The organism is Thioclava atlantica (assembly GCF_000737065.1).
Lineage (GTDB): Bacteria > Pseudomonadota > Alphaproteobacteria > Rhodobacterales > Rhodobacteraceae > Thioclava > Thioclava atlantica.
This window is the reverse complement of sequence record NZ_AQRC01000001.1, coordinates 224,583-335,618: the sequence shown is the minus strand read 5'-3', so window position 1 is coordinate 335,618 and position 111,036 is coordinate 224,583. Positions and strand designations below refer to the sequence as shown.

Below are 111,036 nucleotides of genomic sequence, written 5' to 3'. Positions count from 1 at the left end.
GCTTGCCGGCTCGCGCGCGATGGACAATCCACAAGACATCTTCGGGATGAATGCCAGCCCCGAGGCGTTCCGGAAGGTCTCCGAAGAGGCCTTCATTCCTCATGACAAGTCGCTGAATTTCTTCACCCCCACGCTGATCGAGACGGGCTCGGAGAAGATCCTCTTTGATACCGGACTGTCGCCCGACGGGATCACCGGCGCGCTCGCCGCCGCCGGGCATGCGCCCGAGGAGATCACCACCGTCGTCATCACCCACATGCATGGCGACCATATCGGCGGGCTGATGGGCGAAGGCGGCGCGACTTTCGCGAACGCGAAATACGTCACCGGCCAGACCGAGTTCGATCACTGGGCGCAGGCCGGCAACGACACGTTCGAGGCGAAGGTGCGCCCGCTGGCCGAGAAGTTCGGCTTCCTCAAGGGCGGCGATTCGGTGATCTCGGGGATTTCGGCGGTCGAGGCCTTCGGCCATACGCCGGGCCATATGGCCTTCCTGGTCGAGTCCGGCGGCAAGGGGCTGATGCTCGCTGCCGATACCACCAACCACTATGTCTGGTCGCTCCAGCGCCCCGACTGGGAGGTGAAATACGACACCGACAAGGAAGCCGCCGCAGCGACCCGCAAGACGCTTCTCGGGCAGGTCGCGGCTGACCGGCTCGCCTTCATCGGCTATCACATGCCCTTCCCCGGCGTCGGATATCTCGAGGCGACCGGCGAGGGGTTCCATTTCCACCCGATGAGCTACCAGCTCGATCTCTAATCGGCTCATCGTCGGGGCGGCGTCCGCTCGCGTCGCCCCGCGCATCCGCGGCAGATCCGCATCTGCCCCTTGAACGCGCGCCCGCGCCTGTCATCATCGGCAGCGAACGCCTGCTGCGGAGCGCGCAATGACCTCGATCCTCACGATCACGCTCAATCCCACCGTCGACCTCGCCATCTCGACCCCGCGGATCGAGCCCGAGCGCAAGCTGCGCTGTACCCGGCCGCATAGCGATCCGGGCGGCGGCGGCCTCAATGTGAGCCGCGCGATCTCGGCGCTCGGCGGCAATTCGACCGCCTTCGTGGCGCTCGGGGGCACGACCGGGGACAAGGTGATGCGGCTTCTGGCCGAGGCGGGGATCGGGGTCTTCCCCTTCCCCGCGCCCGGCGAGACCCGGATGAGCTTCTCCGCCACCGACCAGGAAACCGGCGAGCAATACCGCTTCGTGATGCCGGGGCCGGATTGGGGCTCGAAGGACGTCACGCGGGCGCTGGCCCGGATCGCACGCGCCGCGCCCGAGGGCGGCATCGTCGTGCTTTCGGGCAGCCAGCCGCCCGGCGTGCCCGAGGATTTCCACGCCCGGCTGGCGACCAAGATCGCCCGCACCCGGGCGCAGCTCTTCCTCGACACGTCGGGCAAGCCCCTTCACAACCTCCTCGATGCGCGTTTCAAGCCCGCCGACGTGCTGCGCATGGACGAGCTCGAAGCCGAGGGGCTCGCGGGGCGGCCCTTGCCGGACCGCACCGACAGCGCCGATTTCGCGCAGGATCTGGTGACGCGCGGGATCGCAAATGCGGTGATCGTGGCGCGGGGCGCGGATGGCAATGTGCTCGCGACGCGGGAGGGGCGATGGTTCGCGAAGGCCGCGAAGGTTAAGGTGGTCTCGAAGGTGGGCGCGGGCGACAGTTTCGTGGCCGGGTTCACGCTGGCGCTCTCGCGCGGCCATTCCCTTCCAGACGCCTTGCGCCATGGCGCGGCGACCGCCTCGGCGGCGGTGACGACCCCGGCCACCGTGATGTGTTCGGCCGCGATGGTGCGAAAGCTCCTGCCGCAATGCCCGGTGAGCCCGCTCTGACCCCTTTGCCTTCTGCGGGCCCCGCGTTATGAAGGCGCCAAAGGAGCCCGCCCCATGCTGAAGACCCGCATCATCCCCTGCCTCGACGTCGCCGACGGGCGCGTCGTGAAAGGCGTCAATTTCGTCAACCTCGTGGACGCGGGCGACCCGGTCGAGGCGGCGAAGGCCTATGACGCGGCGGGCGCGGACGAGCTGTGCTTCCTCGACATCCACGCGACCCATGAGAACCGCGGCACGATGTTCGATCTCGTGACCCGCACCGCCGAGCAATGCTTCATGCCCTTCACCGTGGGCGGCGGCGTGCGCAGCCACGAGGACGTGCGCGCGCTCCTGCTCGCAGGCGCCGACAAGGTGTCGTTCAACTCCGCCGCCGTGGCCGATCCGAACGTGATCTCCGAGGCCGCCGACCGCTTCGGCAGCCAGTGCATCGTCTGCGCGATCGACGCCAAGACCGTCGCGCCCGGCCGCTGGGAGATCTTCACCCATGGCGGGCGCAGGCCCACCGGCATCGACGCGGTGGAATTCGCGCGCACCGTCACCGCGAAGGGCGCGGGCGAGATCCTGCTGACCTCGATGGACCGCGACGGCACGCGGGCGGGGTTCAATCTCGAACTGACCAGGGCGATCTCGGATGCGGTGAACGTGCCGGTGATCGCCTCGGGCGGCGTCGGCACGCTCGATCATCTGGTGGAGGGCGTGACCAAGGGCGGGGCCTCGGCGGTGCTCGCCGCCTCGATCTTCCATTTCGGCGAATTCACCATCCGCGAGGCCAAGGAGCACATGGCCGCCGCGGGCATCCCGATGAGGCTGTGATGAGCATTCTCGAGCAACTGTCCGCCACGATCGAAGCCCGCAAGGGGGCCGATCCCGACACCTCCTGGACCGCGAAACTGCTTTCCAAGGGGCCGGAGAAATGCGCCGAGAAATTCGGCGAAGAGGCGATCGAGGCGATCATCGCCGCGGCGAAGGACGACCGCGAGAACCTGATCTACGAATCCGCCGATGTGCTCTATCATCTGCTCGTCATGCTGAGCGCGCGCGGCGTGTCGCTCGCGGAGGTTCTGGCCGAGCTAGAACGGCGCGAGGGGACCTCCGGGATCGCCGAGAAGGCCGCGCGCTGAACCGCACCGGGGAGGAGAGAGGGATGAGCGGGAAAGCCTACTGGGTCGCCCATGTCTCCGTCACCGACCCCGCCGCCTATCAGGCCTATCGCGCGGCCGCCGCCCCCGCGATCGCCGCCCATGGGGGACAGATCCTCGTGCTCGGCGGCGAGCAGGACCTGGTCGCCGGCGCGATGCGTCCCGCCACGGTGATCGTCGCGTTCCCCTCCCTCGAGGCCGCGCGCAGCTGCTATCACGGGCCCGACTATCAGGCGACGCTCGCGATGCGTGACGCCGGGGCCGAGGTCGATCTCGCGATCGTCGCGGGCACGCCAACCAGCTCGTGACTTGCCCTTTCCGCGCGCACGCTTATCTCTAGGGCCATGTTCGGACGCCTTCTCAATATCCTAAACGATCCCGCCCCCGACCCGCTGGCCGGGGATGACCGTGAACTCGCGCTCGCCGCGCTTCTCGTCCGCCTCGCCCGGTCGGACCAGGATTACGACGAGGAGGAGAAGATCCGCATCGATCGGGTGCTGGCGCAGCGCAACGGCCTTTCGCCCTTCGAGGCGACCGAGATGCGCCGCCGCGCCGAGGAGATCGAGTCGGGCGCGCCCGACACGGTGCGCTTCACCCGCGCGCTCAAGGACAAGGTCGCCTATGAAGACCGCACCGGCGTGATCGAGGCGCTGTGGGACGTCGCTCTGGCCGACGGGGTCCGCGATGCGCATGAGGATGCGCTGATCCGGCTCGCGGCGAAGCTTCTGGGCGTGAATGACGTCGATTCGGCCCGCGCGCGCCAGCGCGTGGAGGCGCGCCGCGACTGAATGGCGTAGGCTCCGCGCTCATTTTTTCGCCATCTGCCCGTGATTTCCTCCGTTTCCCTCTGGTCAAGCAGGGCCGCCCCGTTGCATTCAGGTCCAAAATCGCGCCAGATTGACCGGATGGACAAAGAGAAGCTGCCCGCGTGACCCTGACAGAAACTGCGCCCCAAGAAGCGCCCGTCATCGAAATTCGCGATCTTCACAAGAGCTACGGCTCGCTCGAGGTGCTCAAGGGCGTCTCGATCACCGCGCCGCGCGGTCACGTGATCTCGCTGATCGGCTCCTCGGGGTCCGGCAAATCCACCCTGCTGCGCTGCTGCAACCTGCTGGAGGACAGCCAGTCCGGCGAGGTCGTCTTCGGTGGCGAGGCGGTCAAGTGGAAGGGCGAGGGCCTGTCGCGCCGTCCCGCCGATCGCGCGCAGGTCACCCGGTTTCGCACCAATCTCTCGATGGTGTTCCAGCAGTTCAATCTCTGGGCCCATATGACGATCCTGCAAAACGTGATGGAAGCGCCGGTCACGGTGCTGGGGCGCGACCCGAAAGAGGTCGAACCGCTCGCCCGCCAGCTTCTCGACAAGGTCGGGATCGGCGACAAATGCGATGCCTGGCCCGCGCAGCTCTCCGGCGGTCAGCAGCAGCGCGCGGCGATCGCGCGGGCGCTGTGCATGGAGCCCAAGGCGCTTCTGTTCGACGAGCCCACCTCGGCCCTCGACCCGGAATTGCAGCAGGAGGTGGTGAAGGTCATCAAGGACCTCGCCGGCGAGCATCGCACCATGATCCTCGTGACCCATGACATGCGCCTGGCGCGCGACGTCTCCGATCACGTCGTCTTCCTGCATCAGGGCAAGATCGAGGAGGAAGGCCCGCCAGAGGCCGTATTCGGCGCTCCGAAATCCGAGCGTCTGCAACAATTCCTGTCGGCCACCGCGCCGGCGTGAATCAACCAAAGTCCAACGACAGGGGTAACCAATGAAGAAACTGATTCTGACTGCCGCCATTCTCGGCCTGAGCGCCGGTGTCGCCGCCGCCGAAACCGTGCGGATGGGCACCGAGGGCGCCTACCCTCCCTACAACTACATCGACGACAACGGCCAGGTCGCGGGCTTCGAGCGCGAACTCGGCGACAAGCTGTGCGAGATGGAGAAGCTCGACTGCACCTGGGTCACCAATGACTGGGATTCGATCATCCCGAACCTGCTCTCGGGCAACTACGACACCATCATGGCCGGCATGTCGATCACCGAGGAGCGCGAGAAGTCGATCGACTTCACCCAGGCCTATTACCCGCCGGCCGCCTCGTCCTACATGGCGATGGATCCGGGCGTTGACCTGAAGGGCGGCGTGGTCGCGGCGCAGACCGGCACCATCCAGGCGGCCCATGTCGCCGAGACCGGCGCGACGCTGGCCGAATACGCGACCCTCGACGACACGATCGCGGCGGTGAAGAACGGCGAGGCAGACGCGGTCTTTGCCGACAAGGACGCGCTCAAGCCTTTCGCGGGCACCGACGGAATGCAGTTCGTGGGCGAGGACGTCCAGCTCGGCAAGGGTATCGGCATCGGCCTGCGCAAGTCCGACACCGCGCTGAAGGACAAGTTCAACGACGGCATCTCGAAATTGAAGGCCGACGGCTCGCTGAACGAAATGCTCAAGAAGTATTTCGGCGATGACGCGCTGACCTTCAACTGATCCGGCGCGGGGCGGGTTTCGACCCGCCCCCCCCTTTTCGAACGACCCGTAATGTTCTCGACCTGCACCGACCCCTCTTCGCTCCATGGGCTGTCATGGATGCTGTGCTACCTGACCACGGGCAAGCACATGATGTTCTATGGCTCCTTCGGGGTCGTGCTGATCCTGCTGGCGGTCACCGCGCCGGCGGCGCTGATCTTCGGCTTCGGGGGGGCGTTGGCCGCGCGGTCGCATATCGCGCCGCTCAAGCTGTTCGGGCGCGGCTACATCTCGATGGTGCGCGGCGTGCCCGACATCGTCTTCTTCCTCTTCGTCCCGATCGCGATGGATCAGGGCCTCGAATATCTCCGCAACCGGGTCAAGTGCCCCGACTGGAACCAGCCGGTCTGGGCCGGCAACGAATTCCACGTCTGCGCCGCGGCGAAGCTGCCGCTCAACACCGCGCCGCAGATCTACCACGAGATCTACGGCTTCGCGCTTGCCGTGGTGGCCTTCTCGATCGTCTATGGCGCCTTCGCCGCGAATGTCCTCTACGGCGCGATGCAGGCCGTGCCGCGCGCGCAGCTCGAGACCGCCGAGGCCTATGGCATGACCCGCGCGCAGGTGAACCGCCGGGTGCTGATCCCGCAGATGTGGGCCTATGCCATCCCGGGCCTGTCGAACCTCTGGATGATCCTGATCAAGGCGACGCCGCTCTTGTTCCTGCTGGGGATCGAGGACATCGTCTACTGGGCGCGCGAGCTGGGCGCGACCAAGTCGCAGATCTACGCCTATCCGCATGGCGACTGGCGGCTCTACTACTTCCTCGCCCTGCTGATCTTCTACCTGGTGATGACGAAACTGTCCGAACTCGTGCTCGACCGGATCAACCGCCGCCTCGCCTTCGGGCAGGCCACGGCCGCGGGCGAAGCGCTCAGGAAGGCGGGCGCATGAGCTGCATCCAGACCATCGCGGATTACGGACTGCGCTCGATCGGGATCGGCGAACGGCTGCTGCCGCGCTCCGATTTCACCATGTGCCAGCAATTCACCCTGATCGGATCGGGGATGATCTGGAACATCTATTTCGGCGTCCTCGCACTGCTCGCGGGCTTCTTTCTCGCCACCGGACTTGCGCTGGCGAAGAATGTCGAGAGCCGGCTGATCCGCAAGCCGGCGGAATGGTTCATCTTCGTCTTCCGCGGCTCGCCGCTCTTCATCCAGTTCTTCCTCGCCTACGAGGCGCTGGCGCTGCTGCCGCGCGCGGGCTTTCCCGTTCTCGGCATCACGATCGAGACCAACTGGATGACCCGGGCCTGGGCCGGCGCGCTCTTCGTGCTGTTTCTCAACACCTCCGCCTATGCGGCCGAGATCTTCTACGGCGCGCTGCGCTCGGTCCCCAAGGGCGATCTCGAAGCCGCCGACGCCTATGGCCTCTCGGGCTGGAAGAAGTTCCGCCGCGTGACCTGGCCGACGATGCTCCGCCTCGCCTGGCCATCCTATACCAACGAGGCGATCTTCCTGTTCCACGCCACGACGCTCGTCTTCTTCTCGGGCTTCCCGGCCTTCCGCCAGGAGGGCGACGCGCTCTACTACGCGAAATATTTCGCGGACAAGACCTTCAATCCCTTCATCCCCTACCCGATCGCGGCCTTCTTTTTCGTGCTGCTGACGCTGAGCGTGATCGCGCTCTTCGGGGTGATCAACCGCCGCCTCAACCGCCACCTTCCGCAAGAGCAGCGAAGGCGGATCCGGTTCAGGCCGCAAATCCTCAGGTGACAGATGAACTGGCTGCATGACCATCCCGACGTTCGAACGATCCGCGTGGCGGCGGCCGATCTCAACGGGGTGGCGCGCGGCAAGCGCCTGCCCGCCCGGTTCGCCGACAAGGTGTTTTCGGAAGGAACCCGGTTTCCGTTCTCGGTGATGAATCTCGACATCTGGGGCGAGGATATCGAGGACAGCCCGCTGGTCTTTGAATCGGGCGATTGCGACGGGCTCCTGATGCCGACCGAGCGTGGCTTTCTGCCGATGCCCTGGCTCTCGGCGCCGACCGCGCTGCTGCCGATCTGGATGTTCCACATGGACGGCAAGCCCTATGCCGGCGATCCGCGCCAGGCGCTGGCCCGCGTCGTGGAGCGCTACAAGGCGAAGGGTCTGACCCCGGTCGTGGCGACCGAGCTCGAATTCTTCCTGATCGACGATTCCGGCAAGACCCTGCGCGTGCCGCCCAGCCCGCGTTCGGGCAAGCGGCGCACCGGGGGCGAGGTTCTGAGCCTGCGCGCCCTCGACGCCTTCGACATCTTCTTCACCGAGCTCTACGACGCCTGCGAGGCGATGGACATTCCCGCCGACACCGCGATTTCCGAGGCCGGGCCGGGCCAGTTCGAGATCAATCTCAGCCACCAGGCCGACCCGCTCAAGGCGGCAGATGACAGCTGGCTCTTCAAGATGCTGGTCAAGGGTCTCGCGCGGCGCCACGGTTTCGCGGCCTCGTTCATGGCCAAGCCCTATGACGAATGGTCCGGAAACGGGATGCACATGCATTTCTCGGTGCTCGATGCCGAGGGCAACAACATCTTCAACGACGGGAGCGCGCAGGGCTCGGACGCGCTGCGCCATGCGGTCGCGGGCTGCCTCGCCGCGATGGAGGGCTCGACCCTCATCTTCGCACCGCACGAGAACAGCTATGACCGCCTCGTGCCCGATGCCCACGCTCCCACCGGCATCGCCTGGGGCTATGAGAACCGGACCTCGGCGCTGCGCATCCCCGCCTCGGGCCCGGCCGCGCGGAGGATCGAGCATCGCGTGGCAGGCGGCGACGTGAACCCCTACCTGATGATCGCGGCGATCCTCGGGGCCGCGCTGGTCGGGATCGAGGATGCGATGGACCCCCCCGCGCCGATCAAGGGCAATGCCTATGCGCAGGACCTGCCGCAGATGCCCACCGAATGGGGGGCCGCGATCGACGCCTTCAAGGCCTGCAAGATGATGCCGCGCATCTTCGACCGCGAGCTGATCGAGAATTTCGCGATGACCAAGCGGCAGGAATTGCACTACATGGCGGAGCTTTCGGAACAGGAGCAGACCGAGCTCTATCTCGACACGGTCTGAGGCCCCGGCGCGGGGCGACCCGCTCCCGCCCGGTTTTGTCGCAGACGCGCTGCCGCGCGCCCAAAATTTCATCACGAAGCCGTTATCCCCGTGCCGGAGCCCCCTCCGGATGCGGTTTCGATTTCTCCCCGTGCTTGCCCCCGCCACCATCGGTTCAACGGCATCGGCAGGCGCTTCAGGGGGACAGAATGCAGCACATCAGAACCGGTTTTCTCGCGGCACTCACGCTCGGCCTCTCGGCCGTGATCGCGCAAGCGGAGACGAAGATCCCCTTCGCGCTCGACTGGAAATTCGAGGGCCCCTCGGCGCCCTATTTCCTCGCCATCGACGAGGGCTATTACGGCGCGGCGGGGCTCGAGGTCGAGATATCCGAGGGCAAGGGCTCGCTCGACGCGATCCCGAAAGTCGCGACCGGTGCCTATCCGGTGGGGTTCGCCGATATCAACTCGCTGATGAAATTCCTCGACCAGAACCCCGGCGCGCCGGTGACCGCGGTGATGATGGTCTATGACAAGCCGCCCTTCGCCGTGGTCGGGCGCAAGTCGCTGGGTCTCACCGAGCCCAAGGATCTCGAAGGCAAGGTGCTGGGCGCCCCGCCCCCCGATGGCGCCTGGGCGCAATTCCCGATCTTCGCCAAGGAGGCCGGACTCGACATCTCGAAGATCAAGGTCGAGCCGGTGGGCTTCCCGACCCGCGAACCGATGCTCGCCGAGGGCAAGGTCGATGCGGTGACCGGCTTCTCGTTCTCCTCGACGCTCAACCTCAAGCGCCTCGGCGTGCCGATGGACGATCAGTCGGTGCTGCTGATGGCCGATCATGGCGTGGCGCTCTATGGCAACGCGATCATCGCGAACACCGATTACGCGAAGGCCCATCCCGACGAGATCACCGGCTTCATCAAGGCCACCGCCGAGGGCTGGAAGGCCGCGATCGCCGATCCGGGCAAGGCGGTCGACGCGCTGCTCAAGCGCAATCCGGCCGCCGACAAGACGCTCGAGACCGAGCGCCTGCAGATGGCGATCGACGCGAATGTGCTCACCGATTACGTCAAGGCGCATGGAATGGGCGGGATCGACACCGACCGGATGGCCACCGCGATCGAACAGACCAAGACCGTCTACGAGTTCAAGACGACGCCCGATGCCGCGCTCTATTTCGACCCCGAATACCTGCCGGGCGATGGCGGCCTGAAGATCGACTGATCCTCCCCAGAGGGGCGGGCATCGCGTCTGCGACCCGCCCCTTTCTTTTCCGGCCGGACCCGCATGGACACTCTCATCGACATCCGGGGCGTTTCTCACGCCTATCAGACCAGGCACGGCCCGCTGCCCGTGCTCGACGGCCTCGACATCACGGTGCCGCAGGGCGAATTCTGCGCCGTGGTCGGCCCCTCGGGCTGCGGCAAGTCCACGCTGACCCGTCTTGTCGCGGGGCTAATGAAACCCGATCAGGGCGAGGTCTGGCTGCATGGCGAGAAGGTCACCTCGCCGCGCAAGACGGTGGGCATGGCCTTCCAGAACCCGGTGATGCTGGAATGGCGCTCGATCCTCGAAAACGTCATCCTGCCGCTCGAAATCGTCGCCCCCGCGATGTCCAAGGCCGAGAAATACGCCCGCGCCGAGCACCTGCTGGAGATGGTCGGCCTCAAGGGCTTCGAGACCAAGCGCCCCTCCGAACTGTCGGGCGGCATGCGCCAGCGCGCCTCGCTCTGCCGCGCCATCGTGCACAAACCGGACGTTCTGATCATGGACGAACCCTTCGGCGCGCTCGACAATTTCACCCGCGAGGACCTGTGGCAGACGATGCGCGACCTGCGAAGCAACGAACCCTTCACCGCCGTGCTGATCACCCATGACCTGCGCGAGAGCGTCTTTCTGGGCGATCAGGTCGTGGTGCTCTCGGGCCGGCCGGCGCGCACCCAGTACCTGCTCGAGGTGGATCTGCCCGCCGATCGCGGGATCGACATCCTCTACGAGCCGAAGGCCGTGGACATGCTGCATGTGCTGCGCGACCAGATCCGGATCGCGCAGGGCCGCGACGGGGAGGCCCACGCATGAGCGGAAAGAAGATCGCCACCCCGATCCTGTCGATCCTCGCCTTTCTCGCGATCTGGGAGTTCATCGTCTGGATCAATGGCTGGCCGAATTACGTGATGGCCTCGCCCTCGGACCTGCCCGAAGCCTATATCCGCTACTGGCAGCTGTTCCTGATCGACAGCTGGCAGACGCTCTGGCGCACCGTGGCGGGGCTCGCGCTCTCGATCCTCTTCGGGACCTTTCTCGGCATGATCATGGGCTTCTCGCGCAGCGCGCGCGACGCGCTCTACCCGCTCCTTGTGGGCTTCAACGCGATCCCCAAGGCGACGGTGGTGCCGGTTCTGGCGCTTCTCTTCATCGGCCAGCACGATTTCAACACCGTGCTGATGGCCTTCCTGATCTCCTTCTTCCCGATCGCGGTCTCGGTGGGGATCGGCCTCTCGACGCTGGAGCCGGAATATCGCGACATCCTCGGCGCGCTCGGCGCGTCGAAATTCACCATCTTCCGCAAGATCGCGCTGCCCAAGACGCTGCCGGAATTCTTCGGCGCGCTGAAGGTCTCGGTCACCCTCGCCTTCATCGGCACTAACCTCGTCGAGATCATCTCCCCCCATGGCAAGGGGCTCGGCGCACTCTTCCTGTCGGGCCAGACCAATGGCGACTATCCGCTGATGTTCGCGGTGCTGATCGCCCTCGCCGCCCTCGGGATCGTGCTCTATTACGCGGTCGTCCTGCTCGAGAAGATCTTCGCCGGCTGGGCCGAGCGGCAGCCGGGCTGAGGGGGCGCTGCCCCCTCGGGCTTCGCCCTCACCCCCGGGATATTTGCGTCAAGAGGAAGACAGGATCGGAGCCTCTTCCTCTTGATCGAAATATCCCGGGGGAGGCGCGCATCCGCGCGACGGGGGCAGAGCCCCCCTCTTTCCCGCTCAACGCTTGCGAATCTGGTTCGGCTTTCCTATATCGGCCCTCGAGAGGTTGGCGCGGGCGAGCGCCTCGCCAACCCGGTCAGGTCCGGAAGGAAGCAGCCGCAACGAGCCCCGCTTGGGTCGCTGTCCAGCCTCTCACCCCACTCCCCCGCATCGGCCCCGACATCGGTTTGACTTGGACGCCCCCGCGTCTAGACTGGCGCGCGCAAGATCAGGAGACCCCCGCATGTCCGAGACGCCCGAGGCCGGCTATCAGGTTCTCGCCCGCAAGTACCGCCCCGCCACCTTCGTCGACCTGATCGGTCAGGACGCGATGGTGCGCACGCTCAAGAACGCCTTCGCCGCCGATCGCATCGCGCAGGCCTTCATCATGACGGGCATCCGCGGGACCGGGAAGACGACCACGGCGCGGATCATCGCCAAGGGGCTCAATTGCGTGGGCCCCGACGGTCAGGGCAATCCCACCACCGAACCCTGCCTCGAATGCGAGCATTGCCGCGCGATCGCCGAGGGCCGCCATGTCGACGTGATGGAGATGGACGCCGCCTCGCGCACCGGGGTCGGCGATATCCGCGAGATCATCGAGAGCGTGCATTACCGGGCCGCCTCGGCGCGCTACAAGGTCTATATCATCGACGAGGTTCACATGCTGTCGACGAGCGCGTTCAACGCGCTCCTGAAGACGCTCGAGGAACCGCCCGCCCATGTGAAATTCATCTTCGCCACGACCGAGATCCGCAAGGTTCCGGTCACGGTGCTGTCGCGCTGCCAGCGCTTCGACCTGCGCCGGATCGAGCCTGAGGTGATGATCGACCATCTCAAACGGATCGCGGAAAAGGAAAACGCGCAGATCGCGCATGACGCGCTCGCGCTGATCACCCGCGCGGCCGAAGGATCGGTGCGCGATGCGATGTCGCTGCTCGACCAGGCGATCGCGCATGGCGCGGGCGAGACCACGGCCGAGCAGGTCCGCGCGATGCTGGGTCTGGCCGATCGCGGGCGGGTGCTCGATCTCTTCGACATGATCCTGCACGGGCAGGCCGCCGAGGCGCTGACCGAGCTTGCCGCGCAATATGCCGATGGCGCCGATCCGATGGCGATCCTGCGCGATCTGGCCGAGATCACCCATTGGGTCTCGGTCATCAAGGTCACCCCCGAGGCGGCCGAGGACCCGACCGTCTCGCCCGACGAGCGGCGGCGCGGTCAGGAAATGGCCGGCGCGATCCCGATGCGGGTGCTCTCGCGGATGTGGCAGATGCTTCTGAAGGCGCTCGAGGAGGTCGCGGGCGCGCCCAATGCGATGATGGCGACCGAGATGGCGATCATCCGCATGACCCATGTGGCGGACCTGCCCGATCCCGAGGCGCTGATCAAGAAGATCCAGCAGGGCGGCGCGAGCACGCAGGCCGCAGGCCGCGGCCCCGCCCCGGCGACCGGCCCGGTCCATGGCGCGACGTTGCGTGCGCGCCGCGCCGGAGGCGGCGCGGTGGCCGCGGCTGCCCCCGCACCGCAGCAGGATGCGGTGGCCGAGGCGCTGGCCCGGTTCGGCAGCTTCGACGACGTTGTCGACCTGATCGCCCGGATGCGCGACATGACGCTCCTGCTCGAGGTCGAGAACAACCTGCGGCTCGTCAGCTACCGCCCCGGCCGGATCGAGTTCGAGCCCGGGCCCCGCGCCTCGCGCGATCTCGCGGCGACCCTCTCGGCCCGGCTGCAGGGCTGGACGGGGGCCCGCTGGGGCGTCTCCGTCGTCTCCGAGGGCGGCCAGCCCACGATCGCCGAGATCCGCGCGGCGGAGATGGAGAAGGCGAAAGGCGAGGCGATGACCAACCCGCTCGTCGCGGCGATCTTCGAGACCTTCCCGCAAGCGCGGTTCGAGGAAATCGCGACGGCCGAGGAGCTTGCCGCCGAGATCGCCACCGAGGCGCTGCCCGAGGTCGAGGACGAATGGGACCCGTTCGAGGATAGCTGAGGGCCAACTCCTCCGGGATCGGGTCTTGTGACCTCAGGCCCCCATGCGTATCTGAGACGAAAGCTTTCTGAGACGGAGATCCGAGATGTTCAAGGGACTGGGCGCCATGGGCGACATGGCGAAGATGATGAAGGCCGCCAAGGAAATGCAGGAGAAGATGGCGACGCTTCAGGAAGAGCTGAAGTCGATCGTCGTGATCGGCGAGGCGGGGGCCGGGCTCGTCGAGGCGCGCGCCACCGCGAAGGGCGAGCTGACCGGGCTCTCGATCGACCCGTCGATCCTGCAGGCCTCGGAGAAGGAAGTGGTCGAGGACCTGATCCTCGCCGCGATCAAGGACACTCAGGCCAAGGCCAAGATCCGCGAGCAGGAAGAACAGAAACGCCTTCTGCGCGAGCTCGGCCTGCCCGAGAACATGGACCTGCCGGGCTGAGACCGTGACGGGCGGGCGTGACGAGATCGAGGCTCTGATCGCGCTGATGGCGCGGCTGCCGGGGCTCGGGCCCCGTTCGGCCCGCCGCGCGGTGCTGCACCTGATCTCGAAACGCACCCAGCTGATGGGCCCGCTGGCCGAGGCGATGGCCGAGGTCGCCCGCACCGCGCGCGAATGCGCCCGCTGCGGCAACATCTCGACCGCCGCCATCTGCGATATCTGCGAGGATCCGAAACGCGCCACCGGCGAGATCTGCGTGATCGAGGACGTGGCCGATCTCTGGGCGATGGAGCGCGGCCATGCCTTCAAGGGCCGCTATCACGTCCTGGGCGGCACGCTGTCGGCACTGGACGCGATCGGACCCGAGGACTTGCGCATCCCGGACCTGCTCGAGCGGATCCGCGAGGAGGGCATCTCCGAGGTGATCCTCGCGCTCAATGCCACCGTCGAGGGTCAGACCACCGCCCATTACATCGCCGAGGCGCTCGAGGGGTCGCAAGTGCAGGTCACGAGCCTCGCCCAGGGGGTGCCGATCGGGGGCGAGCTCGACTATCTCGATGACGGCACGATCCAGGCTGCTTTGCGCGCGCGCAAGGCGTTCTGAGACTTCAGGCGGACCAGCAGGCCCGGACCCGCGCCGGAGGCCTCCGCAGCACCACCCGCGTCTCCCGAAAACGTCAGGCAACGTGCTGCTCACCTGCGGAGCCGCGCCATTGAACCCGCCCACGGCCCCGGCTATCAGGGGAGAAACTCCCACCCGAGATGCGAGAGACCCGACCCGATGATCCGCCTCTACCATGTCGCCCTCTCCCCGTTCTGCCGCAAGGTCCGCCTCACGCTGGCCGAGAAGAAGCTCGAAGTGGAGCTGGTCGAAGAGCGCTACTGGGAACAGCAGCCCGAATTCCTGCGCCGCAACCCCGCAGGCAAGGTGCCGGTGCTCAAGATGGACGGGCGGATGATGGCCGAGAGCCAGGCGATCTGCGAATTCATCGACGAGACCCATCCCGACGCGCCCCTGATGCCGCGCGACGCGGCCGGGCGCTACGAGGTGCGCCGTCTTTGCGCCTGGTTCGACGACAAGTTCAACGACGAGGTCACCAGCAAGGTGATGGGCGAGCGGGTCTGGAAGAAGGTCCGCAAGGAAGGCTATCCGGATTCGCGCGCGGTCAAGGCCGGGCTCTCGGCGATCAAATACCACCTCGACTACATGGGCTGGCTGCTCGAGCAGCGGCGCTGGCTGGCGGGCGATGTGATGACCCTTGCCGATTTCGCCGCCGCCGCGCATCTGAGCTGCCTCGATTACATCTCGGATGTCGACTGGAACCGCTCCGAGCCGGTGAAGGACTGGTATGCGAAGATCAAGTCGCGCCCGGCCTTCCGCTCGCTGCTAGCCGACCAGCTGCCGGGCATGCCGCCCGCGCCGCAATATGCGGAGCTGGATTTCTGAGACGGGACGGCTGGGGGTTTTGCACCCCCAGACCCCCGCAGGATATTTGGAGCATTTGGAACCATGGCCGTGGAGGACCTGAAGACACGGCTGGTCGCGAAAGCCCTCGAGGAGGGGTTCTCGAAGGCGCGGATCACCACGCCCGACGCGATCCCTGAGGCGGCGGGGCGGCTCGAGGCCTTTGTCGGCGCGGGGATGCACGGGCAGATGGGCTGGATGGAGGAGCGCCGCAATTGGCGCGGCGACCCGGCCGCACTCTGGCCCGAGGCGCGCTCGGTGGTGATGCTGGCCGAGAGCTACACGCCCGACTACGACCCGCTCGCGCTCCTGGCGCAGCGGGATCGCGGCGTGATCTCGGCCTATGCGCAGGGCCGCGACTACCATGACCTGGTGAAGAAGCGGCTCAAGCGCGTCGGGCGCTGGCTGCTCGATCAGGTGGAGAACGAAGAGATCAAGGTCTTCGTCGATACCGCGCCGGTGATGGAGAAGCCGCTCGGTCAGGCCTCAGGGCTGGGCTGGCAGGGCAAGCATACGAACCTGCTGGCGCGCGATCTCGGGAGCTGGTTCTTCCTCGGCGCGATCTTCACCACCGTGGAGCTGGCGCCGGACGCGCCCGAGATCAGCCATTGCGGCTCGTGCCGGGCCTGTCTCGACATCTGCCCGACCGAGGCCTTTCCCGCGCCCTACCGGCTCGATGCGCGGCGTTGCATCTCCTACCTGACGATCGAGCACAAGGGACCGATCGCGCCGGAGTTGCGGGAGAAGCTCGGCAACCGGATCTATGGCTGCGACGATTGCCTCGCGATCTGCCCCTGGAACAAGTTCGCCGCCGAAGCGCGCGAGGCGAGCTATCACGGCGGGGTCGGCGCGCCGCCGCTCGCGGAGCTGGCCGCGCTTGACGATGCCGCGTTCCGGGCGCGCTTCGCGGGCTCGCCGATCAAGCGGATCGGACGCGACCGGTTCCTGCGCAACGTGCTCTACGCGATCGGCAATTCCGGCGATCCGGCGCTGGCGGCGGCGGCGCGGCCGCATCTGGGGGCGGAAGACCCGGTGGTGGCGGAGGCGGCCCGATGGGCGCTCGCCCGGCTGGGGGCGGTTTCCTGATCGCGGGCCATGGACGCGCGCCGCCGCTGTGCTAAGTCTTCAGGGAGATCATGACCGCCCAGCCCCCACCCTCTCCCCGCCCCTTCCTCGGCATCGCGCTCAAGCTGGGCACGGTGATCGGCTTCGTGATCATGCAGGCGCTGATCAAATCGGTCTCGGATCGCATCCCCCCGGGCGAGATGGTGTTCTTCCGCTCCTTCTTCGGCATCGTCCCGATCATCGTCTGGCTGGTCTGGCGGCACGAGCTGTCGGGCGGCCTGCGGGTCGCGCAGCCCACCGCGCATATCCTGCGCGGCGTGATCGGCACGACGGCGATGGCGCTGAGCTTCGCCGCGCTCGCCTTCCTGCCGCTGCCCGAGGCCACCGCGCTCGGCTATGCCGCGCCGCTGCTCACCGTCGTCTTCGCCGCCCTGCTGCTGGGCGAGACGGTGCGCGCCTTCCGCTTCTCGGCGGTCGGGATGGGGCTTCTGGGCGTGCTCGTCGTGCTCTGGCCGAAACTTGGCGCCCAAGGGGCGGCGGGGGGCGCAGAGGCCCTCGGGGCGGCGCTTGCGCTGGCGGGGGCGACCTGTGCCGCGCTCGCGCAGATCCAGATCCGCCGGATGGTCGGCAGCGAGCGCACCTCCGCCATCGTGTTCTGGTTCTCCTGCACCGCGACCGTGCTCTCGCTCTTCTCGATCCCCTTCGGCTGGGTCGTGCCCACCCCGCGCGAGGCGGCTCTGCTGATCCTCGCGGGGCTGATCGGGGGCACCGGACAGATCATGATCACCTCCGCCTACCGTTTCGCCGATGCCTCTCTCGTGGCGCCTTTCGACTATGCCTCGATGCTGTTTGCGCTTGCGATCGGCTATACCGTGTTCAACGAGGTGCCGACCGGCAGCACGCTGACCGGGGCCGCGATCGTGATCGTCGCGGGCATCACGATCATCTGGCGCGAGCATCAGCTGGGTCTCGAGCGCCGGCGGGCGCGCCGCGCCGCGACACCGCCGGGCTGAGCACCTTTTCGCGCGCTGCGGGAAAAAGCCGCCCCCCTCGCGCCCGCGACTCGGCGGCGATGTGCTATAGTGATTTTCTCGCACAGGAGGAGAGCCATGGCCCGACACATCATCGACCAGCCCCGTCCGAAAGCCGAAGGGGCGCGCGTGAAGCGTTTTCTTGATTTGCAGCGCCGCGAGGGCGTGCATCCGGCGATCAAGGAACTGAGCAAGCGCGACCGCGGCGCAAGCCGCACCAAGGTCACGCAGTTCCTGCGCATCGAGCGCTCCGAAGGAAGCTGACACGGCGCGACGGACGACACCCTGACAGAAGAAAGGCGCGCCAGACCGGCGCGCCTTTTCCATTCCGGAGAGGTCCAAAGCCTCAGGCGCGCACGAGCGCCTCGTAGGTCTCGACCATCTCGCGCGCGAGCGCGCCCACTTCGAAGGTGAAGCCGCCGATCTCGGAGACCGGAGTGACCTCGGCCGCCGTGCCGGTCAGCCAGCACTGCTCGAAATCGGCCAGTTCGGTCGGCTCGATCCGGCGCTCGTGGACGGTGATGCCCTTTTCCTTGAGCAGCCCGATCACGGTCTGGCGGGTGATGCCGTTGAGGAAGCAATCCGCGAGCGGCGTATGCACCTCGCCATCCTTGACGAAGAAGATGTTCGCCCCCGTCGCTTCGGCCACATAGCCGCGCCAGTCGAGGAAGAGCGCGTCCGAATAGCCTTTGTCCTCGGCGGCGTGCTTGGACATGGTGCAGATCATGTAGAGACCGGCGGCCTTCGCCTCGACCGGGATCGTGCGCGGATCGGGCCGGCGCCATTTCGCGATGTCGAGCTTGGCGCCCTTCATCTTCGCGTCGCCGTAATAGTTGCCCCATTCCCAGCCCGCGATCGCGAGCCGGACCGGGTTGCGCCGCGCCGAGACGCCCATGTCCTCCCCCGCGCCGCGCCAGGCCAGCGCGCGCACATAGGCATTGGTCCAGCCATTGGCGGCGAGCATCTCGTATTTGGCCTTCTCGATCTCCTCGACCGAATAGGGGATCTCCATATCGAGCAGTTCCGCCGAGCGGCGCAGACGGGCGGAGTGTTCCTCCCCCTTGAAAATCTTGCCATTATAGCAACGCTCACCCTCGAAAACCGAGGAGGCGTAATGCAGAGCATGAGTCAGCAGATGGACATTGGCGTCACGCCATTCCACCAGCTTCCCGTCCAACCAGATCTTGCCATCACGATCTTCATACGACCCGGCCATGTCATCCTCCTTGCGGCTCCGCCGTTTTACGAATATTGCGCCCCTTACGTCCGATGCGGACATAATATTGCGTCAAAACTGTCGTTCGGTATCAGTTGAGCCTTGGAAAGTCAACAAGGCTGACTTAAAGTCACACAAAAGAGAGGGATAGACATGGCCGAAAGCGGAAGCCCGCAGGGTGAAACTCTTCTGTTTCTGACCGACGAGCAACTGCGCAAGGGAATCGAGGCGATGTTCTTCGCCTATCGCGCCTTCACCTCGGATCCCGACCGGCTGCTCGAGGAGCACGGCTATGGCCGTGCCCATCACCGGGCGCTGCATTTCATCAACCGTCAGCCGGGCCTCACGGTCACCACATTGCTCGCGGTGCTCGGGGTGACCAAACAGTCGCTCAACCGGGTGCTGCGCACGCTGATCGAGGACGGGCTGGTGGAAAGCCGCGTGGGGCGGCGGGACAAGCGCGAGCGGCGGCTGCACCTGACCGAGAAGGGCGCGGCGCTCGAGCGCGCGCTCTCGGAGGCGCAACGGGGACGGATGCGCGCGGCCTATCGCGCGGCAGGGCCGCAGGCCGTCGCGGGGTTCCGGCAGGTGCTCGAGGCGATGATGGGGCCGGATCTGCACAAGCTCTACCAGACGATGAAGGAAGAGTGATGCCCTATCAGGCCGATCCGCACCTGCTCATCATCGACGATGACGAACGCATCCGCATGCTGCTGAAAAGCTTCCTGCAACGGCATGGCTTTCTCGTGACGGCGGCGCGCGACGCGGCCCATGCCCGCGCGCTGCTGGCCGGGCTCGAATTCAGCCTGATCGTGATGGATGTGATGATGCCCGGCGAGGACGGGCTGAGCCTGACCCGCGACCTGCGCAAGTCGATCGCGACGCCGATCCTGCTGCTCACCGCGCGCGGCGAGACGCGCGAGCGCATCGAGGGGTTCGAGGCGGGGGCGGATGACTATCTCGCCAAGCCGTTCGAGCCCAAGGAACTGCTGCTGCGCATCAACGCGATCCTGCGCCGGGTTCCGCAAGAGACCGAGACGGGGCCGAAATTCCTCTCGCTGGGGCCGCTGAAATACGATCAGGATCGCGGCGAGCTGTGGCACGGCGAAGCCCCGGTGAAGCTGACCGCGACCGAGGTGCAGTTGATGAAGATCTTCGCCGCCCATGCCGGCGAAGTCGTCAGCCGCGCCGCGCTGATCGAGGAGCTGGGGCGGGAACGCTCGACCGTGGCCGAGGCCGGGGGCGGCGACCGGGCGGTGGATGTCCAGATCACCCGTCTGCGCCGCAAGCTCGAGGCCGACCCGCGCGAGCCGCGCTATCTCCAGACGGTGCGCGGACTGGGTTACATGCTCGCGCCGGACTGAGTTACCACAGCGCCGGCAAGGTCACGAAAACTCACGAAAATGATTCGCCAAATCGCATCTCGAGGCCCTGCCCCGGGGCGCAATGCGACATCTTCGGCACAGCCGGGGACCCGCGCATCGCGCCCCGATACCGCGATTGACCCAGCGTGACTTGTTGCATGGGCGTCATTCGCTGGCATGCTGCGTCAATGTGTTCTGGACTGACAAAACCGTGATTGCTATGAGAGCGGCCATGTTAGGCGGCACCGGTGAAGTGCCCCGGCACGTCACTATCGGCCCATCCCACGGGCCCGGGAAGGAGAGACAACGTGTCCCACGCAGACAATAACGAAGGCACCCGGAGGGATTTCCTCTACTACGCCACCGCCGGCACCGGCGCTGTCGTGACCGGCGCGGCCGTGTGGCCGCTGATCAACCAGATGAATGCCTCGGCTGACGTCAAGGCCCTCTCGTCGATCTTTGTGGACGTCTCGGGCGTCGAGACCGGCACCCAGCTGACCGTGAAATGGCGTGGCAAGCCCGTCTTCATCCGCCGCCGGACCGAGGAAGAGATCCAGATGGCGCGTGAGGTTCCGCTCAGCGACCTGGTGGACGTGAACGCCGAGAACGAGAACAAGCCCGGCGCCGAGGCGACCGACGAGAACCGCGCCCTCGACGAGGCCGGCGAGTGGCTCGTGATGATCGGCGTGTGCACCCATCTGGGCTGCGTGCCGATCGGCAACGGCTCGGGCGACTACCACGGCTGGTTCTGCCCCTGCCACGGTTCGCATTACGACACGGCCGGACGGATCCGCAAAGGTCCCGCCCCGCGCAATCTCGAGATTCCGGTGGCCGAGTTCACCGATGACACCACGATCAAGCTGGGCTGAGGAGACCACTGATGTCGGGCATTCCCCACGACCATTACGAGCCCAAGTCGGGCTTCGAGAAATGGGTGCATTCGCGCCTTCCCATCGTCGGGCTGATCTATGACACGATCATGATCCCCACCCCCAAGAACCTGAACTGGTGGTGGATCTGGGGCATCGTGCTGGCCTTCTGCCTGGTGCTGCAGATCGTCACCGGGATCGTTCTGGTGATGCATTACACCCCGCATGTCGACCTCGCCTTCGCCTCGGTCGAGCATATCATGCGTGACGTCAACGGCGGCTATGCGCTGCGTTACATCCACGCCAACGGCGCGTCGCTGTTCTTCCTGGCCGTCTACATCCATATCTTCCGCGGCCTGTTCTACGGCTCGTACAAGGCCCCGCGCGAGATCACCTGGATCGTCGGCATGATCATCTACCTGTGCATGATGGGCACGGCGTTCATGGGCTACGTGCTGCCCTGGGGCCAGATGTCCTTCTGGGGCGCCACGGTGATCACCGGCCTGTTCGGCGCGATCCCGGGCATCGGTCCGTCGATCCAGGCCTGGCTGCTCGGCGGCCCGGCGGTGGACAACGCGACGCTCAACCGCTTCTTCTCGCTGCACTACCTGCTGCCCTTCGTGATCGCGGCGCTCGTCGTGGTCCATATCTGGGCCTTCCACACCACCGGCAACAACAACCCGACCGGCGTGGACGTGCGCAAGGGCTCGAAGGCGGAAGCCGAGAAGGACACCCTGCCCTTCTGGCCCTACTTCGTGATCAAGGACCTCTTCGCGCTCGCGGTCGTCCTGCTGGTCTTCGCCGCCGTCGTGGGCTTCATGCCGAACTTCCTCGGCCACCCCGACAACTACATCGAGGCGAACCCGCTCGCGACGCCCGCGCATATCGTGCCCGAATGGTACTTCCTGCCCTTCTACGCGATCCTGCGCGCCTTCACCTCCGATGTCTGGGCGGTGATGTTCGTCAACTGGATCACCTTCGGCATCGTCGACGCGAAGTTCTTCGGCGTGCTCGCGATGTTCGGCGCGATCCTGGTGATGGCGCTCGCGCCGTGGCTCGACACCTCGCGCGTGCGCTCGGGCAGCTACCGCCCGATGTTCAAGTGGTGGTTCTGGCTGCTGGTGATCGACTTCGTGGTGCTGATGTGGGTGGGCGCGATGCCGACCGACGGGATCTATCCCTACATCTCGCTGATCGGCGCGACCTACTGGTTCGTCTATTTCCTCGTGATCCTTCCGGTGCTCGGGCTGATCGAGAAGCCCAAACCGCTGCCGGCGACGATCGAGGAAGACTTCAACAATCACTACGACGTCAAACCGGCCGAGTGAGACAGGAAGAGGAACGGACAATGAAAAATCTTCTGATCTCTGCCATTTCGGCGCTCGCCATCGGAACCGGCCTTCTGGCCGGGCCCGCCCTCGCCGCAGGCGGCGGCGAAGGGCATGTCGAGGATATCAGCTTCTCCTTCGAGGGCCCCTTCGGGACCTTCGACACGCAGCAGCTGCGCCGCGGCTTCCAGGTCTACCGGGAGGTCTGCTCGGCCTGCCACGGCCTGAAATACGTCGCCTTCCGCACGCTGGCCGATCAGGGCGGTCCGATGATGGATCCGGCCTGGGTGCGCGCCTATGCCGCCGAGTTCACCGTGATGGACAAGGAAACCGGCGAGGACCGTCCCGGCAAGGAAACCGACCACTTCCCGGCGGTGAGCGGCGAGGGCATGGGGCCCGACCTGTCGCTGATGGCGAAGGCGCGTGCGGGCTTCCACGGCCCCTACGGTCTCGGCATCAACCAGCTTCTGCGCGGCACCGGCGGCCCGGAATACATCCACGCCATCCTCACCGGCTTCACCGGCGAGGAGAAGGAGGAAGCCGGTTCGATCTTCTACGAGAACCACGCCTTCCCGGGTGGCTGGATCGGCATGCCCCCTCCGCTCTCGGACGATCTGATCGAATATGAGGACGGCACGCCCGCGACCATCGAGCAGATGTCCACGGACGTCTCGGCCTTCCTGATGTGGACGGCCGAGCCCAAGCTCGAGGCGCGCAAGCGTTGGGGCTTCGTCGCGGTGATCATGCTGATCGTGCTCAGCTCGCTTCTCTACCTGACGAACAAGAAGCTCTGGGCGCCGCACAAGGGCAAGAAGTTCGACCTCTGATCGAGACCGAAAAGATCATCGAACGCCCCCTCCCCGCGGAGGGGGCGTTCTTATTTGCCCCCTGCCGCACCCCCGCGCCGTCGCGCGGTTGCAATGGAGGCCACCGAGCCTATCTGCCAAGCAGACACGAGGAGAAAAAATGCCCGACCTGCCGGAAATTTCCCACGCCGCCTCGCGCGCGCCGCGCCTGTGCGTCCTGATCGACGCCGACAATGTGCCCGCCTCCTATGCCGAGGCGATCTTCGAAGAGATCGCGAGCCTCGGCGAAGCCTCGGTGCGCCGCATCTATGGCGACTGGTCGGCGCAGCGGCTTGCGGGCTGGGCGAAGCGGGTGGCCGAGCTGGGCCTCGTGGCCGATCAGCAATTCGCCAATACCAAGGGCAAGAACGCCTCCGATATCGGCCTTGTCATCGCGGCGATGGACTTCCTGCATTCCGGGCTCTTCGACGGCTTCGTGCTGGTCTCCTCGGATAGCGACTTCACCCGCCTTGCCGCGCGCATCCGCGAGCAGGGGCTCGATGTCTACGGCATCGGCGAGCAGAAGACCCCCGAGGCCTTCCGCAAGGCTTGCAAACGCTTCATCTATGTCGAGAACCTCGGCAATGGCGAAACTCCCGAGGCGCCGGCGAAGCCCGCCAGCGGCAAGGGCAGCCCCGCGAAACCCGCCAGCGGCAAGCAGCTTCCGACGGCGGCGATCCCGATCATCGTGAACGCGATGAAGGCGATCGGTCTCGAGGAGGAATGGTATTCGCTCGGGCAGCTCGGGCAGTTCATCACCCAGGCCAATCCCGATTTCGATACCCGCACCTATGGCAGCGCGAAGCTGTCGGACCTGCTGATCAAGACCGGGCGGTTCCAGCTCCAGCGCGGCGAAGGCAATCAGTGGATGGTGCGCGACCTGGCCTGATCAGGAGCGCTTCGCGCCGTAGCGGGCAAGGAACATCTCGACCGCGCCGCGGATCACCCGCGACTTTTCCTGCGGCGAGCAGCATTCCATCCCGAACAGAAGCTTGGCATGCAGGTCGGCCTTGCAGAGCTCGGCGAAGAGATGGGCGGCGAGATCGACATCGTCGATGACCAGTTCGCCCCTCTCCACCGCCTCCTGCAGATAAGCCATCAGCTTCTCATGCACGAGCGCGGGTCCCGAGGCATAGAAGGCCCGCCCGAGCTCGGGAAAGCGCTCCGCCTCGGCCACGCAGAGCCGGTAGATCCCCTGCCCCAGTTCGGAGGCCATGAAGTCGATGATCTGCGCGGCGGCAAGCGACAGCACCACCTCGGGGGGCTGGCTGAAATCGATCGCCTCGCTCGCCTGATCGGCCTGCCGACGGCATTCGGTCTTCGCGACTTCGAGGAACATCAGCCGCTTGTCGGGGAAGTAGCTGTAGAGCGTGGCCTTCGAGACCCCGGCCTCCTTCGCGATATCGTCGACCGAGGCGCCCTCGAAGCCCTCGCGCAGGAATACCTCACGCGCCCCTTCGAGCACCTGATCGAATTTCCGCCCGCGATGGATCTGGTCTGCGTCCGCCATTGGTTCTCCCGCACCGGACGGAAGCGTCCGGGGCCACAGCATAGACTGCCCGCTTCACGGCCTGCAAGCCGCCCAACGTGACGTCAGTCCCTCCGGGAAACCGGCCGCCCGTAGCGCCTCAGCCGATGGCGCCGCGGACGCCGCCCGTCTGGCCGCGGTCGAGCAGATAGTGATCGAGGATCACGCAAGCCATCATCGCCTCGGCCACCGGCACGGCGCGAATGCCCACGCAGGGATCGTGGCGGCCCTTGGTGATCACCTCGACCTCTTCGCCCGCGACATTGACCGAGCGGCGCGGGGTCAGGATCGACGAGGTCGGCTTGACGGCGAACCGCACGGTGATCGGCTGGCCGGTGGTGATCCCGCCCAGGATGCCGCCCGCATGGTTCGAGAGATATTCCACGCCGTCCTCGCCCATCACCATCTCGTCGGCATTCTCGACGCCCGTCAGCGCCGCCGCCGCCATGCCCTCGCCGATCTCGACCCCCTTCACGGCGTTGATCGACATCATCGCGGCGGCCAGATCGGTATCCATCTTGGCATAGATCGGCGCGCCGAGACCGGCCGGGCAGCCCTCGGCCACGACCTCGATCGCGGCGCCCACGGAATTGTGGTTCTTGCGGATCGCGGCGAGGTAATCGGCCCATTCGTCGACGGCTTCCGCATCGGGGATGAAGAACGGATTGCGCAGGATCTCCTCGCGGTCGAACCTCTCGCGGTGAATATGCTTGGCTCCCATCTGGACCATGTAGCCATAGATCCGGAGATCGGGGACCAACTGGCGCAGCACTGCCTGCGCCACGCCGCCCGCTGCCACCCGCGCTGCGGTCTCGCGCGCGCTCGACCGGCCGCCGCCGCGATAGTCGCGGATGCCGTATTTCTGGTGATAGGTGATATCGGCATGGCCGGGACGGAACTGGCGCGCGATCTCGCCGTAATCCTTCGAGCGCTGGTCGGTATTCTCGATCATCAGCTGGATCGGCGTGCCGGTGGTGCGGCCCTCGAACACGCCCGAGAGGATGCGCACCGCATCGGGCTCGCGCCGCTGCGTCGTCTCCTTCGACTGGCCGGGACGGCGACGGTCTAGGAATTGCTGGATGAAGGCCTCGTCAAGCGCGATGCCGGGCGGGCAGCCATCGACGGTCGCGCCGAGCGCGGGCCCGTGGCTTTCGCCCCAGGTGGTGACGCGGAAGAGATGACCGAATGTGTTGAAGCTCATGACCGCTCTCCTTTGCCCATGCATTAAGCCAAGGCGGCGCGCGGATAAACAGCAAATCCACAGAAGCTCTTACGCCTTGACTTGCGCGCACGGAGGTTGTTTCGGTGAACTCACACACATCACCAAACTCGGGAGACGGAAGTGTCCAGCCTCAAACCCGCCCTGACCGCCGCGGCCCTTGCGCTCGCGACCGCCCTGCCCGCCAGCGCCGATCCGTCCTTCGGCATCGGCCTGAGCCTCGTTTTCGGCGGCACCTCGCAGCCGCAATTCGGCGTCGGCCTGCGCGCCTTCTCGACCGACGAGGAAGACAAGGGCGCCGTCAGCCTCGGCGTCGACTATCTCTTCGCCAGCCAGAACTGGCGCCCGACCATCGGCGCGGCCTATCTGTCCAAGAACGGTTACCTCGGGATCGACGTGGGCTACGGGCTCTACGGCGCAGGCGTCGATTTCGGCGTGAGCGGCGGCTTCGTCGACACCAAGGATCCCGCGCCGATCCCCGGCCCGGTCTGAGCCAAGTCGCGTTCGATCATGAGAGGCGGCCCCGTTCGCGCGGGGCCGCCTTTGCTTTTCCGCCTTTGCTTTTCCCTTGCACGGCTTGGCCGCCCTCACTACGTTTCGGACGACCTCGGGGTGCCGGAACCGACCCGGCTGAGATGCGATCTTCGCGAACCCGCTGAACCTGACCCGGTTAAGACCGGCGGAGGGAAGGTGACCGGAACTCCCGGCCTGACCCCGCCCGGCAAGCCCTTGGAGTGCGACATGAAACCCACCCTGATGCTTGCGGGAGCCCTGAGCCTGATCGCCACGATGGCGGCGGCCCAGGACAAGCCCGTGCTCACCGTCTATGCGCCCGATTACTTCACCTCCGAATGGGGCCCCGGCCCCGCGATCGAGAAAGGGTTCGAGGCGCGCTGCGGCTGCGATCTGAAATTCGTGGCCGGCGACGTGCTGCCCCGGGTGATGCTCGAGGGCGACAAGACGCAGGCCGACGTGGTGATCGGCCTCAACACCGACGTCACCGCCAAGGCACGCGCCACCGGCCTCTTCGCGCCCCATAACGAGGATCTCTCGGGCCTCACCATGCCGGTGCAATGGACCGACCCGGTCTTCCTGCCCTTCGACTGGTCGGACCTCGCCTTCGTCTATGACAAGACCAAGCTGAAGAATCCGCCGAAGAGCTTCGAGGACCTGCTCGACGCGCCCAAGGATGCCTACAAGATCGTCATCGAGGATCCGCGCAGCTCGATCGCGGGGCTGTCGCTGCTGCTCTGGGTGAAGGACATCTACGGCGACAAGGCCGAGGCCGCGTGGGAGAAGCTCGCCCCCAAGGTGCTGACCGTGACGCCGGGCTGGTCCGAGGCCTATGGCATGTTCACCGATGGCGAGGCCGATATGGTGCTGAGCTACGTCACCTCGCCCGCCTATCACATCATCGCCGAGCAGGATGACAGCAAGGCCGCGGCGATCTTCCCCGAGGGCCATTACTTCACCCCCGAACTCGCCGCCCAGCTCAAGACGTCTAAACATCCCGAACTCGCCCAGCAGTTCATGGATTACATCCTGAGCCCGGAATTCCAGAAGATGATCGTGACCGCGAACTGGTCCTTCCCGGTCAAGCTGCCCCATGACCAGCTCCCCGAGGTCTTCCAGAACCTGCCGATGCCCTCCAAGACCCTCTACCTCAGCGAGACCGAGGCCGAGAAGCTGCGCGGTCCCGCGCTCGAGGAATGGCAGCGCGCCTTCGCGAAATAAGCCGCTTCCCGGCAGCGGCAGCGATCGCGGGCGCGGTGCTGGCCGCGCTCGTGCTGGGCACGCTGGCGGCGGTCGCGATCCGTGCGGGCGGGCTTTCGGGGCTGCGCGCCACGGATCTTGCCGCGATCCGCTTCACGCTCTGGCAGGCGGCGCTCTCGGCGCTGATCTCCTGCGCCCTCGCGATCCCGGTCGCGCGCGCACTCCATCGCCGCCGCTTTCCGGGGCGGGGCCTGCTGATCTCGCTGCTCGGCGCGCCTTTCATCCTGCCGGTGATCGTCGCCGTCTTCGGGCTGATCGCGGTCTTCGGGCGGCGCGGTCTCGTCAATGCCGCGCTCGCGCCGCTCGGGATCGACCCGATCTCGATCTACGGGGCACAAGGGGTGATCACCGCGCATGTCTTCTTCAACCTGCCGCTCGCGACGCGGATGATCCTGCATGGCTGGCAGGCGATCCCCTCCGAGCGGTTGCGCCTTGCCGCCAGCCTTGGCTTCGGCCCCGCCGATGTCACCCGCCATCTCGAACGACCGATGCTGCGCGCGGTGCTGCCCGGCGCCTTCCTCGCGATCTTCCTCGTCTGCCTGACCTCCTTCGCCGTGGCGCTGACGCTGGGCGGCGGCCCGCGCGCGACCACGGTCGAACTGGCGATCTATCAGGCCTTCCGCTTCGATTTCGACATGGGACGCGCGGCGAGCCTTGCCCTGGTCCAGGTGGCGATCTCGGTCGCGGCGCTCCTGATCGCGGCCCGCGTGACGCTGCCCAGCGAATTCGGCGCCGGACAGGACCGGGCCACCCCGCCGATCGGTCAGCTTGCGGGCGGCAGGAGCCGTGCCGCGATCGACGCGCTCGCGATCACTCTGGCCGCGGCCTTCCTCCTCGCCCCGATCGGCGCGGTCTTCGCCCGCGGCCTGCCCGCGATCACCTCCCTGCCCGAGATGGTCTGGCCCGCGACGCTGACCTCGCTGGCGATCGCGCTCGCCTCGGCTCTGATCACGCTGGCGACCGCACTGCCGCTCGCGCTGGCCGCGACCCGCTACCGGGTGGCCGAGATCGCGGCGATGCTGCCGATGACCGCCTCGGCGCTGGTGATGGGGACCGGGGCCTTTCTGATCGCGCGCCCCTTCGTGAACCCGACCAGCCTGGCCCTGCCGATGGTGCTGCTGACCAACGCGGCGCTCTCGGTGCCCTTCGCCGCCCGGATCCTGATGCCCGAGATCCGCACGCTCCAGGCCGATTACGACCGTCTCGCCGCCTCGCTCGGGCTCGCAGGTCTCGCCCGGTTGCGGCTGCTGACCCTGCCGCGCCTCGCCCGGCCCCTGGGCTTCTCGGCGGGGCTAGCGGCGGCCTTCTCGATGGGTGATCTGGGCGTCATCACGCTGTTCTCCGACGGGCAGACCCGGACCTTGCCGCTGGCGCTGTTCCAGCTCATGGGCTCCTATCGGATGGATCAGGCGGCCGGAGCGGCGACGCTGCTCCTGAGTCTCACCTTCGCCCTGTTCTGGGCGCTCGACCGTGCAGGGCATCATGCTGACCCTCGATGAAATCCGGATCGACCTCGACGGGTTCCGCCTGAGCGCCGATCTCTCGATCCCCGCGGGCGCGCGGGTGGCGCTCATGGGCCCCTCGGGGGCGGGAAAATCGACGCTGCTCTCGGTGATCGCCGGGTTTCTTGCCCCCAGCAGGGGGCGCGTTCTCTGGCAGGAAACCGAGATCACCCGCACCCCGCCCGGCGCCCGGCCGCTCTCGATCCTGTTCCAGGACCAGAACCTCTTTCCGCATCTGAGCGTCGCGCGCAATCTCGCGCTCGGGCTGAACCCGAAGGGCAAGATCTCGGGTGCGGATCAGTCACGCATCGAGACCGCGCTGGACCGCGTGGGGCTCGCGGGGCTCGGCGCGCGCAAACCGGGCCAGCTCTCGGGCGGACAGCAAAGCCGCGCGGCGCTGGCCCGCGCGCTCCTGCGCGCCCGCCCGATCCTGCTGCTCGACGAGCCCTTCGCCGCGCTCGGCCCCGCCCTCAAGGCGGAGATGCTGGCCCTCGTGGACGAGATCGCGCGCGAACAGGGCACGACCGTGCTCATGGTCAGCCACGACCCCGAGGACGCCCGCGCGCTGTGCCCGCAGACCGTGCTCGTCGCAGAAGGGCGGGCACATCCGCCGCAGGACACGGCGCGGCTCCTCGCAGAGCCGCCGCCCGCGCTGCGAGCCTATCTGGGCGGATAGGGTTCAGCCCCTCCGCCCAGCGGCGCTTTCCCCCGGGATACCCGGCCCAAGACAAATCCGGAGCCGGTCTTCCTCTTGAGGCAAATATCCCGGGGGTCCGGGGGCAGAGCCCCCGGCCTCGGCCTCAGTAGATCACCACCGAGCGGATCGATTCGCCCGCATGCATCAGGTCGAAGGCCTTGTTGATGTCTTCGAGCGGCATGGTGTGGGTGATCATCGAGTCGATCTCGATCTTGTCGTTCATGTACCATTCAACGAATTTCGGCACATCGGTCCGCCCCTTCGCACCGCCGAAAGCCGTGCCTTTCCAGGTACGCCCGGTGACCAGCTGGAAGGGACGGGTCGAGATCTCGGCCCCCGCCGGCGCGACGCCGATGATCACCGACACGCCCCAGCCGCGATGCGAGCATTCGAGCGCGTCGCGCATCACCTTGACGTTGCCGGTCGCGTCGAAGGAATAGTCCACCCCGCCGATCTGGTCGCGCTCGGTCTTGGTCAGGTTGACGATCTCCTGCGTGACCGAGTGATCGAGCTTCGAGGGGTTCACGAAATGGGTCATGCCGAACTTGCGCGCCATTTCTTCCTTCGAGTCGTTCAGGTCGACACCGATGATCATGTCCGCGCCCGCCATGCGCAGGCCCTGGATCACGTTCAGCCCGATCCCGCCGAGGCCGAACACGGCGGCGGTCGAGCCGATCTCGACCCCGGCGGTGTTGATCACCGCGCCGATGCCGGTGGTCACGCCGCAGCCGATATAGCAGATCTTGTCGAAGGGCGCATCGTCACGCACCTTGGCGAGCGCGATCTCGGGCATCACCGTGTGATTGGCGAAGGTCGAGCAGCCCATGTAGTGATAGATCGGCGTGCCATCGAGCATCTTGAAGCGCGTCGTGCCGTCGGGCATCAGGCCCTGGCCCTGGGTGTTGCGGATCGCGGTGCACAGGTTGGTCTTGCCCGACAGGCAGGACGGGCATTCGCGGCATTCGGGCGTGTAGAGCGGGATCACGTGATCGCCGGGCTTGAGCGTGGTCACGCCCTCGCCCACTTCGAGCACCACGCCCGCGCCTTCATGGCCGAGGATCGTCGGGAAGATCCCCTCGGGGTCGGCGCCCGAGCGGGTGAATTCATCGGTATGGCAGATCCCGGTCGCCTTGATTTCGACCAGAACTTCGCCGGCTTTCGGGCCGTCGAGCTCCACTTCCATGATCTCAAGCGGTTTACCGGCTTCGAGCGCGACTGCGGCACGGGTTCTCATGGACACTTCCTCTTTGTATAAATTCGCACAGAGCCTGCGCCATCGGCGCGTCCTTTGCAACGAAGGGTATGACATGTTGATGCGTTTCCCCGCCTTGGCGAGCATTCTGGCGCTCGCGGCGTGCACTCCCACCGGTCCGATGGACGGCATGCCTGCTCCGGCGGAGACCGGCGCGGCTTCACATATGACGCCGGCGGTCACGGTCAATGCCGGCGGGCTCGAAGAGCGCGAACCCGATACCTGCGGTGCGGTCAATTACATCTCGGTGCTGGGGCAGCCTGCGGCGCAGATCGCGGCGCTCTCGATCGACCGACCCTACCGAATCGTCGAGTGGCGCGGGGTCGAGGATCAGATCTACAACCCGCAACGCGTGGTGTTCCGGCTCGATGCGCGCGGAAACGTCTTCAATATCGATTGCGGCTGAGAGAACCCCGGCGGCGCACGCTGCGAACAGCGCCACCGCCGGGACCGAACCCGGCACGATGGCTTCAACGTCAGGAACGCTGAAGAATATCGTGCCTTTTGCAGAAAGTGCTCCGACGGTGCGAGCTGGGTGGGGGCTGTTGACCGCACCGCCGGAGCTGTCAGCGTTTTCCGCTTGAGGCCTTTATCGCGCGAAATCGGGGCAGGAAGACGCGCGAATTGCGGCATTTCCGAGGCAAAGGGTTAACGCGCGGGCTCCTCGGGAGGCCTGCGCATGCCCTTGATTTGCCCCGCCCGCGATGTACCATTCACAAATGACGGTTCAGACGCCGACCCCTTTTCCCGCCCCTTCCGGCCAGCCCCAGCAGGTTGCATTCGACCGCGCGGAGCTCTCGGCAATTCTGTCGCTCTACGGCCGCATGGTCGCGGCGGGCGAATGGCGCGATTACGGGATGAGCTTCCTGCGCGACGTGGCGATCTTCTCGATCTTCCGCCGCACGGCCGAGGTCCCCGTCTACCGAATCGAGAAGCGACCCGCCCTGCGCAACAAGCAGGGGCAATATGCGGTGATCGGCCAGCAGGGCCAGATCCTGCGGCGCGGCCATGATCTGCGAACCGTCCTGCGGGTACTCGAACGCAAGCTGATCCGCTCGATCGAGTGACGCGACAGGAGCGCTTGCATCACGCACACGCCCGCAGCACCCTCGGCCCGAGCCAATCCCATGGAGAAGAGAGATGCGCATTTCCCTCACCGCCGCGCTGCTGATGGCGACCGCGATCCCGGCGCTGGCCGACACGATCGAATCGCCGGGCAAGATCACCGCCGTCACCCTCTACCCGCATGGGGCGCAGGTGGTGCGGCAGGTCCGCATCGACGCCCCCGAAGGCACGCATGAGCTTCTCGTGCCGGGGCTGCCCGAAAACACCCGGATCTCGACATTGCGGCTCTCGGGCGAAGGGGTGAGCGTCGGGGCAGCCAGTCTGATCTCGGGGCGCGCGCCCGCGCTCTCGGATCAGCCCTCGCCGCAGGTCGAAGCGGCCAGGGCTGCACTGGATGCGGCACAGGAGGCTCTGGCCACGCAACAGGACGCGGTCGCGGCGATCCGGGCCAAGGCCGAGGCCGCGCGCGACGAAATCGAGTTCCTCAAGAGCACCCGGCCGCAGATCACCGATCCGGCCCAGATCAAGGCGCTCGCGCAAGGCGTGCGCGAGCAGATCCTCGCTGCGAACCAGCGCGCCATCGAAGCCGAGGCCGAGGCGCGCCGGGCCGAGGCCGGGCTCGCCCCCTACAAGGAGGCGGTGAAGAAGGCGCAGGCGGCGCTCGATGCGCTTCTCAACCCCGCAAAGGATCACGACGTCCTGCGCGCAAGCATTCAGGGCAAGGGCACGCTCACGATCACTTCCTTCGTGGAGGATGCCGGCTGGCAGCCCTCCTATGACCTGCGGCTCGACAAGGCGGCGGGAGAGGTCGACATGGCGCGCTTCGTCTCGATCCATCAGGCGACGGGGGAAGACTGGCAGGGGGTGGACCTGACGCTGTCGACTGCGCGTCCCGGCGGGCAGGCGGCCCCCACGCCGGTCTATCCGCGCCTCGTGCGCATCGGGCCGCCGCTGATGGCCGTGCCTGCTCCCAAGACCTTCGCCCGCACCGAGGCGGCCCCGCAGGCCGCCGAGACCGCTTTGAGCGATCAGGCGGGCCTTCAGATGCAGGGCGAGACGGTGACCTATCACTATCCCCAGCCGGTCACGATCCGCGACGGGGTGGACGACCTGCGGCTCAGCCTCGACAGCAAGACCCTCCCGGTCGAGGTCGTCGCCGAGGCTGCGCCGCTATCGGACCCTCAGGCCTATCGCGTCGCCGAGGGGAGGAATACGACGGGCGAGATCCTGCTGCCGGGGCCGGCCAATCTTTTCGCCGACGGGGCGCTGGTCGGGCAGACCCACCTGCCGCTGGTCGCCGCCGGGGATGATCTCGAACTGGGCTTCGGCCCGATTGAGGGGATCCGCGTCGCGCGCCGGATGCCGGACACGATGGAGGGCGACCGCGGCCTCATCACTAAGTCGAACGAACGCCGGGAAATCGTCGAGATCGAGTTGCGCAATCTCACCGGGCAGGACTGGCCGATGCGGGTGATCGACCGCGTGCCCTATTCCGAACAGGAAGACCTGAAGATCTCCAGCAAGGCCACGCCGCCCGCAACCCAGACCGATTACGATCACAAGCGCGGCGTGCTCGCATGGAAATTCGATCTCCCCGCGGGCCAGACGAAGACGCTGCGCACCGAGACGACGATCGGCTGGCCGGCCGATCAGATCCTGCGCTGAGCGGGGACGTCAGGCGGCATCCTCTCGTCCGGTAACACCGGTATTGCCGCGCAGTGTCTGGAAGCTGAGGGGGGCCGTCGCGCCCCCTGGATGCCCCGGAAAGGGCGCGCGAAAGCGCAGCACGAGGTCTGCAAGACGCACCCCCACCACCTCGCCCGCGAGCAGGTAGCGGTTTGCGGGCCAGTCATGCACTGCGAGCGCCCCGCCCCTGCCCTGCCGCAGCACGAAGCCAACACTCCGCAACCGGCGCTGCAGATCGAGCCAGTCCCGCGCGGAAGCGAGCGCGGCGCGCATGGCATCGCGCGCCTCGCTCTCCCTCGACGATCCGGCAAGGTGATCGAGCCCCGCCCGCAGCGCATGACGGGCAGCTTCCGCAGGCGGGAGATCCGCGGCCCGCGCCGCCCGGGAGATGGCGTCGATCAGGTCGGCGGGCAGGCGCAAGGAGACGAGACGGTCACGGGTCATGCCCGCGATCATCGCCGATCGCGCTTAACAGCGCGTGAAGCGGCGCCTGCCCGCCGTCCTGTCAGATCAGTTCGAACTGGTCGCTGTCCGAGTCGTATTGCTCGAGCGTGCCCTCGCCGATGTCATGGCGCAGCCCGTGCAGCGTCATCCGGTCGGCGTCGAGCGCCTCGCGCACGAACGGGAAGGTCATCAGGTTCTCGAGGCTCACCTTGACCGCTTCGCGCTCGAGCGCGACGATCTGTTGCTCGGCCGGCAGTTCCAGCACGCGCTCGTAGCCGGGCCGCAGCAGGTTGAGCCAGGTCCCGACGAAGGAGCTCTTCTCTTCCAGCTCCGGCGCCTCGCCCGCACACATGGCATGGCAGCCCGCGACGCCGCCGCAGCTCGAATGGCCCAGGACGATCAGATGCGCGACCTTGAGATTCTTCACCGCATATTCGATCGCGGCCGAGGTGCCGTGGTGGTCGCCGTCGGGGGTGAATTCGGGCACCAGGTTCGCGATGTTGCGGTGGATGAAGAACTCGCCCTGATCCGCGCCGAACATCGAGGTGACATGCACGCGCGAGTCGCAGCAGGCGATAATCATCGAGCGCGGACGTTGCCCCTCTTCGGCCAGGCGGCGATACCAGGCCCGGTTCTCCGCATAGGACGTGGCGTGCCAGCCCTGATACCGGCTCACCAGATAGCTGGGCAACGGTTTGACATGCTCTCTCATCTGAACCTCGCGTTTTTCATCAGCTGTTCCCGCAGCGTCAAATAGCGCGCGTGCTCGGAGGTTTCGAGAGATTTTTCGGCATCGCTCAACGGAATCTTGAAGATTTCGCCGCAGTCTGGCGAGCGGGTGAATTCAGAAGACCGGGATGAGGTGGCGGGGTGACAGGAATTTCACGCTTGCGGTGCCGCGAGGTGGTGGGGGTCGATCCCGCGCGGCTTCTCGTGCTCTATGAGGAACTCGGAGAGAGCGAGGCCGAGGAGGTCATCGCCACGGCGATGGAGGATCTGGCCTTCCATCTGAGCATGATCGACGAGGCGAGCCGGATCGGGCACCGATCGCATCTGCGCCTCGCGCTGCCCGAGGTCGCGACGCTTGCCGAAAGCGTGGGCCTGACCGCCCTCGCCCGCGTGGCGGAGGATCTTTGCGATTGCGTGGCGCAGGGCGACCCGGTGGCCGAGGCCGCGATCATGGCGCGGCTCAACCGGATCGCAGAGCGCGCATTGACCGAGGTCTGGGATCTGGACGCTCCGCCCGCGTGATCGGGACTTGCGGGCACGGATGCCGGCGCTAGGCTCTGGCCCGACCGATGACCCGAGGAGCCGCGATGCCTGCCGAATTCCCCTTTCTCGCCGACCGCCCCGCCATGCGCTTTGCCGCGACCGGGGCCACGTCTCGTCCGTTGCGTCTCGTCGCTCCCGACGGGATCGAGGCGGCGCTCGACGATCTGCCGCCCGCGCAGGCGGCCTTTGTGCGCGCCCAGGGCTTCAAGGCGGGCGCCGGAGAGCTTGCGCTTCTGCCCGGCGATGACGGGGTGAGCGGCGCGCTTCTCGGTCTCGGCACGCCCGAACGCCGTGCGCGCTTGCGGTTTGCACTCGCCCGCGCCGCGGGCGATCTGCCCGAAGGGGCCTGGCATCTCGCCGGGGAAATCGACCCGCAACTGGCCGAGGAAACTGCGCTCGGCTGGCTTCTCGCAGGCTACCGCTTCGCCCGCTACGCCGAGGCCGCGCCCCCGAAGGCCCGCCTCGTCTGCCCCGAGGGTCTCGACCGGGTCCGGCTCGAAGCGATTGCCGAAGGCGAGGCCTTCACCCGCGACCTGATCAACACGCCTGCCTCCGACATGGGGCCGGACGAGCTTGAAGGCGCGGCGCGCCTGCTGGCCGAACGGCACGGGGCGCAGGTCTCGGTGATCGCGGGCGAGGAGCTTCTCGCGCATAACTTCCCGATGATCCATGCGGTGGGCCGCGCCTCGCCGCGCGCGCCCCGGCTGATCGAGTTGAACTGGGGCGGCGACGGCCCGGCGCTGACGCTGGTCGGCAAGGGGGTCTGCTTCGACACCGGCGGGCTCAACCTCAAGCCCGGCGCCTCGATGGGGCTGATGAAGAAGGATATGGGCGGCGCTGCGACCGTGCTGGGGCTCGCGCATATGGTCATGGCGACGGGCGCGCGGCTGCGGCTGCGGGTGCTGATCCCGGCGGTGGAGAACTCGGTTTCGGGGGCGAGCTTCCGACCCGGCGATATCCTCACCAGCCGCAAGGGACTGAGCGTCGAGGTCAACAACACCGATGCCGAAGGGCGGCTGGTGCTGGCCGATGCGCTGGCTCTCGCCGATGAGGCCAGGCCCGACCTGATGATCTGCATGGCGACGCTGACCGGGGCGGCGCGGGTGGCGCTCGGGCCCGATCTTCCGCCCTTCTACACCGATGACACAGGCGTGGCGGCAGCGCTGGCCGAGGCTTCCGAAGCGGTCGCCGACCCGCTCTGGCGGATGCCGTTCTGGGCCCCTTACGAATCCAAGATCGAACCCGGCATCGCCGATCTCGACAATGCGCCTTCGGGCGGGATGGCGGGCTCGATCACCGCCGCGCTCTTCCTGCGCCGTTTCGTGACCGAGACCCCGCGCTTCGCCCATTTCGACATCTATGGCTGGCAGCCGGCCGCTGCGCCCGCCCGCCCCAAGGGCGGGGTCGGACAGGGCGCCCGGGCGATCCTCGCCGCGCTGCCGAAGGTGCTGGGATGAGCGATCGCCGCCGCCTGCCCTATTCCGGCGAGATCGCGCTCGAGACCCTGCGCGGCCGGATCGAGGCCGCCCGTTTCACCAACGGCGCCCCCGCGAGGGTGATCGCGCCGGTCACCGATCTCTGCCCCGATCCGGGCAGCTTGCGCGACAGGCAACTCATCTTCGGCGCAGAAGTGACGATGATCGACCGGCGCGGGGATCATACCTTCGTGCAGTCGGCCTGGGACGGCTATTGCGGCTGGGTCGCGGATGCGGTCCTCGGCGCGCCGGTTGGGGCGACCCATGTGGTCAGCGCGCCCGCCACCCATCTCTACCGCGAGCCTTCCATCAAGCGCGGCGAGGTGATGGCGCTGTCGATGGGCGCGCGGCTGGAGGTGACGGGCGAAGAGGGCATGTTCGCGGTGACGCCGCTGGGCTTTGTCCCGCGCCAGCACCTACGCCCCCTCGACGCGCCCGAAGCCGATCCGGTCACGGTGGCCGAGCGGCTGCTGGGCACGCCCTATCTGTGGGGCGGGAACGGGCGCGACGGGATCGACTGCTCGGGGCTCGTTCAGCTGGGCTTTGCGCTTTGCGGCCGCGCGGCGCCGGGCGACAGCGACATGCAATGGGCGGAACTGGGCGAGGTTCTGCCCCCCGGCGCGCCGCTTCAGCGCGGCGATCTTCTGTTCTGGAAGGGCCATGTGGCACTTGCCTGCGACGCGGAGCGGATGATCCATGCCAACGGCAACACGATGAGCGTGGCTCTCGAGGGGATCGAGGCCGCCAAGACCCGGATCGAGGCCGCGGGCGAAGGGCCGTATCTCGGCGTGAAGCGGCCCTGAGGGCGCGAAATTTGCCCCCGGGCGCGGCCCCTTCGCGCCAAAGAAAAGCGCCCGGCCTTTCGGACCGGGCGCTTTCGATTTCTCACAGGGGCGGGGTTCAGCCCTTCTTCAGGCAGCGCTTGCCCAGCGTCTCGGCGATCTGAACGGCGTTCAGCGCCGCGCCCTTGCGCAGGTTGTCGGACACGCACCAGAGGTTCAGGCCGTTCTCGATGGTCGAATCCTGACGGATCCGCGAGATGAAGGTGGCGAAATCGCCGACGCATTCGACCGGGGTGACGTAGCCGCCGTCTTCACGCTTGTCGACGACCAGGATGCCCGGCGCCTCGCGCAGGATGTCGCGCGCTTCGTCCTCGTCGAGGAATTCCTCGAACTCGATGTTGATCGCTTCCGAATGGCCCACGAAGACCGGCACGCGCACGCAGGTCGCGGTCAGCTTGATCGAGGGATCGACGATCTTCTTCGTCTCGGCGACCATCTTCCACTCTTCCTTGGTGGAGCCGTCGTCGAGGAACACGTCGATATGCGGGATCACGTTGAAGGCGATCTGCTTCGGGTAGACCTTCGGATCGACCTCCTGACCCGGCACATACATGCCCTTGGTCTGGTTCCACAGCTCGTCGATCGCGTCCTTGCCCGAGCCGGACACCGACTGGTAGGTCGAGACCACGACGCGCTTGATCTTGGCGCGGTCATGCAGCGGCTTGAGCGCCACGACCATCTGCGCGGTCGAGCAGTTCGGGTTCGCGATGATGTTTTTCTTGGTGTAGCCGTCCACCGCCTCGGGGTTCACTTCCGGAACCACGAGCGGCACGTCGGGATCGTAGCGGTAGAGCGACGAGTTATCGATCACCACGCAGCCCTGTGCGGCCGCGATGGGGGCGTATTTCTTCGTGGCTTCCGACCCGATCGCGAAGAGCGCGATGTCGTAGCCCGAGAAATCGAAGCCCTCGATATCCTTGGTCTTGAGGGTCTTGTCGCCAAAGCTGACCTCGGTGCCGAGCGACCGGCGCGAGGCGAGCGCGGCGATCTCATCGACCGGGAACTGGCGCTCAGCCAGGATGTTCAGCATTTCGCGGCCCACATTGCCCGTGGCACCCGCAACGACGACTTTATAGCCCATCAGGACCTCCTTGCTCAAAAAAGAACGCGGCTTACTACCGCTTTGCTCACGGAAATGAAAGGGGTTCGTGGCGGATCAGTTCCGAATGATGCGCGGATCGCGGGCCAGAAGCGCGCCCACCAGCGCGGCTTCGGCGGCGAAATCATGCGGCACCTTCTCGGCCGTGCGCCGCCCCGAAAGCGAGAGCGAGGCGAAGAAATCGAAGCCATAGAGGTCGAGCCGCGCCAGATCCGAGCGCGCGAGCATCTCGATGAGCATCGCTCCTGTCGTGGGCTGGGCCCCGAGTTTCGCCTTGAGCGCCTCGTATTCGGCCAGCGGATGCAGATAGAAGCCGGGGCTGGTGGCGGTGGCCCAGTCGAGCCGCTTGCGCTTGTGGCTCATCCAGAGATAGCGCCCCGCCCCGATCCGCGCCCGATCCGCCTGCGGCAGCGCGGTCGCGAGCGCCAGCCAGTCGGTGCGCGTGCCATGGCTTTCGGGCGCGGGCATCGGCGCACGGTTGATGCGGATCACCACGTCATGGGCGTCGATCTCCGGCCCCGCCGCCCCGACCGCCAACGCGCGCGCATTGCCAACAAGCGCCACAGTCTTCCCCGCAAGATCGCCCAGCAGCGCCGATTGCGAGACCGAGAGCGCCACGAGCGGGTCCTCGCGGCGCAGGGTCCGGTTGAGATAGAAGCCGAGCCTCGTCATGGCGCCCTTCTAGCCCAAGCCGTCGCCGGTGTCGCGGGCGAAGATGTAAAAGGCCAGCCCGATCACCACCGGCACGAGGAAGAAGGCGAAGAGGAGCCCATAAGAGGCCCCCGTCGCATGGCCCGCCGAGGCCGCATCGAAGACCGGCCGGGAGGCGAATTGCATCGCCGCCACCCCGGTGATCGAGAACATGTTGTGCAGCGTCACCCCCCGCCCCGTCAGATGCGGCGGGTAGAAGCTGCGCCCATGCGCCATGATCACCGGGAACGAGGCTCCGAAGAAGCCGATCGCGGCGAGCAGCGCGGTGGCGAGCCAGAGCGACTGCCCCGGCACCAGCCACAGCCCCGCGAGCGCCAGCGCCAGCACCGAATTGCCCCAGAACGCCACACGCTTGTGGCTGCCGAGGATCTTGTCGGCCGGCCCGTAGGCGAAATTTCCCGCGATCATCGCGAGGCCCATGACCAGCGTGACCCGCCCGATCAGATGGGCATCCGCGCCGAAGACATCCGCCAGATAGGGTCCGGCCCAGACGCCGCGAATGCCGGCGGCGGCGGTGTAATTCGCCATCGTCAGCGGCAGCAGCATCCAGAAGCCCGGCAGGCGCAGCACGTCGAGCGCGGTGCCGCGCCGTCCGGCGGGCTGCTCGACCCGCGCGGGATCGCGCGCGAAGATCAGGATCAGGGCGGAGACGGCCAGCGTGAGCGCCGCCAGCGCCCAAAGCGTCGGGCGCCACCCGAACGCGTCGATCGCGGCGGCGAGCGGCGCGGCGCCGGCGAGGTTCCCGAGGCTTCCCACCCCGATCATCGAGGCCGCGAGCGTTCCGAACAGTGCGGGCGCGAAGCTGCGTGCGAAGATGAAATAGCTCCCCACGAGAACCGGCGCGCAGCCCGCCCCGATCAAGATCATCGCCAGATGCACTCCGAGCGGCCCCTGCGCCATCGCGAAGACCGCAGCGCCCCCACCGCCGCCCAGCCCGAGCACCACCCCCACCGTGCGGCGCGGCCCGAGCCGGTCGAGCGCCTCGCCGATCGGGATCTGCAAGAGCGCGAAGGCCGCGTACCAGAGACCCAGCGACACCGCGAGATCGCCCGCACTCACTCCGATCTCGGCATTGAGGACCGGTGTCAGAACCGCGAGGCAGGTGCGGTAGAACTGGCTGAGAAGATAGGCCGCCACGAGGCAGGCGATCGAGACATACATGGCGGCTCCGGCTGGCGCTGCGCGTCAAGCTGACCGAAGCGGGATGCGAGTTCAAGCCCCCGTGAAGCCACGCCTCTTGCCAAGGAAATGCCGAGCGCTCAGGATGATGGGGGAACGCGCGAAATGGGCGAAGGAGCACCGCGAGATGGAACTCAGCCGGCTGATGCTGCGCCTCTATTACGGCGAGGCGATGCTGGGACCGGGCAAGGTTCGCCTGCTCGAGGAAATCGCGCGCGAGGGCTCGATCTCCGCCGCGGGCCGGGCGATGAAGATGAGCTATAAACGCGCCTGGTCCCTCGTCGAGGAAATGAATGCGGGGTTTCGCGTGCCGCTGGTGGAAAGCTCGCGCGGCGGTGCCAGGGGCGGTGGCGCATCGCTGACCCCCGAGGGCGAGGCGGTGCTCGCCGCCTATCGCCGGCTCGAAGAGAAGATCCGCGAGACGGGCGCCGAGGAAATCGCCCGGATCGGCGAGATGATCGGGAAATAGCGCTGCAACAGTTCTACGCGCGCATAAAAAAGCGCGGGGGAATCCCCCCGCGCCCGGTTCTTCCAGTCAGGCCGCGCCTCAGGCGTCGACCGTTTCGGCCTCGCGGGTCTCGACTTTCTTCGCGTCGACCGTCGAGGGGCCGGCGATCTCGATCCGGCGAGGCTTGAGCGCCTCGGGGACTTCGCGCACCAGATCGATATGGAGCATGCCGTCCTCGTGGCTGGCGCCGGTGACCTTCACATGATCGGCAAGCGCGAAGCGGCGCTCGAAGGCGCGGGTCGCGATGCCGCGATGCAGGTAGGTGCGCTCCTGAGTATCCTCGGCCTTGCGGCCGGTCACGATCAGACCGCCTTCCTTGAGTTCGACCGAGAGCTCGTCCGAGCCGAAGCCCGCAACCGCGATCGAGATGCGGTAGGCATTCTCGTCGATCTTCTCGATATTGTAGGGCGGATAGGTCGGCTGGGCGACGTCGGCGGCCAGCACGCGGTCCATCATGTCGGCCACGCGGTCGAAGCCGACGGTGGCACGGTACAGGGGCGAAAGATCAAAGCTTCGCATGTCGTCATCCTCTCTTGAGCGATGTCTGTGAACCCGCCCCTTCGCGGGGCCGGGTAATGGCTGCCGGAACCCTGATCAGGCATCCCGACAATCTAGATCTGGGTAAGCCGCGACAGCGTTTCAAGAGGATCCGCGCGCCCTCAGGGGCGGACGAATTTCGCCCCGCCCGCGCGGATTTCCCTGGTCCCGCTGCGGGTGTCGCGCTGCTCGATCTCCTGGCGCAGATCGGCGACCCCGGAGATCAGCGCCCCGATCGAGATCGGACGTGTGCCGAGCTCCGCCTTGGCCGAGACGATCGAGACGATCCGGGGCTCGCCCGCCGCGAAACTGAATACCGGCGCGCCCGACGCCCCGAAATCCACCGTGCAGTTCATCACCACGGTCGCATCCTCGCGCGAGAGCACGGTGCAGGCGCGTTGCAGCGCCGGGGTCTCCGCATGCCCTTTCGCATAGGAGATCACGCCCACCTCCTCGCCGCTATATGGCACGGCGTCGGAGAGGGCGAAGGGGCGCAGCTGCGGCAGCCGGATCGGCTGCGCCAGCTTGACCAGCGCGAGGTCGAAGGACGAACGCTTCACCCCGATCGGCGCGTCGTAGCGGTAGGAGGGATGGGCGATCGCCCGCGCCACCTTGCGATAGGCATCCGCCCGCCCGTTGCGCCAGCCCGCGAGGAATTCCATCTCCGCGGCGTCGATCATCGCGCCCGTGTGCTTGTCATAGAGGCAATGGGCCGCCGTGAGCACGAGATCCGCTGAGATCAGCGTGCCGGTGCAGAAGCTGCCATGCCCCAGATCGAGCCGTCCGACCGCCTCCCAGCCACGCGTCTGATCGCCGGTCTCGAGCGGCATTGGCGGCGTCACCAGGGGAGCTGCGAACGCAACGCTCCCGGCGGCGCAGGCAGTCAGGACAGCAAGGGCAAGGGCGAAGGCGCGCATCGAAGCTCCGGAAGCTGGGGCGTCGCGACCACGGCTAGCACCCCGATTGGGCCAGATTGCGGCAAAGCCTATGTGCGTGCAAGCGCCGCGGGTTTCGGCCCGCCCGTCGCCCAGTCGAGAAGCTCGACCGTATGCACGACCGGCACTTCGGTACCGCCCCCGATCTGCACCATGCAGCCGATATTGCCCGCCGCGATCACCTCCGGCTGCTTGGCCTCGAGCGTCGCCACCTTGCGTTTCTTCAGCTCCTCCGAGATCTCGGGCTGCAGCAGGTTATAGGTGCCCGCCGAGCCGCAGCACAGATGGCTGTCGGCGGGTTCCACCACCTCGAAGCCCGCCTGCTTCAGCAGATCCTTGGGCGCGGTCTTCACCTGCTGGCCATGCTGGAGCGAACAGGCCGCGTGATAGGCGACCCGCATGCCCCCCCTGCCCTCGGGAAGCCCGATCTTCACCAGAAATTCCGAGATATCGCAGGCCAGCCCCGCGACCTTCGCGGCGTCCACGGCCAGCGGATCGTTGCGGAAGATATGCCCGTAATCCTTCACCGTCGTCCCGCAGCCCGAGGTGTTGATGATCACCGCATCCAGATCGCCCTCGCCCAGATAGGCGCGGATATTGCGCGCGGCCTGCGCCTGGCTCTCGCTCTCGCGCCCCATGTGATGCGAGAGCGCCCCGCAACAGCCCAGGTTTCTCGGGATCACCACCTCGCAGCCCAGCCGCCGCAACAGCCGGATCGTCGCGTCGTTGATATCGGTGTTGAGCGCGCGCTGCGCGCAGCCGATCTGCAGCGCGACCCGGTATTTCTTCTCGCCGATGGGGGAGAAGACCTGCGGATCGTCATTGCGGCTGACCGGCGGGATCGATTTCGGCGCCATGTTCACCATCGCCCGCAGCCGCTTGTCCGGCAAAACCCCCGAGAACGGCTTGGCGATCTTGGCGCCCAGCATCGCCAGACGGAAACGCCCCGGATAGGGCACGATCTTGGCCAGCGTCCAGCGCAGAATCCGGTCCATCAGGGGCCGCTTGTAGGTCTTTTCGACATGGACGCGCGCATGGTCGATCAGGTGCATGTAGTGCACGCCCGAGGGGCAGGTCGTCATGCAGGCGAGGCAGCTCAGGCACCGATCGAGATGCTTGACCGTCTTTTCGTCCGCCGGCCGCCCGCTCTCGAGCATGTCCTTGATCAGGTAGATCCGGCCGCGCGGGCTGTCCAATTCGTCGCCCAGCACCTGATAGGAGGGACAGGTCGCGGTGCAGAAGCCGCAATGGACGCAGGCGCGCAGGATCTCGTTGGCGCGGGCGATCCCGGGCTCCTTGAGCTGCTCTTGAGTGAAATTCGTCTGCATCAGCCCATCCTTCCGGGGTTCAGAATGCCGCGCGGATCGAATTGCGCGCGCAGGCTTGCACTCAGCGCCGCGATCGGCGCGGGTTCGGGCTCGAAGACGACGCCGGCGCTCCCGCGCATGCAGGTCGCGTGGCCCGAATAGGGCGCGGCCAGCGCCCGCGCATCCGACCCCTCGGGCAGCAGCGCCCAGATCAGACCGCCGCCCCAATCGAGCATCACCTCCCCGCCGAGCCGCGCCACGATCCCCGGCGCCTCGGAGGGCTTCACCGAGAGCCGCCACAGATCGCCGGGCTTGCCGATGAAGGGCTCGAGATCGCGCAAGCTTGCCCAGATCGCGGCCGAGGCCGCATCGCGTTCGATCCGCACCGGTCCGAAAGGCGCCAGCAACGCCTCGAGCCGCCCGACGCGATATTCGACGGATTCGCTCAAGCCCTCGATGCGCACCACCGCGCCCTGCCCCGGCAGCCAGCCCGCCCCCGAGACATCGAAGGGCGAGCCAAGCGCCGCCGCCAGCGCCGGTTGCGCCGCGCCCGCGGGCAGATCGAGCACCAGCGTCGTCTGCGCGGGGGCTGCGGGAAGCAGCTTGAAGGCGACCTCGCTCATCACCCCGAGCGTGCCCCAGCTCCCCGCCATCAGCTTGACCAGATCGTAGCCGGTGACGTTCTTCATCACCCGGCCGCCATTCTTGATCACGGTGCCGCGCCCATCGACGAAACGCACCCCGATCAGGCTGTCGCGGCAGGCCCCGGCCTGCACCCGGCGCGGCCCCGATACATTGGCCGCCACCACGCCGCCGACCGTGCTCTCGCCCGAGACCCCGAGCACGCCCCCCCAGTTCGCAGGTTCGAAGGGCAGGCGCTGCCCCTCGGCGGCGAGCGCCGCCTCGACCTCGGCCAGCGGCGTGCCCGCCCCCACGACCAGCGTCAGCGCGCCGGGTTCGTAAAGCGTGATCCCCGAGATCCCCACCTCCAGCGGCGCGCCCAGCGACCGGCCCACCGGACGCGTCCCGCCGCCGCGCACCGCCAGCGCTCCGCCCGCATCGCGGATCGCCTCGGCCAGTTGCGCCTCGCTCTCAACTCTCATGCCTGCCTGCCTTCCAAATGCTCTCAATATCCCGGGGGCTCCCGCAGGGAGCGGGGCAGCGCCCCTCGACGGTGTCAGCTCGCGCGCCGGCTCGCGCTGGCACCCAGCGGAAAGACCTTCGCGGGGTTCAACAGCCATTTCGGGTCGAACACGTCCTTCACCCGCATCTGCGCCTCGAGATCGGCGGGGGCGAATTGCACATCCATCAGGTCGCGCTTCTCGACGCCCACGCCATGCTCGCCGGTCAGGCAGCCGCCCGCCTCGACGCAGAGCTTGAGGATCTCCGCCCCGAGCTTCTCGCAACGTTCCATGTCGCCCGGCGTGTTGGCGTTGTAGAGGATCAGCGGATGCATGTTGCCGTCCCCCGCATGGAAGACATTGGCCACATCCAGCCCGAATTCCTTCGACAGCTCGCCGATCCGGCGCAGCACGAAAGGCAGCTCCGAAACCGGGATCGTGCCGTCGAGGCACATGTAATCGTTGATCTGCCCCATCGCCCCGAAGGCGGATTTCCGGCCCAGCCAGATCCGCGCCGCCTCGTCGGCCGATTGCGCCTCGCGGAACTCGACCGGCTCATGGGCCGCCGCGATCTGGCGGATCAGGCCGATCTGCTCGTCGATCTCGGCCGCCGATCCCTCGCATTCGACGATCAGCAGCGATTCACAATCGGGATAGCCCGCATGGCAGAAGGCCTCGGTCGCGACGATGCAGGGACGGTCCATGAACTCGATCGCCACCGGGAGGATGCCCGCGCGGATGATGTCGGCCACGCAGGCGCCCGCCACCTCGTTCGAATTGAAGCCGATCAGGACGGGGCGCGCACCTTCGGGCTTGGGCAGGATCTTCAGCGTCGCCTCGGTCACGATACCGAGCTGTCCCTCCGATCCGCAGATCAGCCCGAGCAGGTCGAGCCCGCCCGCATCGAGATAGGCGCCGCCGACCTCGATCACCTCTCCCTCCATCGTGACCAGCGTCACGCCGAGCAGATTGTTCGTCGTCACCCCGTATTTGAGGCAATGCGCGCCGCCCGAGTTCATCCCGATATTGCCGGAGATCGCACAGGCGAGCTGCGAGGACGGATCGGGAGCGTAGAACCAGCCATCGGCCTCGACCGCCCCGGTGACCGACAGGTTCGTGCGCCCCGCCTCGACCCGGATGAAGCGGTTCTCGTAATCCACCTCGAGCACCGCATTCATCCGCGCGAGCCCCATCACGACCGAATCGGCCTGCGGCATCGAACCGCCGGCCAGCGACGTGCCCGCCCCGCGCGGCACGACCGGCACGCCCATCTCGTGCAGCAGCTTCAATGCGGCCGCCACCTCGGCGGTCGTGCGCGGCAAGACCACCGCCAGCGGCTGACAGCGATAGGCCGACAGCGCATCGCATTCATAGGCGCGCGTCTCGTTGGGATCGTCGATCACCGCGTCGCGCGGTAGAACCTCACGCAGACGCGCCACGATCTGCGGCTTGCGCGCCAGCAGATCGGTATCGGGCTTCGGCATTTCCATGTCTGATCCTCCCAGTTGGTCAGAAAATATAACCAATTGACCCCGGTGACAAGGCAAAGCGCGTCGCGCTAACTGAGGGCATGATGGAAAGCTTCCAAATCGGTCCGCTGGACCCACTCGATCTCGCGGCGCTGATGCTGCTGATCCTGTGCTGGTTCGCGATCGGATGGCGGACCGAACATCCCGATCCCCGGCGCCTCTCGATGGGCAAGCTGATGGAAGGCTATCGGCGCGAATGGATGCGCCAGCTGGTGACGCGCCAGCCGCGGATCTTCGATTCCGCGATGGTGGACGGGTTGCGGCAATCGACGACCTTCTTCGCCTCCTCCGCGCTGATCGCCATCGGGGCAGGGCTCGCCCTGATCGCCAATCCGCAACCGCTCGCCAATCTCGCCTCGGATTTCGCGCTGGACCATCGCCCCGATCTGCTTTGGGAGGCGCGCATCCTCACGGCCGTTCTGTTCGGCGCCAATGCATTCCTGAAATTCGTCTGGTCGCACCGGCTCTTTTCCTATGCGGCGATAGCGATGGCGGCCGTGCCGAACGATCCCGAAGATCCGCTCGCCTATCCGCGCGCGGCACAGGCGGCGCAGGTCAACATCAATGCTGCCAAGAGCTTCAACCGCGGTCTGCGCGCGGTCTATTACGCGCTCGCGACCCTCGCCTGGCTGCTCGGCCCCTTGGCGCTGATCGCGGCCACGATCTTCACCACCGCGATGCTGTGGCGGCGCGAATTCGCCTCCGAGGCCCGCCGCGCCCTGATCGAGAACCGCCCCGACTAGACGATCTGGCAGGCCGCCCCGGTTTTGGCTATGACGCAAGGCATGAGCAGTTTTCTTTCCGTCGATCAGTCCCTCAACGGGCGGCGCTGGATCGGGCCGACGCCCGAAGCCGACCGGCTCGCCGAAGCGATGGCCCAACAGACCCGCCTGCCCCTTCCGCTCGCCCGGATCCTCGTGGCGCGCGGGGTCTCCCCCGAGGAGGCCGAGGGCTTTCTTGAACCGACCCTGCGCGAGTTGCTGCCCGATCCGCGATCACTGCGCGACATGGAAGCGGCCGCCGCGCGGTTCCTCAAATCCGTCAAATCGCGCGAGAAGATCGCGATCTTTGCCGATTACGACGTGGATGGCGGCTCCTCCGCCGCGCTCCTGCTCACCTGGCTGCGCGCGATGGGGCGCGAGGCGACGCTCTACATTCCCGACCGGATCGACGAGGGCTATGGCCCGAACGTGCCCGCGATGCAGGCGCTCGGGGCCGAACACCCGCTGATCGTCTGCGTCGATTGCGGCACGCTGAGCCACGAGCCGGTGGCTGCCGCCAAACCCGCCGATGTGGTGATCCTCGATCACCATCTGGGCGGTGAGACGCTGCCGCCCGCCTGCGCCGTGGTGAACCCCAACCGGCAGGACGAGACCGGAGAACTCGGTCATCTCTGCGCCGCCTCCGTCGTCTTCCTGATGCTGGTCGAGGCGAACCGGCAATTGCGCGAGGAGGGCGTCCAGGGCCCGCCGCTGATGCCGCTCCTCGATCTCGTGGCACTTGCCACCGTCGCCGATGTCGCGCCGCTCACCGGCTGCAACCGGGCGCTGGTGCGCCAGGGGCTCAAGATCATGGGGCGGCGCGAGAGGCCGGGCCTGGTGGCGCTGTCGGATATCGCCCGGCTCGATCGCCCGCCGGCGGCCTATCACCTCGGTTTCGTGCTCGGGCCGCGGATCAATGCGGGCGGGCGGATCGGCGCGGCGGATCTCGGAGCGCGGCTTCTGGCGACCGACGATCCGGACGAGGCCCGCGCGCTGGCCGAGCGGCTCGACGGGCTCAATACCGAGCGCCGCGAGGTCGAGAATGCGGTGCGCGACGCCGCGCTCGCGCAGGCCGAGCAGCGCGGGGTCGAGGCCCCGCTCGTCTGGGCGGCGGGCGCGGGCTGGCATCCCGGGGTGGTCGGGATCGTCGCGGCACGGCTCAAGGAGGCGACGAACCGCCCCTCGGTGGTGATCGGCCTCGAGGACGGGATCGGCAAGGGGTCGGCCCGTTCGGTCGCGGGCGTCGATATCGGAGCCGCGATCCAGCGCGTCGCGGCGGAAGGGCTGCTGCTCAAGGGTGGCGGGCACAAGATGGCGGCGGGGCTGACGGTCGAGGAAGACAAGCTCGAAGCGGCGATGGCGCGGCTCTCCGAACTGCTCGCCAGGCAGGGAGCGGGCGAAATCGGGCCGCGCGATCTGCGGCTCGACGGGCTCCTGATGCCGGGTGCGGCCACGCCGCAGCTGATCGAGGATCTGGAGCGCGCCGGCCCCTTCGGCCAGGGTGCCCCCGCCCCCCGTTTCGCCTTCGCGGGCATGGAGATCGTCGGGCCCCGGCGGATCGGCGAGAGCCATCTGCGCTTCGCCTTCGGGGACGGGATGGGCGCGCGGATCGACGCGATCTGCTTCGGCGCCTTCGACGGCCCGCTCGGCCCGATCCTGAGCCAGCCCGGAGCCGACCGCTTCCACCTCGCCGGGCGGCTCGAGATCAATACATGGGGCGGGCGCAACAAGGTCCAGCTGCGCCTCGAGGATGCCGCGCGCGCCTGAGTTGGGGCCCGGAGAGCGCGCCCGAAGAGGCTGTTTTTCAACGGCTTCCCGCCCGACGCTGACTGCCCGGAAAAACTTTCTGCAAAAGCGCAAAAACCCTCTTGCGAGTCACGGTTCTCTGGCCTAAACACCGCTCCACCTCACGCAGGTATGGCCGGAAGGCTGCGCGGGGCCCGTTCGTCTATCGGTTAGGACGCCAGGTTTTCAACCTGGAAAGAGGGGTTCGATTCCCCTACGGGCTGCCACTTCCCCCTGCCGCGCGAGCCATGAGTGGCCCGTTCGTCTATCGGTTAGGACGCCAGGTTTTCAACCTGGAAAGAGGGGTTCGATTCCCCTACGGGCTGCCACTTTTCCCCGGACATGGCCGCACAGGTCAGATCGCGAAAGGGCTTTCCGCCCTTTCCCTTTCGTCGTTTCTGAACGGCCTCGATCTCGCCCTGCCGCGACTCAGTGCAGCGAGCGCAAGGAATTCAGGATCGGTGCATTGGGGCAAGCGTCTGGCAGGCCCTCCCCGCCGCCGCTGCGCTCGGACAGAACCGCGAGGCAGGAATTGGTGCGCCCGCATTTGCGACAGGCGGCGATCATCTGGACGAAATCCGTCCGCGACAGGAACCCCTGGTGGATCGCTTCGGAAAGATTGAGCCCGACCCGCCGCGCCATGCCGCGGGTGATCCAGAAATGCATGTCGATATCGGATTGAATACCCATCACTTTCTCCCTTCTCCCTCGGCCTGCAGTGCGTCACGCAGACGGCACGTCGTCAGGCGGTTCTCGCAATATTGAGGCGGCTCGATCCCTGCCCCCGCCTGCCCGTCATGCTCCGCAAGCCAGATCATGCACGCCTTCTGCTCCTTGCAGCCGGTGCAGCGGATCAGCGCCTCTTTCCACGCCTCGCCGCTGAGCCGCCCAGATACCATCGCCCGGGTCAGATCGGCCCCGACGAGCTCTGCCATCCGGTTCAACATGGCCGCGTGACGATTAAGATTTCGTGCAGCGTGCATGGGCTCCCTCCCTGCGGTGCGGCCAAAGTGGCGCACACGCGGAAGGCGAGCCATGATCCAGATCAAAAACTGCCCTAACGTCATGCATCGAAACGGGAGGCGATCTCCCCGGCGCAGGCACGGATGCGGACGCGCTCGACTTCGAGCCCGAGCGCCGCGTCCGAGAGCACCGCGCTCTCACGCGCCTTCCCGGCTGCGGGCGCGCCGAAATGGTCGGGATGCATCGCGGCCAGCGCCTTCAGCACCTCTTGAAGCCTCAGGGCGACCTCGAACATCCCCGCGCCGTCGCGCGCGATCGCAGAGAAGGCATCCTCGATCAGCTGTGCGGGAGGAATGTCACGCACGAAGACCCGCTCGAAATGGAGTTCCGGCGAGCGCGGCGGATGCCATTCGGCGAGGACGCGCACGAGCCGACCGAGAATATCGATCCCCGTCCCCGGATCATTGATCCCCGGCGAGAGCGCGCGCGAGGCGATCTCTGCCAGCGCGATCAGCCCGAATTGTGGGTCCTGATCGAAATCGCGCGCATGGTCGATCGAGAAGGCGTCGCGGATTTCCTCCTCCATCTCCTGCCGGGTCTCGGCATCCCCGGGCAGCGCATCGCAGAGAACGAGATTGGTCGCGCGATGGGTGAATTCACCAGGCGTGGCGAGCAGCCAGAGCCGGCAGTCATGCTCGCGCCCGACGCGATCAAGGGTGGAGAGATCGACATGCTGGACATGCCCCGTGCGCTCCGAAGAGACCCCGAAAACCCCGGTCGGGGGCTCGGTCCAGGGCTGTCCGCCCAGCCACGGCGCGTCGCAACGCGCCACCAACGCATTGCGCCCCGCCACCTCGACCCGCGAGATCACGTCGCCAAGGCGCCCGAATTCGCTCAGGTGCTGGACCCACCGCAACAGCGAGATCACCACGATCGCGACCACCCCCACCGTCACCACGAGCAGGATGAACCGGCCCGACTGGCCGTAGATCCCGGTCTCGAGGGCGATGATCCCGACGAGCGAGAACACGAATGCCCCGATGAAGCTCGCCAGCACATTCTGCGTGATCCGGTCCGATTGCATCAGCTTGATCGCGCGCGGAGTGGCACCGGTCTGCGCGGCACTGAAGGCCGTCACCATGATCTGCAGCGAGAAGGTCGTGACCGTCAGCATTGCCGTGGCCATGATTTGCAGGATCAGTTCGACCGACCCGGCCCCGGTCTTCAGGCCGAATTCCGCCGGGATGAACCGTCCGAACCCCGCCGCACCAAGTGCCGTCACGATACCGAGCACGCCGAAGGCGGTGACCCGCACCCAGATCTCGCGCATCACGACCTTCAGCCGCCAGCGAAGTTGCGAAAAGATGGCCATGTCTCCCCCGTTCCGTTCCGGATGCCCCGCGTGTCTTCCCCAAGGGCTAAGCCCTCGCGGTCGAGCCGGGTTCCCTCAGCGCCCCTTGCGCCGAAGCTCCGCCACCGTCTCGCGCACCACGTCGAAACGCAACTGGTTGGGCGGGTGCGTGCCGAGAAGGACGGCTTTCGGGTCGGGAAGGCGCAGGAAGAATGCCGCGCCCTTGAGCGGGTCGTAGCCCGCATTCCAGGTGATGATCGTGCCGAGCCTGTCCGCCTCGAGCTCGTAATCCTTCGAATAGAGCCGCGATCCGAGTTCCGCCCCGAGTTGTTGCGCCTGCCGGACCGCACGGGCGTCCGCCCCCTGCGCCTGTGCCGCGCGGCCGAGGAACACCGCCCCGATCGCGGCGTCGCGCTGGCGCGAGACGATGTGTCCCGCGATATGATGCGCGGCCTCGTGGCCGAAGACGAAGGCCAGTTCGTCGGAATTGCGCACCTCGGCGAGCATCGCGAGCGTCACGCCGATCACCGGACGGCCCGCGCGGTCTTCGGTCTGAAACGCATTGGGTGGCTCGTCGAGCCGGTCGTCGATCACCAGCCGGTAATCGCAATTGCGCCCCGTGGTCCGCGCCCGGCACTCCGATTCGATCTGCGGCTCCATCCGGCTCGCCACCTCGACGAGACGCGCCACGGCCTGCGCGGCGCGGGTATTCGTGGCCGGCGAGGGGCGCCCCCCCACCGCGCCCGGCGGCGGGGTCATCACGCAGCCTGACAGGATCGCGGCCGCGATCAGCAACACAATCGGAAAGAGGCGCAAGGTTCTCATTTGGGACCGGATGGCTGGCGCGGTATCTCACACCACTCTAGCCGTTCGTTCCGTCTGCGCCTAGCACCGCGCGATTTCGCTTTCTGAGCCGACCGCGCCGCGCTAGCATGCCGTCATGTTTACCATCGAACACGAATTCGACGCGACCGTGATCACCCTCGTGGACGAGGGCGCGGACCCGCGCGACTATCTCCAGGAAGATATCACGATCTCCTCGTTCGAGGATTGCGTGGTCGTCGAACAGCTCGACGAGCAGAGCGATCAGGTCCAGACCATCACCTTCTCGCATGCGCAGCTGCGCGAACTGGCGGCCGCGCTCAACCTTCCCGAAGGGGTCTACCGGCTCAAGGCCTCGGAGAAGTAACCGGCTTCAATCGAGCCGGAAGACCTTGTCGCGCGCCGTCTCGCCCCGGATCAGCGTCAGCCGCGTCTTGGCCACGCCGAGCGCCTTTGCGAGCAGTTTCTGCACTTCGCGGTTCGCCTTGCCGCCTTCGGGCACGACGGTGACATAGGCCCGCAACCCGTCCTCCCCCGCGCGAATCTCGTTGCGAGAGGCCTTCGGCGTGACCCGAAGGGCAATTTCGGCCCCCGGCAAGGCAAGATGGCTCAGATCGCTCATGACCTGCAGCATAGGCGCTTTGCCTTCCCGCTCAAGTCGTCCGGAGCCGGGGTGGTTGCATTCGTGTCACCTGCGTCCGATATCAGGCGCAGAAACGGAGACGCCGATGACTGAGAAGACCCAAGTGAACCCCGCCCGCCGCAACGATGCCGCGATGGAGTTTCTGCTCACCCGCAGGTCGCGCCCGGCCAAGACGCTCTTGGCGCCCGCGCCCGACGCGCAAGCCCTGCGCGAGATCCTCACCGCCGCAGCGCGCAGCCCCGATCACGGCAAGCTCGAGCCCTGGCGTTTCCTCGTGATCTCGCGCACCGCCGCGCAGCGTCTGGGCGCCGAGGCCGAGGCGCGCGCGAAGGCGCAAGGCGAAGCCGAGGACAAGGTGGCGAAGGCCGGAAAGCAGTTTTTCGACAGCCAGCTCTGCGTCGCGGTGATCTCCTCGCCGAAAGAGAGCGATAAGGTGCCGCAGGTCGAGCAGCTTCTCTCCGCCGGCGCGGTCTGCCTGTCGCTTCTCAACGCCGCCCTCGCGGCCGGCTGGGGCGCGAACTGGCTCACCGGCTGGGCGGCGCATGACGCCGAGTTCGGGAGGGACCTGCTCGGGCTCGCGGCGGGCGAGACGGTCGTTGGGTTCGTGCATCTGGGCGCCGAGGGCGTGACCCCGCCCGAGCGGCCCCGCCCGGATATCGACGCGATCACCGGCTGGATGACCGAATGATCCTCGCAAGCTATCTCAAGGCCTGGAGCGACCTTCTGCGCCCCGGCGCGCTCAAGATCGTCGCGATCGGCGTGGCGCTGTCGCTGGGGCTCCTGATCGCGATCTATGTCGCGATGGTCTGGTTGATCGGCTGGGTGATCCCCGACACGCTCACCCTGCCCCTGATCGGGCCGGTCGGCCATATCGACGCGGCGCTCTCGATATTCTCGGCCGGGATCATGCTGATCGCCTCGGTCTTCCTGATGGTGCCCGTGGCCTCGGCCTTCACCGGCTTCTTTCTCGAAGACGTGGCCGAGATGGTCGAGGACGTGCACTATCCTACCCTGCCCCCGGTGCGTAAACTCACCCTCGCCGAGAGCCTGGGCGACACGCTGCGCTTCTTCGGCGTGATCGTCGCCGCCAACCTGATCGCCCTCGCGATCTATCCCTTCGTGATCCCGCTCGCCCCGTTCCTGTTCTTCGGGCTCAACGGCTATCTCCTGGGCCGGGAATATTTCCAGATGGCGGCGCTGCGCCGGATGGAGCGCGACGCGGCGCTCGAGCTTTACCAGCGCAACAAGATCACGGTCTGGGCCGCGGGCGCGTTGATGGCGGTGCCGCTCTCGATCCCGCTTCTGAACCTGTTCGTCCCGGTGCTCGGGGCGGCAGGCTTCACCCATCTGTTCCACGCGATCACGGGGCGGCGCGGGTAAGCGCCGCCCTCCCGGTCACATCTCTTCCTTGATGCCCTTGCGGATGAGCAGCCAGTTGACCGGATAGGCGGTCACGAAGCCGGCCATCATCGCGATCTGCATCGCGAACCAGAACTCCGGGTCGCGCGCGTCGATCTTCGCATCCCAAAGGCCCTTGAAGACGAGGAAGTGGAAGATCGCCATCATCCCGTACATCCCGATCTGCCAGGAGGAGAGCGAGGCCACATCGGCCTTCGTGGCTTCCTTGATCCCTTCGCCAAACCCCAGATTCCGCATCGGGGCGATGGCGAAATACTGGAAAACGATACCGATCACGAGGGCGAAGACGTAATCGAGCCCCCAGACCGCGAAGATCTTGTCTTCCCAGAGGCCGGGCCAGCCAAACGGGATCAGCACCGCAGGCACGATCAGCGCGAGATTTTCCGCCGCGAGGTCGCCGAGCGTGCACCCCGCACCGCAATGCAAGGTGCCTTTCGCGACCGATATCGGAAATGGCGAGTCGCCGTGGCCCGACCAGCGCCAATGGAACCAGATCATCAGCGGCCCCCCGAACAGCCCGCAGATCGGCCAGACCCAGGCCATGATCGCCATATGCGGCGGGTTCTTCCGGACCTGAACCAGAATATAGAGAAATGAGGCTATGCCGAGGGTGAGCCATAGCCAGCTGAGAACCGTAAACCAAAGCGGGACCATGAGACCTCCTTTCCGAGCCTCAACCCGAAGGATGCCCCGCGGTTCCGTTCACTTTCAGCGGCGAAGACGGTCGAAAAAGTCGATATCCTCAAGGGTGACCGCGCCTGACAGGAGCACGGCCGCGATGATCCCCCAAAGCACGACGGTCACCGCGGTCGTGATCTTCACCTTCGGCCCCAGATGCGCCTCATGCGGCGCGCCGGCATGGGTGCCCGGCACGATCTCGTCGACATCCCCTTGCGTCTTCAGCCGGACGGGAAGGACCATGAAGAACACCATGAACCAGATCACCGCGAAGAGGATGATGCCACCGGTGAGGCTCATCAGACCTGCTCCAGTTCGATCAGGCAGCCGTTGAAATCCTTCGGATGCAGGAACAGGACCGGCTTGCCATGCGCGCCGATCTTGGGCTGGCCGGAGCCAAGCACCCGCGCGCCCTCGGACTTGAGCTTGTCGCGCGCGGCAAGGATGTCGTCGACCTCGAAGCACATGTGATGGATGCCGCCCGCCGGGTTCTTCTCGAGAAAACCCGCGATCGGGGATTCCGCGCCCAGCGGATAGAGCAGTTCGACCTTGGTGTTCGGAAGCTCGATGAAGACCACGGTCACGCCATGGTCGGGCTCGTCCTGCGGCGCCCCCACCTTGGCCCCGAGCGTGTCGCGATATTGCGCCGCCGCGGCCTCGAGATCCGGCACGGCAATGGCGACGTGGTTCAAGCGTCCGATCATCTGGCTCTTCCTCCCTGTGAACATGACAAGGGGTAGCGGCGCGCGCGCGCCCACGCAAGGCTCACGCGGTGCTGTTGCCGTTAACAGCCTGTTAGGCAGATTGCGCCCTACTGGATCACGAGAGGCGAATCTGACCGGGGAGCCCGAGATGACCGACGAAATCCTGCCCGTACCGCAACCCAAAGCCACGCCGGAACGGCCGCTGATCGGCCTGACGATCCTTCTCGTGGAGGATAGTCGCTTCGCCTCGGAGGCGGTGCGCCTGTTATGCCTGCGCTCGGGGGCGCGGATCCGGCGGGCCGACTGCCTGCGCTCCGCCTATCGCCACCTGCAAACCTACCGTCCCGACGTGGTCATCGTCGATATGGGGCTGCCCGACGGCTCGGGAAGCGACCTGATCGCGCAGATCCTCGGACGTGGCGGGGCGCGCCCGGCGCTCCTTGGAACATCCGGCGACAGCGGCCTGCGCGCCGCCGCCGTTGAGGCCGGCGCGGATGGTTTCCTCGAAAAGCCGGTCGAGAGCCTCTCGCAATTCCAGCAGGCCATTCTCGCCGTGCTACCCGCCGAGAAACGGCCCCAGGGCCTGCGCCTCCTGCGCGACACCAAGATCGCGCCCGACCCGCTCGCCCTGTGTGAGGATCTCGAGCGGATCGCCGAAGTTCTGCGCAACGCGCCCGCCGGCCGCACCCTGCCCTATGCCGCGCATTTTCTGGCCGGGATCGCGCTTTCGGCCCATGATGGCGACCTGCGCAAGGCCGCGCTCCGCCTCGGCCGCGCGGGCGGCCCGTCGCAGCAGGAGATGAGCGAGGTGACGGGCCTCATCGCGGCGCGACTCACTGCTGGCGGCGCGATCTGAGAGGGCCGGAACCCACGCCCTGCGACAGGCGTTCTCCGGGCAATCACCCTGAACGGAGTTCCGCCATGACCTCGATTTACGACGCCATCAAAGCCGATCACAAACGCCATCGCGAGCTGCTCGAGACGATCGCCGAGACGACCGGCGCGAGCGAGGCCCGCAAGGAGGCGTGGCAAACCTTCTATTACGACGTGAAAGCCCACGGCGCGGCCGAGGAAGAGACCTTCTATTCCAAGCTGATGAGCAAGACCTGGGGCCAGAACCCGGCGCGCCATTCGGTCGAGGAACATGCCGAGATCGACGGCCTTCTCGACGAACTCAACGAGATGGACATGTCCTCGCCGGGCTGGCTCAACAAGTTCCACAAGCTCGCCGAGGAGTACAACCACCATATCGACGAGGAAGAGGACGAGATCTTCTCGCGTGCCCGCGAGGTGATCGACGAGTCCGAGATCGAGGGCTACGGAGAGCGTTTCCGCGATCACAAGAAAAAGGAACTCAAGCTTGTGGACGCGAAGAACGAGGACGAGGTGGAGGACTGAGCCTCCACCCCCCGGCGGACACGCATCCTCGACGCCCCCTGAGCGGGGCGTCGGCCAACAGAAACTCGCGCTTGCCAGATGGCCTCGTCCGGCCGCAATAATCGGGGATGACCGAGCCGAACGCTTCTCCGTCGTCGCCACTTGCCGACCCGCAACTCGCGGGCGACGGGGCGCGGCTCTATGACTGCCCCGACTGGCTCTATCTGCTGCGCGAATTCGACACGCTCTATCGACACGGCTCCTCCGGAGGCAGCCGGCTGATCCGCTCCCATCGCAAACGGGTCCGCGACGCGCTCGCCCAGATCATCGACGCCAATCCGGAAATCGCGGCCCGGCCGCCCGAGGCCAAACCCGTCACCGCCCATCTTTTCTTTCGCGCGCGCTCGATCTGGGTGAGCGCGGTCGCATGGTGGGCATGGCGCGCGCGCTTTCGCGGGTGTCCGCGCAGCTTAGCTGGGAATACGGGTACGAAAAGGTGCCCAAGACGCTGGCCCGCAAATACGCCTATTGCGAGGTGCTCGGCCCGCGCGGTCCGGTGCGCGCCGAGCGGCTGGTTCTGGGTTTCGTGCTGTTCGCACCGCGCACCACCTATCCGCAGCACAGCCACAAGGAAATCGAGGAGAGCTACATCTCGGTGGCGGGCGACTGGTCGGAGAACGACACCGCCGTCCACGCGCCGGGCTCGCTGATCCTCAACCGGCCCGAACACGAGCACCGGATCACCACGGCCGACCTCGATCCCTGCCTGCTCGCCTATGCCTGGATCGGGCCGGAGGATCGGCTGAGCGCTCCGGGCATGAAGCTGAGTTCGACCCGCAAGGCGCGGATGCAGCAGGGGATCTGAACCCGGCGCGGAAAACAGAAAAATGCCCCCGGCCGGCTGGCTCGGGGGCGTCCTCTTATCTGCAATCGCGAAGGGCTCAGTCTTCCTTCGGCAGAACCCGCAGGCGCAGCTCGCGCAGTTGCTCGTTCGTGGGCTCGGAGGGCGCGCCCATCATCAGGTCCTCGGCGCGCTGGTTCATCGGGAACATGATGACTTCGCGGATATTCGCGGTATCGGCGAGGATCATCACGATCCGGTCGATGCCCGCCGCGCAGCCACCGTGGGGCGGCGCACCGTATTTGAACGCCTTGACCATGCCGCCGAAGCGCTTCTCGACCTCGTCATGCGGATAGCCCGCGATCTCGAAGGCCTTGTACATGATCTCGAGCTTGTGGTTGCGGATCGCGCCCGAAAGGATCTCGTAGCCGTTGCAGGCGAGGTCGTACTGGTAGCCCTTCACCGCGAGCGGATCGCCGTCGAGCGCCTCGAGACCGCCCTGCGGCATCGAGAACGGGTTGTGCGAGAAGTCGATCACGCCCTCGTCGTCCTTCTCGTACATCGGGAAGTCGACGACCCAGGCGAATTTGAAGACCGAGGTGTCGGTCAGGCCCAGCTCCTCGCCGATCACGTTGCGCGCACGTCCCGCGACGCCCTCGAAGCTCGACGGCTCGCCGCCCAGGAAGAAGGCCGCGTCGCCCTCGCCCAGGCCCAGCTGCTGCCGGATCGCCTCGGTCCGTTCGGGGCCGATATTCTTCGCCAGCGGCCCTGCGCCTTCGAGGCCCGAGCCATCCTCGGCCTTGCGCCAGAAGATGTAGCCCATCCCCGGCAGGCCCTGTTCCTGCGCGAATTTGTTCATCCGGTCGCAGAACTTGCGCGAGCCGCCCGTGGGCGCCGGGATCGCGCGGATCTCGGTGCCGTCCTGCTCGAGCAGTTTCGCGAAGATCGCAAAACCCGAGCCGCGGAAGTGATCGGAAACCACCTGCATCTCGATCGGGTTGCGCAGGTCGGGTTTGTCCGAGCCGTATTTCAGCATCGATTCTGCATAGGGGATGCGCGGCCAGTTCGGGTCGACCTTGCGCTCGTCGGCGAATTCCTCGAACACGCCCTGGAGGACGGGCTGCATCGTGTTGAAGATGTCTTCCTGCTCGACGAAGCTCATCTCGACATCGAGCTGGTAGAAATCGGTCGGCGAGCGGTCGGCGCGCGGGTCCTCGTCGCGGAAGCAGGGCGCGATCTGGAAATACTTGTCGAAGCCGCCGACCATGATCAGCTGCTTGAACTGCTGCGGCGCCTGCGGCAGCGCGTAGAACTTGCCCGGATGCAGACGCGAGGGCACGAGGAAGTCGCGCGCGCCCTCGGGCGAGGAGGCGGTGATGATCGGGGTCTGGAACTCGTTGAAGCCCGCCTCCCACATCCGCTTGCGCATCGAGCGCACCACGTTCGAGCGCAGGATGATGTTGTCATGCAGGCTCTGGCGGCGCAGATCGAGGAAGCGGTAGGCCAGACGGGTTTCTTCCGGGTATTCGTGATCGCCGAAGACCGGAAGCGGCAGCTCCTCGGCCTCGCCCAACACCTCGATGTCGCGGACATAGACCTCGATCTCGCCGGTCGGGATCTTCGAATTGACCAGCGAGGCGTCGCGCAGCTTCACCGTGCCGTCGATCCGGATCACCCATTCCGAGCGCACCTTTTCCATCACCTCGAAGGCCGCGGAATCGCCATCGCAGAGCACCTGCGTCATCCCGTAATTGTCGCGCAGGTCGATGAACAGCACGCCCCCGTGGTCGCGCACGCGGTGGACCCAGCCTGCAAGGCGGACCGTCTCACCGGCGTTCGACGCGTTCAGATCGGCGCAGGTATGGCTGCGAAAGGCGTGCATGGGAGGCTCCCGGCTCGTGAATTTACTGTCGCGCCGATACACCTGCTGACGCGGCAAAAGTCAAGCTGTGCGCTCGCTCACAGAGCTCGATCCGAAGTTACACATCTCTTCGGGTCGAAAAATCGTAAATTTTCGGTTAACTTACACGGCATGCGGAACTTGCGCCCCGCTCGGAGGTTCCGCCCTTGTCCGCAATATGGAGAAATTTCCGCTCCATATCTCAGGGAGACCGCCAATGAGAGCCTGGGATGCCCTTCTCGATCGTATGTTGCGTTACCTCGTGCGTCAGGGAAGCCTCGAACTCGTCTTCGAAGACGGATCCACGCGCAGATACGGGGATGGAAGGGGCAAGACGATCCGGGTGATCATCAAATCGCCCGAGATCGTGAAGAAGATCGTCCTCAAGCCAGATCTCGGCGTCGGCGAAGGATACATGGACGGCGATTACGAGATCGAAGACGACGATCTGCGCGGCTTCCTTGCGCTAGTGATCGCGAACCAGACCGGATCGGGGATGCCCTGGTTCGAAAAGCCCCGCGAGGTGTCGCGCTTCTTCGGGCGGCGGTTCTCGCAATTCAATCCGGTCAACAAGGCGCGCACGAATGTCGCGCACCATTACGATCTCTCGGGCGAGCTCTACGATCTCTTTCTCGACAAGGACCGCCAATATAGCTGCGCCTATTTCGAACGTCCCGACATGACGCTCGAAGAGGCGCAGGAGGCCAAGAAGCGCCATATCGCGAAGAAGCTGCTGATCGAGCCCGGAATGAGCGTGCTCGATATCGGCTGCGGCTGGGGCGGCATGGCGCTGACGCTGGCGCGCGATTTCGGCGCGAAGGTCGTGGGCGTAACCCTCTCGACCGAGCAACACGCGCTTGCCCGCAAGCGCGTCGCGGAGGCCGGCCTCGAAGACAAGGTCGACATCCGCCTGACCGATTATCGCGACGTGAACGAGAATTTCGACCGGATCGTCTCGGTCGGGATGTTCGAACATGTGGGCGTGCCGCATTACCGGGAATATTTCAGCAAGGTCCGCGATTTGCTGAAACCGGGCGGAGTTTCCCTGATCCATTTCATCGGCCGCTCCGGTCCGGGAGGGGCGACGGCGGATTTCATCACCAAATACATCTTCCCCGGCGGTTATTGCCCGGCCATGTCGGAGGCATCGAACGCGGTCGAGCATGAGGGGCTCGTGGTCACCGATCTCGAGGTCTGGCGCCTGCATTACGCCGAGACGCTGCGCCACTGGTACGATCGCTTCACCGCGAATATCGACAGGGCCGAGGCGCTCTATGATGCGCGGTTCTGCCGGATGTGGCGCTTCTACCTGATCGCCTCCGAGATGGCCTTCCGCCATGGCGGGCAGGTCGTGTTCCAGTACCAGCTCGCACATGAGGTCGGCGACGTGCCCCTGACCCGCGACTACCTCTATCGCGCCGATGCGGAACAGGAGCACCATCTGGCGGCGGAATAGGCGGCCCGTGAGAGGGGAATACTCCGATCGAAAACAATGGTCATGTTTTAGACAGATTGCGTCCCTAAGAGGGATTATTCCGCCTTTCGAACGAACCTCCAACGCGACCAATGCCACTGTCTTCAGCACCGATTGCCCGAGCAGGCTTTTTTTTCGGCCCAACCGCCGATCGCCTTGGCTTCTTCGTATTGTTTCTTTGGGCCTTTTTCGCATGGAACTTTTATGCGGGCAGTTGGGGAGATGACCTTGCTGCACTCTGGTTCGCGGGGCATTTACATGCGACGGGTCAAGACGGTCTGATCTATGCCGCGCCCGAAACCTTCTTTGGAGGCACCCCCTCAGAGTGGCAGCCTCTTCTGGACAGTGTTCGCACGACCGGCCGAGAAAAGGCATATCCCTATATCTACCCTCCGCTCTGGGCCGGGCTCGTCGCGCCTTTGGCCAAGACCCTTTCACCCTGGGCTTTTCAGAAGATATTCCTGACACTCCATGTCGGCTTGCTGGTCATTTCCTCGCTTCTTGCTGAAAGTATCGCCCGTCCTGATTGGATGCCTCGCCTTGTCTTTCGCCTTTGGGTCGTAGCGATCCTCATGTTCAGCGCGCCGGCCACCGCGCTGCTCTGGCTCAACCAACCGACAACCATCGTCAATTTTCTTGTCCTGCTGTCAGTGGCCGTATCGCTCCGCCGTCCGATTATAGCCGGCGCGGCGCTCGCGGTCGCGACAGCGATCAAGATCACGCCTTTCGTCTTTGCCCTGCAATTCTTTCAGCGTCCACGCCGCACAGGGGGGGGAACTCGGCGAATACTGTTCTCCTTCGCGCTGTGCGGCCTGGCTCTCGGCGTCCTGTCTGTAGCAACGATGGGTTGGCCAATGCATTACGCCTTTCTAGAGCAGCTCAAACTTGCTGCGAGCAAAGCGGTCTGGGCCCTGATGAACCCGTCACCAAGATTGTTAGTGCTGGATTTGGCAAATCAGCTCCCGCAGGGGCCAGAACTGGCAGCGATCGGACACCGCAGGCAGATTGTAACCGAGATCCCCCGCTGGGCAGTAGCCCTCGGAGAAGCGATGTTTCTTGGCATCTGCGCGCTCACATTGCGCGTTTCGCTTTGCCGACATGGCCCGCAGGCGCGCACCTTGACCGTTCTTAGCCTCTCGATCGCGTTGTTCCTGTTCGGCCCTGTGAGCTGGCTGCACTACCTCGTTTTGCCCCTCATGCTGGCACCTGCTTTAGGAGCGGGGATGTCCCGCACCGGCCTGACGGCGATACTCGCGCTTCTTTTCATCGGCTCCTCAATGACACTCGCGAAATCCTTCGTCCGGCTCGGAGCAGAGCTGATGCCCTACACCCTGATGATCTCCGCATTGTGGGCAATCGCCCTCGCGGCCACTCTGATCGCGCTGGCACGACAGCCCAGACATTAGCACCAGATTGCGCTTTCAACACGACTGTCTCTATCAGCCCCTTGCACATGAACCGCGTCTGACTATAACGCCACCAATTTGCGCCGCGACCAGAGGGGAATCCCATGCCGAAGAGAACAGACATCTCGTCCATCCTCATCATCGGCGCAGGCCCCATCATCATCGGGCAGGCCTGCGAATTCGACTATTCGGGCGCTCAGGCGTGCAAGGCGCTGCGCGAAGAGGGCTACCGGGTCATCCTGGTGAACTCGAACCCCGCCACGATCATGACCGATCCGGGGCTGGCCGACGCGACCTATATCGAGCCGATCACTCCCGAGGTCGTCGCCAAGATCATCGAGAAGGAACGCCCCGACGCGGTGCTGCCGACGATGGGCGGCCAGACCGGCCTGAACACCGCGCTTGCGTTGGCCGACATGGGCGTGCTGGAGAAATTCGGCGTCGAGCTGATCGGCGCGAACCGCGACGCCATCGAGATGGCGGAAGACCGCAAACTCTTCCGCGAGGCGATGGACCGGCTGGGCATCGAGAACCCGAAAGCCACCATCATCACCGCGCCGAAACGCGAAGACGGCCGTTTCGACATCAATGAAGGCGTGCGCCAGGCGCTGGTCGAGCTGGAGCATATCGGCCTGCCCGCGATCATCCGCCCCGCCTTCACTCTGGGCGGCACCGGCGGCGGCGTGGCCTATAACCGCGAGGATTACGAGCGGATCTGCCGTTCGGGCCTCGATGCCTCGCCGATGGCGCAGATCCTCGTCGATGAAAGCTTGCTGGGCTGGAAGGAATACGAGATGGAAGTCGTCCGCGACAAAGCGGATAACGCCATCATCGTCTGCTCGATCGAGAACGTCGATCCGATGGGCGTGCACACGGGCGACTCGATCACCGTGGCGCCCGCGCTGACGCTGACCGACAAGGAATACCAGATCATGCGCAACGGCTCGATCGCCGTCCTGCGCGAGATCGGGGTGGAGACCGGCGGCTCGAACGTGCAATGGGCGATCAACCCCGCCGACGGCCGCATGGTGGTGATCGAGATGAACCCGCGCGTGTCGCGTTCGTCCGCGCTGGCGTCCAAGGCCACCGGCTTCCCGATCGCCAAGATCGCGGCCAAGCTCGCCGTGGGCTACACGCTGGACGAGCTCGACAACGACATCACCAAGGTCACCCCCGCTTCCTTCGAGCCGACCATCGACTATGTCGTGACCAAGATCCCGCGCTTCGCCTTCGAGAAATTCCCCGGCTCCAAGCCGGAACTCACCACCGCGATGAAATCGGTGGGCGAGGCGATGGCGATCGGCCGCACCTTCCATGAATCGGTGCAAAAGGCGCTCGCCTCGATGGAGACCGGCCTCACCGGCTTCGACGAGATCGAGATCCCCGGCGCTCCCGACAAGGCCGCGGTCGTCAAGGCGATCTCGGCCCAGACCCCCGACCGGATGCGGCTGATCGCTCAGGCGATGCGTCACGGGCTCACCGATGACGAGATCCAGCATGCGACGTCGTTCGACCCCTGGTTCATCGACCGGATCCGCGAGATCGTCGACACCGAGGCCGAACTGCGCAAGACCGGCCTGCCGCTCGACGAGAAGGGCCTGCGCAACCTCAAGATGATGGGCTTCACCGATGCGCGTCTGGCCAAGCTCACCGGCCGCGACGAGGCGCAGGTGCGCCGCGCGCGCCGCAATCTCGGCGTCACCGCCGTCTTCAAGCGGATCGACACCTGCGCGGCCGAATTCGAGGCGCAGACGCCCTACATGTATTCGACCTACGAAGCCCCCGCGATGGGCGACGTCGAATGCGAGGCGCGTCCCTCCGACCGCAAGAAGGTGGTGATCCTCGGCGGCGGCCCGAACCGGATCGGTCAGGGGATCGAGTTCGACTATTGCTGCTGTCACGCCTGTTTCGCGCTCACCGATGCGGGCTACGAGACGATCATGGTCAACTGCAACCCCGAGACCGTCTCGACCGATTACGACACCTCGGACCGCCTCTATTTCGAACCGCTCACGCTCGAGCATGTTCTGGAGATCCTGCGGGTGGAGCGCGACAATGGCACGTTGCACGGCGTGATCGTGCAGTTCGGTGGCCAGACGCCCCTGAAACTCGCCAACGCGCTCGAAGCCGAGGGCATCCCGATCCTCGGCACCACGCCCGACGCAATCGACCTCGCCGAAGACCGCGAGCGCTTCCAGGACCTGCTCAACCGGCTCGAGCTCAAGCAACCGGTCAACGGGATCGCGCATTCCGACGCCGAGGCCTTCGAGATCGCGGGCCGCGTCGGCTACCCGCTGGTGATCCGCCCCTCCTATGTGCTGGGCGGGCGCGCGATGGAGATCGTGCGCGACCTCGACCACCTCAAGCGCTATATCCGTGACGCGGTCGTCGTCTCGGGCGACAGCCCGGTCCTGCTCGACAGCTACCTGTCCGGAGCGATCGAGGTCGATGTCGATGCGCTGTGCGACGGCAAGCGCGTCCATGTCGCGGGCATCATGCAGCATATCGAGGAAGCGGGCGTCCATTCGGGCGACTCCGCCTGCTCGCTGCCGCCCTACTCGCTCAGCCCCGAAACCGTGGCCGAGCTGAAGCTGCAGACCGAGAAACTCGCGCTCGGCCTCAACGTGGTCGGCCTGATGAACGTGCAATTCGCGATCAAGGATGGCGAGATCTACGTGCTCGAGGTCAACCCGCGCGCCTCGCGCACCGTCCCCTTCGTCGCGAAAGCGACCGACTCGGCGATCGCCTCGATCGCGGCGCGCCTGATGGCGGGCGAAACCCTCGACACCTTCCCGGCGCGCGCGCCCTATCCCGAGGGGGTCGGCCCCGACACGCCGCTGCCCTTCGCCGACCCGCTGACGCTGGCCGATCCGCAGACGCCGTGGTTCTCGGTCAAGGAAGCGGTCCTGCCGTTCGCGCGCTTCCCCGGCGTCGACACGCTGCTGGGCCCGGAGATGCGCTCCACCGGCGAGGTGATGGGTTGGGATCGCGACTTCCCGCGCGCCTTCTGGAAGGCGCAGCTTGGCGCGGGCACGGTGCTGCCCGAAAGCGGCCGCGTGTTCTTCTCGATCAAGGATTCCGACAAGTCGGACGAGCTGGCGCAGGCCGCACGCGACCTGATCGAGATGGGCTTCTCGATCATCGCGACGAACGGCACCGCGAAATGGCTGGCCGGTCACGGGGTCGAGGCGGAACCAGTCCTCAAGGTCTATGAGGGCCGTCCGAACATCGTGGACCGTCTGAAGAACGACGATGTCGATCTCGTCTTCAACACCACCGATGGCAGCCAGGCGATCTCCGACAGCCGCGACATCCGCGCCGTCGCGCTCTATGACAAGATCCCCTACTTCACCACGGCCGCGGCCTCGATCGCGGCGGTGGCGGCGATCAAGAGCGCCAAGGACGGCGAGGTGAACGTCCGCTCGCTGCAATAAGAAGCCTCGAGCGTCCCGAAACGAACGGCCCGCCGGGATCACTCCGGGCGGGCCGTTTTCGTTTGATGCCCAATGCAGGGCCTCATGCCCGTTGCACGCGCGCGGCGAGCCAGCCCTCCCAGGCGGCAGGCGATCCGGCGAAGGCGTTCATGTCCACCGTGCCGGGCACGCCGGGCACGACGCCCGTGCCGCTATACTGCCAGAAGCTCCAATCCGCACCGGGATAGTTGTCGAGCGGGTGCCCTGCGACCGAACGCAGCCAGAATTCATGCCCCGCGAACCGCCGCAGGCCCGCGTCGCGCCAGAAATCGACCGTCGTGTAGATGATCGGCCGGGTTCCGTAATGCGCGGTGAGGATGGCGAGGAAACGGCGCATCTCGGCCTGCACCTGATGGGCGGACGGGCGCCGGCGACAGCTCGGTGATGTGTGGTTCCACTCGATATCGAGCACCGGCGGCAGGTCCCCCGCGCGCGCCGGCACGTTGCGGATGAACCAGCGCGCCTGATCTTCGGCGGGGCGGCAGAAATAGTAGAAGTGATAGGCACCCACCGGGATCCCGGCCGCCCGCGCCCGATGGGCGTTGACCGAAAAGCCCGGATCGACGTGATCGCCGCCCTCGGTCGCCTTGAGCCAGGCAAAGGAGACCCCCGCCGCCCGGGCGCGGCGCCAGTCGATCTCGCCCTGATAGCGTGCGGCGTCGATCCCGTGCACCGGCAGTTGCGCGGGCGCGAGCCCCTCCCAGTCATGCGGATCGGTATCGCCGAAACGCGCGGGGATGCCGGCTGCGCGGTAATTCGAGGCGGCGAGCGTCGAAGGGCGCATCAGACGGGCCTGCTTGCCCTTGGGCGCGCCGCAGCCCGCCAGCGTCAGCGCCAGCCCCGAGAAGACCGCCCGTCGCGATATCGCCATGCTCACCTCCGCGTGATAGGCCACCAGCCTCTCATGCGAAGGCCCGGCTGTCATCCGTGACAACCGGGCCTCGCACGGCATCGGCGGAGCCTTGCCGGGGGTCAGTCGGATCAGGCCTTCGCGGCCTCCAGCTCGTCCCAGCAGGCGAGCGCATGCCCGGCATACATCACGCCGGGACCGCCCCCCATCTGGATCGCCATCGCGAGCACGTCGCCCAGTTCCTCGCGCGACCCGCCCGCCTTCATGAGCGCCTCGACATGGAACATGATGCAGGGCTCGCAGCGCAGCACGACCGCCATGCCGAGCGCGATGAATTCCTTCTGCTTGACGTCGAGCGGACCGTTCTCCTTCACCGCCTTCGACAGCACGCCGAACCCCGCCGTCGCCTCGGGGATGGTCTTGTTCATCACCCGCAATTCGTTGCGCATCTCGGTGATCTTGGCCTTGTAGCTCATGTCGGTCTCCTTATCCGTCCTTGCCCACGACGTGCCATGACGCGCGCGGGGCAGCCTTGACCTGCATCAAGCAGACGGCGCCCTGCAGGGTCTTCCCGAGGTTCGATACCGGGGCGCCCCCTCCCCCGTTCAGCCGTCCACGCGGATGCGCGCATTGCTCGGGTCGTGCGGGCTGTCCTCGGTCACCACCGCATCCCATTCCTTCAGCTGGATCTTCACCTTCAGCTTGGTGCCGGGCTCGGCCAGATCGGGGCGGACATAGCCCATGCCGATCTGACGCCTGAAGGCCACCGACCAACCGCCCGAGGTCAGGCGCCCGACCTTCTCGCCGTTGAGCATGATCGCCTCCTTGCCCCAGGGATCGGTATCCTCCGGCCCGTCGATCAGCAGCGTGACGCATTTGCTGCGAATGCCGGTCTCCAGCATCGCCTGCTTGCCGGTGAAGTCCTTGTCGAGGTCGATGAAGCGGTCGACGCCCGCCTCCATCGGGGTCGCGTCGCGGCCCAGTTCATTGCCGAAGGCGCGGTAGCTTTTCTCCTGACGCAGCCAGTTCTGGGCGCGCGCGCCCACCAGCTTCATCCCGTGTTTCGCGCCTGCCGCGATCAGCAGGTCCCAAAGGTAGCGCGACATCTCGATCGGATGATGCAGTTCCCAACCCAGCTCGCCGGTATAGGCCACGCGCACCGCACGCACCGGGCACATGCCCAACTCGATATTGCGCATCGACAGCCACGGGAAGCGCTTGTTCGACAGCACCGTCTCGGGTTCTGCATCCTTCACGATCTCCTGCAGGATCGCCCGCGCATTCGGCCCCGCCAGCGCGAAGACGCCCCATTGCGTCGTGATGTCGTGGCAATCGACATAATCGCCGCCCGCGGCGCGGAAATCCTCGATCGAGCGACGCAGGAAGTCCCCGTCGTAATCGGCCCAGGCCCCGGCCGAAATCAGGTAATACTCGTCCTCGGCCAGCCGCACGATCGTGTATTCGGTGCGCGTGGTGCCCGCTTCGGTCAGCGCGTAGGTAAGGTTGATCCGGCCGACTTTCGGCAGCTTGTTGCAGGTGAACCGGTCGAGGAACTCGGTCGCGCCGGGGCCGCGCAGGAGATGCTTGGCGAAGGCGGTCGCGTCGATCAGGCCCGCCGTGGTACGGACGGCTTCGGCCTCGGCCCTGGCATATTGCCACCAGCCGCCCCGGCGGAAGCTGCGCGCATCATGGTCGAAACCGGCGGGCGCGTCCTTCGGGCCGAAATAGTTCGGGCGTTCCCAGCCATTCACCTGCCCCATCTGAGCCCCCGCCGCGATCTGACGGTCGTAGTTCGGCGCGGTGCGCAGCGGGCGGCAGGCTTCGCGCTCCTCGTCGGGGTGGTGCAGGATGAAGACGTGCTCGTAGCACTCCTCGTTCTTGCGCGCGGCATATTCGGTCGTCATCCAGTTGCCGTAGCGTTTGGGATCGAGGCTCGCCATGTCGATCTCGGCCTCGCCCTGCGTCATCATCTGGGCGAGGTAATAGCCGGTGCCGCCCGCCGCCGTGATGCCGAAGCTGAACCCTTCGGCCAGCCACATGTTGCGCAGCCCCGGCGCGGGACCGACCAGAGGATTGCCGTCGGGCGTGTAGCAGATCGGGCCGTTGAAATCGTCCTTCAGCCCCACCGTTTCCGAGGTCGGGATGCGGTGGATCATCGACATGTATTCTTCCTCGATCCGCTCGAGGTCGAGCTGGAACAGGTCGGCGCGGAAGCTCTCGGGCACGTCATAGAGGAAGCGCGCGGGGGCGTTGCGTTCATAGGGGCCAAGGATCCAGCCGCCGCGCTCCTCGCGGACATACCATTTGGCGTCGGCATCGCGCAGGACGGGGTGCTCGGGGTTGCCTTCGGCGCGCCATTTCACCAGCGCCGGATCGGGTTCGGTCACGATATACTGGTGCTCGACCGGGATCGCGGGGATCTTGATGCCCAGAAGCCGCGCGGTGCGCTGCGCGTGGTTTCCGGTGGCGGTGACGACATGTTCGGCCGTCACCTCGATCAGCTCGCCCGAGGGCACGAGCCGGTTGCCCTTCTCGACCATCTTCTCGAGCGTGACGACCCATTCCGAGCCGGTCCACCGATAGGCGTTGACCTGCAGCTTGCGCACGATCTCCGCGCCGTGCTGGCGCGCGCCCTTGGCCATCGCCTGGGTCACGTCGGCGGGGTTGATATAACCGTCCCGCGGGTGAAACAGCGCGCCCTTGAGATCCTCGGTGCGCAGCAGCGGCCAGCGTTCCTTGATCTGCGCCGGGGTGAGAAACTCGTGATAGACGCCCGCCGTCTCGGCCACCGACGAATAGAGCATGTATTCGTCCATGCGTTCATCGGTCTGCGCCATGCGCAGGTTGCCGACAACGGCGAACCCCGCATTCAACCCGGTTTCGGCCTCGAGCGATTTGTAGAAATCGACCGAGTATTTGTGGATATGGGTCGTGGCATAGCTCATGTTGAACAAAGGCAGCAGGCCCGCCGCGTGCCAGGTCGAGCCCGACGTCAACTCGTCGCGTTCGACCAGAAGTGTGTCCCATCCCGCCTTCGCCAGATGATAGGCGATGCCGCACCCGACGGCGCCGCCGCCGACGACCAAAGCTCTGACATGGGTTTTCATCGGCGCTGCCTCCCTGGATATCCGCGCCCAGATTGCCCCGCGAGGGGGCGCGGGCAATCCGTTCGGCGCGACATTCGCGCGACAAAAACGACATTGGGTGCGGAGCGCAGCTCACCGAGGCGCGCCCTTAGCCGTCCTACGCGTCGAAAACCCGCCGGAGAACCGGCTGGCGCCGCGCGCTCGGAGGACGCAACTCGGCCATTCGGCGCGCATTTTCGGCGAGGTTTCGCCGATGGAAGCGCCAGAATTTAATCTATGACATAAACGCTCCCGCTCAATCGCGAAGGCCGGTTTGGTTCCCTCCGAAAAGAGAAATTTTTGTGCGACCTGCTCAGGAACTGGACGGGCGTCAGCCGTGTTTTCCGGTCATCAAATGGCGGCGCCGCCTGCGGGCCTTTTCGCCGCCAGACCGCAACCAAGGGAGACAAGAATGAAGACGCTCGTCACCACCACCGCAATCGGCCTGATGCTGGCTCTGCCCGTCAGCGCCGAGACCAAGACGAACACCGACATGAAGGCGACGACCTCCACGGATTCGGCGCAGGTCTCCATGCAATCCTCGGCTTCGTCCGACGTGTTCTTCAAGACCATTCCGCATTCGCTCAACGCCTCGAACCTGATCGGCAAGCGCGTCTATGTCTCGGAGAAGGCCATGGACCCGAGCCAGCCCGTCAAGGCCTCGGAGCAGGACTGGAACGACATCGGTGAAGTCAGCGACGTCGTGATCGGCATGGACGGCAGCGTCGACGCCGTGCTCGTCGACGTGGGCGGCTTCCTCGGCATCGGCGAGAAAACCGTCGCGATCTCGATGGACACGCTGTCGCTGATTCCCGACGGCAATTCCGACCACGAATATTTCGTCGTCGTGAAGGGCAGCAAGGACATGCTCGACCAGGCACCGGCCTATGAAGGCAACAAGGATGGCATCTGGACCGACGCGAATGCGAACGCGTCCATGAACGCCGACGGCTCGGCCGCTGTCGATACCGCCGCGCAGAAGATGGACAACGCGGGCGACAACGCCAAGCAGGCCGCCTCGGATGCGACCGACGAGGCCAAGCAGATGGCCACCGACGCCGCGCAGCAGACCCAGAACGCCGCCGATGCGACCGGCCAGAAGGTGAAGGACGCCGCGAATGACACCGGCGCCGCGATGAAGAACGCTGCGGACAACACCGGCGAAGCGATGAAGGATGCCGCGAACACCACCGGCGAAGCCGCGAAGAACGCCGCGAACGAGACCGGCAGCGCGATCGACAACGCCGTCGACAGCACCGCTGCCGCCGTCGGTCAAGTCGGTCAGGCCGACGCCGCGAACGGCCAGAAGGTCGACATCGCTTCGGTCGATCCCGACGCCCTGCGTGGTGAAGGCATCTATGGCCCGAACGACGACAAGGTCGGCGACGTGTCGGAACTCGTTCAGGGTACTGACGGCAAGATCGAAGGCGTGGTGATCGATGTGGGTGGCTTCCTCGGCATCGGCGCGAAGCCAGTCGAGATCAAGGCCGACCAACTCACCGTGCTGAAGAACGACACCTCGATCACCGTTCATACCAACCTCACCGAAGAGCAGCTCAAGAAGTTGCCGAAATATGAAGGCTGATCGAATCCTGTGACGGAGAGCGGGGCACATCGCCCCCAGGAGGACGGCCCCGGGCTTACGCTCGGGGCCGTTTTCGCGTCAGGTCATCGAGGGCACCACGAGATCCGGCGGACGGTGCCCATCGGCGAAGGTCTTGATGTTCACCAGCACCTTCTCGCCCATCTCGATACGGCCCTCGACCGTGGCCGAGCCCATATGCGGCAGCAGAACGACATTGGGAAGCTCGCGCAAACGCGGATTGATCTCGTGGCCATGCTCGAAGACGTCGAGCCCCGCCCCCGCAATCTCACGCGCCCGCAGCGCCCGCGTCAGCGCATTCTCGTCGATCACCTCACCGCGCGAGGTATTCACGATCACAGCCTCGGGCTTGAGCATCTTCAGCCGGCGCGCATTGAGCAGGTGGAACGTGGAGGGCGTGTGCGGACAGTTCACCGAGATCACGTCCATCCGGCTCACCATCTGGTCGAGACTGTCCCAATAGGTTGCCTCCAACTCGGCCTCGATATCCGGGTGGACCTTCTTGCGGTTGTGGTAATGGATCTGCATCCCGAAGGCGCGGGCCCGCCGGGCCACCGCCTGCCCGATCCGCCCCATCCCGAGAATCCCCAGCCGCTTGCCGCCGATCCGGTGCCCGAGGAAGGAGGTCGGCGCCCAGCCCTCCCAGTCGCCCGCCTGCATATGTGCGAGCCCCTCGGGAATGCGCCGGGTCACCGCAAGCATCAGCGCGATCGTCATGTCGGCCGTGTCCTCGGTCACCACGCCGGGCGTGTTCGAGACTAGGACCCCGCGCTGGCGTGACGATGACACGTCGATGTGATCGACCCCTGCCCCGTAATTCGCGATCAGTTTCAGCTTCTCGCCCGCTTGCGCCACCATGGTCGCGTCGATCCGGTCGGTCACGCAAGGCACCAGCACATCGGCCCGCTTCATCGCATCCACGAGTTCGTCACGGCTCATCTTGTGATCGTCGTGATTGAGCTCGACATCGAACAATTCCTTCATCCGGGTCTCGACAGCCTCGGGCAGGCGTCGCGTCACGACAACACTCAGGCGCAGTGCGGGCATCGGGGGCCTCTCCTCTCTTCCATCGCTCGGGTCTTGGGTGCAAAGTGCCCATCAAAGCGGGCAGGCACAAGGCCCCGACAGAGCAGGAATGCCCCGAAAAGGCACCGGTGCGCAACATTATTGCGCGGCAATCTCGCCGCGTCGCTGCGCAAGGCCCGACGGGCAAGCGATGAGGCGAGACATGACAGGCGGCAAGATCATCCTCGCAGCGGTTTCCGGCATCGCGATTCTCGCGGCCGCCGTCTGGAGCGTCTCCGGCGCGAATGCGACGGCGGGGGCCAAGGCGCCACCCACGACCGCCCCTCCCCCCGCGGCGGCAGCCGGGAAAACCGCGAGCACGGCGGTCTCCGACACGTCCCAGATCCAGCTCGTGACGCCGACCAAGCGCGGCCCCGTGACCCATCTGCCGCTGCCCCGCTATGTCTCGCTCAAGGGATCGCGCGGCAATGCGCGGCGCGGCCCCTCGCTCTCGCATCGCATCGACTGGGTCTTCACCCATCCCGGCATGCCGCTGAAGGTGACCGCCGAATACGGCCATTGGCGCCGCGTCGAGGACAGCGAGGGACAGGGCGGCTGGATCCATTACTCGCTGCTCTCGGGCGTGCGCCGCGTGATCGTGACGCAGGACATGGTCGCGCTTCATTCCCGGCCGGACGAGAAATCGGAAGTCACCGCCAAGGCCCAGCTCGGCGCGATCGCCCGGCTGGGCGCTTGCAATCACGCCTGGTGCGAGATCGAGGCCTCGGGCGCGGATGGCTGGCTGCCCAAGACCGATCTCTGGGGCGTCGATCCGGACGAAGTGCGTGACTGAGCCAACCCGTCTGCGCTAGAGGGAGGGCGCGACGGAACGGACGACGGGACCATGGCATACAACGACGCAGAAAACCGGATGAACATCTCGGCCGGCCTCGCCTCGGTGGCGACGGCGGGCGTGCTGGTGGGGCTCAAGGCCTGGGCGCTGTGGCAGACCGGAGCGCTCTCGGTGGGCGCATCGCTGGCCGACAGCGCGGTCGACCTGCTGATCTCGGCCGCAGGCCTGATCGCGATCCTCTACGCCCAGAAACCGGCCGATGACGATCACGCCTTCGGCCACAGTTCGGCCGAGGATCTCGCGGCCCTCGGTCAGGCGCTGATCGTCCTCGGCTCGGCAGCCGCCATCGGCCTCGCCGCGATCCGCCGTCTGGTCTCCGCCAGCCCGCCGGACCTTGCTTCCGAAGGCATGGGCATCAGCGTCATGATCGCCTCCGCGCTGATCACGGCGGCGCTGATCTGGTGGCAGAGCCGGGTCGCGATCCGCACCGGCAACAAGGTCGTCGCCGCCGACCGGATGCATTACGTGGGCGATCTGCTGCCCACGCTGGGCGCGATCCTCGCGCTCTGGCTGTCGCATGATTTCGGCTGGCATGCCGCCGACAGCATCGTCGCCCTGATCGCAGCGGCGCTGATGCTTGCGGGGGCGGGCCGGATCGGATCGGAGGCCTGGAACGCGCTGATGGACCGCGCCGCCCCCGACGAGGTGGTCGAGGGCATCGCTGCGATCGCCCGCGACTGGCCCGGCGTGCGCGGCTACCACGACCTCAAGACCCGCACCGCCGGGGCGCAGGTCTTCGTCAACCTCCATATCGAGCTCGATGGCGACCAGACGCTCGAGGAGGCGCATGAGATCGGCGCCGCGCTCAAACGCGCGATCATCGAGGCCTACCCGCAGGCCGATGTCATCATCCACAAGGATGTCTGGCGCGGCTGAGGCCCAGGGGGCGCGGCCCCCTCCGTCGCCGGATGGCGACATCTGACGGTCGAATTGGGGGCGCGGCCCCCGCTGCCTGCGGCAGCCCCCCCGGGATATTTCGGGCATTTGGAAGCAAGCACACCCCCTTCCAAATGCTTCAAATATCCCCGCCGGAGGCTCCCCAGGGCCACCACGGGCTCAGGCCGGGGGATCGAGCAGCCCCCGCCCTTTCAGAAGCGGTTCGACGCCCGGCATCTTGCCGCGAAACGCCGTGTAGAGCGCCTCGGGCGGACGCGAATTGCCTGCCGAGAGGATATGCCGCTCCAGCTTCGCCGCAGCGTCGGGATCGAAGGGATCGCCCGCTGCCTCGAAGGCCTCGAAGGCATCGGCATCCATCACCTCGGACCACATGTAGCTGTAATAGCCCGCCGAATAGCCGTCGCCCGAGAAGACATGGGCGAAATGCGGCGTCGCATGGCGCATCCGGATCGCGCGCGGCAGGCCGATATCGGACAGGACCTCGGCCTGTCTGGCCATCGGGTCCTCGGGCGCGGCCCCTTCGTGGAACGCGAGATCGACCAGCGCGGAGGCGAGGTATTCGACCGTCGCGAAGCCCTGATCGAAATTGGCCGCCCCCTTGAGCTTGGCGCGCAGCCCCTCGGGCATCGGCGCGCCGGTCTCGTGGTGGCGCGCATGCCGTTCGAGCACCTCGGGAACGTCGAGCCAATGCTCGTAGAGCTGGCTCGGCAATTCCACGAAATCGCGCGCGACGGACGTGCCCGACAGGAACTGATAGGTCACGTCCGACAGCATCTGGTGCAGCGCGTGGCCGAATTCATGAAACAGGGTGCGCGCGTCGTCATGGCTGAGCAGCGCCGGCTCGCCTTTCGCGAAGTTGCAGACATTGACCACGATCGGCACCGGCGCGCCGCCATGCTTGCGCTGCGAACGGATCGCCGAACACCAGGCGCCCGAGCGCTTCGAGCCGCGCGCGAAGTAATCCCCGAGGAAGACCGCGATCACCTTGCCGGCGCGCGACACTTCCCATCCGCGCACGTCGGGATGATAGAAGGGCCCGTCGAGCTCGGTGAATTCCAGCCCGAAGAGCCGGTTCGCCGTATCGAAGGCCGCGCCGATCATCGCGTCGAGCGAGAGATAGGGCTTGATCTGCCCTTCGTCGAAATCATGCTCGGCCACCCGGCGCTTCTCGGCATAGTAGCGCCAGTCCCAGGGCTCCAGATCGCCGTTGATCCCCTCCGCGCGCATCATCTCGGTGAGCTTGGCGGCATCGGCCTCGGCGGCAGCTTTCGCGGGCGCCCAGACCCGCATCAGCAGATCGCGCACCGCGTCGGGCGTCTTCGCCATTTCCGGCTCGAGCTTGTAGGCGGCGAAGCTGTCATATCCCAGGAGCGTCGCCCGTTCCGCCCGCAGGCTCAGGATCTCGGCCGCGATCGCGCGGTTGTCGGTTTCGCCGCCATTCGCACCGCGCGCCGCCCAGGCCTCGTAGGCGATCCGGCGCAGCTCGCGGTCGGGCGAGAATTGCAGGAAGGGCACGATGAGCGAGCGCGACAGCGTCAGCACCGGACGGTCCTGCCCGCGCTCGCGCCCGGCCGCGCGCGCGGTATCGACGACGAAATCGGGCAGCCCTTCGAGATCCGCCTCCGAAAGCGGGTGGTACCAGTCGCGCTCATCGGCGAGCAGGTTCTGGCTGAACTGCGTGGTGATCGTCGCGAAGCGCTGCTTGATCTCGCGCATCCGTGCCGCCTGCTCCCCGTCGAGCGCCGCGCCCGCGCGCGTGAACATCCGATGGTAGAGCTCGAGCAGGCGCGCCTGCTCCTCGGTCAGCGCCAGTTCCGCGCGCTCCTGCCAGAGCGCATCGATCCGCGCAAACAGCGCCTTGTTCATCGTCACTTCCGAGGAGAACGCCGCCAGCTGCGGCGCGAGTTCGCGCATCAGGGCCTCGCGCGCAGGCGTCGCATCCGCGCCCGCGAGATTGTAGAAGACGCCGGCCACGCGATCGAGCGCTTCCTCGGCCAGTTCCAGCGCCTCGATCGTGTTCGCGAATGTCGGCGGGGCGGGATCGTCCGCGATCGCCGCGACATTGGCCCGCGCCTCGGCCAGCGCGGCAGCGAAGGCGGGCGCGAAATCCGCGTCCGAAATTTCGGTGAAGGGCGGCAGTTCGTGGCGGCCGGTCCAGTCGGCCAGAAGCGGGTTGGTCATGCGCAGGTCTCCTTTGGAAAAGAAGCTAGGTCCGCCCCGCGCGAAATTCCATCCCCCCTCAATGCGCGCCGCCGCAGACCGCGCATTCGGCGCGCCGTTTCACGGTGATCTGCCGGCTTTCGCCCCAGAGCGCGTCATAGATCATCAGCCGGCCGCGGGCCGAGGCGCCCGCCCCGGTGATCTCCTTGATCGTCTCGGCGGCCATCATCGCCCCCACCACGCCCGGGAGCGCGCCCACCACCCCGGCCTCGGCGCAGGACGGCGCGAGCCCGGGAGCGGGCGCTTTCGGGAAGACACAGGCATAGCAGGGCGCGTCGCGCGCCGGATCGTAGAGCGAGAGCTGCCCCTCCCATTGCGTGATCGCGCCCGAGATCAGCGGCCGCTCCGTCGCGACGCAGGCCGCGTTGACCATGTAGCGGGTGTCGAAATTGTCGGATCCGTCGATCACCAGATCATAATCCGCGATCAGCGCCCGGGCCTCTTCGGGGCCGAGCCTCCGGTGATAGGGACGCACCTCGATATGCGGGTTGAGCGCGAGCATCGCCTTTTGCGCGGAGAAGACCTTCGGCATCCCGATATCGGCATCGCGGTGGATGACCTGCCGTTGCAGGTTCGAGTTCGACACCACGTCATCGTCGATCACCCCGATCCGCCCGACCCCGGCCGCGGCGAGATAGAGGAGCACCGGCGCGCCGAGCCCGCCCGCACCGATCACCAGAACCTTCGCCTGCTTGAGCTTCTTCTGCCCCGGCCCGCCGATCTCGCGCAGCATGATATGGCGGGCATAGCGATCGAGTTCGGCTTCGGAAAAGCCCCCACCCGGCTTTGCCCCGGCAGCGGGCTCGGGCGTCACGGCCCGTGTGCGGATCGCGCGCAAAAGCGCGCTATAGGCCCGCACCAGCACCGCGATCACCCCCAGGCCGATCCAAGCGGCGAGCGAGCCGCCGAGGAGCCGGCCCAGGGGCGCGAAGCCCGCCACCGGAAGATGAGCGATCACGAGCCCGAGCCAGACCAGCGCCAGCATCGTCCAGACCGCACGGATCGAGGCCTTCAACACAAGCCCCAGCCCGGCGACCGCCCCCAACAGCAACAGACCCAGCATCGCTCACGCCTTTCCGGTCGAGCCGAACCCGCCGGCGCCACGGTCGGTATCGCTCAGCGCGTCCGATAGCTCGAACCCGGCCTGCAGGACCGGCGCGATGACTGCCTGCGCGATGCGCGCGCCATGCTCGATCAGATAGGGTTCGCGGCCCAGATTGATCAGCAGCACCCCCAGCGGCCCGCGATAATCGGCATCGATCGTGCCGGGCGTGTTGGCGAGGCTGATCCCGTGCTTGAAGGCGAGACCCGAGCGCGGCCGGATCTGCATCTCGAAGCCGCGCGGGATCTCGATGCGCAGCCCGGTGGGTACGATCGTGCGTTGCATCGGGTAGAGCGTGACCCCGGCCTTTCGGTCCTCGGGCGGCAGGTTCGCGCGCAGATCCGCGCCCGCCGCATCGGCCGTCTCGTAACGCGGCAGGGCGATCTCCGGATCGGCCCAATCCTCGCGCAGAACCCTGATGATCGGTGTGGTCAACTCGTTCTCCCTGCCCGCGATCCGCACGGGCGTCACTTGCGGGGGCCTCCGGCGGGGGTATTTTCGTCCAGGTGAAGAACGGATCCCGGCTTCACCTGGATGCAAATACCCTCCGCGAAGCGTCCCTCATTTTCCGTTCGCGCCGAGCGCCCGGGCGATGCGCGCGGCGAGCCTGCGCGCAACCTCGGCCTTGTCCATCCGGTCCCAGCGTTCCGCGCCCGAGGAGTCGATGATCGTCACCGCGTTCTCGCGCCCGCCCATCACGCCGCTTTCGGGGCTCACATCATTCGCCACGATCCAGTCGCAGCCCTTGCGGGCGCGCTTCTCGGCGGCATGGCGCTCGACCTCGTGGGTCTCGGCCGCGAAGCCGACGACAAGCTGGGGGCGCCCGGCCTTCCTCTGCGACACGGTCGCGAGGATGTCGGGGTTCTCGGCGAATTCGAGCGCGGGGGCCGCGCCCGAGCCATCTTTCTTCATCTTCCGCGCCGCGGCATTCGCAACGCGCCAATCCGCGACGGCGGCGGCGAAGATCGCGGCATCGGCCGGCAGCGCCGCCTCGACCGCGGCAAGCATCTCGCGCGCGGTCTCGACCCGGACCAGCTCGACGCCCGCAGGCGGCGGGACGGTGGCCGGGCCGGTGACGAAAGTGACGCGCGCGCCGAGATCACGCAACGCGGCGGCCAGCGCCGTGCCCTGCGCCCCCGAGGACCGGTTCGCGATATAGCGCACCGGGTCGATCGGTTCATGGGTCGGCCCGGAGGTGACGAGGATATGGCGGCCGTTCAGCGGGCCCTGCCCGAGCGCGGCCTCGATCGCGGAGAGGATCTCGGCCGGTTCGACCATCCGGCCCTCGCCGAACTCGCCGCAGGCCATGTCGCCGCTGGTCGGACCGGCAAAGAGCACGCCGTCGGATTTCAACGTCGCCACATTGCGCTGCGTCGCGGGATGGTCCCACATCCGGACATTCATCGCCGGGGCGACGAGCACGCGCTTGTCGGTCGCCAGGAGCAGCGTCGAGGCGAGGTCGTTGGCCAGCCCGTTCGCAAGCTTCGCCATCAGATCCGCGGTAGCCGCGACCACGACGACCAGATCGGCCGCGCGCGAAAGCTGGATATGGCCGATCTCGGCTTCATGGGTGAGATCGAAGAGATCGTCATGCACCGCCTCACCCGCGAGCGAGGACAGCGTAAGGGGGGTGACGAATTGCGCTCCCGCCTTGGTCAGGACCGGGCTCACCGAAGCCCCCGCCCCGCGCAGGAGCCGGATCAGCTCGGGCGCCTTGAAGGCCGCGATACCGCCGCCGACGATCAACAGGATGCGTTTGCCCGCAAGCATTTGCCACTCCGCGCAGTTCCCCCTTGGTCTAAGCGGCGGGGGGCGCCGGTGCAAGGATCACTTGAAGGCGGCGCAGGGATCGGGGCGCGGCGTGGGCGGAGAGACGATCCAGAGATCGAAAGGCTGTGCGCCGGGATCGCTGCCCGTCTCCCCCTCGATCTGGCCCAGCGAGAGAACCCTCAGCCCGGGATCGGCCTCGTGGAGCATCGCCGGCACGGCCAGATCGGTGCGCGCATGCCCCGACCCGGTGATCACCGCGACCGGACCGCCGGTGTCGCGATAGGCCTCAAGCGCCACGCGCGCGAAAGCGGCATCGCGGAAGCGCTGCGCGGCGACCATGCCCGGCAGCAGTTCGGGCGGCAGCGCGTTGCAGTGATCGGCCTGCGCCTCTTGCTCGAGGCGTTTCTGCAGCGGGTCGGGATAGGGCCGGTCGAGCCCGAACCGCGCGGCATCCTTGCCGAAAAGCTCGGGCAAGGGCGTCGTCATCGCGGCGCGAACCGTCTCGCGGGGCTGCGCGGCCCCGTAGATCCGGGCGCCGCCCAAGGCCTGAAAGATCGGGTAATAGATCCGGAAATCCGGCCAGCCCGCCGCTTCCCACCCGAGCGCCGCATCGAGCGCCGCTTCGTCTTGCAACAGCGCGGGGGTGACCCGCGCCGCCTGCTCGGGCGAGAGCATCTCGAAGACCACGGCCTTCGGGCTCAGCGCTCGGATCGCGCGGGCCTGATTGAGATGATGCTGGGGATTGTCATGCACCTCCCCGAGCACGACGATATCGCCCGAGAGATGGTCGAGCGCATCGGGCGTGACCTCCTCGGCGAAAGCCGGGAGGGCGAAACACAGGGCGATCAATGCGGTCAGAAGCCTCTTCATACGAAGAAGCTTTGGACCTCGACCTGATGAGTTTCAAGAGATTTGCGCATCTTGCCGAAAGCCTGCGCCTCGAGCTGACGGATCCGTTCCTTCGAAAGACCCAGTTCCTCGCCGAGCGATTCCAGCGTGCGCGGATCGTCGATCAGGCGGCGTTCGGTCACGATGTAGCGCTCGCGATCGGTCAAGGTCTGCATCGCTTCGCCCAGCCAGACCTTCATCGTGTTGCCGTCATGGGACTCGGCCACCGCGTCCTCGGGATTGGCGCCGTCATCCTCGAGGGTCTCGACCCATTCGCGCCCCTCTTCGTCGCTCGATTGCGTCGCGTTGAGCGAGAAATCGGAGCCAGAGAGGCGCCCTTCCATCATCTCGACATCGGCGACCGGAACGCCGATCACCTCGGCGACGCGCTGGCGCAACTGGATCGGGTCGAGGGTCTCGCCTTCCTGCGCCGCTTCGCGCGAAAGCTGGGCCTGAACCCGGCGCATGTTGAAGAACAGCGCCTTTTGCGAGGAGGTCGAGCCGGTACGCACCATCGACCAGTTGCGCATCACGAATTCCTGGATCGAGGCCTTGATCCACCAGACAGCATAGGTGGAGAAGCGCACCCCGCGATCGGGGTCGAACTTGTCGGCGGCTTTCATCAGGCCCAGCGAGGCTTCCTGGATGAGATCGTTCATCGGCGCGCCGTAGCGGCGGAATTTGGAGGCCATCGAGATGGCGAGGCGCATATAGGCGGTGACCAGACGGTGAAGCGCCCTCTCGTCGCGATTGTCCCGCCATGCCCGGGCAAGTTCCGCTTCGGTTTCCGCATCGAGGAACTCGGCCCGCATCGCCTGGCGCGGAAGGGTTTCATCGGTCATACCATCAAGTGCCATTTACCAATCTCCCTGGGTCTTCCGCCCATGTCCGACGCAACCTAATGCGATTGGCTGCATTGCTCTCTCAATGCGATTGGCATGAAAAGGTTCCTCACGGAAATGTTGAATCCTGACTGTAACTTTGTGCAACCGCGACCCTTGACTTCGGTTCCGTCGAAAAAGTGACGCGATTTCAATTTCATAAGCCACGCTTATCACATCCTCTCGACCGGGCGAATTGATAAGCCTACTCACGAACACTTGACTGTCTGTAACGCTGCGACGCGGCGAACTGCGCGGCACCGCAAAGAAACCTGTGCAAACACGCGCAATATCAGGCAATTGCGGCTCATTTCTGGAGTCATCGGCCCCGGGCCTGCACTTCTGAGTCGCCCCGCACGGCGGCGCGGCAGGGACCGGGGCGGCATTAACCAATCCTAAACCATGCTCGCCCAAGCTCCGGAGCCGGTACGGGGAGAGGGCATGGTCAGCAAGAGCCACACGGTCGCGTTCGAAGGGGTGGAGGCCCGCCTGGTCGAGGTGCAATGCGCGCTCTCCGAGGGCATGCCCGCCTTTTCCGTCGTCGGCCTGCCCGACAAGGCGGTGTCGGAGGCGCGCGAACGGGTGCGGGCCGCGCTCGGGGCGCTTGGCGTGGCCCTGCCGATGCAGAAGATCACCGTCAATCTCTCGCCCGCCGATCTGCCGAAGGAGGGCTCGCATTTCGACCTGCCGATCGCCCTGGCGCTGCTCGGCGCAATCGGCATCGTCCCGCGCGAGCGGCTCGAGGATCTCGTCGCGATCGGGGAACTTTCGCTCGACGGACGGCTCCTGCCCGTCGCAGGCGCCCTGCCCGCCGCCCTCGCCGCGGCCGAGAGCGGACGGGCGCTGATCTGCCCGCAAGGCTCCGGCGGGGAGGCCGCCTGGGTGGCTGCGGCAGAGGTCGCAGCGCCCGCCACGCTCGCCGCCGCCGTCGATCACCTGAACGGGCGCGCCCCGCTCGAGCCCGCCCGCCCGGGCCTCGTCCAGACGGCACCGCACCCACGCGACCTGCGCGACGTGAAGGGCCAGGAACGCGCCAAACGCGCGCTCGAGATCGCCGCCGCAGGACGCCACCACCTGATGATGATCGGTGCGCCAGGCTCCGGAAAGTCGATGCTGGCCGCCCGCCTTCCCACGATCCTGCCCGAGATGAGCCCCGAGGAGATGCTCGAAACCTCGATGATCCACTCGCTCTCGGGGCTATTGGACGAAGGCGGCATCTCGCGCAGCCGCCCCTTCCGCGATCCGCATCATACCGCCTCTATGGCCGCGATGATCGGCGGCGGGCGCGGCGCGCGTCCGGGCGAGGTCAGCCTCGCGCATAACGGCGTTCTCTTCATGGACGAGTTTCCCGAATTCCCCCGTGCCGTACTCGAAACCCTGCGCCAACCGGTCGAAACCGGCGAGGTCGTGGTGGCGCGCGCGAATGCCCATACCCGCTACCCCTGCCGCTTCCTGCTGATCGCGGCGGCCAATCCCTGCAAATGCGGTCACCTCACCGAACCCGAGCGCGCCTGCTCGCGCGCGCCGGGCTGCGGAGAGGATTACCTGAGCCGGATCTCGGGCCCGTTGCTGGACCGGTTCGATCTGCGCCTAGAGGTGCCTCCCGTGCGCTATGCCGATCTCGATCTGCCGGCCTCGGGCGACAGCTCGGCCGAGGTGGCCGCGCGCGTGGCGAGGGCGCGGGCGCGGCAATCGGAACGCTTCGCGCAGGTGCGGGCGATCCGGGTGAATTCGGAAGCCGAGGGGGCACTTCTCGAGGAGATCGCCACTCCTGATTCAGAAGGGCAGGCCCTGATGGCGAAAATGGCCGAACGGCTCGGATTGTCGGCCCGCGGCTATCACCGGGTGTTGCGCGTCGCCCGCACCATCGCCGATCTCGACGAGAGCGAAGATGTGCGTCAGCCTCATGTGGCCGAGGCGTTGAGCTACCGGATCAGCGCGGGGGCAGGTTGAGCATCGCACGCGCCGCCCGGCCCGCATCCTCGAGCGCGTCGTGAGCCTCGGGCAGCCTTCCGTCGAAGAATTGCCAGACATGGGGCGCATCGGGCCAGCTCTGCACCGTCACCGCCGCGCCGAAACTGCGCAGCCGGTCCGCCATGCGCAGCGAGTCATCGGCGAGGATCTCGGTCATCGAATGCTGGATCAGGACCGGCGGCGGATCACGAAACTCGGCGAACAAAGGTGACACGGCAGGATCGTTCGCCGCATGCCCGCCAAGCGCCTGTTCCACCGTCTCCCCGATCCGCTCGACCGGCAGGAGCGCCTCGCGCCGGGCATTGCTCCGCAGGCTTTCGCCCGAACAGGTGAGATCGGTCCAGGGCGAAAAGGCGATCAGCCCCGCGGGCACCACCCCGCGGGCGCAAAGCCGCGCGAGCAGCGAGAGCGCGAGCCCGCCGCCCGCACTGTCCCCCGCGATCACGATGTTTTCGGGATCATAGCCCCGCTGATAGAGCGCATCGAAGGATGCCTCTGCATCGTCGAGCGCGGCCGGCAAGGGCGCCTCGGGCGCGAGGCGATAATCGGGAACGTAAACCTCCACGCCGCTCAACTTCGACAGGCGCCCGGCAAGACCGCGATACATGTAGGGCGAGCCGGCAATATAGCCGCCGCCATGCAGATAGAGGATCGCCCGGCCGGGCTCCGTTCGCCCGACACGCAGCGAGAGCGCCGGGACATCCCCCAGCGCCACGCCCAGCATGCACAGCCCCCGAGGCTCCCGCACGATCCAGCTGGCCACCCGTTCCGTCACGCGACGCGTCGCGCCCAGATCGGCGCATCGCCGCATCTGCGGCTTCACCACCGCACGCAACCAGGCATTCAGCCATGTCAGCCGGATCGACATCTCACCCCCGCTTCGCCTCGATCGCCTCCCAGATCTTCGCCGCGATATTGACGCCTTCGAACCGCTCGAGCTCCTGGATGCCGGTGGGCGAAGTCACGTTGATCTCGGTCAGCCAGTCGCCGATCACGTCGATCCCGACGAAGATCTGCCCCTTCTCGCGCAGGACCGGACCGATCGCCGCGCAGATCTCGCGGTCGCGCTCGCTCAGGGCCGCCTGCTCGGGGCGCCCGCCCACATGCATGTTGGACCGCGTCTCGCCCTCGGCCGGGACCCGGTTGATCGCACCGACCGGCTCTCCGTCGACAAGGATGATCCGCTTGTCCCCCTTCGAGACGGCGGGGAGGTATTTCTGCGCGATCAGCGGCTCGCGATTGATGCCGATGAAAAGCTCGTGCAGCGACGAGAGATTGCGGTCGTTCGGGTCGAGCCGGAACACCCCCGCCCCGCCATTGCCGTAGAGCGGCTTGAGGATGATATCGCCATGATGCGCCTTGAAGTCGCGGATCACGCCCAGATCGCGCGCGATCAGCGTCGGCGGCGTGAGCTCGGGGAAGTTGAGCACCAGGAGCTTCTCGGGCGAGTTGCGCACCCAGAACGGATCGTTCACGACAAGCGTCGAAGGATGGATCCGCTCGAGCAGATGGGTCGTGGTGATATAGCCCATGTCGAAAGGCGGGTCCTGCCGCAGCCAGACCACATCCCAATCCGCGAGATCGATTTCAGTCTCCTCGCCCAGGGTGAAGTGATTGCCCTTCTCGCGCCGGACCTCGAGCGGCCAGCCCCGGGCCAGCACATGGCCCTCGCGATAGATCAGACGACCCGGCGTGTAGTAGAACAGTTCATGCCCGCGCGCCTGCGCCTCCTCGGCGATCCGGAACGTGCTGTCCGCGCCGATATCGATCGCCTCGATCGGATCCATCTGGACTGCGACTTTCAAACCCATCCGCGCCCCCCTTTCATTGCTGCCTTGATGCAATGTGGCGCGCGGCAATGCAATCTCAACTCACAATCCGAAATAGGCATTCTCGAGAATGCGGATCTCTCCCCTCTCGTCCACCAGCGCCAGATCGAAGCGTACCTTGCGATTGCAGTTCGCCGGCGCGGGATGCCGCATCAGATACTCTTCGACCGAAATGCAGATCCGGCGCATCTGCCGCTGCGAGAGCCGGTCGGCGGCCCGGGCATGGCTGCGCGATTTCTTCACCTCGACGAAGATCAGCGTATCGCCTTCGCACGCGATGAGGTCGATCTCGCCGCCATAGCGTCCGCGCCAGCGATGGGCGGACACCTCGCGCCCCGAACGCGCGTAATGGCGCGCCACCTGCTCTTCGGCGGCCAGGCCCGAATGGTAGGATAGCGATCCGCTCATCTCATCTCTCCAAGGTCAGCGTCATTTCTCCAGGGCCAGAGCGGCCTGATAAACCTTCCTGCGCGCAAGCCCGGTATCCGCCGCCACCTGATCCACCGCGTCGCGCAGGCTGCCCTGCGACAACGCGGCTTTCAGCAGCGCCGCGAGCTCCTCTTCGTCGATCTCGACCGCGGGAACGCGATCGATCACCAGCACGAGTTCACCCTTCACCTGCGCGGCTTCGAGCCCTTCGAGCAGGTCTTCCAGATTTCCCCGGCGAACCTCCTCGAAGCGTTTTGTCAATTCGCGGCACAGCGCAGCCTGTCTTCCTGCTCCGAAGGTTTGCACGCTGTCCCTTAACATTTCGCGAATGCGCTTGGGGCTTTCGTAGAAAACGAGTGTCGCCGGGATCGTCTTGAACTCGGCCAGCCAGTTCAGCCTCGCGCCCCTCGTATTGGGCGGAAACCCCGCAAACAGGAACCGGTCGCTCGGGAGCCCCGAGAGGGTGAGCGCGGTCAGCACCGCCGAGGGCCCCGGCGCGCTGTGAAGCGGCAGGCCCGCCTCGATCACCGCGCGGGCGAGCTGATAGCCCGGATCCGCGACAAGGGGCGTGCCCGCCTCTGAGGCATAGACCACCGTCTTGCCCTCTTCGAGCGCACGCAGCAGCTTCGGCCGCACCGCGGCGCCGTTATGGTCGTGATAGGCGACAAGCGGCCGACCCGCGAGCGCGACCCCGTGGATCTCCATGAGATGGCGAAGGCTGCGCGTGTCCTCGGCGGCGAGCACATCGGCGGATTTGAGAATATCGAGCGCGCGCAAGGTGATGTCGCGCGCTGACCCGATCGGGGTCGCGATGAAATGGAGCCCGGGCTCGAGCGCCCGCCCTCCCTCGCGTTCGGCGGGGCCCGTTTCCCGATCTCGTCCTGTCTTGGACCCGTCCTGCATCGTCTCTCTCACCTGCTGCCTGCGCCGTTTACTTCGCGCCCCGTTGCGCATAGGCTCGGCCTCGCGCCACGCGCGCCGCGAACCTGTCTTCCCCGAACGCCCATGAAGGACGTAACATGTTTGACTTCCTGCGTAACCCCCGTGCCCTCGCGTCTCGCGTGATTGCCGTTTTCGCCCTGCTCTGGCTCGCCGCCTGTCAGCCCGGCGGCATGGGCAATACCGGCCAGCGCATCGATACCAGCGCCCCCGTGAAAGTGGCGCTTCTGGTGCCCGCAGGGTCGGGCAATTCCGGCGACGAAACCCTTGCGCGCGCACTCCAGAACGCCGCGAACATGGCGATCGCGGATCTTCAGGGCGTGCGCATCGACCTGCAGATCTACAACACGGCCGGGCAGCCCGCGCAGGCGGCCGCAATGGCTACCAAGGCGGTCGATAACGGCGCCAAGATCATCCTCGGCCCGGTCTACGCCCAATCGGCGAATGCGGTGGGGCTCGCAGTGGCCTCGCGCAATGTCAACGTGCTCTCCTTCTCGAACAACACCGATATCGCGGGCGGCAACGTCTTCGTGCTCGGCCCGACCTTCCCCAATACCGCGAACCGGCTCGTGAGCTATGCCGCGCGCCAGGGCAAGCGCCGGATCATGGTCGTGCACGAGCAGACCACCGCCGGCGAGGTTGGCGCCCAGGCGATCCAGTCCGCGATCGCGCGCAACGGCGCCTCGCTCGCGGGCGTCTCGTCCTACCCGTTCTCGCAGCAGGGCGTGGTCGATGCGACGCCGCAGATCGCGACGCAGGTCAAATCGGGCAATGTGGACGCGCTGTTCCTGACCGCGGATACCGCGGGCGCGCTGCCGCTCCTGACCCAGCTGCTCTCGGAGCAGGGGGTGAGCCCGGCCACCACCCAATATCTTGGCCTCACCCGCTGGGACATTCCGCCCGCGACGCTGGCGCTGCCCGGGGTCCAGGGCGGCTGGTTCGCCGAACCCGATCCCGGCCTTCAGGCGCAATTCGTCGCGCGCTACCAGGCCGCCTACGGCTCGGCGCCGCATCCGATCGCGGGGCTCGCCTATGACGGCATCGCGGCGATCGGCGCGCTGGTGAAATCGGGCAACCCGAATGCGCTGACCAAGCAGGGGCTGACCCAGCCCTCGGGCTTCGTGGGCGTCAACGGCGTGTTCCGCCTGCTGCCCGACGGCAGCAACGAGCGCGGCCTTGCCGTCGCTCAGGTCCAGAACGGCCAGGCGGTCGTGGTCGATCCCGCGCCGCGCAGCTTCGCCGGGGCCGGGTTCTGATCCCGGCCTCCCCTCTCCGCCACAAGGCCCGCCAAGGGACATGACCGAGACGTGAGCACCGCGACCGATATCGCCCCGGACCGGACCGGGGCGCCCCTTCTCCTCGACGAGGCGCAGCTTTTCGATGCGCTCGATGGCGCCCTCGCCGAGGCGGGCGAGCCGCGCGAGATCCGAAACGCCACGGTCGCCTTTCTCGCCGCCGAGCGCAGCAAGGCGCAGGCCTGGATCGAGGCGGAGTTCCTCACCCACCCGCGTGCGGCGCGCGAGACGGTCGAGGCCTATGCCCGGATGACCGACGGGATCGTGCGCTCGGTGCTGCGCGTCGCCACGACACGGCTGCACCGCATCGGCACGCCGACCGAGGCCGAGCGTTTCGCGGTGCTCGCGGTGGGCGGCTACGGCCGGGCCGAGATGGCGCCCCACTCGGATGTCGACCTGCTGTTCCTGACGCCCTACAAGGTCACCGCCTGGGCCGAGAGCGTGATCGAATCCATGCTCTATATCCTGTGGGACCTGAAGCTGAAGGTCGGCCATTCCTCACGCACGCTCGACGACTGCATCCGGCTCGGGCGCGAGGATATCACCATCCGCACCGCGCTGCTCGAACATCGCTGCGTGGGCGGGGACGAGAAGCTGGCCGAGACGCTCGCGACCCGGCTCCTGCACGAGCTCTTCGAGGGCACCGAGGCCGAATTCATCGAAGCCAAGCTGGCGGAACGGGCCCAGCGCCACCGCCGGCAGGGCGGGCAGCGCTACGTTCTCGAACCCAACGTGAAAGAGGGCAAGGGCGGCTTGCGCGACCTGCAGACCCTCTACTGGATCGGGAAATATATCCATCACGTCGATCGCGCCCGCGAGTTGATGGAGATCGGGGCCTTCTCGCCCGAGGAATACCAGACCTTCCACGAGGCCGAGAGTTACCTCTGGGCCGTGCGCTGCCATCTGCACCTGATCGCGGGGCGTGCCGCCGATCAGCTCACCTTCGACATGCAGGTCGAGGTGGCCGAGCGGATGGGCTATCGCGATCTGGCCGGACGACGCGCGGTCGAGGTCTTCATGCAGGACTATTTCCGCCACGCGACGGCGGTGGGCGACGTCACCCGGATCTTCCTGTCGAAGCTCGAGGCCCAGCACGTGAAGACGGCCCCGATGCTCACGCGGATCTTCCGGCGGCGGCGCAAGCTCAAGGCCCCCTACCGGGAGGATAACGGCCGCATCAACGTGGCCGACGAAGCGGCCTTCCTCGCCGATCCGGTCAACCTGCTGCGGCTCTTCGAGGAGGGGCTGCGCTCGGGGATGCTGCTCCATCCCGACGCGATGCGGCTCGTCTCGGCCAATCTGAAGCTGATCGACAAGACCGTGCGCAAGGATCGCGAGGCGCAGCGGATCTTCCTCGACCTGCTCCTGAAGCACGGCAATCCCGAACGCGCATTGCGGCGGATGAACGAGCTCGGGGTGCTGGCCGCCTTCATCCCCGAATTCGAGCCGATCGTGGCGATGATGCAGTTCAACATGTATCACAGCTACACGGTGGACGAGCACACCATCCAGTGCATCTCGACCCTCGCGCAGATCGAGCGGAACGAGCTGGTCGAGGATCTTCCGCTCTCCTCGCATATCCTCGAGGAGGGGGTGAACCGCAAGGTTCTCTACGTCGCCCTGCTTCTGCACGATATCGGCAAGGGCCGGCCGGAGGACCATTCGATCCTCGGCGCCCGGATCGCGCGGCGCGTCGCTCCGCGCCTGGGGCTCAATGCCGAGGAAAGCGAGACCGTCGAATGGCTGGTCCGCCATCACCTGCTGATGTCGGACGTGGCGCAGAAACGCGACCTCTCCGATCCCCGCACGATCCGCGATTTCGCGCGGCAGGTGAAATCGCGCAAACGGCTCGATCTGCTGACCGTCCTGACCGTGTGCGACATTCGCGGCGTCGGCCCGAATGTCTGGAACAACTGGAAGGCCACGCTCCTGCGCAAGCTGCATTCCGAGACCGCACGGGCCCTCGAACACGGGCTCGAGGCGATCAATCGCGAACAGCGCACCGACGAGGCCAAGCGCGCGCTGCGCGAGGTGCTCGAAGCGGATGCCGAATGGGACAAGACCGAGATCCGCGCCGAGCTCGGACGCCATTACGCCGCCTATTGGCAGTCTCTCTCGACCGCCAATCACGAGGTCTTCGCCCGGATGCTGCGCGGCCTCGGCGATGACGAGATCCGCATCGACCTGCATCCCGACGAGGATCACGACGCCACCCGCGCCTCTTTCGCGCTGGCCGATCACCCCGGCATCTTCTCGCGGCTGGCGGGCGCGCTCGCGCTCGTGGGGGCGAATGTCGTCGATGCGCGCACCTATACCTCGAAGGACGGTTACGCGACCGCGGTGTTCTGGGTTCAGGATGCCGAGGGCCATCCCTACGAGGCGTCGAAACTCTCGCGCCTGCGCGGGATGATCGACAAGACGCTCAAGGGCGAAGTGGTCGCGCGCGACGCGCTCAAGGACCGCGACAAGATCAAGAAGCGCGAGCGGGAATTCCGCTTCCCGACCCATATTACCTTCGACAACGAAGGGTCGGATATCTATACGATCGTCGAGGTGGACACGCGCGACCGGCCCGGTCTGCTCTATGACCTCACGCGCGCGCTCGCGTCGAACAATATCTCGATCTCCAGCGCGGTGATCGCAACCTATGGGGCGCAGGTGGTGGACAGCTTCTACGTGAAGGACATGTTCGGCCTGAAACTGCATTCGCCGGCGCGCCAGGAATCGCTCGAGAAGAAGCTGCGCGAGGCGATCGTCTCCGGCGCGAGGCGGGCAGGAAACTGACATGAAACCGATCCGACTGGTGCGCGGCTTCCTCACGGTAGGCGGCTGGACGATGGCGAGCCGAATCCTCGGCTTCGTCCGCGACATGATGATCGCCGCCTATCTGGGGGCGGGCCCGGTGGCCGAGGCTTTCCTCATCGCCTTCTCGCTGCCGAACCTGTTCCGGCGCTTCTTCGCGGAAGGCGCGTTCAACACCGCCTTCATCCCGATCTTCTCGAAGAAGCTCGAAGGCGGGCAGGATGCGCAGAGCTTCGCGCGCGAGGCGATGGGCGGGCTCATCACCGTGCTGATCGCGCTGACGCTGATCGCCTCGGCAGCGATGCCCTGGCTCGTGCTCGCGATGGCCTCGGGCTTCGCCGCCGACGAGCGCTTCGCGATCGCGACCACCTATGGCCGCATCGCCTTCCCCTATATCCTCTTCATCTCGCTCGGCGCGCTGCTGTCGGGGGTGCTCAACGCGGCCGGCCACTTCGCCGCCGCCGCCGCCGCGCCGGTGCTGCTCAACGTGACCTTCGTCGCGGCGATGGTGCTGGCCGATACGCTCGGCTGGCCGGTGGGCGACGCGCTCGCCTGGGCCGTGCCGGTGGCGGGCGTGGCACAGCTCGCCCTCGTCTGGGTGGCGGCGAAACGCGCGGGTTTCAAGATCTACCCCACGCGCCCACGCCTCTCGCCCGACATGAGGCGCCTGATCCGGATCGCGATCCCGGCGATGCTCGCGGGCGGCGTGGTGCAGATCAACCTCCTCGTCGGCCGTCAGGTCGCCTCCCATTTCGACGGCGCGATCGCATGGCTGAACTATGCCGACCGGCTCTACCAGTTGCCGCTCGGGGTCGTCGGGATCGCGATCGGCGTTGTGCTGCTTCCGGACCTGTCGCGGCGCCTGCGTGCGGGCGATGGCGAGGGCGGGCGCTATTCCTTCTCGCGCGCGGGCGAATTCGCGCTCCTGCTCACCGTCGGTCCCGCGGTGGCCCTGCTGGTCGCGGCCGAGCCGATCGTCTCGGTCCTCTTCGAGCGCGGGCGCTTCACCCATGAGGACACCGTCGCCACCGCACTCGCCGTGGCGATCTACGGGCTCGGCCTGCCCGCCTTCGTGCTGCAAAAGGTGCTCCAGCCGCTCTATTTCGCACGCGAGAACACCCGCACGCCGTTCTATTACGCGCTTGTCGCGATGGTGGTGAATGCCGTGCTCGCGATCGGCCTCTCGCCCTTCATCGGCTTCCTCGCCGCCGCCATCGGCACGACGCTGGCGGGCTGGGCGATGGTGGTGCAGCTCTGGCTCGGCGCCCGGCCGATGGGCAATGCGGCGCGCTTCGACGTGCGGTTCCACCGGCGCCTGCCCCGGATCATCGTCTCGGCGATCGTGATGGGCGTGGCGGTGCGCGCCGTGATCTGGGCCTTCCCCTGGGCCTTCACCCTGCCCGGCCTGCGCGGCTTCGCCCTGCTCGGCCTCGTGCTCTTCGGGATGGTCGCCTATTTCGGCACCGCCATCGCAACGGGCGCGATGAGCGCGGGCGACCTGCGCGCGGCGATGCGGCGCGGCCCCGGCGGAATGTGACCGATCAGCGCCGGCGCAGCCGCTCGAGCGTCCGGCGCATGCCGCCCGGTGCGACGAAGAAGCTGAGCCCGAACCCGGCAATGAAGCCCACGATATCGGCGATCCAGTCGGGCCGCGCACCGAAGATCATCGCGAAGACCAGCTGGATCCCCATCAGCGCCCCGATCAGCGAGAAGGCCCGCAACCGGTTCGCGTTCTCCTGGCCGAGGCGGGTCCACAAGATCCAGGTGAAGGCCCCGATCAGGCCGTAATCGCCCGGAAAGCCGCCATAGAGCCCGACCTGGGTAAAGGGCAGCAGACCGTATACCAGCGCCCCCGCCACGCTCGCGCCGAGAAAGACCACCGCCACGGCGAGCCCGGAAAACAGCTCGCCCACCATCTTGCCGAGCGCCAGCAGGAAAACGAGCACGAAGATCGCCTGCGTCACGCTCGCATGGACGAAGGGATAGGTGAGCACCCGCATCATCTGCGCGGGCGGATATTGCCCGGTCTCGATCATCGCGCGCATCACCTGCGGCGAGAAGGCGAATTTCTGCAGCGCGTCGAGCCGCCAGCCTGCGGCCCCGGGACCACCGATCAGCCCGCTCTGCCCCATCGCGAAGAACAGCTCCGTCGCGATGATCGGCAGCGAGAGCAGCCAGACCACCGAGGGCAGCGGGTTCACCGGGTGTTCGTCATATCCGTCGCGCATGGCACCTCCGCTCTGGCGGGGTTCGGTTGACGCCCCGCGCGCTTTAGCGATAAGCGAGCAGCCAGCGGAATTCCACCCCCGGCGCGGGCCTCCAACCCCCGCGCGACACAGGAGCATCTCATGAGCGACGACGCGCAGCCCCTCAACGCCAATTTCAAACCGCGGATCTTTTCCGGCATCCAGCCCTCGGGCGGGCTGACGCTGGGCAATTACCTGGGCGCGCTCAAGCGCTTCGCCCAGAAGCAGGATGAGGGGATCGAGACGATCTACTGCCTCGTCGACCTGCACGCGATCACCGTCTGGCAAGACCCCGAGGCGCTGCGCCGCAACACCCGCGAGGCCGCGGCCGCCTTCATCGCCTCGGGCGTCGATCCGAAGCGCTCGATCCTGTTCAACCAGTCGCAGGTCTCGGCCCATGCCGAACTGGCCTGGCTGCTGAACTGCGTGACGCGGCTGGGCTGGATGAACCGGATGACCCAGTTCAAGGACAAGGCGGGCAAGAATGCCGAGAAGGCCTCGCTGGGCCTCTATGCCTACCCTGCGCTGATGGCGGCCGATATCCTCCTTTATCACGCGACGATGGTGCCGGTGGGCGAGGACCAGAAACAACATGTGGAACTGACCCGCGACATCGCGGCCAAGTTCAACCATGACTTCAAGACCGAGTTCTTCCCCTCCCCCGAACCGCTGATCGAGGGCGCCGCGACCCGCGTGATGTCCTTGCGCGACGGCTCGAAGAAGATGTCGAAATCCGACCCTTCGGATGCGAGCCGGATCAATCTCACCGACGATGCCGACACGATCGCCAAGAAGATCCGCAAGGCCACCACCGATCCCGAGGCGCTGCCCTCGGAGATCGCGGGTCTGGAGGGCCGCGCCGAGGCCCGCAACCTCGTCAACATCTATGCCGCGCTGGCCGACATGACGCCTACGCAGGTGCTGGGGGAATTCGGCGGCGAGGGCTTCGGCAAGTTCAAGCCGGCCCTGGCCGAGCTTGCGGTCGAGAAGCTTTCGCCGATCAGCGCCGAGATGACCCGCCTGATGGACGACCCCGCCGAGATCGACCGGATCCTCGGCGAGGGCGCGGCGCGCGCCGCCGAGATCGCCCAGCCGATCCTGGGAAGAACGCTCGAGATCATGGGGATGATCCGCTCGCGCTGAGCCGGAAGGAGGGGGGCTCCGCCCCCGCCCGCTGCGCGGCCTCCCCCGGGGTATTTCCCTCTAGGTGAAAGCCAATCTCTTCACCTGGATCCAGATACCCCGGGGGCGCGGCGCAGCCGCGGGGGGCAGCGCCCCCTTGCCGCCATTCCCGCCCCGCACTAGGCTCTGGCGAAAAGAGCTCACGGGCGGACCCATTCATGCGCATCGGCATCCTTCAGACCGGACAATCCCCTGACGTCTTGCGCGAGCAGGCCGGCGATTACCCGGACATGTTCGAACAGCTCCTGGCCGGGCGCGGGCTCGAATTCGCGCGTTACGATGTCGAGCATATGGAGTTTCCCGCGGATGTGCATGACTGCGAGGGCTGGCTGATCACCGGCTCGCGCCACGGCGCCTACGAGGATCACCCCTTCATCCCGCCGCTCGAAGCCTTCATCCGCAAGGCCCACGCCGCCAAGGTGCCGATGGTCGGGATCTGCTTCGGCCACCAGATCATCGCGCAGGCCCTGGGCGGAAAGGTCGAGAAATTCGCGGGCGGCTGGGCGGTCGGTCCGCAGGATTACGATTTCGGCGGAGAGCGGATCGCCCTCAATGCCTGGCACCAGGATCAGGTGACCGAGCCGCCCCCCGGCGCGACGCCGATCGCGCAGAACGCCTTTTGCGCCTATCCCGCGCTTGCCTATGGCGACACGATCTTCACCGTGCAGCCCCATCCCGAGTTTCGCGACGATTTCGTCGCGGGGCTGATGGACACGCGCGGGCGCGGCGTCGTGCCCGACGATCTGATGGCGGCCGCGCGCGCGAAGCTCGGCCAGCCCGGCGGATCGGCGCGCATCGCCGACCGGATTGCCGAATTCTTTCTCAGGACGAGGGTGCCCGAGCACCCGGAAAGCTGACCGATGAACACCATGACGGACTGGACCGACCGCATTCCGCAGGCCGCGCGCGACTATCTCGAGGGGCGTCGCCTCGACGAGGTGGAATGCATCGTCGCCGATATCGCCGGGGTCGCGCGCGGAAAGGCGATGCCGGCCTCGAAATTCCGCTTCCAGGACCGGTTCTTCCTGCCCAACTCGATCTTCCTGCAGACGATCACCGGCGAGTGGACCGACAATCCGATGGGCGCCTTCACCGAGCCCGACATGATCCTCGTGCCCGATTTCTCGACCGCGACCGCCGCGCCCTGGACCGCGGACTGGACGCTGCAGATCATCCACGATGTGGAGGATCAGCAGGGCAACCCGGTCCCGATCGCGCCGCGCAACGTGCTCAAGCGGGTGGTCCAGCTCTACGAGGCGGAGGGCTGGAAGCCGGTTGTCGCCCCCGAGATGGAGTTTTTCCTCGTCGCGCGCAACACCGATCCGAACCAGCCGATCATCCCGCCGATGGGGCGCTCGGGCCGGCGTGCGGCCGCGAAGCAGGCCTATTCGATGAGCGCAGTGGACGAATACGGCAAGGTGATCGACGACATCTACGATTTCGCCGAATTGCAGGGCTTCGAGATCGACGGAATCTTGCAGGAAGGCGGTGCGGGTCAGGTCGAGATCAACCTCGCCCATGGCGATCCGGTGGAGCTGGCCGACCAGATCTTCTTCTTCAAACGGCTGATCCGCGAGGCGGCCCTGCGGCATGACTGCTTTGCCACCTTCATGGCCAAGCCGATCGAGGGCGAACCGGGTTCGGCGATGCATATCCACCAGTCGGTAATCGATATCGAGACCGGCGAGAACATTTTCTCGGACGAGAAGGGAGGCGAGACGGAAGCCTTCCTGCACTGCATCGCGGGGCTTCAGACCCACCTGCCCGCGGTGATCGCGCTGCTCGCGCCTTACGTGAATTCCTATCGCCGCTACGTTCCGGATTTCGCCGCGCCGATCAATCTCGAATGGGGTCGCGACAACCGCACCACCGGGCTGCGGGTGCCGATCTCGGGCCCCGCGGCGCGGCGGATCGAGAACCGGCTCGCCGGGATGGACTGCAACCCCTATCTCGGGCTCGCCGCCTCGCTCGCCTGCGCCTATCTCGGGCTCAAGGAGAAGCGGATGCCGAAGGCCGAATGCCTGGGCGATGCCTATATGTCCGCCGAGGATGTCCCGGTGAATCTGGGCGACGCGCTCGATCTCCTCTCCGAAAGCGCGAAGATCCGCGACGTGCTGGGTCACGAGTTCTGCGCCGTCTACGAGGCCGTGAAGCGTAACGAATACAAGGAATTCCTGCAGGTCATCAGCCCGTGGGAACGCGAACATCTCCTGTTGAACGTCTGAGCCGATGAACCTGCTTTTCGCCAATGACCGGAAGGGCGAACACGCGCCGAGCTACTATGCGGCAACCGCGCTGACCGACCGCCGCTGGCCCGAGCTCGAGGGCCGTCACCGTGCGGATGTCTGCGTGATCGGCGGCGGCTTCACCGGGCTTTCCGCCGCCCTCCATCTGGCCGAGCGCGGGTTCTCGGTGACGCTGCTCGAGGCGCATCGGGTGGGCTTCGGCGCCTCGGGGCGCAATGGCGGTCAGGTCGGTTCGGGCCAGCGGCTCGAACAGGACGACCTCGAGGCCGCGCATGGCCGCGAGATGGCGCGCAGGCTCTGGGATATCGGCGAGGAGGCGAAGGCGCTCGTGCGCGATCTGATCGCGCGCCACGAGATCCCGGTCACCTTCCATCCCGGCATCGCACATGCCTGCCGGACCAAGGCCGAACTCGCCCATTCGCACCGGATGGCCGAGAAACTCGCGCGCGACTACGGCTATGACCAGGTCACGCCGCTCGACCGCGACGCGCTCCGCGCGATCCTGCCCTCGGAGGCCTATCTGGGCGGCGATATCGACCGCGGCGCAGGCCATCTGCACCCGCTCAATTTCGCGCAAGGCCTGGCGCTCGCCTGCGCCAAGGCCGGGGTGACGATCCATGAGGGCTCGCTCGTCCATCACATCCGCCCCGGCGCGCCGGTGCGGGTGCAGACCCGGCACGGTCATGTCGAGGCCGACCAGCTGATCTTCGCCGCGAACGGCTATCTGGGCGATCTGGCCCCACCGGTCGCGGCGCGGGTCATGCCGATCAACAATTTCATTGTCGCGACCGAACCTCTCGGCCCGCGCGTGGCCGAGGTCCTGCGCGAGAACGTCGCGGTGGCCGATACCAAGTTCGTGGTCAATTACTGGCGCCTGTCCGAGGATAACCGGCTGCTCTTCGGCGGCGGCGAGAGCTACGGCTACAAGTTTCCCGATATCGTCGCGACCGTGCGCAAGCCGATGCTCGAGGTCTATCCCAGCCTCGCCGATGTGAAGATCGACTACGCCTGGGGCGGCACGCTCGCGATCACCCGCTCGCGCATGCCCTGTTTCGCGCGGCCGCTGAAAAACGCGTTCTCGGCCAGCGGTTTCTCCGGCCATGGCGTGGCGATGGGCACGATGGCGGGCAAGATCATGGCCGAGGCGGTGGCGGGCCAGGCCGAGCGCTTCGACCTGATGGCGGGGATCGCGCCGCCACGCTTCCCCGGCGGCGCGCTGCTGCGCAGCCCCCTGCTCGTCGCGGCGATGACCTGGTTCTCGATGCGCGACCGGCTCGGCATCTAGGCGGGAGACCGCCCGGTCATCAAAACGTCACTGGCAAGGTGCGCCCCCGCGATATAAAGTTTTCCGAAATGTCAGTTTAAGGAAAACCCGCCATGCCGCGTGACGGACAGCCCGCCCCGAACTGCTACGACGCAGAGCCGATCCCCGAGGCCGCGCGCGCCGAGATCGACCGGCTGCTCGCCTCCGGAGACCTCTTCCGCTACACCTCCGAGAACGCCCCCGTCGCGCGTCTCGAGGCCGAATTCGCCGCCTTCATGGGGGTGAAATATGCGGTCGCGGTGTCGTCGTGCAGCCAGGCGCTGTTTCTTTCGATGAAGGCGCTCGACCTGCCGCGCGGCGCGCGGGTGCTGGTGCCCGCCTTCACCTTCGCGGCCGTCCCCTCCGCGATCGTCCATGCCGATTGCACCCCCGTCCTCGTCGAGGTGGGTGCGAATTTCCGCATCGATCTGGAAGATTTCCGCGCCAAGTTCGACGACAGCATCGCGGCGGTGATGATCAGCCACATGCGCGGCCATACCTCGGACATGGATGCGATCATGGCGCTTGCCGAGGAACGCGGCGTTCCGGTGATCGAGGATGCGGCCCATTCGCTGGGCACGCTCTGGCACGGGCGCAAGATCGGCACGATCGGCAAGATCGGCTGCCTCTCCTTCCAGTCCTACAAGCTCATCAATGCGGGCGAAGGCGGCATTCTCCTGACCGACGATCCGGAAATCGCGGCCCGCGCCGTGATCATGTCGGGCGCCTACGAGCACAACTGGAAGAAACATCCCGGCCTGCAGAACTCCTATCTGCAATGGCAGAACGAGCTCCCGCTCTACAATTGCCGGATGCAGAACCTCTCGGCGGCGGTGATCCGGCCGCAGATCGCCGAGGTGGAGCGCCGCGTGAATGACGGCCGCGCGAACCACGATTACGTCGCCGAGCGCCTGAACACGAGCGAGTGGCTCGACGTGCCGCCCGCCCTCGCCCCCGAGACCCGCGCACCGGATTCCCTGCAATTCAATCTCGCGGGCGACTGGAGCGACGAGGAGGCCCGCCGGCTGCAGAGCGAGACGAAGGCCCGCGGCGTGAGCGTGCAGGTCTTCGGCCTGAGCCAGGACAATGCCCGCGCCTTCTGGAACTGGCAGTTCCTCGGCGAAGTGCCCGAACTGCCCAAGACCCGCGCGATGCTGATGCGCGCCTGCGACACCCGCCTGCCCGCGCGGCTCAAGCAACCCGATCTCGATTATATCGCCGAGGCGATCCTCGACGCGGTCGCCGTGGTGAAAGGCTGAGGCGAAGGGGGCGCTGCCCCCTCTTTCCTGGCGGAAATTCACCCCCGGGATATTTGGATCAAGAGGAAGCACAGCCGCTTCACCTAGAGTGAAATACCCCGGGGGAGCCCGCGCAGCGGGCGGGGGCAGCGCCCCGTTTCAGCCCGCCATCAGGCGCGGGTAGTCGATCTTGGGGCAGCGGTTCATCACCACGCGCACGCCCCGGTCGCGCGCCTTTTGCGCCGCCTCTTCATGGACGACGCCCAGTTGCATCCAGATCGTGCGCAGATGCGGCAGATGCGCGAGCGCCTCCTCCACCACTTCGGGCACGGCTTCCGAGCGGCGGAAGATGTCGACCATGTCCACCGCGATCGAGGCCGGGATCGAGGCTAGATCGGGATAGACCGTCTCGCCCAGGAGCTCCTGCCCCGCGAGGCCCGGATTGACGGGGATCACCCGGTAGCCCTTCGATTGCAGGAAATGCGCGACGTCGTTCGACGGGCGCTCGGGCTTGTGGGAGATCCCCACGACCGCGATCACCCTGGTCTCGCGCAGAATGTCACGAAACTCGTCTTGCATCGTTCTCTCCGCTCTCAACTGGCCTGATATCACAAAAAATGCGCCCAAACCAAAAGGCCGGGCGCAAAGTGCGGAACGAGGGACAGTGAACTGAGGCGCGAAGGTTCCGTCGCCGCGCCTCCCTATCTAGATGGGGACCGCAATCGGCATTTAAACCCCCCGGCCCCGGGCTCGCGCTTTTGTGACCCGTCAGCGGCTGGACGCCGCGTAGAGCGCCACCGCGGCCGCGTTCGAGACGTTCAGCGAGCCGAATTCGCCCGCGAAGGGGATCCGCGTGAGCCGGTCGCAGGTCTCGCGGGTCTTTTCGCGCAGCCCGGGCCCCTCGGCCCCGAGCACCAGCGCGACCGGTTCCGCACCCGCCTCTGCCAATGCGTCGCGCAGCGGCATCTTCGCCTCCCCCGCAAGGCCCAGTAGCCGGAAGCCCATCGCGCGCAGCTCCTCCATCGCATCCGAGAGGTTCTTCACCCGCAGATAGGGCTGGCGTTCGAGCGCGCCGCTCGCGGTTTTCGCAAGTGCCCCGGTCTCGGGTGCGGAATGGCGATGCGGCGCGATCACCGCGGCCGCCCCGAACACCTCGGCCGAGCGCAGTACCGCGCCGACATTATGGGGATCGGTCACCCGGTCGAGGAGCACCACGAGCCGCGCATCGTAGCAGACATCCTTGAGCGCACCCCAGTCGAGCGGCTTCACCTCGAGCGCGGCGCCCTGATGCACCGAATCCGCCGAGAGCGGCACATGCTTGTCGAATTTGCGCACATCGACGATCTCGGGCTCGATCCCGCCTGCGGGGATCGCATCGGCGAGCCGGTCGGCGGCGTTCTTCGAGCAGACCAGGCGAAGCTTCTCGCGGGCAGGGTTCTGCAGCGCGTCGCGCACCGCATGCAGGCCGAACAGCCAGACCGTCTCGGCGGCGGCGGCACGCTTGGAACGTTCCTTCTCGATTACCCAGGCCGGTTTCTTCATCGCGCTCTCCTTTGGCCTCTAACTGCGCGCTCGACGCCCGTTTGGCAAGCCGTCATCGCGGAGCGGGGATTTTTCGCAAATCCGGCTCTTGACGCCCCCCGCCCCCTTTTGTATCTCCCGCCCAGCGTCGGGTGACGTGCTGCAAGGTGCGGCAGCGGACTGTAACTCCGCCGGGGAGACCCATGCCTGGTTCGATTCCAGGGTCACCCACCACTTCCCCCTCTTCAGGAACTGGTGACCGGACGATGCCTCAGCGCATCAGGATCTGGTCGCGTGTGAACCGCGCCTCGTCGGTGGTGCCATCATCATAGATCAGCTTCACCCGCACCTCTTTCACCGAGCCTCCGGGCTGGGAGACGAAGACGCCGTCGCCCGAGATCGCGTTGGGCTGGGCGGCGCCGTCATGGCATTGCTCCATCTTGAAGGGCGTGTTCGGGGCCGCGCCGTTGAAGCCGTAGCGAATCTCGCGCAAGCCGCAGCGCCAGGCCAGCAGATGGGTGAAATAGACCAGGTCCTTGCCGCCATATTCCCGGATCGCGACCCAGGAGCCGCGCGTCATGTCGAGGATCGGGCGCACCTCGGCCGCAGAGGTGAAATTCTGCGCCGCGACAGGACTTCCCAGAACTGCCGCGAGCATCGCTGCTGCCGTTGCGAACTTCATCCGCGCCACTTTTACCCCCGAGCGTTGCCGCTATACTGCGCCTCATCATTGCGCTGTGCAGTATGAAGGTGAACGTGCTGAAATCTCAACCCTTCAACGTCATCTGCATCGCACAGAGCGGTCGGCTGGAATACGAGGCCCTGCTTTTCGCCCTCAGCTTCCACGACGCCAATCCCGCCTTCGACGGTCGCCTGATCGTGGCCGAGCCGCAGCCCGGTCCGCTCTGGTCGGGCGAGACCCGGATCTCGGGCCCGGTGCGCGGCCTTCTCGAGGCGGCGGGGTCCGAGATCTTGCCCTTCGAGGCCCGCGTCTTCGGCCAGAGCTATCCGCAGGGCAACAAGATCGAGGCGCTGATCGCGATGCCCGAGGCCACGCCTTTCGTCTTCTTCGACACCGACACGATCTTCACCGGGCCGCTCTCCGCCGTGGGATTCGATTTCGACCGCCCCTCGGCGTCGATGCGGCGCATCGGGACCTGGCCGGAGCCGCCGCTTTACGGGCCCGGCTTCACCGGCATCTGGAAATCGCTCTACGACAAGTTCGGCCTCGAGGGGTTCGAGGACACGCTCGATCTGAGCCAGCCCGACGAATACTGGCGCCGCTACATGTATTTCAACGCGGGCTGGTTCTTCGGGGCCGATCCGGGGGAATTCGGCCGACGTTTCCTGCGCTATGCCCGCGAGATCCGCGACGATCCCCCCGATGCGCTGGCCTGCCAGTCGCTCGAGCCGTGGCTCGATCAGGTCGCGCTGCCGCTGGTGATCCACAGCTTCGGCGGCGGGAGACCGGGTCCCGAGCTCGACGGGCTCGACGGTGATGTGAGCTGCCATTACCGCGCCCTGCCCCTGATGTATGCGCGCGAGAGCGACGCGGTCGTCGACACCGTCGAAAGGCTCGCTGCGCCGAACCCGGTCAAGAAGGTTCTCAAGCTGCACGACCCGGCGAAAAAGCTGATCTATCAGGGCAAGGGCCGCAAGCTCCGGGCCCGGATCGCCGAGGAAGGCATGCCCCGCACCGAGAAGGCCCTGCGCAACCGGATCAAGCGCGCGGGTCTGTGGCTGCGCTAGGCCAGAACCGGCCAGAGCGAGGCGATCAGCAGCACCGCCATCGTCCAGTTGAAGACCCGCAGCCGCGACGGCGTCGTGAGCCAGCGCCGCAGAGCTTGCCCCGCCCAGGCCCAGAGCGTGACGGAGGGCAGGTTGACCACCGTGAACACCGCCGCCACCGATGCGATCGCCCAGGGCGCGGGCGAGCTGGCATAGACGGTCACCGCGGTCAGCGCCATCGCCCAGGCTTTCGGGTTCACCCATTGAAACGCGGCGGCCTGAAGGAAACTGATCGGGCGCGCCTCGGCATCCATCTCCGCCTTCGGCGCCGCGGCGCGGGCGATCTTCGACGCCAGCCAGAGCATGTAGAGCGCCGCGACGATCTTGAAGCCGAGCTCGATCGGGGGCCAGCTGCGAAAGAGCTGCGCCAGCCCCAGCCCCATCACGAAGGCCATCGCGCCGAAGCCGAGCGCGACGCCGAGAAGATGCGGCACGGTGCGGCGCAATCCGAAATTCGCCCCCGACGCGAGCAGCATCATGTTGTTCGGCCCCGGCGTGACCGAGGTGACGAAGGCGAAGCCCATCAGGGAGAGAAGCAGGTTCAGCGTCATGCGCAATTTATGGCGCAACTTTCACCGAATTGAATTGCGATTTCCGCAATCGGAAGCATAAATTCACAACCCATGACGAAACTGGACGCGATAAACGAAAAGATATTGCACGAACTGTCGCGCGACGGCCGGCTGTCGAATCTCGACCTCGCCCAGCGGGTCGGGCTGTCGCCCTCGGCCTGCCTGCGCCGGGTGCAGGAGCTTGAGCGCTCCGGGGTGATCCGCGGCTATCGCGCGGTGCTCGCGCCCGAGAAGCTCGGGATCGGTTTCGTGGCCTATGTCACGGTCGGGCTCAACACCCACACCAAGAGCGCCCTGGAGGCCTTCGAACAGGCCATCGCGCGCGCGCCACAGGTCGTGGAATGCCACAACGTCACCGGGACGGTGGAATATCTACTGCGCGTCGAGGCGGCGGATCTGGCCAGTTACAAACATTGGCATACCGAGATCCTGGGCGTGCTGCCCCAGGTCGGCTCGATCACCACATATGTCGTGATGGACAGCCCCAAGGATCTGCGCGCCTGAGCGATCCATCATCGAAAATGAATGTGTTTGATGGGCTCCCGGTGCGCGGCTAACGTCGCGACAAACGAGAGGAGCCCCGAGATGTCCGACTACAAATTCGACACGCTTCAGATCCATGCCGGCGCGGTGCCCGACCCGGCGACGGGCGCGTTGCAGACCCCGATCTACCAGACCACGGCCTATGCGTTCAAAGACGCCGAGCATGCGGCGCGGCTGTTCAACCTCGAGGAGGTGGGCTTCATCTATTCGCGCCTCACCAATCCGACGGTGATGAAGCTCGCCGAGCGGGTGGCGGCCCTCGAAGGCGGCGCGGGGGCGGTGTGCTGCTCCTCGGGCCACGCGGCTCAGATCATGGCGCTCTTCCCGCTGATGGCGCCGGGCTGCAACATCATCGCCTCGACCCGGCTTTATGGCGGCACGATCACCCAGTTCAGCCAGACGATCAAACGCTTCGGCTGGTCCTGCACCTTTGTCGATTTCGACGATCTCGAGGCGCTCGAAGCGGCGGTGGACGAGAACACCCGCGCAATCTTCTGCGAGTCGATCTCGAACCCCGGCGGCTATATCACCGACATACCGGCGGTCGCGAAACTGACCGACAAGCTCGGCCTGCCGCTGATCGTCGACAACACGCTGGCCACTCCCTACCTGTGCCGCCCGATCGAGATGGGCGCGACGCTCGTCGTCCATTCGCTCACCAAATACATGACCGGCAACGGCACGGTGACGGGCGGCTGCGTGGTGGATTCGGGCAAGTTCGACTGGTCGGCCTCGGGCAAGTTCCCCTCGCTCTCGGAGCCCGAGCCCGCCTATCACGGGCTGCGCTTTCACGAGGCGCTCGGGCCGATGGCCTTCACCTTCCATTCGATTGCGGTCGGGCTGCGCGATCTCGGGATGACGATGAACCCGCAGGGCGCGCATTACACGCTGCTGGGCATCGAGACGCTGAGCCTGCGCATGGCCAAGCATGTCGCCAACGCCAAGGCGGTCGCGGACTGGCTCGAGGCCGATCCGCGGATCGACTTCGTGACCTATGCGGGGCTCGAGAGCTCGCCCTGGCATGACCGGATGAAGTCCGTCTGCCCGAGGGGCGCGGGCGGGCTTTTCACCGTCGCGGTGAAGGGGGGCTACGAGGCCTGCGTGAAGCTCGTAGACAGCCTCGCGCTTTTCAGCCATGTCGCCAATCTCGGGGATGCGCGCTCGCTCATCATCCATTCCGCCTCGACCACGCACCGGCAGCTGACCGAGGCCCAGCAGATCGCGGCGGGCGCCGCGCCCAACGTCGTCCGGCTCTCGATCGGGATCGAGGATGCGGGCGACCTGATCGCCGATCTCGACCAGGCGCTGGCCATCGCGACCGCGTGAGACCCGGCCGCGCGCGGGCCGGGCAGAACGGCTCGCGCGCATCGCATTTTCGAAACTTCACCCCCGCTTTTTGCAGGACGGGCGCGCGGGCATGTCGAAAACCGGCAAACGCCCGCCAGCGCGTGTCGCGGCGCTTTTCAGGGGCTCCAAACTGCTTTACGAAGAAGTGAATGCCCTTTGAAATGGACGGCTCCGAGCCCCGCCCCAGCGACCCATGAAACCCGAATTCGCATTGATCCTCTCGCATGACGGCATCGCTCTGGCGCGTCGTGCGAAAGAGGGATGGGCCCTGATGGGCGACGCCTCGCTCGAGGCGGAAGAGCCGCAAGCGGCCATCGTCGCGCTGCACGACAAGGCGCGGCAGGTGGCGTCGCGGGGCTTCGCCTCCAAGCTTGTCCTGCCGGACACGCAAATCCTCTACACGGCGATCTATGCGCCCGGGCCCTCCCCCGCCCAGCGGCGCAAGCAGATCGAGGTCGCGCTCGAGGGCATGACGCCCTATGCCGTGCCCGATCTTGTCTATGATTTCACCGGTGGCGGACAGACCGTGCAGGTCGCCGTGATCGCCCGCGAGACGCTTGCGGAGGCCGAGCGCTTTGCCGAGGAATACGGTTTCTGCCCGGTCAGCTTCGTCGCCGCCCCCGATCCCGCCGACTATCCGAGCGAGCCGCATTTCGGGCTCACCTCGGTCGTCGCGCGCTACCTGCCCGAAGGGGCGCGCGTGGATCCCGATACAGCCCCCGTCAGGCTTCTGAGCGCCGATACTGCCGTGGTCGAAGAGGTGGCCGAGGTTGCCCCGGCCGAGTCGGCGCCATCGCCGGACGCGCTCCCCGCAAGTGCCGCCGAGGCGAGGGAAGACGCTACCGTCGAGACACGTTCTCCGGATGGCACGGAGGCGACCGACGAGACGCCTCTCACGGAGGAGGCGAAGACCGACTCGCAATCCTCCGGCGACGAACCGGCACCGGAGGGAGAACCGCAGGATATCGAGACCGGTGACGAGACGCCGGAGCCCGCGGCCACTCAAAACGACGAGACGCCCCGCGCCGCCGAACCGGCGACAGAGGAGACGGCGACCACCGCCTCCGAAGCCGACGAAGAAGAGAGCGAACCCGCCTCGGAACCCGCGGCCGAAACCGCCGCCGCGGTGAGCTTCGCCACGCGACGCGCCGTGAGCGGCCTGACGCCCGCAGACGAGGCCCCGCCCCGACTGGCGGGCATGGCCCGCTTCTCGCCGGCAAGAGAGGCAGGCGAGCAAGCCAACCTCGAACAGGCGGATATCACCGCGCCCTCGCTGAAACTCCCCGGCCTCACCGAGCGCGAGCGTTCCACTTCGAAGGCGAAAGACGATCCCGCCGCGAACAAGCGCGTGGCCGTCACCGCCAAGGACATGCCCGGGCAGGCGCCATCCGTCCCCACCCTCAAGACCGAGGCGCTCCGGCCTGCATCCACGAAAACCTCCGGCGGGACCACACCACCACGGACCGAAACGGACCTCACCGTCTTCGGCGCGCAGAAATCCCTGTCGAGCTCGCGTAAACCGCGTCATCTCGGGCTGCTCGCCGCAGGGGGGGCGGCCTTGCTCCTCGCGCTCGTCGCGCTGTGGTCGCAACTGCTGACCAACCCCGCCCCCCCTGAGGCGAGCGTTCAGACCACCGCCGCGGCCCCTGCCGCAAGCGAGGCGCAGGCGCCCGCGAGCGAGCAGGTTGCCGAGGCCGCGGAACCTTCATCCGAACCCGCCGCCGCCGGAACTGACACCGCTGCGGAAGAGCCCGCCCCGACGGCCCCGGAAGAGCCGCAAGCCACTGCCACGGCCGAGCCGCCGCCCGCGCAGATGCCCGCACCAATGCCCGCTCTCCCGGAGATCGCCCTCGCCCCTCCCGCCTCGACGACGCCACCGCAGACCGAGACCGCCGCGCCCCCAACCGCCGCGGAGAGCGACGCCGCGCCTGCGCCTGATGCGTCGGCCGACACAGCCCCTGCCACCACCGCCCCCGCCGAGGACACGGTCGCACAGGCCGCGCCGGAGCCCTCGCTCCCGCCCTTCACCGCAGCCCCCCTGCCCCCGCCCGAGACGCCGCCGCCCCCCCCCACGCCGGAAGGTGTGGAGATGCCGGGCGGGTTCACGCTCTTTGCCGGGAAACCCGCACGGCTGCCGCGCGGGCGCCCCGAAAGCGTCACGCAGGCCTCTGCCGCGGCGGCGCAAGCCGCGACCGCTGCGCAGGGCCCCGATCCCAAGGCGCAGCCCCATCCCGAACTCCGCGACACCCGTCCCCGGCCGCGCCCCGACACCATCTCGGGCCAGAGCGGGGCGGCGACGCCCGCCGAAACGCCCGCATCTGTCGCGCAGGGCGACATACCGCACCCGCCCGCGCGGCCCCAGACCATCCAGGACGCGGTTCGCGCCGCGGTGGCCGCGCAGGATGCCGCCGCCGAGGAAAACCGCGCGCCCTTCGTTGGCGCGACGCCGCTTGCCGTCGCCCGTTCTCCGGAGCCGCCCGAGAAGCCCCGGAATTTCTCGCGCTCCGTGGAAACCGCGCTGGCCGCCGCAATAGCCGCGGAACCTGCCCCGAGCGCGAACGTCGCGGCCGCCGCGCCCGCGAAGCCCGAGGATATCGACGAACCCGAACCCGTCGCCCCGGCCCCGAAATTGCCGACCTCGGCCTCGGTGGCGAAACAGGCGACCGAGAAGAACGCGATTAACCTGCGCAAACTCAACCTGATCGGCCTCTATGGCTCCTCAGCCAACCGGCGCGCCCTGGTTCGCCTGCCCACCGGCCGCTTCATCAAGGTCGGTGTGGGCGACAGGCTCGACGGCGGGACCGTGACCGCGATCGGCTCGAGCCAGCTCACCTATCGCAAGAACCGGCGCGATTACACGCTCAAGCTGCTGGGCGAGGGCTGAGGGCGAGGCGGCCGGTCGAGGGATCGCACAGGCGGCCTCTTGCACCCCGCCGCACCGCAGCTACGCTGATCTGACCACCCCGAGAGCCGGGCCCTGCCCGCTCGTTCCACCCGCGAGGATGCCCGCCCGAGATGGAAAGCTTCCTGTTCCAAGCCACGCTCTACCTGGTCGCGATGGTCGTCGCGGTCCCGCTGGCGACGCGCGCGGGTCTGGGCTCGGTTCTGGGCTATCTCCTCGCAGGCATCCTGATCGGCCCGCTGACGGGCATCTCGGGCGCCGAGATGAGCGATCTTCAGCATTTCGCCGAGTTCGGCGTGGTGATGATGCTCTTCCTGATCGGTCTGGAACTCGAGCCTCGGGCGCTCTGGGCGATGCGCGACAAGCTTGTCGGGCTCGGCGGGCTGCAAGTGGTGATCACGATGGTCCTCGTGACCGCGATCGTCGCCGCGATGGGCGAGGATTTCCGCGTCGCGCTGGCGATCGGGATGGTGCTGTCACTGTCTTCGACCGCAATCGTTCTGCAGACGCTCAACGAAAAGAGGCTCATGCAGACCGCGGGCGGGCGTTCGACCTTCGCGGTTCTGCTGACGCAGGACATCGCGGTGATCCCGATGCTCGCGCTGATGCCGCTTCTGGCGCTGCCCGGCGCGCGGGCGGTCGCCAAGGCAGAGCATGGCGATCACGTCGTGGCGCGCCTGATCGATTCGCTGCCGGCCTGGGGCGTCACCCTGATCACGCTGGCCGCGGTCGTCTTCACCGTTTTGATGGGGCATTACCTCGTGCGGCCGCTCTTCCGCTTCGTCGAGAGCGCCCGGCTGCGCGAGATCAACACGGCGATGGCGCTCCTGATCGTCGTCGGCATCGCGAGCCTGATGAACCTCGTCGGGCTCTCGCCCGCGCTTGGCACCTTCCTCGCGGGCGTGGTTCTCGCCGACAGCGAATTCAAGCACGAGATGGAATCCGACATCGAGCCCTTCAAGGGGCTTCTGATGGGGCTCTTCTTCATCACCGTCGGGGCGGGCATCAACTTTGACGTGATCCTCGCCCAGCCGGCGAATATCTTCGCGCTGGTGGCGCTTCTGGTCGCGCTGAAATCGGCCGTGCTCTATGGTCTCTCGCGGCTCTTCAAGCTGCAGGGCTCGGACCGGTCCCTGTTCACGCTCTCGCTCGCGCAGGCCGGGGAATTCGGCTTCGTGCTCGTCTCCTTCGCCGTGGGCCAGAGGATCCTGCCCGCCCCGCTCGCCGAGAAGCTCCTCGTGGTGATCGCGCTCTCGATGCTGATCACCCCGCTCCTCTTCATCCTGCATGACCAGATCGTCTCGCGCCTGCGCACGGCCGACGGCCCCGACCCGGATGCGATCGAGGAACAGCAGCCGATCATCATCGCGGGCGTGGGACGCTTCGGGCAGGTGGTCAACCGGCTGGTCACGATGTCGGGGCTGCGCACCACGGTTCTCGACAACGACCTGCGCACGATCCAGCTGATGCGGACCTTCGGCTTCAAGGGCTATTTCGGCGACCCGACCCGGCCCGATCTTCTCGCCGCTGCCGGGATCGCGCAGGCGCGGGTCCTCGTGGTGGCGCTCGACGGACGTGAGCAGACCACGAAACTGGTGGAATATGCGCGGCGCATCCGCCCCGACCTGCATATCGTGGCGCGCGCCCGCGACCGCACCCATGTCTTCGACCTCTACCGCGCCGGGGCGAACGACATCGTGCGCGAGATGTTCGATTCGAGCCTGCGCGCAGGGCGTTACGTGCTCGAGAATGCGGGACTGTCGGAATTCGAGGCCGCCGAGCTCGAGAAGCTGTTCTTCAAGCTCGACCGGGCCGCGGTGCGCGATCTCGCGAAACTCTGGAAACCGGGACTGCCGGTCGAGCAGAACCCCGATTACATCGCGCGCACGAAGGAACTGAACGCGGAGCTCGAGGCCGCGATGATGGAGCAGTACCGCCGCCGCGGGGACAAGGTGGAAACCGAGCGCGAGCCCTCCGGCGCCACCGACCGCGGCCCCGAAGCCTGATCCCGCGCCCCCACGTCTGACCCCGCGCAAGGCGCATGCCCCTCGCCTGCGCGATTGCGCCCGGCGCAACAAAAAACGCGAGACCCGGAGGTCTCGCGTCTTGGTCTTGTATCGGTGGTCCGATCAGGCCGCGCGGCCGACCAGAACCTCGTCCACGGTCTGCGCGGCCCGGGCCTCGTCGGTGCCCGAAACGGCGGCGACCTCACGGGTCAGACGCTCGAGAGCCGCTTCGTAGAGCTGACGCTCGGAATAGCTCTGCTCGCGCTGGTCGTCGTTGCGGTGCAGGTCGCGCACCACCTCGGCGATCGACAGCAGGTCGCCGGAATTGATCTTCTGTTCGTATTCCTGGGCGCGGCGCGACCACATCGCGCGCTTGACCTTGGCCTTGCCCTTGAGGGTCTCGAGCGCCTTGGACACGATGTCGGGCGAGGACAGGCTACGCATGCCCACCTCCGTCGCCTTGTGGGTCGGAACGCGCAGGGTCATCTTGTCCTTCTCGAACGAGATCACGAAGAGCTCCAGCTTGAGCCCCGCGATTTCCTGTTCTTCGATGGACATGATCTTCCCCACCCCATGCGCCGGATAGACGACGAAGTCGTTGGGGCGGAATTCGGTCTTCTTGGTTTTGGTCATGCGGTTCGCTTCCTTGCAGCCAGCCCCGAACCCCGGTATCAAGCGAGCAAAAGACGCCCACGGCGCACGATGGCTCCGCGTTCGTCGGTCACCTGATTTCTGTCTTCTGAAGGCGATGGGGTCGCTACAGAAGGTGGGGTCGAAACTCTTTTATGACATTTATATAGCAGGAATCGCATGTATTTCAAAGCGTGATCTCTCCACGCCCTGATACCTCCTTGGAACATCAAGGAGTTACATCCCGTTTCTGCTCTCTCTTCCGCTGCGTCACGCGCGGATTTCAGGCTCGAATCGGGCGCCGAAGGGTCAGCCCCCCTGCCCTTACTGATCGCCCTCGCCCGGCTTCTCGGAGAAGTATTTCTCCAGCTTGCCCGGCTCGCCGTCATATTTCTCGGCCTCCGGCATCGGATCCTTCTTCTGGGTGATCACCGGCCAGATTTCCGAATATTTGCGGTTGAGCTCGACCCAGCTCTCCATGCCCGGCTCGGTATCGGGGCGGATCGCGTCGGCGGGGCACTCGGGTTCGCATACGCCGCAGTCGATGCACTCGTCGGGATGGATGACGAGCGTGTTCTCACCCTCGTAGAAACAGTCCACCGGGCAGACTTCGACACAGTCGGTG

The 111,036-nt window shown here is 66.7% G+C and carries 109 protein-coding genes, 3 tRNA genes, 1 other RNA gene, 1 pseudogene and 1 riboswitch (2 of these 115 running past the window's edge); of the genes and pseudogenes, 70 read left to right on the top strand and 44 right to left on the bottom strand.

From position 1 onward, the window contains the following. The 22 genes from DW2_RS01620 to DW2_RS01520 all read left to right on the top strand — a co-directional run. Nucleotides 1-760, top strand: the 3' portion of a protein-coding gene (locus tag DW2_RS01620) for an MBL fold metallo-hydrolase (protein WP_038142879.1). The gene continues 170 nt to the left of window position 1, outside the view; only the last 760 of its 930 coding nucleotides appear in the window; its start codon lies beyond the left edge, outside the window; it ends in the stop codon at nt 758-760. A 127-nt stretch (nt 761-887) separates the two neighbouring features. Beyond that, nucleotides 888-1,835 carry a 1-phosphofructokinase family hexose kinase gene (locus tag DW2_RS01615; protein WP_038142877.1) on the top strand — a complete coding sequence of 316 codons (948 nt, stop codon included), beginning with the start codon at nt 888-890 and terminating at the stop codon, nt 1,833-1,835. A gap of 54 nt (nt 1,836-1,889) precedes the next feature. Beyond that, complete coding sequence (gene hisF, locus DW2_RS01610; RefSeq protein ID WP_038142875.1) at nt 1,890-2,648, top strand: imidazole glycerol phosphate synthase subunit HisF; 759 nt, start codon at nt 1,890-1,892, stop codon at nt 2,646-2,648. Further along, on the top strand, nt 2,648-2,956 hold the full coding sequence (locus DW2_RS01605) for a phosphoribosyl-ATP diphosphatase (RefSeq protein ID WP_038142873.1): 309 nt from the start codon (nt 2,648-2,650) through the stop codon (nt 2,954-2,956). Before hisF ends, DW2_RS01605 begins: the two co-directional genes overlap by 1 nt. A gap of 23 nt (nt 2,957-2,979) precedes the next feature. Further along, entirely contained in the window at nt 2,980-3,282 is a 303-nt protein-coding gene (locus DW2_RS01600) for a DUF1330 domain-containing protein (protein ID WP_038142871.1), read from the top strand. Between the two features lie 36 nt (nt 3,283-3,318). Next, nucleotides 3,319-3,762 (top strand): tellurite resistance TerB family protein, encoded by a 444-nt coding sequence (locus tag DW2_RS01595; protein WP_038142868.1) that lies wholly within the window; start codon nt 3,319-3,321, stop codon nt 3,760-3,762. Between the two features lie 140 nt (nt 3,763-3,902). Beyond that, nucleotides 3,903-4,697, top strand: coding sequence for an ABC transporter ATP-binding protein (locus DW2_RS01590; RefSeq protein WP_038142866.1), 795 nt, complete (start codon nt 3,903-3,905; stop codon nt 4,695-4,697). A gap of 31 nt (nt 4,698-4,728) precedes the next feature. Then, nucleotides 4,729-5,448, top strand: coding sequence for a transporter substrate-binding domain-containing protein (locus DW2_RS01585; RefSeq protein ID WP_038142864.1), 720 nt, complete (start codon nt 4,729-4,731; stop codon nt 5,446-5,448). 51 nt (nt 5,449-5,499) lie between these two features. Further along, nucleotides 5,500-6,381, top strand: coding sequence for an ABC transporter permease (locus DW2_RS01580; protein WP_038142862.1), 882 nt, complete (start codon nt 5,500-5,502; stop codon nt 6,379-6,381). Beyond that, nucleotides 6,378-7,205, top strand: a complete 828-nt coding sequence (locus DW2_RS01575) for an ABC transporter permease (protein WP_038142859.1) — start codon at nt 6,378-6,380, stop codon at nt 7,203-7,205. Before DW2_RS01580 ends, DW2_RS01575 begins: the two co-directional genes overlap by 4 nt. A gap of 3 nt (nt 7,206-7,208) precedes the next feature. Beyond that, a complete protein-coding gene (locus tag DW2_RS01570) occupies nt 7,209-8,540 on the top strand; it encodes a glutamine synthetase family protein (protein ID WP_038142857.1) in 1,332 nt (443 codons plus the stop codon). Between the two features lie 188 nt (nt 8,541-8,728). After that, nucleotides 8,729-9,742 (top strand): ABC transporter substrate-binding protein, encoded by a 1,014-nt coding sequence (locus DW2_RS01565; protein WP_038142854.1) that lies wholly within the window; start codon nt 8,729-8,731, stop codon nt 9,740-9,742. Nucleotides 9,743-9,805: 63 nt separating this feature from the next. Then, nucleotides 9,806-10,597: an ABC transporter ATP-binding protein gene (locus DW2_RS01560; protein WP_038142851.1), complete on the top strand. Its 792-nt coding sequence runs from the start codon at nt 9,806-9,808 to the stop codon at nt 10,595-10,597. Beyond that, nucleotides 10,594-11,355, top strand: a complete 762-nt coding sequence (locus DW2_RS01555) for an ABC transporter permease (protein WP_038142848.1) — start codon at nt 10,594-10,596, stop codon at nt 11,353-11,355. The genes DW2_RS01560 and DW2_RS01555 overlap by 4 nt, the downstream gene beginning before the upstream one ends. 190 nt (nt 11,356-11,545) lie before the next feature. After that, an RNA gene (gene ffs, locus DW2_RS19200) (signal recognition particle sRNA small type) lies at nt 11,546-11,642 on the top strand. Nucleotides 11,643-11,728: 86 nt separating this feature from the next. Next, the gene (locus tag DW2_RS01550) at nt 11,729-13,474 is read left to right on the top strand and encodes a DNA polymerase III subunit gamma/tau (RefSeq protein ID WP_038142844.1); all 1,746 of its coding nucleotides are present in this window, start codon (nt 11,729-11,731) and stop codon (nt 13,472-13,474) included. Between the two features lie 85 nt (nt 13,475-13,559). Then, nucleotides 13,560-13,904, top strand: coding sequence for a YbaB/EbfC family nucleoid-associated protein (locus DW2_RS01545; RefSeq protein ID WP_038142841.1), 345 nt, complete (start codon nt 13,560-13,562; stop codon nt 13,902-13,904). Nucleotides 13,905-13,908: 4 nt separating this feature from the next. Further along, nucleotides 13,909-14,508 carry a recombination mediator RecR gene (recR, locus tag DW2_RS01540; protein ID WP_038142838.1) on the top strand — a complete coding sequence of 200 codons (600 nt, stop codon included), beginning with the start codon at nt 13,909-13,911 and terminating at the stop codon, nt 14,506-14,508. A gap of 177 nt (nt 14,509-14,685) precedes the next feature. Beyond that, nucleotides 14,686-15,351, top strand: coding sequence for an FtsZ-binding protein FzlA (fzlA, locus tag DW2_RS01535; RefSeq protein ID WP_038142835.1), 666 nt, complete (start codon nt 14,686-14,688; stop codon nt 15,349-15,351). Between the two features lie 63 nt (nt 15,352-15,414). Further along, nucleotides 15,415-16,455 carry a tRNA epoxyqueuosine(34) reductase QueG gene (gene queG / locus DW2_RS01530; RefSeq protein WP_038142832.1) on the top strand — a complete coding sequence of 347 codons (1,041 nt, stop codon included), beginning with the start codon at nt 15,415-15,417 and terminating at the stop codon, nt 16,453-16,455. A gap of 50 nt (nt 16,456-16,505) precedes the next feature. After that, the gene (locus DW2_RS01525; RefSeq protein WP_038142829.1) at nt 16,506-17,447 is read left to right on the top strand and encodes a DMT family transporter; all 942 of its coding nucleotides are present in this window, start codon (nt 16,506-16,508) and stop codon (nt 17,445-17,447) included. Between the two features lie 96 nt (nt 17,448-17,543). Next, nucleotides 17,544-17,729 carry a hypothetical protein gene (locus DW2_RS01520; RefSeq protein WP_038142826.1) on the top strand — a complete coding sequence of 62 codons (186 nt, stop codon included), beginning with the start codon at nt 17,544-17,546 and terminating at the stop codon, nt 17,727-17,729. A gap of 82 nt (nt 17,730-17,811) precedes the next feature. Here DW2_RS01520 and DW2_RS01515 read toward each other — a convergent pair whose 3' ends face one another. Next, nucleotides 17,812-18,681 carry a branched-chain amino acid aminotransferase gene (locus DW2_RS01515; RefSeq protein WP_038142823.1) on the bottom strand — a complete coding sequence of 290 codons (870 nt, stop codon included), beginning with the start codon at nt 18,679-18,681 and terminating at the stop codon, nt 17,812-17,814. 153 nt (nt 18,682-18,834) lie between these two features. Here DW2_RS01515 and DW2_RS01510 point away from each other — a divergent pair, with 153 nt between their 5' ends. From DW2_RS01510 to DW2_RS01485, 6 genes are all read left to right on the top strand, one after another. Further along, nucleotides 18,835-19,332 (top strand): MarR family winged helix-turn-helix transcriptional regulator, encoded by a 498-nt coding sequence (locus DW2_RS01510; protein WP_038142820.1) that lies wholly within the window; start codon nt 18,835-18,837, stop codon nt 19,330-19,332. Further along, on the top strand, nt 19,332-20,045 hold the full coding sequence (locus DW2_RS01505; RefSeq protein WP_038142817.1) for a response regulator: 714 nt from the start codon (nt 19,332-19,334) through the stop codon (nt 20,043-20,045). The genes DW2_RS01510 and DW2_RS01505 overlap by 1 nt, the downstream gene beginning before the upstream one ends. Before the next feature lie 308 nt (nt 20,046-20,353). Further along, a complete protein-coding gene (petA, locus tag DW2_RS01500) occupies nt 20,354-20,914 on the top strand; it encodes a ubiquinol-cytochrome c reductase iron-sulfur subunit (protein WP_038142814.1) in 561 nt (186 codons plus the stop codon). 11 nt (nt 20,915-20,925) lie between these two features. After that, nucleotides 20,926-22,242 (top strand): cytochrome b, encoded by a 1,317-nt coding sequence (petB, locus tag DW2_RS01495; RefSeq protein WP_038142811.1) that lies wholly within the window; start codon nt 20,926-20,928, stop codon nt 22,240-22,242. Between the two features lie 20 nt (nt 22,243-22,262). Further along, entirely contained in the window at nt 22,263-23,069 is an 807-nt protein-coding gene (locus DW2_RS01490; protein WP_038142808.1) for a cytochrome c1, read from the top strand. Between the two features lie 139 nt (nt 23,070-23,208). Then, a complete protein-coding gene (locus tag DW2_RS01485; protein WP_051855133.1) occupies nt 23,209-23,976 on the top strand; it encodes an NYN domain-containing protein in 768 nt (255 codons plus the stop codon). On the opposite strand, the gene DW2_RS01480 is transcribed toward DW2_RS01485, so the two are convergent. Then, the gene (locus DW2_RS01480; RefSeq protein ID WP_038142805.1) at nt 23,977-24,597 is read right to left on the bottom strand and encodes a TetR/AcrR family transcriptional regulator; all 621 of its coding nucleotides are present in this window, start codon (nt 24,595-24,597) and stop codon (nt 23,977-23,979) included. Between the two features lie 118 nt (nt 24,598-24,715). Further along, nucleotides 24,716-25,816: a chorismate synthase gene (gene aroC / locus DW2_RS01475; protein WP_038142803.1), complete on the bottom strand. Its 1,101-nt coding sequence runs from the start codon at nt 25,814-25,816 to the stop codon at nt 24,716-24,718. Nucleotides 25,817-25,957: 141 nt separating this feature from the next. Here aroC and DW2_RS01470 point away from each other — a divergent pair, with 141 nt between their 5' ends. The 4 genes from DW2_RS01470 (at nt 25,958) to DW2_RS01455 (ending at nt 29,785) form a co-directional block, all read left to right on the top strand. Next, complete coding sequence (locus DW2_RS01470; protein WP_051855131.1) at nt 25,958-26,326, top strand: hypothetical protein; 369 nt, start codon at nt 25,958-25,960, stop codon at nt 26,324-26,326. Nucleotides 26,327-26,432: 106 nt separating this feature from the next. Next, nucleotides 26,433-26,539, top strand: a riboswitch (TPP riboswitch). Between the two features lie 36 nt (nt 26,540-26,575). Beyond that, on the top strand, nt 26,576-27,568 hold the full coding sequence (gene thiB / locus DW2_RS01465) for a thiamine ABC transporter substrate binding subunit (RefSeq protein ID WP_038142801.1): 993 nt from the start codon (nt 26,576-26,578) through the stop codon (nt 27,566-27,568). Beyond that, complete coding sequence (locus DW2_RS01460; protein ID WP_051855130.1) at nt 27,544-29,106, top strand: thiamine/thiamine pyrophosphate ABC transporter permease ThiP; 1,563 nt, start codon at nt 27,544-27,546, stop codon at nt 29,104-29,106. Before thiB ends, DW2_RS01460 begins: the two co-directional genes overlap by 25 nt. Beyond that, the gene (locus DW2_RS01455) at nt 29,090-29,785 is read left to right on the top strand and encodes a thiamine ABC transporter ATP-binding protein (protein ID WP_038142799.1); all 696 of its coding nucleotides are present in this window, start codon (nt 29,090-29,092) and stop codon (nt 29,783-29,785) included. The genes DW2_RS01460 and DW2_RS01455 overlap by 17 nt, the downstream gene beginning before the upstream one ends. 124 nt (nt 29,786-29,909) lie before the next feature. Here DW2_RS01455 and DW2_RS01450 read toward each other — a convergent pair whose 3' ends face one another. Next, nucleotides 29,910-31,040: an S-(hydroxymethyl)glutathione dehydrogenase/class III alcohol dehydrogenase gene (locus DW2_RS01450; RefSeq protein WP_038142797.1), complete on the bottom strand. Its 1,131-nt coding sequence runs from the start codon at nt 31,038-31,040 to the stop codon at nt 29,910-29,912. 73 nt (nt 31,041-31,113) lie between these two features. On the opposite strand from DW2_RS01450, the gene DW2_RS01445 reads away from it, so the two are divergent. From DW2_RS01445 to DW2_RS01435, 3 genes are all read left to right on the top strand, one after another. Next, nucleotides 31,114-31,464 carry a hypothetical protein gene (locus DW2_RS01445; RefSeq protein WP_038142794.1) on the top strand — a complete coding sequence of 117 codons (351 nt, stop codon included), beginning with the start codon at nt 31,114-31,116 and terminating at the stop codon, nt 31,462-31,464. 313 nt (nt 31,465-31,777) lie between these two features. After that, nucleotides 31,778-32,125, top strand: a complete 348-nt coding sequence (locus DW2_RS01440) for a DUF2794 domain-containing protein (RefSeq protein ID WP_038143421.1) — start codon at nt 31,778-31,780, stop codon at nt 32,123-32,125. A 73-nt stretch (nt 32,126-32,198) separates the two neighbouring features. Then, the gene (locus tag DW2_RS01435; protein WP_038142791.1) at nt 32,199-33,788 is read left to right on the top strand and encodes a DUF4139 domain-containing protein; all 1,590 of its coding nucleotides are present in this window, start codon (nt 32,199-32,201) and stop codon (nt 33,786-33,788) included. Nucleotides 33,789-33,797: 9 nt separating this feature from the next. Here DW2_RS01435 and DW2_RS18915 read toward each other — a convergent pair whose 3' ends face one another. After that, nucleotides 33,798-34,253, bottom strand: a complete 456-nt coding sequence (locus DW2_RS18915; RefSeq protein WP_156102845.1) for a hypothetical protein — start codon at nt 34,251-34,253, stop codon at nt 33,798-33,800. A gap of 61 nt (nt 34,254-34,314) precedes the next feature. Further along, nucleotides 34,315-34,965 (bottom strand): carbonic anhydrase, encoded by a 651-nt coding sequence (locus DW2_RS01425; protein WP_038142789.1) that lies wholly within the window; start codon nt 34,963-34,965, stop codon nt 34,315-34,317. Between the two features lie 176 nt (nt 34,966-35,141). Between DW2_RS01425 and DW2_RS01420 the strand changes: the two genes are divergently transcribed. From DW2_RS01420 to DW2_RS01410, 3 genes are all read left to right on the top strand, one after another. After that, a complete protein-coding gene (locus DW2_RS01420; RefSeq protein WP_051855128.1) occupies nt 35,142-35,504 on the top strand; it encodes a hypothetical protein in 363 nt (120 codons plus the stop codon). 65 nt (nt 35,505-35,569) lie between these two features. Further along, nucleotides 35,570-36,982 (top strand): leucyl aminopeptidase family protein, encoded by a 1,413-nt coding sequence (locus DW2_RS01415; RefSeq protein ID WP_081874799.1) that lies wholly within the window; start codon nt 35,570-35,572, stop codon nt 36,980-36,982. Further along, entirely contained in the window at nt 36,979-37,803 is an 825-nt protein-coding gene (locus DW2_RS01410; protein WP_038142785.1) for a C40 family peptidase, read from the top strand. The genes DW2_RS01415 and DW2_RS01410 overlap by 4 nt, the downstream gene beginning before the upstream one ends. A gap of 97 nt (nt 37,804-37,900) precedes the next feature. Here DW2_RS01410 and DW2_RS01405 read toward each other — a convergent pair whose 3' ends face one another. The 3 genes from DW2_RS01405 to DW2_RS01395 all read right to left on the bottom strand — a co-directional run bounded on the left by DW2_RS01405 (nt 37,901) and on the right by DW2_RS01395 (nt 40,813). Then, the gene (locus DW2_RS01405) at nt 37,901-38,923 is read right to left on the bottom strand and encodes an aspartate-semialdehyde dehydrogenase (protein ID WP_038142783.1); all 1,023 of its coding nucleotides are present in this window, start codon (nt 38,921-38,923) and stop codon (nt 37,901-37,903) included. A 75-nt stretch (nt 38,924-38,998) separates the two neighbouring features. Further along, on the bottom strand, nt 38,999-39,613 hold the full coding sequence (locus tag DW2_RS01400; protein WP_038142781.1) for a glycosyltransferase family 29 protein: 615 nt from the start codon (nt 39,611-39,613) through the stop codon (nt 38,999-39,001). Between the two features lie 9 nt (nt 39,614-39,622). After that, entirely contained in the window at nt 39,623-40,813 is a 1,191-nt protein-coding gene (locus DW2_RS01395) for an MFS transporter (protein ID WP_038142779.1), read from the bottom strand. A 103-nt stretch (nt 40,814-40,916) separates the two neighbouring features. Here DW2_RS01395 and DW2_RS01390 point away from each other — a divergent pair, with 103 nt between their 5' ends. Then, nucleotides 40,917-41,300 carry a winged helix-turn-helix domain-containing protein gene (locus DW2_RS01390; protein ID WP_420340823.1) on the top strand — a complete coding sequence of 128 codons (384 nt, stop codon included), beginning with the start codon at nt 40,917-40,919 and terminating at the stop codon, nt 41,298-41,300. A gap of 78 nt (nt 41,301-41,378) precedes the next feature. Here the strand turns inward: DW2_RS01390 and DW2_RS01385 are convergent, their stop codons facing one another. From DW2_RS01385 to DW2_RS01365, 5 genes are all read right to left on the bottom strand, one after another. After that, nucleotides 41,379-41,858 carry an Hsp20 family protein gene (locus DW2_RS01385; RefSeq protein WP_038142777.1) on the bottom strand — a complete coding sequence of 160 codons (480 nt, stop codon included), beginning with the start codon at nt 41,856-41,858 and terminating at the stop codon, nt 41,379-41,381. A gap of 140 nt (nt 41,859-41,998) precedes the next feature. Next, nucleotides 41,999-42,706, bottom strand: coding sequence for a trypsin-like serine peptidase (locus DW2_RS01380; RefSeq protein ID WP_238321225.1), 708 nt, complete (start codon nt 42,704-42,706; stop codon nt 41,999-42,001). 155 nt (nt 42,707-42,861) lie between these two features. After that, nucleotides 42,862-44,139: a glycolate oxidase subunit GlcF gene (glcF, locus tag DW2_RS01375; RefSeq protein WP_038142771.1), complete on the bottom strand. Its 1,278-nt coding sequence runs from the start codon at nt 44,137-44,139 to the stop codon at nt 42,862-42,864. Continuing rightward, the gene (locus DW2_RS01370) at nt 44,139-45,221 is read right to left on the bottom strand and encodes an FAD-binding protein (RefSeq protein WP_038142768.1); all 1,083 of its coding nucleotides are present in this window, start codon (nt 45,219-45,221) and stop codon (nt 44,139-44,141) included. The genes glcF and DW2_RS01370 overlap by 1 nt, the downstream gene beginning before the upstream one ends. Nucleotides 45,222-45,295: 74 nt before the next feature. Beyond that, nucleotides 45,296-46,729 carry an FAD-linked oxidase C-terminal domain-containing protein gene (locus tag DW2_RS01365; RefSeq protein WP_038142766.1) on the bottom strand — a complete coding sequence of 478 codons (1,434 nt, stop codon included), beginning with the start codon at nt 46,727-46,729 and terminating at the stop codon, nt 45,296-45,298. Between the two features lie 83 nt (nt 46,730-46,812). Between DW2_RS01365 and DW2_RS01360 the strand changes: the two genes are divergently transcribed. The 4 genes from DW2_RS01360 to DW2_RS01345 all read left to right on the top strand — a co-directional run bounded on the left by DW2_RS01360 (nt 46,813) and on the right by DW2_RS01345 (nt 49,643). Next, nucleotides 46,813-47,511, top strand: coding sequence for a DUF599 domain-containing protein (locus tag DW2_RS01360; RefSeq protein WP_156102844.1), 699 nt, complete (start codon nt 46,813-46,815; stop codon nt 47,509-47,511). 42 nt (nt 47,512-47,553) lie between these two features. Then, entirely contained in the window at nt 47,554-49,296 is a 1,743-nt protein-coding gene (gene recJ / locus DW2_RS01355; protein ID WP_156102843.1) for a single-stranded-DNA-specific exonuclease RecJ, read from the top strand. A gap of 170 nt (nt 49,297-49,466) precedes the next feature. Beyond that, nucleotides 49,467-49,541 (top strand) — tRNA-Glu (locus DW2_RS01350). 27 nt (nt 49,542-49,568) lie between these two features. Further along, a tRNA-Glu gene (locus DW2_RS01345) sits at nt 49,569-49,643 on the top strand. A 100-nt stretch (nt 49,644-49,743) separates the two neighbouring features. On the opposite strand, the gene DW2_RS01340 is transcribed toward DW2_RS01345, so the two are convergent. The 4 genes from DW2_RS01340 to DW2_RS01325 all read right to left on the bottom strand — a co-directional run bounded on the left by DW2_RS01340 (nt 49,744) and on the right by DW2_RS01325 (nt 52,387). Continuing rightward, nucleotides 49,744-50,004 carry a DUF6455 family protein gene (locus tag DW2_RS01340; RefSeq protein ID WP_038142757.1) on the bottom strand — a complete coding sequence of 87 codons (261 nt, stop codon included), beginning with the start codon at nt 50,002-50,004 and terminating at the stop codon, nt 49,744-49,746. Next, entirely contained in the window at nt 50,004-50,297 is a 294-nt protein-coding gene (locus DW2_RS01335) for a DUF6455 family protein (RefSeq protein ID WP_272944413.1), read from the bottom strand. The genes DW2_RS01340 and DW2_RS01335 overlap by 1 nt, the downstream gene beginning before the upstream one ends. A gap of 80 nt (nt 50,298-50,377) precedes the next feature. Next, nucleotides 50,378-51,649, bottom strand: coding sequence for a DUF2254 domain-containing protein (locus DW2_RS01330; protein ID WP_038142750.1), 1,272 nt, complete (start codon nt 51,647-51,649; stop codon nt 50,378-50,380). A 75-nt stretch (nt 51,650-51,724) separates the two neighbouring features. Further along, complete coding sequence (locus DW2_RS01325) at nt 51,725-52,387, bottom strand: M48 family metallopeptidase (RefSeq protein WP_238321224.1); 663 nt, start codon at nt 52,385-52,387, stop codon at nt 51,725-51,727. 181 nt (nt 52,388-52,568) lie between these two features. Here DW2_RS01325 and DW2_RS01320 point away from each other — a divergent pair, with 181 nt between their 5' ends. Beyond that, nucleotides 52,569-52,817 carry a hypothetical protein gene (locus DW2_RS01320; protein WP_038142745.1) on the top strand — a complete coding sequence of 83 codons (249 nt, stop codon included), beginning with the start codon at nt 52,569-52,571 and terminating at the stop codon, nt 52,815-52,817. 6 nt (nt 52,818-52,823) lie between these two features. Here DW2_RS01320 and DW2_RS01315 read toward each other — a convergent pair whose 3' ends face one another. Beyond that, on the bottom strand, nt 52,824-53,072 hold the full coding sequence (locus DW2_RS01315; RefSeq protein ID WP_038143410.1) for a DUF167 domain-containing protein: 249 nt from the start codon (nt 53,070-53,072) through the stop codon (nt 52,824-52,826). Between the two features lie 106 nt (nt 53,073-53,178). Between DW2_RS01315 and DW2_RS01310 the strand changes: the two genes are divergently transcribed. Both DW2_RS01310 and DW2_RS01305 read left to right on the top strand, forming a co-directional pair. Further along, the gene (locus DW2_RS01310) at nt 53,179-53,781 is read left to right on the top strand and encodes a nitroreductase family protein (RefSeq protein ID WP_051855127.1); all 603 of its coding nucleotides are present in this window, start codon (nt 53,179-53,181) and stop codon (nt 53,779-53,781) included. Then, complete coding sequence (locus tag DW2_RS01305; RefSeq protein WP_038142742.1) at nt 53,778-54,473, top strand: EI24 domain-containing protein; 696 nt, start codon at nt 53,778-53,780, stop codon at nt 54,471-54,473. Before DW2_RS01310 ends, DW2_RS01305 begins: the two co-directional genes overlap by 4 nt. 15 nt (nt 54,474-54,488) lie before the next feature. Here the strand turns inward: DW2_RS01305 and DW2_RS01300 are convergent, their stop codons facing one another. Genes DW2_RS01300 through mce form a run of 3 tightly spaced genes read right to left on the bottom strand, consistent with a single transcriptional unit; the run spans nt 54,489 to nt 55,894 of the window. Continuing rightward, nucleotides 54,489-55,166, bottom strand: a complete 678-nt coding sequence (locus DW2_RS01300; protein ID WP_038142739.1) for a DUF4396 domain-containing protein — start codon at nt 55,164-55,166, stop codon at nt 54,489-54,491. Between the two features lie 54 nt (nt 55,167-55,220). After that, nucleotides 55,221-55,490 (bottom strand): DUF1467 family protein, encoded by a 270-nt coding sequence (locus DW2_RS01295; protein WP_038142736.1) that lies wholly within the window; start codon nt 55,488-55,490, stop codon nt 55,221-55,223. Continuing rightward, nucleotides 55,490-55,894, bottom strand: a complete 405-nt coding sequence (gene mce / locus DW2_RS01290) for a methylmalonyl-CoA epimerase (RefSeq protein WP_038142734.1) — start codon at nt 55,892-55,894, stop codon at nt 55,490-55,492. Before mce ends, DW2_RS01295 begins: the two co-directional genes overlap by 1 nt. A 148-nt stretch (nt 55,895-56,042) precedes the next feature. On the opposite strand from mce, the gene DW2_RS01285 reads away from it, so the two are divergent. The 3 genes and pseudogenes from DW2_RS01285 to DW2_RS20325 all read left to right on the top strand — a co-directional run bounded on the left by DW2_RS01285 (nt 56,043) and on the right by DW2_RS20325 (nt 58,136). Continuing rightward, nucleotides 56,043-56,750, top strand: a complete 708-nt coding sequence (locus tag DW2_RS01285; protein WP_038142732.1) for a response regulator — start codon at nt 56,043-56,045, stop codon at nt 56,748-56,750. A gap of 65 nt (nt 56,751-56,815) precedes the next feature. After that, complete coding sequence (locus tag DW2_RS01280) at nt 56,816-57,292, top strand: hemerythrin domain-containing protein (RefSeq protein ID WP_038142729.1); 477 nt, start codon at nt 56,816-56,818, stop codon at nt 57,290-57,292. A gap of 107 nt (nt 57,293-57,399) precedes the next feature. Further along, nucleotides 57,400-58,136: pseudogene (locus DW2_RS20325) on the top strand (dimethylsulfonioproprionate lyase family protein). Nucleotides 58,137-58,212: 76 nt separating this feature from the next. On the opposite strand, the gene aspS reads toward DW2_RS20325, so the two are convergent. Beyond that, nucleotides 58,213-59,994 (bottom strand): aspartate--tRNA ligase, encoded by a 1,782-nt coding sequence (aspS, locus tag DW2_RS01270; protein WP_038142726.1) that lies wholly within the window; start codon nt 59,992-59,994, stop codon nt 58,213-58,215. A 235-nt stretch (nt 59,995-60,229) separates the two neighbouring features. Here aspS and DW2_RS01265 point away from each other — a divergent pair, with 235 nt between their 5' ends. The 3 genes from DW2_RS01265 (at nt 60,230) to carB (ending at nt 66,326) form a co-directional block, all read left to right on the top strand. After that, nucleotides 60,230-61,468, top strand: coding sequence for an SAM-dependent methyltransferase (locus DW2_RS01265; protein ID WP_038142723.1), 1,239 nt, complete (start codon nt 60,230-60,232; stop codon nt 61,466-61,468). Nucleotides 61,469-61,578: 110 nt separating this feature from the next. Then, entirely contained in the window at nt 61,579-62,892 is a 1,314-nt protein-coding gene (locus tag DW2_RS01260) for a glycosyltransferase 87 family protein (protein WP_038142720.1), read from the top strand. Between the two features lie 104 nt (nt 62,893-62,996). Then, a complete protein-coding gene (carB, locus tag DW2_RS01255) occupies nt 62,997-66,326 on the top strand; it encodes a carbamoyl-phosphate synthase large subunit (protein WP_038142718.1) in 3,330 nt (1,109 codons plus the stop codon). 82 nt (nt 66,327-66,408) lie between these two features. On the opposite strand, the gene DW2_RS01250 is transcribed toward carB, so the two are convergent. The 3 genes from DW2_RS01250 to DW2_RS01240 form a co-directional block, all read right to left on the bottom strand. After that, nucleotides 66,409-67,236 carry a glycoside hydrolase family 25 protein gene (locus DW2_RS01250; protein ID WP_038143405.1) on the bottom strand — a complete coding sequence of 276 codons (828 nt, stop codon included), beginning with the start codon at nt 67,234-67,236 and terminating at the stop codon, nt 66,409-66,411. A 110-nt stretch (nt 67,237-67,346) separates the two neighbouring features. After that, on the bottom strand, nt 67,347-67,691 hold the full coding sequence (locus tag DW2_RS01245) for a carboxymuconolactone decarboxylase family protein (RefSeq protein ID WP_038142710.1): 345 nt from the start codon (nt 67,689-67,691) through the stop codon (nt 67,347-67,349). Between the two features lie 129 nt (nt 67,692-67,820). Next, complete coding sequence (locus DW2_RS01240; RefSeq protein ID WP_038142707.1) at nt 67,821-70,322, bottom strand: GcvT family protein; 2,502 nt, start codon at nt 70,320-70,322, stop codon at nt 67,821-67,823. Nucleotides 70,323-70,752: 430 nt separating this feature from the next. Here DW2_RS01240 and DW2_RS18910 point away from each other — a divergent pair, with 430 nt between their 5' ends. Next, nucleotides 70,753-71,925, top strand: coding sequence for a PRC-barrel domain-containing protein (locus tag DW2_RS18910; protein ID WP_051855125.1), 1,173 nt, complete (start codon nt 70,753-70,755; stop codon nt 71,923-71,925). A gap of 78 nt (nt 71,926-72,003) precedes the next feature. Here DW2_RS18910 and DW2_RS01230 read toward each other — a convergent pair whose 3' ends face one another. Next, nucleotides 72,004-72,990 (bottom strand): 2-hydroxyacid dehydrogenase, encoded by a 987-nt coding sequence (locus DW2_RS01230; protein ID WP_038142704.1) that lies wholly within the window; start codon nt 72,988-72,990, stop codon nt 72,004-72,006. 181 nt (nt 72,991-73,171) lie between these two features. Between DW2_RS01230 and DW2_RS01225 the strand changes: the two genes are divergently transcribed. Together DW2_RS01225 and DW2_RS01220 are read left to right on the top strand one after the other, a co-directional pair. After that, complete coding sequence (locus tag DW2_RS01225; RefSeq protein WP_081874797.1) at nt 73,172-73,801, top strand: SH3 domain-containing protein; 630 nt, start codon at nt 73,172-73,174, stop codon at nt 73,799-73,801. 51 nt (nt 73,802-73,852) lie between these two features. Continuing rightward, nucleotides 73,853-74,737 (top strand): cation diffusion facilitator family transporter, encoded by an 885-nt coding sequence (locus DW2_RS01220; RefSeq protein ID WP_038142701.1) that lies wholly within the window; start codon nt 73,853-73,855, stop codon nt 74,735-74,737. Between the two features lie 180 nt (nt 74,738-74,917). Here DW2_RS01220 and DW2_RS01215 read toward each other — a convergent pair whose 3' ends face one another. The 6 genes from DW2_RS01215 to DW2_RS01190 all read right to left on the bottom strand — a co-directional run bounded on the left by DW2_RS01215 (nt 74,918) and on the right by DW2_RS01190 (nt 81,595). Beyond that, nucleotides 74,918-76,939 (bottom strand): M3 family metallopeptidase, encoded by a 2,022-nt coding sequence (locus tag DW2_RS01215; protein WP_038142700.1) that lies wholly within the window; start codon nt 76,937-76,939, stop codon nt 74,918-74,920. Between the two features lie 58 nt (nt 76,940-76,997). Then, complete coding sequence (locus DW2_RS01210; RefSeq protein WP_038142699.1) at nt 76,998-78,041, bottom strand: HesA/MoeB/ThiF family protein; 1,044 nt, start codon at nt 78,039-78,041, stop codon at nt 76,998-77,000. Between the two features lie 3 nt (nt 78,042-78,044). After that, nucleotides 78,045-78,515, bottom strand: coding sequence for a dUTP diphosphatase (gene dut, locus DW2_RS01205; protein WP_038142698.1), 471 nt, complete (start codon nt 78,513-78,515; stop codon nt 78,045-78,047). 126 nt (nt 78,516-78,641) lie between these two features. Further along, nucleotides 78,642-79,850 (bottom strand): bifunctional phosphopantothenoylcysteine decarboxylase/phosphopantothenate--cysteine ligase CoaBC, encoded by a 1,209-nt coding sequence (coaBC, locus tag DW2_RS01200; protein ID WP_038142697.1) that lies wholly within the window; start codon nt 79,848-79,850, stop codon nt 78,642-78,644. Nucleotides 79,851-79,907: 57 nt separating this feature from the next. After that, nucleotides 79,908-80,720: a ChaN family lipoprotein gene (locus tag DW2_RS01195; RefSeq protein WP_038142696.1), complete on the bottom strand. Its 813-nt coding sequence runs from the start codon at nt 80,718-80,720 to the stop codon at nt 79,908-79,910. Further along, nucleotides 80,717-81,595, bottom strand: a complete 879-nt coding sequence (locus tag DW2_RS01190; protein WP_081874796.1) for an RNA polymerase factor sigma-32 — start codon at nt 81,593-81,595, stop codon at nt 80,717-80,719. Before DW2_RS01190 ends, DW2_RS01195 begins: the two co-directional genes overlap by 4 nt. A 465-nt stretch (nt 81,596-82,060) precedes the next feature. Here DW2_RS01190 and DW2_RS01185 point away from each other — a divergent pair, with 465 nt between their 5' ends. Then, nucleotides 82,061-83,572, top strand: coding sequence for a YifB family Mg chelatase-like AAA ATPase (locus DW2_RS01185; protein ID WP_038142695.1), 1,512 nt, complete (start codon nt 82,061-82,063; stop codon nt 83,570-83,572). Here DW2_RS01185 and DW2_RS01180 read toward each other — a convergent pair. From DW2_RS01180 to rsmI, 4 genes are read right to left on the bottom strand one after another with little or no spacing between them, the layout of a single operon-like run. Beyond that, nucleotides 83,553-84,461 (bottom strand): alpha/beta hydrolase, encoded by a 909-nt coding sequence (locus tag DW2_RS01180; protein ID WP_038142693.1) that lies wholly within the window; start codon nt 84,459-84,461, stop codon nt 83,553-83,555. The two genes, DW2_RS01185 and DW2_RS01180, sit on opposite strands and share 20 nt — an antisense overlap. A gap of 1 nt (nt 84,462) precedes the next feature. Further along, nucleotides 84,463-85,404, bottom strand: a complete 942-nt coding sequence (gene gshB, locus DW2_RS01175; RefSeq protein ID WP_038142691.1) for a glutathione synthase — start codon at nt 85,402-85,404, stop codon at nt 84,463-84,465. Between the two features lie 60 nt (nt 85,405-85,464). Next, nucleotides 85,465-85,830 (bottom strand): YraN family protein, encoded by a 366-nt coding sequence (locus DW2_RS01170; protein ID WP_038142689.1) that lies wholly within the window; start codon nt 85,828-85,830, stop codon nt 85,465-85,467. 21 nt (nt 85,831-85,851) lie between these two features. Continuing rightward, nucleotides 85,852-86,754, bottom strand: a complete 903-nt coding sequence (rsmI, locus tag DW2_RS01165) for a 16S rRNA (cytidine(1402)-2'-O)-methyltransferase (RefSeq protein ID WP_051855123.1) — start codon at nt 86,752-86,754, stop codon at nt 85,852-85,854. 116 nt (nt 86,755-86,870) lie between these two features. Between rsmI and DW2_RS01160 the strand changes: the two genes are divergently transcribed. The 3 genes from DW2_RS01160 to murJ are packed head-to-tail and all read left to right on the top strand — an operon-like array spanning nt 86,871 to nt 92,424. Beyond that, nucleotides 86,871-88,046: a penicillin-binding protein activator gene (locus DW2_RS01160; RefSeq protein WP_038142687.1), complete on the top strand. Its 1,176-nt coding sequence runs from the start codon at nt 86,871-86,873 to the stop codon at nt 88,044-88,046. Between the two features lie 51 nt (nt 88,047-88,097). Next, nucleotides 88,098-90,869, top strand: coding sequence for a [protein-PII] uridylyltransferase (locus DW2_RS01155; RefSeq protein WP_038142684.1), 2,772 nt, complete (start codon nt 88,098-88,100; stop codon nt 90,867-90,869). Nucleotide 90,870: 1 nt separating this feature from the next. After that, a complete protein-coding gene (gene murJ / locus DW2_RS01150) occupies nt 90,871-92,424 on the top strand; it encodes a murein biosynthesis integral membrane protein MurJ (protein WP_038142681.1) in 1,554 nt (517 codons plus the stop codon). Nucleotides 92,425-92,428: 4 nt separating this feature from the next. Here the strand turns inward: murJ and DW2_RS01145 are convergent, their stop codons facing one another. Continuing rightward, nucleotides 92,429-93,115 carry a rhomboid family intramembrane serine protease gene (locus tag DW2_RS01145; RefSeq protein ID WP_038142678.1) on the bottom strand — a complete coding sequence of 229 codons (687 nt, stop codon included), beginning with the start codon at nt 93,113-93,115 and terminating at the stop codon, nt 92,429-92,431. 120 nt (nt 93,116-93,235) lie between these two features. Between DW2_RS01145 and trpS the strand changes: the two genes are divergently transcribed. The 5 genes from trpS (at nt 93,236) to DW2_RS01120 (ending at nt 99,123) form a co-directional block, all read left to right on the top strand. Then, nucleotides 93,236-94,276, top strand: coding sequence for a tryptophan--tRNA ligase (trpS, locus tag DW2_RS01140; protein ID WP_038142673.1), 1,041 nt, complete (start codon nt 93,236-93,238; stop codon nt 94,274-94,276). A 197-nt stretch (nt 94,277-94,473) separates the two neighbouring features. After that, a complete protein-coding gene (locus DW2_RS01135) occupies nt 94,474-95,172 on the top strand; it encodes a type 1 glutamine amidotransferase (protein WP_038142671.1) in 699 nt (232 codons plus the stop codon). Nucleotides 95,173-95,184: 12 nt separating this feature from the next. Beyond that, on the top strand, nt 95,185-96,540 hold the full coding sequence (locus DW2_RS01130; RefSeq protein WP_038143390.1) for a glutamine synthetase family protein: 1,356 nt from the start codon (nt 95,185-95,187) through the stop codon (nt 96,538-96,540). Nucleotides 96,541-96,544: 4 nt separating this feature from the next. Then, complete coding sequence (locus DW2_RS01125) at nt 96,545-97,846, top strand: NAD(P)/FAD-dependent oxidoreductase (RefSeq protein ID WP_038142670.1); 1,302 nt, start codon at nt 96,545-96,547, stop codon at nt 97,844-97,846. Nucleotides 97,847-97,938: 92 nt separating this feature from the next. Beyond that, nucleotides 97,939-99,123, top strand: a complete 1,185-nt coding sequence (locus DW2_RS01120; RefSeq protein ID WP_038142668.1) for a DegT/DnrJ/EryC1/StrS family aminotransferase — start codon at nt 97,939-97,941, stop codon at nt 99,121-99,123. 138 nt (nt 99,124-99,261) lie between these two features. Here the strand turns inward: DW2_RS01120 and DW2_RS01115 are convergent, their stop codons facing one another. Beyond that, nucleotides 99,262-99,681, bottom strand: a complete 420-nt coding sequence (locus DW2_RS01115; RefSeq protein ID WP_038142666.1) for a CoA-binding protein — start codon at nt 99,679-99,681, stop codon at nt 99,262-99,264. A gap of 189 nt (nt 99,682-99,870) precedes the next feature. Further along, nucleotides 99,871-100,644, bottom strand: coding sequence for a 23S rRNA (guanosine(2251)-2'-O)-methyltransferase RlmB (rlmB, locus tag DW2_RS01110; RefSeq protein WP_038142665.1), 774 nt, complete (start codon nt 100,642-100,644; stop codon nt 99,871-99,873). Between the two features lie 129 nt (nt 100,645-100,773). Between rlmB and DW2_RS01105 the strand changes: the two genes are divergently transcribed. Continuing rightward, nucleotides 100,774-100,857: transfer RNA gene (locus tag DW2_RS01105), tRNA-Tyr, on the top strand. A 37-nt stretch (nt 100,858-100,894) separates the two neighbouring features. Here DW2_RS01105 and DW2_RS01100 read toward each other — a convergent pair. After that, complete coding sequence (locus tag DW2_RS01100) at nt 100,895-101,305, bottom strand: hypothetical protein (RefSeq protein WP_038142661.1); 411 nt, start codon at nt 101,303-101,305, stop codon at nt 100,895-100,897. Between the two features lie 62 nt (nt 101,306-101,367). Here DW2_RS01100 and DW2_RS01095 point away from each other — a divergent pair, with 62 nt between their 5' ends. After that, entirely contained in the window at nt 101,368-102,372 is a 1,005-nt protein-coding gene (locus tag DW2_RS01095) for a hypothetical protein (protein ID WP_202900073.1), read from the top strand. Here the strand turns inward: DW2_RS01095 and DW2_RS01090 are convergent. Then, the gene (locus DW2_RS01090) at nt 102,369-102,962 is read right to left on the bottom strand and encodes a LysE family translocator (protein ID WP_038142659.1); all 594 of its coding nucleotides are present in this window, start codon (nt 102,960-102,962) and stop codon (nt 102,369-102,371) included. The two genes, DW2_RS01095 and DW2_RS01090, sit on opposite strands and share 4 nt — an antisense overlap. 72 nt (nt 102,963-103,034) lie before the next feature. Between DW2_RS01090 and DW2_RS01085 the strand changes: the two genes are divergently transcribed. The 4 genes from DW2_RS01085 (at nt 103,035) to DW2_RS01070 (ending at nt 109,781) form a co-directional block, all read left to right on the top strand. Continuing rightward, a complete protein-coding gene (locus tag DW2_RS01085; RefSeq protein WP_038142657.1) occupies nt 103,035-103,487 on the top strand; it encodes an Lrp/AsnC family transcriptional regulator in 453 nt (150 codons plus the stop codon). An 81-nt stretch (nt 103,488-103,568) separates the two neighbouring features. After that, on the top strand, nt 103,569-104,852 hold the full coding sequence (locus tag DW2_RS01080) for an O-acetylhomoserine aminocarboxypropyltransferase/cysteine synthase family protein (RefSeq protein WP_038142655.1): 1,284 nt from the start codon (nt 103,569-103,571) through the stop codon (nt 104,850-104,852). A 214-nt stretch (nt 104,853-105,066) separates the two neighbouring features. Continuing rightward, complete coding sequence (locus DW2_RS01075; RefSeq protein ID WP_038142653.1) at nt 105,067-107,757, top strand: hypothetical protein; 2,691 nt, start codon at nt 105,067-105,069, stop codon at nt 107,755-107,757. A 131-nt stretch (nt 107,758-107,888) separates the two neighbouring features. After that, nucleotides 107,889-109,781: a monovalent cation:proton antiporter-2 (CPA2) family protein gene (locus DW2_RS01070; RefSeq protein ID WP_051855120.1), complete on the top strand. Its 1,893-nt coding sequence runs from the start codon at nt 107,889-107,891 to the stop codon at nt 109,779-109,781. 123 nt (nt 109,782-109,904) lie between these two features. Here DW2_RS01070 and DW2_RS01065 read toward each other — a convergent pair whose 3' ends face one another. Then, entirely contained in the window at nt 109,905-110,414 is a 510-nt protein-coding gene (locus tag DW2_RS01065; RefSeq protein WP_038142646.1) for a CarD family transcriptional regulator, read from the bottom strand. 321 nt (nt 110,415-110,735) lie between these two features. Next, on the bottom strand, nt 110,736-111,036 hold the 3' portion of the coding sequence (gene fdxA / locus DW2_RS01060) for a ferredoxin FdxA (RefSeq protein ID WP_038142645.1). Its footprint extends 41 nt past the window's final position; 301 of the gene's 342 nt are visible here — the last part of the coding sequence; the start codon falls outside the window, past its right edge — the gene reads right to left on this strand; the stop codon is at nt 110,736-110,738.

Excerpts from the sequence above, each read along its gene's own strand:
- DW2_RS01415 (WP_081874799.1), top strand. The coding sequence starts at position 35,570 with ATGCCTGCCGAATTCCCCTTTCTCGCCGACCGCCCCGCCATGCGCTTT.
- DW2_RS01080 (WP_038142655.1), top strand. The coding sequence starts at position 103,569 with ATGTCCGACTACAAATTCGACACGCTTCAGATCCATGCCGGCGCGGTG.
- DW2_RS01510 (WP_038142820.1), top strand. The coding sequence starts at position 18,835 with ATGGCCGAAAGCGGAAGCCCGCAGGGTGAAACTCTTCTGTTTCTGACC.
- trpS (WP_038142673.1), top strand. The coding sequence starts at position 93,236 with ATGAGCGACGACGCGCAGCCCCTCAACGCCAATTTCAAACCGCGGATC.
- DW2_RS01075 (WP_038142653.1), top strand. The coding sequence starts at position 105,067 with ATGAAACCCGAATTCGCATTGATCCTCTCGCATGACGGCATCGCTCTG.
- DW2_RS01565 (WP_038142854.1), top strand. The coding sequence starts at position 8,729 with ATGCAGCACATCAGAACCGGTTTTCTCGCGGCACTCACGCTCGGCCTC.
- gshB (WP_038142691.1), bottom strand. The coding sequence starts at position 85,404 with ATGGGTTTGAAAGTCGCAGTCCAGATGGATCCGATCGAGGCGATCGAT.
- DW2_RS01390 (WP_420340823.1), top strand. The coding sequence starts at position 40,917 with ATGATGGGGGAACGCGCGAAATGGGCGAAGGAGCACCGCGAGATGGAA.
- DW2_RS01130 (WP_038143390.1), top strand. The coding sequence starts at position 95,185 with ATGACGGACTGGACCGACCGCATTCCGCAGGCCGCGCGCGACTATCTC.
- DW2_RS01245 (WP_038142710.1), bottom strand. The coding sequence starts at position 67,691 with ATGAGCTACAAGGCCAAGATCACCGAGATGCGCAACGAATTGCGGGTG.
- coaBC (WP_038142697.1), bottom strand. The coding sequence starts at position 79,850 with ATGCTTGCGGGCAAACGCATCCTGTTGATCGTCGGCGGCGGTATCGCG.
- DW2_RS01505 (WP_038142817.1), top strand. The coding sequence starts at position 19,332 with ATGCCCTATCAGGCCGATCCGCACCTGCTCATCATCGACGATGACGAA.
- aroC (WP_038142803.1), bottom strand. The coding sequence starts at position 25,816 with ATGAGCTTCAACACATTCGGTCATCTCTTCCGCGTCACCACCTGGGGC.
- mce (WP_038142734.1), bottom strand. The coding sequence starts at position 55,894 with ATGATCGGACGCTTGAACCACGTCGCCATTGCCGTGCCGGATCTCGAG.
- DW2_RS01190 (WP_081874796.1), bottom strand. The coding sequence starts at position 81,595 with ATGGCACTTGATGGTATGACCGATGAAACCCTTCCGCGCCAGGCGATG.
- DW2_RS01100 (WP_038142661.1), bottom strand. The coding sequence starts at position 101,305 with ATGAAGTTCGCAACGGCAGCAGCGATGCTCGCGGCAGTTCTGGGAAGT.
- DW2_RS01490 (WP_038142808.1), top strand. The coding sequence starts at position 22,263 with ATGAAAAATCTTCTGATCTCTGCCATTTCGGCGCTCGCCATCGGAACC.
- DW2_RS01520 (WP_038142826.1), top strand. The coding sequence starts at position 17,544 with ATGGCCCGACACATCATCGACCAGCCCCGTCCGAAAGCCGAAGGGGCG.
- glcF (WP_038142771.1), bottom strand. The coding sequence starts at position 44,139 with ATGCAGACGAATTTCACTCAAGAGCAGCTCAAGGAGCCCGGGATCGCC.
- DW2_RS01525 (WP_038142829.1), top strand. The coding sequence starts at position 16,506 with ATGACCGCCCAGCCCCCACCCTCTCCCCGCCCCTTCCTCGGCATCGCG.
- DW2_RS01555 (WP_038142848.1), top strand. The coding sequence starts at position 10,594 with ATGAGCGGAAAGAAGATCGCCACCCCGATCCTGTCGATCCTCGCCTTT.
- DW2_RS01085 (WP_038142657.1), top strand. The coding sequence starts at position 103,035 with ATGACGAAACTGGACGCGATAAACGAAAAGATATTGCACGAACTGTCG.
- DW2_RS01320 (WP_038142745.1), top strand. The coding sequence starts at position 52,569 with ATGTTTACCATCGAACACGAATTCGACGCGACCGTGATCACCCTCGTG.
- DW2_RS01250 (WP_038143405.1), bottom strand. The coding sequence starts at position 67,236 with ATGGCGATATCGCGACGGGCGGTCTTCTCGGGGCTGGCGCTGACGCTG.
- DW2_RS01185 (WP_038142695.1), top strand. The coding sequence starts at position 82,061 with ATGGTCAGCAAGAGCCACACGGTCGCGTTCGAAGGGGTGGAGGCCCGC.
- DW2_RS01325 (WP_238321224.1), bottom strand. The coding sequence starts at position 52,387 with ATGACCCCGCCGCCGGGCGCGGTGGGGGGGCGCCCCTCGCCGGCCACG.
- DW2_RS01485 (WP_051855133.1), top strand. The coding sequence starts at position 23,209 with ATGCCCGACCTGCCGGAAATTTCCCACGCCGCCTCGCGCGCGCCGCGC.
- queG (WP_038142832.1), top strand. The coding sequence starts at position 15,415 with ATGGCCGTGGAGGACCTGAAGACACGGCTGGTCGCGAAAGCCCTCGAG.
- DW2_RS01125 (WP_038142670.1), top strand. The coding sequence starts at position 96,545 with ATGAACCTGCTTTTCGCCAATGACCGGAAGGGCGAACACGCGCCGAGC.
- DW2_RS01115 (WP_038142666.1), bottom strand. The coding sequence starts at position 99,681 with ATGCAAGACGAGTTTCGTGACATTCTGCGCGAGACCAGGGTGATCGCG.
- DW2_RS01170 (WP_038142689.1), bottom strand. The coding sequence starts at position 85,830 with ATGAGCGGATCGCTATCCTACCATTCGGGCCTGGCCGCCGAAGAGCAG.
- DW2_RS01305 (WP_038142742.1), top strand. The coding sequence starts at position 53,778 with ATGATCCTCGCAAGCTATCTCAAGGCCTGGAGCGACCTTCTGCGCCCC.
- DW2_RS01550 (WP_038142844.1), top strand. The coding sequence starts at position 11,729 with ATGTCCGAGACGCCCGAGGCCGGCTATCAGGTTCTCGCCCGCAAGTAC.
- DW2_RS01545 (WP_038142841.1), top strand. The coding sequence starts at position 13,560 with ATGTTCAAGGGACTGGGCGCCATGGGCGACATGGCGAAGATGATGAAG.
- DW2_RS01310 (WP_051855127.1), top strand. The coding sequence starts at position 53,179 with ATGACTGAGAAGACCCAAGTGAACCCCGCCCGCCGCAACGATGCCGCG.
- rlmB (WP_038142665.1), bottom strand. The coding sequence starts at position 100,644 with ATGAAGAAACCGGCCTGGGTAATCGAGAAGGAACGTTCCAAGCGTGCC.
- DW2_RS01295 (WP_038142736.1), bottom strand. The coding sequence starts at position 55,490 with ATGAGCCTCACCGGTGGCATCATCCTCTTCGCGGTGATCTGGTTCATG.
- DW2_RS18910 (WP_051855125.1), top strand. The coding sequence starts at position 70,753 with ATGAAGACGCTCGTCACCACCACCGCAATCGGCCTGATGCTGGCTCTG.
- DW2_RS01280 (WP_038142729.1), top strand. The coding sequence starts at position 56,816 with ATGACCTCGATTTACGACGCCATCAAAGCCGATCACAAACGCCATCGC.
- carB (WP_038142718.1), top strand. The coding sequence starts at position 62,997 with ATGCCGAAGAGAACAGACATCTCGTCCATCCTCATCATCGGCGCAGGC.
- DW2_RS01225 (WP_081874797.1), top strand. The coding sequence starts at position 73,172 with ATGACAGGCGGCAAGATCATCCTCGCAGCGGTTTCCGGCATCGCGATT.
- recJ (WP_156102843.1), top strand. The coding sequence starts at position 47,554 with ATGAGCAGTTTTCTTTCCGTCGATCAGTCCCTCAACGGGCGGCGCTGG.
- DW2_RS01315 (WP_038143410.1), bottom strand. The coding sequence starts at position 53,072 with ATGAGCGATCTGAGCCATCTTGCCTTGCCGGGGGCCGAAATTGCCCTT.
- DW2_RS01240 (WP_038142707.1), bottom strand. The coding sequence starts at position 70,322 with ATGAAAACCCATGTCAGAGCTTTGGTCGTCGGCGGCGGCGCCGTCGGG.
- DW2_RS18915 (WP_156102845.1), bottom strand. The coding sequence starts at position 34,253 with ATGACCCGTGACCGTCTCGTCTCCTTGCGCCTGCCCGCCGACCTGATC.
- DW2_RS01585 (WP_038142864.1), top strand. The coding sequence starts at position 4,729 with ATGAAGAAACTGATTCTGACTGCCGCCATTCTCGGCCTGAGCGCCGGT.
- DW2_RS01445 (WP_038142794.1), top strand. The coding sequence starts at position 31,114 with ATGTTGATGCGTTTCCCCGCCTTGGCGAGCATTCTGGCGCTCGCGGCG.
- DW2_RS01605 (WP_038142873.1), top strand. The coding sequence starts at position 2,648 with ATGAGCATTCTCGAGCAACTGTCCGCCACGATCGAAGCCCGCAAGGGG.
- DW2_RS01435 (WP_038142791.1), top strand. The coding sequence starts at position 32,199 with ATGCGCATTTCCCTCACCGCCGCGCTGCTGATGGCGACCGCGATCCCG.
- DW2_RS01090 (WP_038142659.1), bottom strand. The coding sequence starts at position 102,962 with ATGACGCTGAACCTGCTTCTCTCCCTGATGGGCTTCGCCTTCGTCACC.
- DW2_RS01095 (WP_202900073.1), top strand. The coding sequence starts at position 101,368 with ATGAAGGTGAACGTGCTGAAATCTCAACCCTTCAACGTCATCTGCATC.
- DW2_RS01230 (WP_038142704.1), bottom strand. The coding sequence starts at position 72,990 with ATGCCCGCACTGCGCCTGAGTGTTGTCGTGACGCGACGCCTGCCCGAG.
- DW2_RS01160 (WP_038142687.1), top strand. The coding sequence starts at position 86,871 with ATGTTTGACTTCCTGCGTAACCCCCGTGCCCTCGCGTCTCGCGTGATT.
- DW2_RS01460 (WP_051855130.1), top strand. The coding sequence starts at position 27,544 with ATGGCAGCGCGCCTTCGCGAAATAAGCCGCTTCCCGGCAGCGGCAGCG.
- DW2_RS01595 (WP_038142868.1), top strand. The coding sequence starts at position 3,319 with ATGTTCGGACGCCTTCTCAATATCCTAAACGATCCCGCCCCCGACCCG.
- DW2_RS01455 (WP_038142799.1), top strand. The coding sequence starts at position 29,090 with ATGCTGACCCTCGATGAAATCCGGATCGACCTCGACGGGTTCCGCCTG.
- DW2_RS01515 (WP_038142823.1), bottom strand. The coding sequence starts at position 18,681 with ATGGCCGGGTCGTATGAAGATCGTGATGGCAAGATCTGGTTGGACGGG.
- murJ (WP_038142681.1), top strand. The coding sequence starts at position 90,871 with ATGAAACCGATCCGACTGGTGCGCGGCTTCCTCACGGTAGGCGGCTGG.
- DW2_RS01410 (WP_038142785.1), top strand. The coding sequence starts at position 36,979 with ATGAGCGATCGCCGCCGCCTGCCCTATTCCGGCGAGATCGCGCTCGAG.
- DW2_RS01450 (WP_038142797.1), bottom strand. The coding sequence starts at position 31,040 with ATGAGAACCCGTGCCGCAGTCGCGCTCGAAGCCGGTAAACCGCTTGAG.
- DW2_RS01135 (WP_038142671.1), top strand. The coding sequence starts at position 94,474 with ATGCGCATCGGCATCCTTCAGACCGGACAATCCCCTGACGTCTTGCGC.
- DW2_RS01210 (WP_038142699.1), bottom strand. The coding sequence starts at position 78,041 with ATGCTGGGTCTGTTGCTGTTGGGGGCGGTCGCCGGGCTGGGGCTTGTG.
- DW2_RS01380 (WP_238321225.1), bottom strand. The coding sequence starts at position 42,706 with ATGCCGCTCGAGACCGGCGATCAGACGCGTGGCTGGGAGGCGGTCGGA.
- DW2_RS01400 (WP_038142781.1), bottom strand. The coding sequence starts at position 39,613 with ATGACGAGGCTCGGCTTCTATCTCAACCGGACCCTGCGCCGCGAGGAC.
- DW2_RS01065 (WP_038142646.1), bottom strand. The coding sequence starts at position 110,414 with ATGACCAAAACCAAGAAGACCGAATTCCGCCCCAACGACTTCGTCGTC.
- DW2_RS01615 (WP_038142877.1), top strand. The coding sequence starts at position 888 with ATGACCTCGATCCTCACGATCACGCTCAATCCCACCGTCGACCTCGCC.
- DW2_RS01440 (WP_038143421.1), top strand. The coding sequence starts at position 31,778 with ATGACGGTTCAGACGCCGACCCCTTTTCCCGCCCCTTCCGGCCAGCCC.
- DW2_RS01405 (WP_038142783.1), bottom strand. The coding sequence starts at position 38,923 with ATGGGCTATAAAGTCGTCGTTGCGGGTGCCACGGGCAATGTGGGCCGC.
- DW2_RS01395 (WP_038142779.1), bottom strand. The coding sequence starts at position 40,813 with ATGTATGTCTCGATCGCCTGCCTCGTGGCGGCCTATCTTCTCAGCCAG.
- DW2_RS01360 (WP_156102844.1), top strand. The coding sequence starts at position 46,813 with ATGGAAAGCTTCCAAATCGGTCCGCTGGACCCACTCGATCTCGCGGCG.
- DW2_RS01195 (WP_038142696.1), bottom strand. The coding sequence starts at position 80,720 with ATGAAGAGGCTTCTGACCGCATTGATCGCCCTGTGTTTCGCCCTCCCG.
- DW2_RS01220 (WP_038142701.1), top strand. The coding sequence starts at position 73,853 with ATGGCATACAACGACGCAGAAAACCGGATGAACATCTCGGCCGGCCTC.
- DW2_RS01580 (WP_038142862.1), top strand. The coding sequence starts at position 5,500 with ATGTTCTCGACCTGCACCGACCCCTCTTCGCTCCATGGGCTGTCATGG.
- DW2_RS01335 (WP_272944413.1), bottom strand. The coding sequence starts at position 50,297 with ATGCACGCTGCACGAAATCTTAATCGTCACGCGGCCATGTTGAACCGG.
- DW2_RS01070 (WP_051855120.1), top strand. The coding sequence starts at position 107,889 with ATGGAAAGCTTCCTGTTCCAAGCCACGCTCTACCTGGTCGCGATGGTC.
- DW2_RS01120 (WP_038142668.1), top strand. The coding sequence starts at position 97,939 with ATGCCGCGTGACGGACAGCCCGCCCCGAACTGCTACGACGCAGAGCCG.
- DW2_RS01145 (WP_038142678.1), bottom strand. The coding sequence starts at position 93,115 with ATGCGCGACGGATATGACGAACACCCGGTGAACCCGCTGCCCTCGGTG.
- DW2_RS01425 (WP_038142789.1), bottom strand. The coding sequence starts at position 34,965 with ATGAGAGAGCATGTCAAACCGTTGCCCAGCTATCTGGTGAGCCGGTAT.
- DW2_RS01600 (WP_038142871.1), top strand. The coding sequence starts at position 2,980 with ATGAGCGGGAAAGCCTACTGGGTCGCCCATGTCTCCGTCACCGACCCC.
- thiB (WP_038142801.1), top strand. The coding sequence starts at position 26,576 with ATGAAACCCACCCTGATGCTTGCGGGAGCCCTGAGCCTGATCGCCACG.
- hisF (WP_038142875.1), top strand. The coding sequence starts at position 1,890 with ATGCTGAAGACCCGCATCATCCCCTGCCTCGACGTCGCCGACGGGCGC.
- DW2_RS01365 (WP_038142766.1), bottom strand. The coding sequence starts at position 46,729 with ATGGAAATGCCGAAGCCCGATACCGATCTGCTGGCGCGCAAGCCGCAG.
- DW2_RS01300 (WP_038142739.1), bottom strand. The coding sequence starts at position 55,166 with ATGGTCCCGCTTTGGTTTACGGTTCTCAGCTGGCTATGGCTCACCCTC.
- DW2_RS01340 (WP_038142757.1), bottom strand. The coding sequence starts at position 50,004 with ATGGGTATTCAATCCGATATCGACATGCATTTCTGGATCACCCGCGGC.
- DW2_RS01215 (WP_038142700.1), bottom strand. The coding sequence starts at position 76,939 with ATGACCAACCCGCTTCTGGCCGACTGGACCGGCCGCCACGAACTGCCG.
- DW2_RS01180 (WP_038142693.1), bottom strand. The coding sequence starts at position 84,461 with ATGTCGATCCGGCTGACATGGCTGAATGCCTGGTTGCGTGCGGTGGTG.
- petB (WP_038142811.1), top strand. The coding sequence starts at position 20,926 with ATGTCGGGCATTCCCCACGACCATTACGAGCCCAAGTCGGGCTTCGAG.
- DW2_RS01560 (WP_038142851.1), top strand. The coding sequence starts at position 9,806 with ATGGACACTCTCATCGACATCCGGGGCGTTTCTCACGCCTATCAGACC.
- rsmI (WP_051855123.1), bottom strand. The coding sequence starts at position 86,754 with ATGCAGGACGGGTCCAAGACAGGACGAGATCGGGAAACGGGCCCCGCC.
- DW2_RS01260 (WP_038142720.1), top strand. The coding sequence starts at position 61,579 with ATGCCACTGTCTTCAGCACCGATTGCCCGAGCAGGCTTTTTTTTCGGC.
- DW2_RS01385 (WP_038142777.1), bottom strand. The coding sequence starts at position 41,858 with ATGCGAAGCTTTGATCTTTCGCCCCTGTACCGTGCCACCGTCGGCTTC.
- DW2_RS01265 (WP_038142723.1), top strand. The coding sequence starts at position 60,230 with ATGAGAGCCTGGGATGCCCTTCTCGATCGTATGTTGCGTTACCTCGTG.
- DW2_RS01575 (WP_038142859.1), top strand. The coding sequence starts at position 6,378 with ATGAGCTGCATCCAGACCATCGCGGATTACGGACTGCGCTCGATCGGG.
- DW2_RS01480 (WP_038142805.1), bottom strand. The coding sequence starts at position 24,597 with ATGGCGGACGCAGACCAGATCCATCGCGGGCGGAAATTCGATCAGGTG.
- fzlA (WP_038142835.1), top strand. The coding sequence starts at position 14,686 with ATGATCCGCCTCTACCATGTCGCCCTCTCCCCGTTCTGCCGCAAGGTC.
- DW2_RS01285 (WP_038142732.1), top strand. The coding sequence starts at position 56,043 with ATGACCGACGAAATCCTGCCCGTACCGCAACCCAAAGCCACGCCGGAA.
- DW2_RS01330 (WP_038142750.1), bottom strand. The coding sequence starts at position 51,649 with ATGGCCATCTTTTCGCAACTTCGCTGGCGGCTGAAGGTCGTGATGCGC.
- DW2_RS01370 (WP_038142768.1), bottom strand. The coding sequence starts at position 45,221 with ATGAGAGTTGAGAGCGAGGCGCAACTGGCCGAGGCGATCCGCGATGCG.
- aspS (WP_038142726.1), bottom strand. The coding sequence starts at position 59,994 with ATGCACGCCTTTCGCAGCCATACCTGCGCCGATCTGAACGCGTCGAAC.
- DW2_RS01570 (WP_038142857.1), top strand. The coding sequence starts at position 7,209 with ATGAACTGGCTGCATGACCATCCCGACGTTCGAACGATCCGCGTGGCG.